The 115,343-nt window shown below is 55.6% G+C and carries 92 protein-coding genes, 5 tRNA genes and 1 riboswitch (1 of these 98 running past the window's edge); of the genes, 32 read left to right on the top strand and 65 right to left on the bottom strand.

The genetic code is table 11. From position 1 onward, the window contains the following. The 3 genes in view from rhtC to pldA are tightly spaced (at most 20 nt apart) and all read right to left on the bottom strand, a layout consistent with a single transcriptional unit that may run on beyond the window. A protein-coding gene (rhtC, locus tag QMZ30_RS19595; RefSeq protein ID WP_039329245.1) for a threonine export protein RhtC crosses the window boundary here: on the bottom strand, positions 1-445 show its 5' portion. The gene continues 179 nt to the left of window position 1, outside the view; only the first 445 of its 624 coding nucleotides appear in the window; its start codon is at positions 443-445; the stop codon falls past the left edge of the window. Positions 446-457: 12 nt separating this feature from the next. Then, the gene (gene recQ, locus QMZ30_RS19590; protein ID WP_283228657.1) at positions 458-2,281 is read right to left on the bottom strand and encodes an ATP-dependent DNA helicase RecQ; all 1,824 of its coding nucleotides are present in this window, start codon (positions 2,279-2,281) and stop codon (positions 458-460) included. 20 nt (positions 2,282-2,301) lie between these two features. Beyond that, positions 2,302-3,180: a phospholipase A gene (gene pldA / locus QMZ30_RS19585; RefSeq protein ID WP_283228656.1), complete on the bottom strand. Its 879-nt coding sequence runs from the start codon at positions 3,178-3,180 to the stop codon at positions 2,302-2,304. 166 nt (positions 3,181-3,346) lie between these two features. On the opposite strand from pldA, the gene QMZ30_RS19580 reads away from it, so the two are divergent. After that, on the top strand, positions 3,347-3,817 hold the full coding sequence (locus tag QMZ30_RS19580; protein WP_283228655.1) for a thioesterase family protein: 471 nt from the start codon (positions 3,347-3,349) through the stop codon (positions 3,815-3,817). Positions 3,818-3,838: 21 nt separating this feature from the next. Continuing rightward, positions 3,839-4,738: an EamA family transporter RarD gene (rarD, locus tag QMZ30_RS19575; RefSeq protein ID WP_283228654.1), complete on the top strand. Its 900-nt coding sequence runs from the start codon at positions 3,839-3,841 to the stop codon at positions 4,736-4,738. Here rarD and QMZ30_RS19570 read toward each other — a convergent pair. The 9 genes from QMZ30_RS19570 to QMZ30_RS19530 form a co-directional block, all read right to left on the bottom strand. After that, positions 4,709-5,761 (bottom strand): AbrB family transcriptional regulator, encoded by a 1,053-nt coding sequence (locus QMZ30_RS19570; protein ID WP_283228653.1) that lies wholly within the window; start codon positions 5,759-5,761, stop codon positions 4,709-4,711. The genes rarD and QMZ30_RS19570 overlap by 30 nt on opposite strands. Positions 5,762-5,855: 94 nt before the next feature. After that, positions 5,856-6,809 carry a magnesium/cobalt transporter CorA gene (gene corA / locus QMZ30_RS19565; RefSeq protein WP_039329235.1) on the bottom strand — a complete coding sequence of 318 codons (954 nt, stop codon included), beginning with the start codon at positions 6,807-6,809 and terminating at the stop codon, positions 5,856-5,858. A 320-nt stretch (positions 6,810-7,129) separates the two neighbouring features. Then, on the bottom strand, positions 7,130-9,292 hold the full coding sequence (uvrD, locus tag QMZ30_RS19560) for a DNA helicase II (protein WP_039329233.1): 2,163 nt from the start codon (positions 9,290-9,292) through the stop codon (positions 7,130-7,132). 168 nt (positions 9,293-9,460) lie between these two features. Next, positions 9,461-10,177, bottom strand: a complete 717-nt coding sequence (yigB, locus tag QMZ30_RS19555; protein ID WP_283228652.1) for a 5-amino-6-(5-phospho-D-ribitylamino)uracil phosphatase YigB — start codon at positions 10,175-10,177, stop codon at positions 9,461-9,463. After that, positions 10,174-11,085 carry a tyrosine recombinase XerC gene (gene xerC, locus QMZ30_RS19550; protein WP_283228651.1) on the bottom strand — a complete coding sequence of 304 codons (912 nt, stop codon included), beginning with the start codon at positions 11,083-11,085 and terminating at the stop codon, positions 10,174-10,176. The genes yigB and xerC overlap by 4 nt, the downstream gene beginning before the upstream one ends. After that, positions 11,082-11,786: a DUF484 domain-containing protein gene (locus QMZ30_RS19545; protein WP_039329228.1), complete on the bottom strand. Its 705-nt coding sequence runs from the start codon at positions 11,784-11,786 to the stop codon at positions 11,082-11,084. The genes xerC and QMZ30_RS19545 overlap by 4 nt, the downstream gene beginning before the upstream one ends. After that, positions 11,783-12,607: a diaminopimelate epimerase gene (gene dapF, locus QMZ30_RS19540; protein ID WP_283228650.1), complete on the bottom strand. Its 825-nt coding sequence runs from the start codon at positions 12,605-12,607 to the stop codon at positions 11,783-11,785. Before dapF ends, QMZ30_RS19545 begins: the two co-directional genes overlap by 4 nt. Positions 12,608-12,636: 29 nt before the next feature. Next, positions 12,637-12,840: an LPS translocon maturation chaperone LptM gene (gene lptM / locus QMZ30_RS19535; protein ID WP_039329226.1), complete on the bottom strand. Its 204-nt coding sequence runs from the start codon at positions 12,838-12,840 to the stop codon at positions 12,637-12,639. 135 nt (positions 12,841-12,975) lie between these two features. Beyond that, positions 12,976-15,537 (bottom strand): class I adenylate cyclase, encoded by a 2,562-nt coding sequence (locus QMZ30_RS19530; protein WP_039329223.1) that lies wholly within the window; start codon positions 15,535-15,537, stop codon positions 12,976-12,978. Positions 15,538-15,849: 312 nt separating this feature from the next. Here QMZ30_RS19530 and hemC point away from each other — a divergent pair, with 312 nt between their 5' ends. Genes hemC through hemY form a run of 4 tightly spaced genes read left to right on the top strand, consistent with a single transcriptional unit; the run spans position 15,850 to position 19,881 of the window. After that, positions 15,850-16,791, top strand: a complete 942-nt coding sequence (gene hemC, locus QMZ30_RS19525) for a hydroxymethylbilane synthase (RefSeq protein WP_283228649.1) — start codon at positions 15,850-15,852, stop codon at positions 16,789-16,791. Then, positions 16,788-17,528 carry a uroporphyrinogen-III synthase gene (gene hemD, locus QMZ30_RS19520; protein WP_283228648.1) on the top strand — a complete coding sequence of 247 codons (741 nt, stop codon included), beginning with the start codon at positions 16,788-16,790 and terminating at the stop codon, positions 17,526-17,528. Before hemC ends, hemD begins: the two co-directional genes overlap by 4 nt. Positions 17,529-17,551: 23 nt before the next feature. Next, positions 17,552-18,682 carry a uroporphyrinogen-III C-methyltransferase gene (hemX, locus tag QMZ30_RS19515; RefSeq protein WP_039329219.1) on the top strand — a complete coding sequence of 377 codons (1,131 nt, stop codon included), beginning with the start codon at positions 17,552-17,554 and terminating at the stop codon, positions 18,680-18,682. Between the two features lie 2 nt (positions 18,683-18,684). After that, positions 18,685-19,881, top strand: a complete 1,197-nt coding sequence (gene hemY / locus QMZ30_RS19510) for a protoheme IX biogenesis protein HemY (RefSeq protein WP_283228647.1) — start codon at positions 18,685-18,687, stop codon at positions 19,879-19,881. A 580-nt stretch (positions 19,882-20,461) separates the two neighbouring features. Here the strand turns inward: hemY and QMZ30_RS19505 are convergent. The 18 genes from QMZ30_RS19505 to trxA form a co-directional block, all read right to left on the bottom strand. Next, a tRNA-Pro gene (locus tag QMZ30_RS19505) sits at positions 20,462-20,538 on the bottom strand. A 36-nt stretch (positions 20,539-20,574) separates the two neighbouring features. Further along, positions 20,575-20,661, bottom strand: a tRNA-Leu gene (locus QMZ30_RS19500). A gap of 15 nt (positions 20,662-20,676) precedes the next feature. Next, positions 20,677-20,752: transfer RNA gene (locus tag QMZ30_RS19495), tRNA-His, on the bottom strand. A gap of 88 nt (positions 20,753-20,840) precedes the next feature. After that, positions 20,841-20,917 (bottom strand) — tRNA-Arg (locus QMZ30_RS19490). Between the two features lie 158 nt (positions 20,918-21,075). After that, positions 21,076-21,810, bottom strand: coding sequence for a lipopolysaccharide N-acetylmannosaminouronosyltransferase (gene wecG / locus QMZ30_RS19485; RefSeq protein WP_283228646.1), 735 nt, complete (start codon positions 21,808-21,810; stop codon positions 21,076-21,078). A gap of 18 nt (positions 21,811-21,828) precedes the next feature. Further along, the gene (wzyE, locus tag QMZ30_RS19480; protein ID WP_283228645.1) at positions 21,829-23,172 is read right to left on the bottom strand and encodes an ECA oligosaccharide polymerase; all 1,344 of its coding nucleotides are present in this window, start codon (positions 23,170-23,172) and stop codon (positions 21,829-21,831) included. Continuing rightward, positions 23,169-24,239 (bottom strand): TDP-N-acetylfucosamine:lipid II N-acetylfucosaminyltransferase, encoded by a 1,071-nt coding sequence (gene wecF, locus QMZ30_RS19475; protein ID WP_283228644.1) that lies wholly within the window; start codon positions 24,237-24,239, stop codon positions 23,169-23,171. The genes wzyE and wecF overlap by 4 nt, the downstream gene beginning before the upstream one ends. Beyond that, the gene (wzxE, locus tag QMZ30_RS19470; RefSeq protein WP_283228643.1) at positions 24,236-25,489 is read right to left on the bottom strand and encodes a lipid III flippase WzxE; all 1,254 of its coding nucleotides are present in this window, start codon (positions 25,487-25,489) and stop codon (positions 24,236-24,238) included. The genes wecF and wzxE overlap by 4 nt, the downstream gene beginning before the upstream one ends. Beyond that, complete coding sequence (gene rffA / locus QMZ30_RS19465) at positions 25,489-26,619, bottom strand: dTDP-4-amino-4,6-dideoxygalactose transaminase (RefSeq protein WP_283228642.1); 1,131 nt, start codon at positions 26,617-26,619, stop codon at positions 25,489-25,491. Before rffA ends, wzxE begins: the two co-directional genes overlap by 1 nt. Next, positions 26,616-27,314, bottom strand: a complete 699-nt coding sequence (gene rffC / locus QMZ30_RS19460; protein WP_283228641.1) for a dTDP-4-amino-4,6-dideoxy-D-galactose acyltransferase — start codon at positions 27,312-27,314, stop codon at positions 26,616-26,618. Before rffC ends, rffA begins: the two co-directional genes overlap by 4 nt. Then, entirely contained in the window at positions 27,292-28,173 is an 882-nt protein-coding gene (gene rfbA, locus QMZ30_RS19455; protein WP_283228640.1) for a glucose-1-phosphate thymidylyltransferase RfbA, read from the bottom strand. Before rfbA ends, rffC begins: the two co-directional genes overlap by 23 nt. Before the next feature lie 23 nt (positions 28,174-28,196). Continuing rightward, the gene (gene rffG / locus QMZ30_RS19450; RefSeq protein ID WP_283228639.1) at positions 28,197-29,273 is read right to left on the bottom strand and encodes a dTDP-glucose 4,6-dehydratase; all 1,077 of its coding nucleotides are present in this window, start codon (positions 29,271-29,273) and stop codon (positions 28,197-28,199) included. After that, positions 29,270-30,529, bottom strand: a complete 1,260-nt coding sequence (wecC, locus tag QMZ30_RS19445; RefSeq protein ID WP_283228672.1) for a UDP-N-acetyl-D-mannosamine dehydrogenase — start codon at positions 30,527-30,529, stop codon at positions 29,270-29,272. Before wecC ends, rffG begins: the two co-directional genes overlap by 4 nt. A gap of 2 nt (positions 30,530-30,531) precedes the next feature. After that, complete coding sequence (wecB, locus tag QMZ30_RS19440; RefSeq protein WP_283228638.1) at positions 30,532-31,656, bottom strand: non-hydrolyzing UDP-N-acetylglucosamine 2-epimerase; 1,125 nt, start codon at positions 31,654-31,656, stop codon at positions 30,532-30,534. A 10-nt stretch (positions 31,657-31,666) separates the two neighbouring features. Further along, a complete protein-coding gene (wzzE, locus tag QMZ30_RS19435) occupies positions 31,667-32,716 on the bottom strand; it encodes an ECA polysaccharide chain length modulation protein (RefSeq protein ID WP_283228637.1) in 1,050 nt (349 codons plus the stop codon). Positions 32,717-32,751: 35 nt separating this feature from the next. Continuing rightward, the gene (gene wecA, locus QMZ30_RS19430; protein ID WP_039329289.1) at positions 32,752-33,828 is read right to left on the bottom strand and encodes a UDP-N-acetylglucosamine--undecaprenyl-phosphate N-acetylglucosaminephosphotransferase; all 1,077 of its coding nucleotides are present in this window, start codon (positions 33,826-33,828) and stop codon (positions 32,752-32,754) included. A gap of 278 nt (positions 33,829-34,106) precedes the next feature. Then, positions 34,107-35,366 carry a transcription termination factor Rho gene (gene rho / locus QMZ30_RS19425; RefSeq protein WP_039329193.1) on the bottom strand — a complete coding sequence of 420 codons (1,260 nt, stop codon included), beginning with the start codon at positions 35,364-35,366 and terminating at the stop codon, positions 34,107-34,109. Between the two features lie 344 nt (positions 35,367-35,710). Continuing rightward, on the bottom strand, positions 35,711-36,043 hold the full coding sequence (gene trxA / locus QMZ30_RS19420) for a thioredoxin TrxA (RefSeq protein WP_039329191.1): 333 nt from the start codon (positions 36,041-36,043) through the stop codon (positions 35,711-35,713). Between the two features lie 116 nt (positions 36,044-36,159). On the opposite strand from trxA, the gene rhlB reads away from it, so the two are divergent. Together rhlB and gppA are read left to right on the top strand one after the other, a co-directional pair. Then, a complete protein-coding gene (gene rhlB / locus QMZ30_RS19415) occupies positions 36,160-37,455 on the top strand; it encodes an ATP-dependent RNA helicase RhlB (RefSeq protein ID WP_039329190.1) in 1,296 nt (431 codons plus the stop codon). A 7-nt stretch (positions 37,456-37,462) separates the two neighbouring features. Further along, positions 37,463-38,947, top strand: coding sequence for a guanosine-5'-triphosphate,3'-diphosphate diphosphatase (gene gppA, locus QMZ30_RS19410; RefSeq protein ID WP_283228636.1), 1,485 nt, complete (start codon positions 37,463-37,465; stop codon positions 38,945-38,947). A gap of 158 nt (positions 38,948-39,105) precedes the next feature. Here the strand turns inward: gppA and rep are convergent, their stop codons facing one another. After that, the gene (gene rep / locus QMZ30_RS19405) at positions 39,106-41,127 is read right to left on the bottom strand and encodes a DNA helicase Rep (RefSeq protein ID WP_058970338.1); all 2,022 of its coding nucleotides are present in this window, start codon (positions 41,125-41,127) and stop codon (positions 39,106-39,108) included. A gap of 181 nt (positions 41,128-41,308) precedes the next feature. Between rep and ppiC the strand changes: the two genes are divergently transcribed. Next, positions 41,309-41,590, top strand: a complete 282-nt coding sequence (ppiC, locus tag QMZ30_RS19400) for a peptidylprolyl isomerase PpiC (protein ID WP_034827827.1) — start codon at positions 41,309-41,311, stop codon at positions 41,588-41,590. On the opposite strand, the gene QMZ30_RS19395 is transcribed toward ppiC, so the two are convergent. Together QMZ30_RS19395 and pdeH are read right to left on the bottom strand one after the other, a co-directional pair. Beyond that, on the bottom strand, positions 41,591-43,651 hold the full coding sequence (locus QMZ30_RS19395; protein WP_283228635.1) for an AsmA family protein: 2,061 nt from the start codon (positions 43,649-43,651) through the stop codon (positions 41,591-41,593). A 62-nt stretch (positions 43,652-43,713) separates the two neighbouring features. Continuing rightward, positions 43,714-44,487, bottom strand: coding sequence for a cyclic-guanylate-specific phosphodiesterase (gene pdeH, locus QMZ30_RS19390; RefSeq protein WP_058970334.1), 774 nt, complete (start codon positions 44,485-44,487; stop codon positions 43,714-43,716). Positions 44,488-44,771: 284 nt separating this feature from the next. Between pdeH and kdgK the strand changes: the two genes are divergently transcribed. The 3 genes from kdgK (at position 44,772) to QMZ30_RS19375 (ending at position 47,314) form a co-directional block, all read left to right on the top strand. Further along, positions 44,772-45,710: a 2-dehydro-3-deoxygluconokinase gene (gene kdgK / locus QMZ30_RS19385; RefSeq protein ID WP_283228634.1), complete on the top strand. Its 939-nt coding sequence runs from the start codon at positions 44,772-44,774 to the stop codon at positions 45,708-45,710. Between the two features lie 472 nt (positions 45,711-46,182). Further along, positions 46,183-47,055 (top strand): alpha/beta hydrolase, encoded by an 873-nt coding sequence (locus tag QMZ30_RS19380; protein WP_283228633.1) that lies wholly within the window; start codon positions 46,183-46,185, stop codon positions 47,053-47,055. Between the two features lie 10 nt (positions 47,056-47,065). Continuing rightward, positions 47,066-47,314: a hypothetical protein gene (locus QMZ30_RS19375; protein WP_283228631.1), complete on the top strand. Its 249-nt coding sequence runs from the start codon at positions 47,066-47,068 to the stop codon at positions 47,312-47,314. A 95-nt stretch (positions 47,315-47,409) separates the two neighbouring features. Here the strand turns inward: QMZ30_RS19375 and QMZ30_RS19370 are convergent, their stop codons facing one another. The 6 genes from QMZ30_RS19370 to bcsE all read right to left on the bottom strand — a co-directional run bounded on the left by QMZ30_RS19370 (position 47,410) and on the right by bcsE (position 56,306). Further along, positions 47,410-48,924, bottom strand: coding sequence for a M16 family metallopeptidase (locus QMZ30_RS19370; RefSeq protein ID WP_283228630.1), 1,515 nt, complete (start codon positions 48,922-48,924; stop codon positions 47,410-47,412). A 245-nt stretch (positions 48,925-49,169) separates the two neighbouring features. Beyond that, complete coding sequence (locus QMZ30_RS19365) at positions 49,170-50,450, bottom strand: dicarboxylate/amino acid:cation symporter (protein ID WP_039329177.1); 1,281 nt, start codon at positions 50,448-50,450, stop codon at positions 49,170-49,172. A 230-nt stretch (positions 50,451-50,680) separates the two neighbouring features. After that, positions 50,681-52,693, bottom strand: coding sequence for a biofilm formation regulator HmsP (gene hmsP / locus QMZ30_RS19360; RefSeq protein WP_283228671.1), 2,013 nt, complete (start codon positions 52,691-52,693; stop codon positions 50,681-50,683). A gap of 237 nt (positions 52,694-52,930) precedes the next feature. Further along, positions 52,931-54,571 carry a cellulose biosynthesis protein BcsG gene (bcsG, locus tag QMZ30_RS19355; protein WP_283228629.1) on the bottom strand — a complete coding sequence of 547 codons (1,641 nt, stop codon included), beginning with the start codon at positions 54,569-54,571 and terminating at the stop codon, positions 52,931-52,933. Then, on the bottom strand, positions 54,571-54,759 hold the full coding sequence (gene bcsF / locus QMZ30_RS19350; RefSeq protein ID WP_039329173.1) for a cellulose biosynthesis protein BcsF: 189 nt from the start codon (positions 54,757-54,759) through the stop codon (positions 54,571-54,573). The genes bcsG and bcsF overlap by 1 nt, the downstream gene beginning before the upstream one ends. Further along, positions 54,759-56,306, bottom strand: coding sequence for a cellulose biosynthesis protein BcsE (gene bcsE, locus QMZ30_RS19345; RefSeq protein WP_283228628.1), 1,548 nt, complete (start codon positions 56,304-56,306; stop codon positions 54,759-54,761). The genes bcsF and bcsE overlap by 1 nt, the downstream gene beginning before the upstream one ends. 194 nt (positions 56,307-56,500) lie before the next feature. Here bcsE and bcsR point away from each other — a divergent pair, with 194 nt between their 5' ends. The 5 genes from bcsR to bcsC are packed head-to-tail and all read left to right on the top strand — an operon-like array spanning position 56,501 to position 65,805. After that, positions 56,501-56,695: a cellulose biosynthesis protein BcsR gene (bcsR, locus tag QMZ30_RS19340; protein ID WP_283228627.1), complete on the top strand. Its 195-nt coding sequence runs from the start codon at positions 56,501-56,503 to the stop codon at positions 56,693-56,695. Next, entirely contained in the window at positions 56,695-57,426 is a 732-nt protein-coding gene (gene bcsQ, locus QMZ30_RS19335; RefSeq protein ID WP_283228626.1) for a cellulose biosynthesis protein BcsQ, read from the top strand. The genes bcsR and bcsQ (QMZ30_RS19335) overlap by 1 nt, the downstream gene beginning before the upstream one ends. Next, the gene (gene bcsA, locus QMZ30_RS19330; protein ID WP_283228625.1) at positions 57,423-60,038 is read left to right on the top strand and encodes a UDP-forming cellulose synthase catalytic subunit; all 2,616 of its coding nucleotides are present in this window, start codon (positions 57,423-57,425) and stop codon (positions 60,036-60,038) included. Before bcsQ (QMZ30_RS19335) ends, bcsA (QMZ30_RS19330) begins: the two co-directional genes overlap by 4 nt. 15 nt (positions 60,039-60,053) lie before the next feature. Continuing rightward, positions 60,054-62,351, top strand: coding sequence for a cellulose biosynthesis cyclic di-GMP-binding regulatory protein BcsB (bcsB, locus tag QMZ30_RS19325; protein ID WP_283228624.1), 2,298 nt, complete (start codon positions 60,054-60,056; stop codon positions 62,349-62,351). Continuing rightward, complete coding sequence (bcsC, locus tag QMZ30_RS19320) at positions 62,344-65,805, top strand: cellulose synthase complex outer membrane protein BcsC (RefSeq protein ID WP_283228623.1); 3,462 nt, start codon at positions 62,344-62,346, stop codon at positions 65,803-65,805. Before bcsB (QMZ30_RS19325) ends, bcsC begins: the two co-directional genes overlap by 8 nt. Positions 65,806-65,912: 107 nt before the next feature. Here bcsC and QMZ30_RS19315 read toward each other — a convergent pair whose 3' ends face one another. From QMZ30_RS19315 to QMZ30_RS19240, 16 genes are all read right to left on the bottom strand, one after another. Next, a complete protein-coding gene (locus QMZ30_RS19315; protein ID WP_283228622.1) occupies positions 65,913-66,917 on the bottom strand; it encodes a family 8 glycosyl hydrolase in 1,005 nt (334 codons plus the stop codon). A gap of 9 nt (positions 66,918-66,926) precedes the next feature. Further along, positions 66,927-67,373 carry a cellulose biosynthesis protein BcsD gene (gene bcsD / locus QMZ30_RS19310; RefSeq protein WP_039329158.1) on the bottom strand — a complete coding sequence of 149 codons (447 nt, stop codon included), beginning with the start codon at positions 67,371-67,373 and terminating at the stop codon, positions 66,927-66,929. Further along, complete coding sequence (locus QMZ30_RS19305) at positions 67,373-71,179, bottom strand: cellulose biosynthesis protein BcsC (RefSeq protein WP_283228621.1); 3,807 nt, start codon at positions 71,177-71,179, stop codon at positions 67,373-67,375. The genes bcsD and QMZ30_RS19305 overlap by 1 nt, the downstream gene beginning before the upstream one ends. An 11-nt stretch (positions 71,180-71,190) precedes the next feature. Next, positions 71,191-73,719, bottom strand: a complete 2,529-nt coding sequence (gene bcsB, locus QMZ30_RS19300; protein ID WP_283228620.1) for a cellulose biosynthesis cyclic di-GMP-binding regulatory protein BcsB — start codon at positions 73,717-73,719, stop codon at positions 71,191-71,193. Further along, positions 73,716-75,818 carry a UDP-forming cellulose synthase catalytic subunit gene (gene bcsA, locus QMZ30_RS19295; RefSeq protein ID WP_283228619.1) on the bottom strand — a complete coding sequence of 701 codons (2,103 nt, stop codon included), beginning with the start codon at positions 75,816-75,818 and terminating at the stop codon, positions 73,716-73,718. Before bcsA (QMZ30_RS19295) ends, bcsB (QMZ30_RS19300) begins: the two co-directional genes overlap by 4 nt. A 57-nt stretch (positions 75,819-75,875) precedes the next feature. Beyond that, positions 75,876-76,676 (bottom strand): cellulose biosynthesis protein BcsQ, encoded by an 801-nt coding sequence (gene bcsQ, locus QMZ30_RS19290; RefSeq protein WP_039329151.1) that lies wholly within the window; start codon positions 76,674-76,676, stop codon positions 75,876-75,878. Next, entirely contained in the window at positions 76,667-77,404 is a 738-nt protein-coding gene (gene bcsO / locus QMZ30_RS19285) for a cellulose biosynthesis protein BcsO (protein ID WP_283228618.1), read from the bottom strand. The genes bcsQ (QMZ30_RS19290) and bcsO overlap by 10 nt, the downstream gene beginning before the upstream one ends. A 474-nt stretch (positions 77,405-77,878) precedes the next feature. Further along, the gene (gene dppF / locus QMZ30_RS19280; RefSeq protein ID WP_058972843.1) at positions 77,879-78,889 is read right to left on the bottom strand and encodes a dipeptide ABC transporter ATP-binding subunit DppF; all 1,011 of its coding nucleotides are present in this window, start codon (positions 78,887-78,889) and stop codon (positions 77,879-77,881) included. Then, on the bottom strand, positions 78,879-79,865 hold the full coding sequence (gene dppD, locus QMZ30_RS19275) for a dipeptide ABC transporter ATP-binding protein (protein WP_058972842.1): 987 nt from the start codon (positions 79,863-79,865) through the stop codon (positions 78,879-78,881). The genes dppF and dppD overlap by 11 nt, the downstream gene beginning before the upstream one ends. 12 nt (positions 79,866-79,877) lie before the next feature. Next, complete coding sequence (gene dppC, locus QMZ30_RS19270) at positions 79,878-80,780, bottom strand: dipeptide ABC transporter permease DppC (RefSeq protein ID WP_283228617.1); 903 nt, start codon at positions 80,778-80,780, stop codon at positions 79,878-79,880. 9 nt (positions 80,781-80,789) lie between these two features. After that, positions 80,790-81,809, bottom strand: a complete 1,020-nt coding sequence (gene dppB / locus QMZ30_RS19265) for a dipeptide ABC transporter permease DppB (RefSeq protein ID WP_039334996.1) — start codon at positions 81,807-81,809, stop codon at positions 80,790-80,792. 322 nt (positions 81,810-82,131) lie between these two features. Then, positions 82,132-83,742: a dipeptide ABC transporter periplasmic-binding protein DppA gene (gene dppA / locus QMZ30_RS19260; RefSeq protein ID WP_039335000.1), complete on the bottom strand. Its 1,611-nt coding sequence runs from the start codon at positions 83,740-83,742 to the stop codon at positions 82,132-82,134. 932 nt (positions 83,743-84,674) lie between these two features. Further along, positions 84,675-84,751, bottom strand: a tRNA-Pro gene (locus tag QMZ30_RS19255). Positions 84,752-84,876: 125 nt separating this feature from the next. Then, entirely contained in the window at positions 84,877-86,568 is a 1,692-nt protein-coding gene (gene eptB / locus QMZ30_RS19250) for a kdo(2)-lipid A phosphoethanolamine 7''-transferase (RefSeq protein ID WP_283228616.1), read from the bottom strand. 246 nt (positions 86,569-86,814) lie between these two features. Beyond that, positions 86,815-87,243, bottom strand: a complete 429-nt coding sequence (locus tag QMZ30_RS19245; RefSeq protein ID WP_039335004.1) for an organic hydroperoxide resistance protein — start codon at positions 87,241-87,243, stop codon at positions 86,815-86,817. A gap of 97 nt (positions 87,244-87,340) precedes the next feature. Continuing rightward, positions 87,341-87,805, bottom strand: a complete 465-nt coding sequence (locus tag QMZ30_RS19240; RefSeq protein WP_039335005.1) for a MarR family winged helix-turn-helix transcriptional regulator — start codon at positions 87,803-87,805, stop codon at positions 87,341-87,343. 61 nt (positions 87,806-87,866) lie between these two features. Here QMZ30_RS19240 and QMZ30_RS19235 point away from each other — a divergent pair, with 61 nt between their 5' ends. After that, positions 87,867-88,460, top strand: a complete 594-nt coding sequence (locus QMZ30_RS19235; protein WP_283228615.1) for an HD domain-containing protein — start codon at positions 87,867-87,869, stop codon at positions 88,458-88,460. A 44-nt stretch (positions 88,461-88,504) separates the two neighbouring features. Here the strand turns inward: QMZ30_RS19235 and QMZ30_RS19230 are convergent, their stop codons facing one another. From QMZ30_RS19230 to QMZ30_RS19200, 7 genes are all read right to left on the bottom strand, one after another. Continuing rightward, entirely contained in the window at positions 88,505-88,801 is a 297-nt protein-coding gene (locus QMZ30_RS19230; protein WP_058972838.1) for an HTH-type transcriptional regulator, read from the bottom strand. 184 nt (positions 88,802-88,985) lie between these two features. After that, the gene (uca, locus tag QMZ30_RS19225; RefSeq protein WP_283228614.1) at positions 88,986-92,585 is read right to left on the bottom strand and encodes an urea carboxylase; all 3,600 of its coding nucleotides are present in this window, start codon (positions 92,583-92,585) and stop codon (positions 88,986-88,988) included. Between the two features lie 80 nt (positions 92,586-92,665). Next, positions 92,666-93,301: an urea amidolyase associated protein UAAP2 gene (locus QMZ30_RS19220; RefSeq protein WP_058972837.1), complete on the bottom strand. Its 636-nt coding sequence runs from the start codon at positions 93,299-93,301 to the stop codon at positions 92,666-92,668. Then, positions 93,301-94,008 carry an urea amidolyase associated protein UAAP1 gene (locus QMZ30_RS19215; protein ID WP_283228613.1) on the bottom strand — a complete coding sequence of 236 codons (708 nt, stop codon included), beginning with the start codon at positions 94,006-94,008 and terminating at the stop codon, positions 93,301-93,303. Before QMZ30_RS19215 ends, QMZ30_RS19220 begins: the two co-directional genes overlap by 1 nt. An 11-nt stretch (positions 94,009-94,019) precedes the next feature. Then, a complete protein-coding gene (locus tag QMZ30_RS19210) occupies positions 94,020-94,781 on the bottom strand; it encodes an ABC transporter ATP-binding protein (RefSeq protein ID WP_283228612.1) in 762 nt (253 codons plus the stop codon). A 14-nt stretch (positions 94,782-94,795) separates the two neighbouring features. Then, positions 94,796-95,608 carry an ABC transporter permease gene (locus tag QMZ30_RS19205; protein WP_283228611.1) on the bottom strand — a complete coding sequence of 271 codons (813 nt, stop codon included), beginning with the start codon at positions 95,606-95,608 and terminating at the stop codon, positions 94,796-94,798. A gap of 14 nt (positions 95,609-95,622) precedes the next feature. Next, on the bottom strand, positions 95,623-96,681 hold the full coding sequence (locus tag QMZ30_RS19200; RefSeq protein WP_283228610.1) for a putative urea ABC transporter substrate-binding protein: 1,059 nt from the start codon (positions 96,679-96,681) through the stop codon (positions 95,623-95,625). Positions 96,682-96,744: 63 nt separating this feature from the next. Then, a riboswitch (guanidine-I (ykkC/yxkD leader) is annotated at positions 96,745-96,839 on the bottom strand. Positions 96,840-96,888: 49 nt separating this feature from the next. Here QMZ30_RS19200 and QMZ30_RS19195 point away from each other — a divergent pair. From QMZ30_RS19195 to QMZ30_RS19135, 13 genes are all read left to right on the top strand, one after another. Beyond that, the gene (locus QMZ30_RS19195; RefSeq protein ID WP_283228609.1) at positions 96,889-97,026 is read left to right on the top strand and encodes a hypothetical protein; all 138 of its coding nucleotides are present in this window, start codon (positions 96,889-96,891) and stop codon (positions 97,024-97,026) included. Between the two features lie 219 nt (positions 97,027-97,245). Then, on the top strand, positions 97,246-97,968 hold the full coding sequence (locus QMZ30_RS19190; protein WP_283228608.1) for a FadR/GntR family transcriptional regulator: 723 nt from the start codon (positions 97,246-97,248) through the stop codon (positions 97,966-97,968). Continuing rightward, positions 97,965-98,960, top strand: coding sequence for an ABC transporter ATP-binding protein (locus tag QMZ30_RS19185; RefSeq protein ID WP_283228607.1), 996 nt, complete (start codon positions 97,965-97,967; stop codon positions 98,958-98,960). Before QMZ30_RS19190 ends, QMZ30_RS19185 begins: the two co-directional genes overlap by 4 nt. Beyond that, complete coding sequence (locus QMZ30_RS19180; protein WP_283228606.1) at positions 98,957-100,018, top strand: ABC transporter ATP-binding protein; 1,062 nt, start codon at positions 98,957-98,959, stop codon at positions 100,016-100,018. Before QMZ30_RS19185 ends, QMZ30_RS19180 begins: the two co-directional genes overlap by 4 nt. An 18-nt stretch (positions 100,019-100,036) precedes the next feature. Continuing rightward, complete coding sequence (locus QMZ30_RS19175) at positions 100,037-101,554, top strand: ABC transporter substrate-binding protein (RefSeq protein ID WP_283228605.1); 1,518 nt, start codon at positions 100,037-100,039, stop codon at positions 101,552-101,554. Between the two features lie 17 nt (positions 101,555-101,571). Continuing rightward, complete coding sequence (locus QMZ30_RS19170) at positions 101,572-102,513, top strand: ABC transporter permease (protein ID WP_283228604.1); 942 nt, start codon at positions 101,572-101,574, stop codon at positions 102,511-102,513. Positions 102,514-102,515: 2 nt separating this feature from the next. Beyond that, positions 102,516-103,397, top strand: coding sequence for an ABC transporter permease (locus tag QMZ30_RS19165; RefSeq protein WP_283228603.1), 882 nt, complete (start codon positions 102,516-102,518; stop codon positions 103,395-103,397). 9 nt (positions 103,398-103,406) lie between these two features. After that, complete coding sequence (locus QMZ30_RS19160; protein WP_283228602.1) at positions 103,407-105,005, top strand: gamma-glutamyltransferase family protein; 1,599 nt, start codon at positions 103,407-103,409, stop codon at positions 105,003-105,005. Positions 105,006-105,164: 159 nt separating this feature from the next. After that, complete coding sequence (locus QMZ30_RS19155) at positions 105,165-105,878, top strand: DUF3053 domain-containing protein (RefSeq protein WP_039335026.1); 714 nt, start codon at positions 105,165-105,167, stop codon at positions 105,876-105,878. A gap of 480 nt (positions 105,879-106,358) precedes the next feature. Further along, the gene (locus QMZ30_RS19150; protein ID WP_283228601.1) at positions 106,359-108,284 is read left to right on the top strand and encodes a PTS mannitol transporter subunit IICBA; all 1,926 of its coding nucleotides are present in this window, start codon (positions 106,359-106,361) and stop codon (positions 108,282-108,284) included. Between the two features lie 92 nt (positions 108,285-108,376). Then, a complete protein-coding gene (gene mtlD / locus QMZ30_RS19145; RefSeq protein ID WP_039335031.1) occupies positions 108,377-109,525 on the top strand; it encodes a mannitol-1-phosphate 5-dehydrogenase in 1,149 nt (382 codons plus the stop codon). 65 nt (positions 109,526-109,590) lie between these two features. Then, positions 109,591-110,136, top strand: coding sequence for a mannitol operon repressor MtlR (gene mtlR / locus QMZ30_RS19140; protein WP_197063363.1), 546 nt, complete (start codon positions 109,591-109,593; stop codon positions 110,134-110,136). A 77-nt stretch (positions 110,137-110,213) separates the two neighbouring features. After that, the gene (locus tag QMZ30_RS19135; protein ID WP_283228600.1) at positions 110,214-110,576 is read left to right on the top strand and encodes a YibL family ribosome-associated protein; all 363 of its coding nucleotides are present in this window, start codon (positions 110,214-110,216) and stop codon (positions 110,574-110,576) included. A gap of 7 nt (positions 110,577-110,583) precedes the next feature. Here the strand turns inward: QMZ30_RS19135 and QMZ30_RS19130 are convergent, their stop codons facing one another. The 3 genes from QMZ30_RS19130 to QMZ30_RS19120 form a co-directional block, all read right to left on the bottom strand. Further along, positions 110,584-111,549, bottom strand: coding sequence for a VirK/YbjX family protein (locus QMZ30_RS19130; RefSeq protein ID WP_283228599.1), 966 nt, complete (start codon positions 111,547-111,549; stop codon positions 110,584-110,586). 182 nt (positions 111,550-111,731) lie between these two features. After that, positions 111,732-112,349, bottom strand: a complete 618-nt coding sequence (sodA, locus tag QMZ30_RS19125) for a superoxide dismutase [Mn] (protein ID WP_283228598.1) — start codon at positions 112,347-112,349, stop codon at positions 111,732-111,734. 183 nt (positions 112,350-112,532) lie between these two features. Next, positions 112,533-113,873, bottom strand: a complete 1,341-nt coding sequence (locus QMZ30_RS19120) for an aspartate aminotransferase family protein (protein ID WP_283228597.1) — start codon at positions 113,871-113,873, stop codon at positions 112,533-112,535. 173 nt (positions 113,874-114,046) lie between these two features. On the opposite strand from QMZ30_RS19120, the gene QMZ30_RS19115 reads away from it, so the two are divergent. Continuing rightward, entirely contained in the window at positions 114,047-114,823 is a 777-nt protein-coding gene (locus tag QMZ30_RS19115) for a DeoR/GlpR family DNA-binding transcription regulator (protein WP_283228596.1), read from the top strand. Positions 114,824-115,343: the final 520 nt, after the last annotated feature.

Genomic DNA, 115,343 nt, shown 5'->3' with positions numbered 1-115,343 from the left:
CCATCGCACCCACGTCATTACCCACAAACAGCGAGAACACGCTACCGAAATAGATAATGGCTTTTGGGTTAGACAGATTGGTCAGGAACCCTTTCAGGAAGCTCATGCCGCTCTTAGGCAGTTCAACCACCGGTACATCCACCTGCGGTGACTTGTGGCGTTGACGCGCCGAACGCAGCAGCTGCCAGCCCATCCACAGCAGATATAAACCACCACCCACCATGATGATTTCATGTAGCCAGGCCATTTTTTCGAGGATCAGATGCAGGCCCATCAGCGCCACGCCCGCCCAGATAACAATCCCCAGCGTAATGCCGAAAACGCCCATCATCGCCTCTTTACGCGAACGGCTTGCGGCTGTTTGCGAGACGAAGAAGAAATCCGGTCCCGGACTCATCAGCGCAACAAGATGTACCAGCGCGACGGTGGCAAATAACATCAACATGGTTTCTTTCCTTTACTCTTCATCGACATGTTCTTTGATCATCACCAGGAAGGGTTTACCAAACCGTTCGAGTTTGCGATGACCGACACCGTTCACGCTCAGCATTTCTGACGCGGTAATCGGCATTTGTTCCGCCATTTCAATCAACGTGGCATCGTTAAACACCACGTAGGGCGGAATGTTCTCTTCATCAGCAATCGCCTTACGCAATTTGCGCAGTTTGCCAAACAGGGTGCGATCGTAATTTCCACTGTGAACTTTGGGCGAACTGCTGCGGCTTTTAACCGCCACGATACGCGGTACCGCCAGCATCAAAGGCACTTCCGCACGCAGCACAGGACGTGCAGCTTCGGTCAGTTGCAGCGCTGAATGCATGGCAATATTTTGCGTCACCATACCCAAGTGGATGAGCTGACGCAGCACGCTAACCCAATGTTCCTGACTCTGTTCACGACCAATGCCGTACACCGGCAGTTTGTCGTGCCCATTATCGCGGACACGGTGATTGGTCGAGCCACGCAGCACGTCAACAATATAGCCCATACCAAAGCGCTGACCGGTACGATAGATGCTGGAGAGCGCCTTTTGCGCTTCTACCAGACCATCATAACGGCGCGGCGGATCAAGGCAGATATCGCAGTTACCACACTGCTGCTGACGCCCTTCGCCAAAGTAGTTGAGCAGCACTAAACGACGGCAGGTCTGCGCTTCGGCAAATGCTCCCATGGCATTCAGCTTATGGCGTTCAATATCCTGCAGTGGACCGGGGGTTTTCTCTTCAAGACACTTACGCAACCAGGCCATGTCCGCTGGATCGTACAGCATCATCGCTTCTGCGGGCAGACCGTCGCGTCCGGCGCGCCCGGTCTCCTGATAATAGGATTCGATATTGCGCGGGATGTCGAAATGCACCACAAAGCGCACGTTGGGTTTGTTGATGCCCATACCAAATGCCACGGTGGCGACCACGATTTGCAGATCGTCACGCTGGAAGGCTTCCTGCACGTGCGCACGTTGCGCGCTGTCGATACCGGCGTGATATGCGCCCACACTCAGCCCACGGCTTTGCAAACGCGCGGCGGTGTCTTCCACTTTCGCGCGGCTGTTACAGTAAATAATGCCACTTTTGCCCCGTTGCTCCTGCACGTAGCGCAGCAGCTGATCGGTGGGTTTGAATTTTTCCACCAGCGTGTAGCGGATGTTGGGGCGGTCAAAGCTGCTGATTTGAATCAGCGGATCGTCCATCTGCAACAGATGGGCGATGTCATTACGCGTGGTTTCATCGGCCGTCGCGGTAAGCGCCATCACCGGCAGTTCCGGGAAGCGCTGACGTAACTGACCAATCGAGCCATATTCCGGACGGAAATCGTGGCCCCATTGTGAGATACAGTGCGCCTCATCCACCGCCAGCATCACCGGATTCCACTGGTGCAGGCTGTCGAGGAAGTTGTCCATCATCAGACGTTCAGGGGCGATGTATAGCAGCTTCAGCTTGCCGGTACGGCAATCCGCAAACACCTGCTGCTGTTGCTCGCGCGTCTGGGTGGAATTCAGGCACGCCGCCGCCACCCCGTTGGCCAGCAACTGATCAACCTGATCTTTCATCAGTGAAATCAGCGGCGAGACCACCAGCGTCAGCCCTTCACGCACCAGCGCCGGGATTTGATAGCACAGCGATTTGCCGCCGCCGGTTGGCATCACCACCAGACAATCGCGCCCTGCTAGAGCGGTTTCAATGATGGTTTGCTGACCGGGACGAAATTGCTGGTAGCCGAAGGTGTCTTGTAAAACCTGCTGCGCCAGCATTTCCTGATTAAGCACTGCCGATGTTGCCACGGTAATCCTGTTTTGACTTGTTAGAACAGATCGTTAAGTGTTACGCCCACGCCAAAGCGGGTTTGACGGTGGTTATAGTCGATAAGCGATTCACCATACCCGCTGAACAGCTGGGTGTAAAAGCGCACGTGTTCGGTGATGGGGTAGCTCCAGGCGAAAGTGGCGCCGCCGTAACCGCTGTTCCAGTTGTAGTTACCTTCCACGCTGAAAATACTTTCGCCCACTTCATAACCGAGCTTGGCGCGATAGTAGCCCATGTATTTGGTAATGTCGGGGTTATCATCGTTATTTTCGTTTTCTGGAATGCGATACCAGGGTTTGATTTCCGCAAGGAAGTTACCGTTCTGCGCCATCAGTCGCGCATAAACGCGGTTCCAGCTGCGTGAAGTCGGATCGCTACGTCCGTTCGACTCGTGATTCAGACCGGTTTCAATGTCGCGCAGTGTCCAGCCCGCAAAGGTGTAATCCGTTGCCCAGCCGAGGAAAATCTGCGGCTCGTAGTTAGTTTCACGGAACGGCGACGATGCGCCACGGTTGGAAAGCTGCCACCAGGAACGCTGGGTATAAGAGGCGGCCAACACCGAATTGTCGCCCAGGATGCCACGCCACAGCGGAAACGCCAGGCTCAGCTGGAATTTCACTTCGTCATTCTTTGCTTTATCTGCCCAGTTATAAGAGGAGATGGCCTCTTTATTCATGTCACTGGTGTAGGTGTAAAGCAGGTAGTTGTTCTCATAAGGATACAGCACGAACGGGTTATCGTGTTTTTCCAGCAGGTTGGCGATAATACTGCCCTTTACTGCCGGGGCGTCATGCACCTCTTTTACAGTGGCTTCATCAGCTTGAGCCAGCACAGGAAGCGTCAATGCCGTGGCCAGCAAGGCGTAATGCTTACGCATAAAATTCTCCAGAGAACTGCGTGTCGTAATCGTCAGGGCGACGGTTCAAAAAGCAGGCCATTCTACACGCAAAGCCAGTGGTTGATCAGTGCCGATTTCTGAAACTGGAAAGCAGCGCGAACGCGGCATAATATACACAACTCTTTAACATCTTAAGGCAGGAACTATGTCATCCCCGTTGCTGACACAGCAGGAAGCTCGCCGTCTGATTGGCGAAATCTTTGTTTATCACATGCCCTTTAATCAAGCGCTGGGTCTGGAGCTGGATCGACTGGAGGCGGATTACGCCGAGTTGGGCTTTGCCAACAAAACCATGTTGGTGGGCAATGCTGCCCAACAGATTTTGCACGGCGGCGTCATTGCCTCGGTGCTGGATGTGGCCGCCGGGTTGGTGTGTGTCAGCCATGCGCTGTCGCGTCAGGAGAGTATTAGCGAGGAAGAACTGCGTCAGCGCCTGTCACGCATGGGCACCATTGATATGCGCGTCGATTACTTGCGTCCAGGACGCGGCGAACGCTTTATCGCCACCAGTAGCCTACTGCGCGGTGGCAACAAGGTCGCAGTGGCGCGCGTTGAACTGCACAACCAACAGGGCGATTACATCGCCACCGCCACCGCTACCTATATGATTGGTTAACACGCTTTTTTGGATGACTTGATGGAATCGCAACAGACTCGCCAGGGCATTGGTTATGCGCTTGGCGCTTACTTTATATGGGGCATTGCGCCGGCTTACTTCAAGTTGGTGAAGGAAGTGCCGCCCACGGAGATCATGACGCATCGAGTGATTTGGTCAGCGCTGTTTATGCTGATTCTGATTACGCTGAGTCGCAGCTGGAAACAGGTACGCACGGTGCTCGCCCAACCGAAAAAAGTGCTGCTACTGGCACTGACCGCCGTTACCATCGGCGGCAACTGGCTGCTGTTTATCTGGGCGGTGAACAATCAGCATATGCTGGAAGCCAGCCTCGGCTATTTTATCAACCCACTGATCAACGTGGTATTTGGTATGCTGTTCCTGCGCGAGCGCTTCCGGCGTTTGCAGTGGCTGGCCGTGATACTGGCCACGACTGGGGTATTGGTGCAGCTGTGGCAATTTGGTTCGTTGCCGATTATCGGCCTCGGCCTGGCGTTGAGTTTTGCGCTCTATGGTTTGATAAGAAAGAAGATTCAGGTGGATGCGCAAAGCGGCATGCTGATCGAGACCGCCTGGTTATTTCCGGTGGCCGCCATCTATCTGTTTGGCTTTGCCGACAGCGCTACCAGCCACCTGAGCGCCAATCCGTTGAGCCTCAACCTGAAGCTGGTTGCCGCGGGCATCATCACCACCATTCCGTTGATGCTGTTTGCTGCGGCTTGTGCGCGCCTGCGTCTGTCAACCGTGGGGTTCTTCCAGTACCTTGGCCCCACATTGATGTTCCTGCTGGCCGTGCTGTTCTATGGCGAAAGCCTGACACCGGACAAAATGGTCACCTTTGGCTTCATCTGGCTGGCGCTCGCCATCTTTATTGTTGATGCTGTTGCGTTCTCAGCTCGCACCCGCGTGCGCGTAGCGTGAAATAAAGCGTGCTATCGCCGGGCCGGTGAGCAAGATAGTGAACAGGCGTAGCGTCTGCAACGCCATCACAAAAGCGATATCGACCCGGCTGCCAGCAGCAATAATTGCCACGGTATCCAGCCCGCCGGGGCTGGTTGCCAGGTAAGCGGTCATCAGATCCACGTGCAGTACGCGCGTCAGCATCCAGGCTAATCCGCCGCACAGCAGCATCAAACCAAAAATCGATACCAGCATTTGTGGCAGCGTGCGCAGTGCCAGCAGGAAAATCGGACGGGTAAAACGTAATCCTACGCTCCAGCCAATCAGCGCATAAGCCAGCGCCAGCAACCATTCTGGCACCTGCAACGTCGCAACATCCGTACCGTGCAGAGTCGCGCCAATCAGGGCTGGCAACAGCAGTGCCCCGGAAGGAATACGCAATTTTTGCCCCAGCCAGGCACCGGCGAACATCACCACGATGGTCAGCAGGAAACTGCTTTGTAGTGGCGGAAACCACACCAGCTCTACCGCGCCTCCGCTAGTCCCCAATCCAATGCGCGCCACCACGGCCGCCGCAGTCGCCACAAACAGCACGCGCAGATACTGCATAAAGGCCACCAGCCGGACGTCAGCACCAAAATCACCGGCCATCGCCACCATCGCGGAAGCCCCGCCGGGTGAGGATCCCCACGCACCCGTCGGTCCGGGCAAGTTGCTAAAGCGCACCAGCAAAAATCCTGACAAGCCACTGGCCGCCAAGGTCAGCACCAACACGGCCAGCACCACCGGCCAATCCTGTAACAGCGGCGAGAGAATCGCAGGGGAAAGCGTTTGCCCAATCATGCAGCCCAGCACGGCTTGTGCCAGTACGAAAAAACGCTTGTCGATGCGCACGGTGGCGCCTGACAGGCCCATAATGGTGCCGACGATCATCGGTCCTAACAGCAGTGCAGCGGGAAGGTGAAACAGCTGGAGGATAATCCCCAGTACTAACGAAGCAATCAGCAGAATGGTCCACTGCTGTCGCAAAGAGAGACGCGCCATAGGGTGGAAATCAGAAAGTGAGAAGTGACAACAGCCTACGCAGAATTGTGATGCGGCGCCAGTTTAAAGGGCCGCAAATGCGGCCCCGAAATCGTTACAACCAGTTTTTACGTTTGAAGTAGAGATAAGGTGCCAGCCCGGCAAGGATCATCAAGGTGATCGCCCCCGGATAACCAAAGCTCCACTTCAGCTCAGGCATAAACTCGAAGTTCATACCATAGCTTGAAGCCACCAGCGTTGGCGGCAGGAACACCACTGATACCACCGAGAAGATCTTGATAATGCGGTTCTGCTCGATGTTGATAAAGCCCATCGCCGCCTGCATCAGGAAGTTAACTTTCTGGAACAAGGATTCGTTGTGCGGCAGCAGGGATTCGATATCGCGCAGGATTTCACGCGCCTGCTCCAGTTGATTACCCGGCAAACGCGCCTTGCGCACCAGGAAGTTCAGTGCGCGCTGCGTATCCATCAGACACAGACGCACTTTCCAGCCGATATCTTCCAGCTCCGCCAGACGCGACAGCGCCTGATCGTACTCTTCACCCTGCTGGCCTTCCATAATGACTCGGCTCAGTTTTTCCAGCGCGCTGTAGATGTTCTCGATCTCATCCGCCAGCTGTTCGATTTTGGTCTCAAACAGATCCAGCAGCAGCTCGTAAGCATTGCCATCCGTCAGCGTTTGGTTACGCGCGCGCATGCGATAGAGACGGAAAGCAGGCAGCTCACGTTCACGCAGCGTATAGAGACGATCTTCACGAATGGTAAACGCCACGGTGGAGTTACCGGCGTGGTCTTCCGCATCTTCAAAGAAGAAGAAGGAGTGAATGTGCAAGCCATCTTCGTCTTCGAAGAATCGCGCTGAGGCTTCGATGTCCTCCAGCTCAGGACGGGTTGCCAGGCTTTGGCCCAGCTCAGACTGCACACGATCACGTTCGCTGTCGTCAGGCTCGATCAAATCGACCCAAACCGACGTATTCAGTTTGTCGTTATTTTCTTCCAGCTCGATGCGCGTCAGGCGATCGCGTTCGAGTTTAAAAGCGCTCAGCATAGCAATACTCCCCATTGCAGACGGAATGGGACAAGGCGGCACTCCGTGATGCCAGAGGCAAAACGGGCACGGCAAAGCCTGAACGCGGAAACTTTCGCTTCAAGGGTAAATCAGTGCTGACTCGTGCGACGAGAGTGTAAAGGGAGGTCGCTGATAACCGCTAAGGCTACCCGCAATGAGAGGTGACCTTAGGAGTTGTTCCTGTTAAACAGGCGGTTGAGCCAGCATCGACTGGGCGCGTCCAAGGCATTGTCCTCTCATGATAATAGTGCGCGCATGTTACGCTGAGACGAAAAAGTCGTCAAGGTAGCGCAACCGCGCTACACCGTTTCCAGACGGGCGTAAGCCGCCACCAGCCACTTGATTCCCTGGCCCTGAAACGCCACTTGCAAGCGGCTGTGCTCGCCACTGCCTTCAAGGTTGATGATGGTGCCTTCACCAAATTTGGCATGGCGCACGCGCTGGCCGAGCGCAAAGCCACTGTCATTTTGCGCGATGGGCGTGCCCATACGTTGATGGCTCACCGGGCGGCTGACGCTGGCGCGCAGACGCACTTCTTCCACACACTCTTCCGGTAACTCACCAATGAAGCGCGAAGGACGGTGATACACTTCCTTACCATAAAGGCGGCGGGTTTCAGCGTAGGTCAGCGTGAGTTTTTCCATCGCACGCGTGACGCCGACATACGCCAGGCGACGCTCCTCTTCCAAACGGCCGCCCTCATCCAGCGACATCTGGCTCGGGAACATGCCCTCTTCCATGCCGACGATAAAGACCTGGCTGAACTCAAGCCCTTTGGCGGAGTGCAGAGTCATCAATTGCACCGCATCCTGCCACTTATCGGCTTGCCCCTCACCCGCTTCCAACGCAGCATGTGAAAGAAACGCCTGCAATGGCATCAGGTCTTCATCTTCGTCCTGATAACTGAACTGGCGCGTTGCCGTCACCAGTTCTTCCAGGTTTTCTATGCGCGCCTGCCCTTTTTCGCCCTTCTCCTGCTCATACATGATCCACAGGCCCGAGTCTTTGATCACCCGATCGGTTTGCACGTGCAGCGGCATTTCGGCGGTTTCCGTGGCCAGTGAATCCACCAGCTCGCAGAAGCGTTGCAGCGCAGAAGCGGCACGTCCCGCCAAGGCTTTGTTTTGCAGCAGTTCCCGCGTGGCTTGCCACAAGGTTAATTGCTGATCGCGCGCCGTCTGACGCACCACGTCCAACGTGCGATCGCCCACGCCACGTACCGGCGTGTTCACCACGCGTTCAAACGCCGCATCATCATTACGGTTGGCCATCAGACGCAGATAGGCCAACGCATCTTTGATCTCCTGGCGTTCGAAGAAGCGCATACCGCCATAAATGCGATACGGCATGCTGCCCTGAATCAGCGCCTCTTCCAGCACACGAGACTGGGCGTTGCTGCGATAAAGAATGGCGCAATCCTGCAGCGCATTGCCGTTCTCATGCCAGGTTTTGATGCGATTAACCACAAAGCGCGCTTCGTCTAATTCGTTAAAAGCGCAGTAGATCGAAATCTTTTCGCCATCGCTGCCATCGGTCCACAGCTCTTTGCCGAGGCGCCCATTGTTATTGGCGATCAGCGTGTTAGCGGCTTTAAGGATATTGTTGGTCGAGCGGTAGTTCTGCTCCAGACGAATGGTTTCCGCGCCGGGGAAATCCTGCAAGAAGCGCTGGATGTTCTCGACCTGCGCACCACGCCAGCCGTAGATCGACTGATCGTCATCGCCCACGATAATCACGCGGCCGGTATCACCCGCCAGCATACGGATCCAGGCGTACTGAATGTTGTTGGTGTCCTGGAATTCATCCACCAGCACATTGCTGAAGCGCTCGCGATAATGATTCAGGATATGCGGCTTGTTGAGCCACAGCTCATGGGCGCGCAGCAGCAGTTCGGCGAAATCCACTAAGCCCGCGCGATCGCAGGCTTCCTGATACGCCTGATAAATGCGCAGCCAGGTTTGCTCCACAGGGTTGCCGTAGCTCTCAATATGCTTTGGACGCAAACCTTCATCTTTTTTGCCGTTGATGTACCACATGCCCTGACGCGCAGGCCACTGTTTCTCATCAAGGTTCATGGCTTTGATCAGACGCTTCAGCAGACGCAGTTGGTCATCGCTGTCGAGAATCTGGAAGTCCTGCGGCAAACCGGCATCAAGGTGATGTGCGCGCAGTAAACGGTGCGCCAGGCCGTGGAATGTTCCGATCCACATGCCGCCCTGGCTGGTGCCGATCAGTTGATCGATACGATGACGCATTTCCGCCGCGGCTTTGTTGGTAAAGGTCACCGCCATAATCGAGTAAGGCGAGCAATTTTCTACCGACAGCAGCCAGGCAATACGATGCACCAGCACGCGGGTTTTACCACTGCCTGCTCCGGCCAGCACCAGCAGGTTGCTGCGCGGTGCGGCGACCGCCTCGCGCTGTTTGTCATTCAAGCCGTTAAGCAGATCAGAAACGTCCATAAGCACCGTTTGAAAAATAAGAGAGGTTCCAGAATGCCGTTCTCCGGCACTCCATCAACGCACCATTTGTAGCGGCGCGATTTATCGCGCAATACATTGCGCCGCTACGATTTGTGCGTCAGGAAATGGCTGCAATCATCCAGTGGTTAGCTGGATGAACATACAGCATTATAGCAGCGAGGTTAGCGATGCCAACTGATGAATTTCAACATGCGGTACCAGGCGCGCATCGTCAATCTTCATCAGGTTACCGTCACGCAGGTTTATCCAGCAGGCTTGCATGCCCGCGCGCAGTGAACCCACCACATCGGTGGTCAGATCGTCGCCGACGTGCAAAATGTGTTCAGGTGCGATACCTAAACGATCGGAGGCCAACTGATACATATCCTGCCAGGGCTTTGCGCGGCCATGAGGACCGGCGCGCAGGGCAAACTGGAAATAGTGGTCAATGCCCAGTTTCTCTGGGCAGGCGTTGCCATTGGTGATCGCCACTAACGGCACGCGCTCACCCAGCCACGTCAGCGTTTGATGCGTCTCTTCGGGCATCTCCACTTCGCTGCGCCACTGATGGAACACACTCATCACTTCACTGGCTCCCGCGCTGGCTTCAGCCGCAGACAAACCCACATTGATCATCGCCAGCTCAACCGAGCGGCGACGCCACTCAGACACGTCGTGATAAATCTCCGGCTCACGCGCCAGCAATTCGTCACGCAGCGCCTGATAGTCTGCAGGGGTGAATTCACGCAGTGCAGGATGGAAGGACTGCAACGCGGCATGAGATTCTGCGGTGGTTTTGCGGATCACAGGATGGTTGTCATACAGCGTATCGTCGAGATCAAAGGTGATCGCTTTGATCGGGCCCAGCGGGCGGTAAAACTTCATTCAGGCTTTCCTCGTTTAGCACGTGGATGTGCTGCGTCATAGACCGTTGCCAGATGCTGGAAATCGAGATGGGTATAGATTTGCGTGGTCGACAGATTGGCGTGACCCAGCAACTCCTGCACCGCGCGCAGATCGCCGCTGGACTCCAGCAAATGGGTGGCAAACGAGTGACGCAGTTTATGGGGATGAATATGGCTGGCCACGCCCTGCTTAATGCCCCATTCAGCAAAGCGTTTTTGCACATTTCGCGCCGAAATACGGCTGCCCCGGCTAGAGACAAACACCGCATCATCCTGTGGCGCAAAGCTGGCACGCAGCGGAAGCCAGTGTTTCAGCCAGGTCACGGCGGTGCCACCAATTGGCACGCGCCGCTCTTTGCTACCTTTACCCAACACCCACACTTCACCGGCATCTAAATCAACATGGCGACAATCCATGCCCACCAGCTCAGACAGACGTAATCCGCCGCCGTACATGGTTTCGAGCATCGCGCGATCGCGCACCGCCAGCGGATCGTTCATGTCGATCTCCAGCAGTTGGTTGACTTCATCAACGTCCATATTTTTGGGCAGATGGCGCGCATTGCGCGGTGTGGATATGCCTTTTGCCGGATTGGCACTTAACATGCCCTGGCTAACCTGCCAGTCGAGAAAGCTGCGCAAGGCTGACATACGTAGCGCCAGACTGCTGGCCCCCAAACCACCACGACGACTGCGCGCGGCAAGCTGGCGGACTTGGGCGGGTTCCAGCTGCGTCCAGGCAACAATCTTCATCTCATCAGCCATGGCGACCATCGCCTGCAGCTGACGGGTGTAATTTTTTTGCGTAAGCGGGCTAAGCTGGCGTTCGACTTTCAGATAACGCAGAAAGCCCTCAACGGTGGGCCACAGCGGGCTGACGTCGCTCATGCACGTTCAATCCAGCGTGACAGCAGATCCGGCAGCATTTGCGCCAGGTGCTGTAACAATAAGGTGCCCATGCCCGCCTGATAGTGCTGGTTATCGCGGCTACTAAACATCAGCACGCCCAGTTCTCCGCGTTCACCCATCAATGACATAGCGACAGAACCAATCGCTTTGGCCTGCGGTAAAAGCAGCAGCAATTCCGGGCCGTTCAGGCTTCCCAGGTAATGGTGTTCATTGCCAAAGCGTTGGATACGCAACGGCTCAAATGCCTGACGCGATAAACCCAGCTGCGTGAAATCAGAAGGCGCACCGATATGCCATTTGTCGTTGAAGACGCGCACATTGGCACCTGCCAGGCCAAGATCGCGCGCCCAGCGATGCAGGCGCGTGAGCATCTCTTGCAGGCTGTCTGCCGAAGCAAGATGTCCCTGCAACGACAGCAGGCGATCAAACAGCTGATGATTGGCTGTCGCCTGCTCCATCAACAGAGTGATCTCTTCTTCCAACTGTTGGATATGGTTGCGCTGACGCGCCATATGCCACTCCACCAGGGAAACGCTGCCGCGCACCGGGTGCGGCACCATCATCTGTTCGACCTGGCGCGCGTTGCGAATAAAGAAGTCGGGATTCTGGCGCAGGAATGCACTCACCGACTGATCGTCCAGCAAAACCGCGCTGTCGGTTTGCTCTTCGATATTTTTCATAGATGAATAAACCCATCGTAGACGTGTGTGGCTGGACCGGTCATCAGCAGCGGCTGACCCGCCCCTTTCCAGGCAATATGCAGCGTTCCGCCAGGCAGATCGACGCGCACTTTCGCGGCTAAAATACCCTGCTGAATACCACAAGCCACTGCCGCACAGGCGCCGCTGCCGCAGGCCTGGGTTTCGCCTGCGCCGCGTTCATACACGCGCAGACGAATATGTTCAGGATTGACCACTTCCATAAAGCCGACGTTGACACGCTCCGGGAAGCGTTCATGGCTTTCCAGCACCGGGCCGAGCGTTTCCACCGGTGCGGTTTTCACGCTCTCAACCTGAATCACGCAGTGTGGATTCCCCATCGATACCGCACCAAACATCACGGTTTGCTCGGCAACACGTTGCAGGTAAAGGTTTTCAGCTTTGTTGGCACGCAACGGCACCTGCTGTGGGTCGAAATTGGGCTCGCCCATATTGACGCACACCAGCTCATCGTTCGTCACGCTCAGCACCATGCGACCGGTTTGCGTGCTGACGCGAATGTCACTTTTGTTGGTCAATCCTTTCAAGCGCACAAAGCGGGCGAAGCAGCGCGCGCCATTACCGCACTGCGCCACTTCGCTGCCATCGGCGTTGAAAATTCGGTAGTGAAAATCGAGATCCGGATCGTATGGCGGTTCGACGATCAGCAACTGATCAAAACCGATCCCCAGATGCCTGTCCGCCAGACGGCGAATCAGCTCCGGCGAAAAAAAGACGTTTTGCGTCACGGCATCGACAACCATGAAATCGTTGCCGAGACCGTGCATTTTCGAGAACTGCATTTTCTGCTCCGCCGGATGACTCATAGAGATTAGTTCGCCTGTACACCAGGTTTGCTGGTCACTAAACCATTCACATCAGCATTCTGAGCGGCTTTTTGCTGCTGCTCGGTCACTTGCTGATTGCTTTTGGTCGGCTGATCTTTAGGCGGGAAATACAGCGGTCCTTTCAGTCCACAACCTACCAGGCTGACCAGTGCCAGCCCCATGCCTAGCTGACTTATCATTCGTCTCATTCTTTCTGCTCTTTCTGTCCTTAAGCCATTGCTGCTTATCATCGCAGTTGACGTTGTAAAAGCAACAGGAAATACCCGCAAATCCGGGAGCGAGTCAGAGGAAAAGCCAATCCCACCGCGCGAACACAGGCGGGATCAGTGCATTTGGTAGCGTGGCTGGAAGTCGCCGTTATCGTTATCGGGCTGCGTGGCGCAGAGCTGTGTCAGCGTCTGGCTGCGGAACGGAATCACCTGGAAGCGATCGCCGGTGTTCACAATCTGATAGAACTGCGGCAGGTTGAAGTTGATAAAGCTGGAACCGTAGGTGAAACGGTCATGCGATGACGAGTAGAACCGGCTGACATCGCGCACCAGCTCTTCTTTGCTGCCTTCGCAGTGATGATAAACCTCAACGCGGTTGCTCTCGTCGAGGATATAGATGTTGAAGCCGCGATCGTCATTGGTATCTTCAAAGAAGAACTGAATAATGCCTTCGCTGGCATAACCATTCACTACCGGCGGCAGCGGCGTCTGGTTGGATTCGACTTTGATCGATAGCCCGTGCAGTTTGTTGTTGGAAATCGCACCGTAGAACTCCACTGCGTTTTCCAGTTTCTGCACCGAGACGCTCATACGCTCAAAGAACAGGCCCCAGGTTTGCCCTGCCATACGCAGCGCTTTAAAGCGGCCTGGCTCCTGGCGCGTGCTCGACAAACGCAGCTCAATACATTCGGAAACCAGTTGCTGCACGCGAGTGCGGATCAAACCACGCAGGTGCTGGCTGTAGCAGAACACTTCGACCGTATCGGGCGGTGCGGCATCCTGATGCATCTTGCCGAGAATGGTTTTCAGGCCTTCAATCATCGCCTGTTCGCCACTGAAGTGCAGCGTACGCACCTCATTCCACGAGTTGCGGTACAGCAGATCGATGCTGCCAATCAGGCATTGCTGCTGCTGACCAAAGCTGAACACATCCAGCTTACGGAAATCGAAATGCACCACCTGATTGCGGAAGGCCGAGGTAGGATCGTGCTCAAGATTGACGATAATCGCCAAGTGACGAATTTCACACGGACTGTACAACGCCTTGGGCGTTGGTGCAGGCACACGTAGCGGGAAGTGGCTCGACACGTCGTTCACCAGTTCCTGCAAACGCGGCAGATCGCAGAGTTCATTACCTTTCATATGCAGACGGGTTTTGCTGGTCAGCAACCCGTTGAACCACGCCCACGCCACTAACTTGTTCAGATAGCGGTTATATTCCAGCGGTTGATGGCTGATAATGGAACTCATGTCCGGCGACTGGTTGTACAGATACCAACCCGCACGATTGGCACGACCTTCCGGCACATGAATAAAGGTCAGATTATCTTCCGAGAGGTCGGGCGAAATCTGTGGGTTCACCAGCGTCACTTTACCCGGCAGCGCTTCAAACGCGGCATACAGTTTACGCGTCAGCACGCCGATATCCTGCGGGCTGGCACTGACGCTTAAATTGTTACGACGGGCAAAACGGATCAGGTTGCGATAACTCTGCATCATCGCATCCAGCAGTTCATTGTGCGCTTCACGCACGCGCTCGATTTTCCACTGCGCGCGGTTATCTAATACCGCGAGCTTCTCATCATCCCAGCCCCACTCTTTGACCAGCTGCGACAGAATTTCGCGACGCCAGCCTGAGCGTTGATGGTGGTGATCTTCGCTAGACAGCTTCTCACACACTTTTAAGTAGAAACATCGACGCACCAGATCGAGGCGCGCCATGTCATCGACGCTGGTCAGATAACGCGTCACACGTTCCAGCATCATGCAGTAAGGATCGAGACCAAAGCAGACAATTTCGCCATCGTGCAAGCGCTGTTTGATGTCCATCGCCAACAGCTGCGTGTTGGGGTATTCCCAGCTGTAGGCTTCCAGCAGCAGGGTTTTCAGCACCGCTTTGTAGGGCGAATCGATACTTTTATATAACTGCCACAGGCTGGCACCAAAATACTCTTCTGCCGATAGCGTGCCGAGGCCGCCAAGATCGAGCCACTCATTTGGCGTCAACACACCTTGTGAGTAGAGGGACATGACGTATTCGTCGTAATGGTGCTCCTCTTCGCCGGGCACCATGTTCCACAGGATGCGTTTACCCGCCATACGCACAGCGGTACGGTAAAACTCATCCAGCAGTAAAATATGTTGGGTTGAACCGCAGTCTTCACCGCCGAGGCTGCCGCTCTCGTTATGGCGGAAACGGTTTTCATCGATCAGGAAGAAACTCACTTCCACACCCATCGACACACACCATTTCTGCAACAGCGTACACTTACGTTGCAGATTGAGACGCTCTTCATTATCCAGCCAGGACTGGTGGCACACCCAGATGTCGAGATCAGACACACTGTTCTGACCCACGGATGAGGTGCTGCCCATCGAGTAAATACCGGTGATGGGACGCTCGCCTTTCACGGCAGTGCTGAGATCCAGAGACTGGTCACCTGCAAGATGTTGCAGGAGCTGCTGTTGATTTTCATCAGGCGTGAAAAAGCTGACGCCATGTGGAACGCTACCCTCAAGGTAGCCCGGCATCAGTGGATGATGATAGTGCAGTAATGTTGGCAGCAGACTGTAGACTTGCTGGAAAGCAGGCCCCATGGCAGCCAGCGCACGATCAACGCGCAGCTGGTTAATTGCATCCAGTCTCTGTTTCAGTGTCTCAATGTAGAGGTACAAGACGTTTCGCCTGATTGTCCCAGTGTTAAGCACCCTGTTTCCACAACCTGCCGCTTAATAATAAAGATGTCGGGCAAATTATTGCTGGAAACGTGATCAATCTAACACCTGGAGGATTGACCGTAAAGAAAGTTGCGCTACCTAACAGTTTAGCACGTTCCGTTGGCAGCCCTGCTTTTTCGGACTTCGACCTCAGAATAAGTCGCAATTGCTGACACATTCTGACATCGAGGCCTTTTCAATCCGTTGAAACTGACAGCATTCCCCTATCAATGATAGGATAATCGATGAACGATCAAAATGGTTAACAGCATGTTAAACAAAATTTTCAGAATTGCTACCAGACAAAGTCCTCTCGCTTTATGGCAGGCACAATATGTCCAACAGCGTCTGATGGCGGCACATCCAGGCCTGCAAGTTGAGCTGGTTCCGATGGTGACCAAAGGCGACATCATCCTCGACACGCCACTGGCGAAGGTGGGGGGTAAAGGCCTGTTTGTTAAAGAACTCGAACTGGCGATGCTGGAAAATCGCGCCGACCTCGCAGTGCACTCCATGAAAGATGTGCCGGTGGATTTCCCTGAAGGTTTGGGGCTGGTGACCATCTGCGAGCGCGAAGATCCGCGTGATGCCTTTGTCTCTAACCGTTACAACTCTATTGATGAACTGCCACAGGGTGCGGTAGTGGGCACATCCAGCCTGCGTCGTCAGTGTCAGCTCAGTGCGCGTCGACCCGATCTGATTATTCGCTCATTGCGTGGCAACGTCGGGACGCGCCTGGGCAAGCTTGATGCCGGAGAGTATGACGCGATCATCCTCGCGGCGGCAGGCCTCAAGCGTTTAGGGCTTGAAGATCGTATTCGCCAAGCCATGCCAGCCGAGATCTCTTTACCTGCCGTTGGCCAAGGCGCGGTGGGTATTGAGTGTCGCCTGGATGACCACACCCTGATTACCCTGTTGGAAGCGCTTAATCACAGTGATACCGCGGTTTGCGTACGTGCTGAACGCGCCATGAATACGCGCCTCGAAGGCGGATGCCAGGTACCGATTGGTAGCTTTGCAGTGCTGGAAGACGATCAACTGTGGTTGCGTGGGTTAGTCGGTTCACCAGATGGTCTGCAGATGGTGACGGGTGAACGTCGCGGTCCACGCGATCAGGCCTTACAAATGGGCATCTCACTGGCGGAAGAGCTGCTGGATGGCGGTGCACGTGACATTCTGCGTGACGTCTATCAAGGACAACCGCCGGTATGACCATCCTCGTGACCCGCCCGGAACCCGCCGCCAGTGAATTGGCTTCGCGTTTGCGAACCCTCGGCAAGCTGGCGTGGACGTTACCGCTGATTGAGTTCACGCCGGGTCGCGACCTTGAACATCTGCCGCAGAAATTGGCGGCACTGCAGCCGGGCGATTTGGTCTTTCTGCTCTCACAGCAGGTGGTGCTTTTTGCTCATCCTGCCCTTGAGCGCCAAGGCATCACCTGGCCCAAAGCACTCGACTATTATGCCATTGGCCGCAGCACTTCTTTGGCACTGCACACCGTCAGTCATCTGAAAGTAGACTATCCTCATGCGCGGGAAACCAGTGAAGAGCTGGTGCGCCTGAACCGTCTTCAGCAGGTGAAAGGTAAACGCGCACTGATTCTGCGCGGCAGTCCTGGCCGCGAATTGCTGGCAGAAACCCTGATCGCACGCGGAGTCGAAGTCGAGTATTGCGAGTGCTATCAGCGCTGTGAAAAGCAATACGAGGGTGCCATAGAGGGCCGCCGCTGGCGCGATCGCGGCATTACCACGCTGGTGGTGACCAGCGGTGAGATGTTACAACAACTGTTTGCACTGTTTCCGCCAATCGATCGTCGGGAATGGTTATTGCACTGTCGGCTTGTGGTCGTCAGTGAACGTTTGGCTACGCAAGCCGCCGAATTAGGCTGGCAGGACATTGATGTAGCCGATGGTGCCGATAACGATGCGCTGCTGCGTGCGTTACGCTGAACTTAACAATGGGATGAGCCATAATGACGGAACAAAAAGCCTCCTCCGCCATGGTTGAAGAAACCACCCCAGCGGACACTTCCCCTACGCCAGCCGGTAAAAAGCCTCGCGATAAAAAAAGCGATGGCAAAGTGCTGAGTGCAGTGGCGATTGTGATTGCGCTGGCGATTGGCGCAGGACTTTACCTCAATGGGAAACACCAGGCCGATTTACAGGCTCAGACTAACCAAAACCTGAGCGAGCAGCTGAGCGCGTTGCAGCAGCAACTGGGCAGCGACAAACAGCAGTTAACCCAACAGCTGGATGCAGCTAATACCGCCTTAAATGAAGCGCGTACCCAGCAAGATAACAGCGCAAAAGAGCTGGAAACGCTGCGGGATAAAGTGGCGACCATCTCCGGCAACGACACGCGCACCTGGCTGTTGGCGCAAGCGGATTACCTCGTCAAGTTGGCGGGCCGTAAGCTGTGGAGCGATCAGGATGTCACCACAGCGGCAGCGCTGTTGAAAAGTGCCGACACCAGCCTCGCGGATATGAACGATCCTAGCGTCATGAACGTCCGCCGCGCGCTGACCCAGGACATCAGTTCATTGTCTACGGTGAGCCAGGTCGATTATGACGGCATCATCCTCAAGCTCAATCAGCTGTCAAATGGCGTGGATAACCTGCGTCTGGCCGACAATGACAGCGATGACGCACCGATGGATGCTGACGGCGGCGAGCTGTCCAGCTCTCTGCACGAATGGCGTCAGAATCTGGTGAAGAGCTGGCACAACTTTATGGATGATTTCATCACCATCCGTCGCCGTGACAACACCGCACAACCGCTGCTGGCGCCGAATCAAGACGTCTATCTGCGTGAAAACATTCGCTCGCGTCTGTTGATTGCGGCACAAGCCGTACCACGCCATCAGGATGAGATCTACAAACAGTCGATTGACGCGGTATCAACGTGGGTGCGCGCCTGGTATGACACCAACGATGCTGCCACCAAAGCGTTTCTCGCCCAGTTAGATGAACTCAGCCAGCAGAGCATCGCCATGGATGTGCCTGATACGCTGGAAAGCCAGGCGCTGCTGGAAAAACTGATGCAGACCCGCGTCAGAAATCTGCTGGCGCAGCCGTCGGTTCCGGCTGATCAACAGGGAGGCTAAGCATGCTGAAAGTATTGGTGCTTTTCCTGCTGCTGATTGCAGGTGTGGTGTTGGGGCCGATGATCGCCGGCCACCAAGGCTATGTGCTGATTCAGACCGATAACTGGAATGTTGAAACCAGTGTGACGGGCCTGGTGATCATCTTGATCCTCAGCCTGCTAGTGATTCTGTTCATTGAATGGGTTCTTCGCCGTCTGTTCCGTACCGGCGCACGTACGCGTGGTTGGTTTACCGGTCGCAAACGCCGCAGTGCGCAGCGTCACACGCAAAGTGCGCTGATGAAACTGGCGGAAGGTGACTACAAACAGGCAGAAAAACTGCTGTCGAAGAATGCTGACCATGCCGATCAGCCCGTCGCTAACTACCTGCTGGCCGCCGAAGCGGCTCAACAGCGCGGTGACGAAGTGCGAGCCAATCAGCATCTGGAGCGCGCGTCTGAGCTGTCTGAAAACGACACGATACCGGTTGAGATCACCCGCGTTCGTCTGCAACTGGCGCGTAACGAAGATCATGCCGCACGCCACGGTATTGACCGTTTGCTGGAAGTGGCTCCACGCCATCCTGAAGTTTTGCGCCTGGCTGAACAGGCTTATATTCGCACCGGCGCATGGGGCTCATTGCTTGATATTCTGCCATCGATGCAAAAATCGCAGGTGAATGACGAAGTCCAGCGTGAAGCCTTACAGCAACAAGCCTGGCTGGGTCTGATGAATCAAGCGATGGCCGATCAAGGCAGCGAAGGCCTGAAAAAATGGTGGCAAAACCAGAGCCGTAAAACGCGTCAGGAAACGGCGCTGCAGGTGGCAATGGCTGAGCATCTGATTGAGTGCGACGATCCCGATACGGCACAAAACATCGTGTTGGAAGGGCTGAAACGCCAGTATGACGATCGTCTGGTGCTGCTGATGCCGCGCATCAAAAGTGGCGATCCGCAGTCGCTGGAGAAAGCGCTGCGTCAGCAAATCAAACAGCATGGCGCCACACCGCTGCTGCACAGCACGCTGGGCCAGATGTTGATGCGTCACGGTGAGTGGCAGCAAGCAGCAGAAGCCTTCCAACAGGCCTTAGCACAGCGCCCGGATGCTTTTGATTACGCCTGGTTAGCTGATGTCTATGACCGTCTGCATCGCCCGGAAGACGCCGCTAAAATGCGCCGTGAAGGGTTGTTACTCACGCTGAAGACCAATCCTGCACCCTGATTTAACGATTGTTACTTTTGTGCACGCCGGGCTTGTCCCGGCTTTTTTTTGCCTGTTGCTGAGAGAATCGCAAAAAAAACACCTGCCATAAGCAGGTGTAAAGTCAGGTCGTTCAGACAACTGATGGTATCCGACTCAACGTAATGTCCTTCTTACTGCAGTAAAGCGTGCGCAAATACTGCCAGGCTGGACAACGGATACCGTAAGGGGCTCTGCATCATTCCCAGGTTTATGTAGCATCAGCAAACATAAGAGGTGGAATGAGCATCTACAGGATAATTATTGCATAACGCGTGCCAGAATTGCAGATACCAAGGTAAGTTATTTTAAATCAGCAAGATAGGATGAATTGAATGGAGCAGGGTGCCTGCAGTGTCGTGATTTCGCAACAATCACGTCCGCGGCTGTCGCTGATGAACGACATACTGTTTAAGGTAACGTAAGGCCGTTTAATATCAATAAGATAGGCGTCTCAGAATAGCGACAAATCGATTTTCAAATGAATACCTTCTGACTTAACATATAAGACGGGAAATACAGACGAAAAAAAACCTGCTTTTTCAAGCAGGTTTCTTAAATATGGTCGGCGAGAGAGGATTCGAACCTCCGACCCACTGGTCCCAAACCAGTTGCGCTACCAAGCTGCGCTACTCGCCGATTTTTTACTTCTTCACGCTACCGCGTAATTTTGCCTGGTGCGAAGGGAGGGACTTGAACCCTCACGTCCGTAAGAACACTAACACCTGAAGCTAGCGCGTCTACCAATTCCGCCACCATCGCATGTCCAGCAAAATCTGGGGTGGCTAATGGGACTCGAACCCACGACAACTGGAATCACAATCCAGGGCTCTACCAACTGAGCTATAGCCACCATAATTCTGGTGCGTAAGCATCTCTGCTTACTAATCACTGCATAACGCGGTCAAACAAACCACCGAAGCTCTTGCGCACAAACTAAATGGCGCGCCCGACAGGATTCGAACCTGAGACCTCTGCCTCCGGAGGGCAGCGCTCTATCCAGCTGAGCTACGGGCGCGTAGCGCCGTTGCGGATGGGCATACTACGGATTTGGCCTCATACTGTCCAGAGCTTTTTTATAAAAAAAACGCGTTTGCTTACGCTTTGTGCATTCCGTCGATAAATAGCGCGGTTTTGCTGCAGAACAGGATGGAATTGCTGAAAAAATCAGCAATATCAGAGATCGCCGCGCCAGTGGTAGCGTAAATATTTCAGCAGCTTTAACTGCCTGCGCCAGCGCGAAGGCTGACGAATCAGACGATAGAGCCACTCCAGCCCCAGATTCTGCCAAATACGAGGCGCACGCGCGACGTGACCGGTAAAGACGTCGTAGGTGCCACCCACGCCCATATAAAGAGCATGTGGCCAGCGCTCACGGCAATCACGCATCAGCAGCTCCTGGCGCGGTGATCCCTGCGCGACCGTGACTATCTTCGCCCCACTGGCAGCGATACGTGCAAACAGTGCCTCACGCTCGGCGGGGGCAAAATAGCCATCCTGGCGGCCAACGATATTCACATTCCACTGGCGACGCAGCTTGTCGCAGGTTTCATCCAGTACCGCCTGTCGGCCACCAATCAGAAACACCGGAATGCCCGTCCGCCCTGCACGCTCCATTAACGCTTCCCACAGATCTGCACCGGCGATGCGATTCACCTGTAAGTCCGGGTATTTTTTACGTAATGAGCGCACAATGCTAATGCCGTCAGGGTATTTAAATTCTGCCTCAGCAATCAGGGCGCGTAACTGCGCGTCCTCTTCCAGAGTCAGCATCTTCTCCGCATTCATCGCCACCAGCGTGCCGCTGCGCGGCTGTCCCTCAGGCAGCAGGAAATGCAGGAAGCTTGCCATATCATTAAACGCGTGAAGATCGACGCCGCGCAGGTTATAGCGCGGCTTATCGGTTTTCATGAATCATCTTCCCAAAGGTTAAGAAAGGCTGTGAAACACCGGCTCGCTGCGCGTACGAATCAGTCCCGCACGCGCTAACAGCCAGTACAGCATTTTCGCCACTGCCATACAGGCAGCAAAAATCACACAAAAGAACACCACGCGAGAGCCAAATGCATCCAACCCTTCACGAGCCAGCACAATCATGTTAAAGACTGCGCCGAAGCAGAAGCTCTGCAGGATTGCGCCACTGTAACGGTTTGACGTATCGCGACCTTGCAGATAGAGGTTATCGAACCCCTTCATCAGCCAGCCCACGGCAATCGCACCCAGCGGAATAAACCACACGCCGCCCATCACCAGCAACGAACCGATCAGCGTGGGTGAAATCGCCAGGCCCGAGTGGTTATTCAGCACTTCCCAGGTAAAGTAGTTGGCACTGTTCAGCACAATCGATGGACGACCAGGCCACAACCAACTGGGGATAAAGACATAGAAGTCACGCCAGATCGGCGCCAGCCCCTGGAAATCAATCTTGTCGTAGTTCTGCAACAACAGCGCCAGATTCTCCCAGGGTGAGAAGGTATCGCGCGTTAGATACAGGAAGGTATAGAAAGCTTCATCCCCCACCACATCCAGGTTGTAGCGGCGCAGCGCCAGCCAGAACATGCCCGCAATCGCCATCACGCCCGCCCCCACCAGCATCCACAGCGTAATCCAACCGCGCGTAATGCCAATAAACAGGAACAGGGCAAAAGCGATAATGATATTCGCGCGAGTGCCCCCCACCAGCGCGTAAGTCAGCAACCCAAACGCCACCGACACCAGCAAAAACCACAGCCACTGACGCTGTGTCGGATTGAGGAAATAGCGGATCAGCATGGCCGGGATGAAGAAGTAGAAGAAGCGCTTCAACGCCACGCCCGACACTTCACTGGAGAAAATCTGGTTGTAGGCTGAAAGCCTGAACAGCAGCAGGCCATTGTGCATAAAGAACACCGTCACAGTGCCTATCGCCACCAGAGCCAATAGCAAACAGGTGAGATGAGTTTCAACCCGATTCATCTGTAGCCAGGGTTTACGCGGCGGCGCAGTGACAGGGCGTAATCGCACTTTGTAGCTGACGTAATAGATGGCGTAAAAACTGGTGGCGGCCAGTAGCGCCTGCAGCAAGAATTCCGGCGGCACCACTTCCACATTGAAGCGGAAAACCAACACGCATGTGAGCGTAAAACCGAAGTAAAACGTCAGCAAAAACAGGATGGTAAAAAACAGGTGGAAGTTAAAGCGCACCCGTTTAAATTCCCGCCAGGTTAAGGTCAAGATAAAACCCAACGAAAACAGGTAAACCACCAGCAGACCACTAAACTGCATCAGGCTCATGTTCTCTCCCTTTCACTCAGGGTCAGCGCGTGGCGCCAGCCTGCCAGATAGCCAGGGGCGAAAAAAGCAATCGAGGATTTATCGCATTGCGCCAACTGGCGCTGCGCTTCCGCAACGCGGGCTGCATCCAGCACATCCTCACTGAACAACACCGACAAGCCCTGCTCACTGAGATCGCGCCAGAACGGGTTCTTGCGGTTCAGCACAAACGGAATATTGGCCTGGATCAGCAAACAGAGCGTGCCAATCCCCTGCTGGCGCTCGAACATAAAATAGCCGAGCTGACAGCCACTGAGCAATTGCAGATAGGTGTCAAAATCTATCTTATCGCGTAATAAGCTCACCTGACCTTGCGGGAACAGGCGCTGTGCGGCGGTAGCAATCTCTGCGATATAGGCGTGGTTGTTATCCGGGTAACCGAGCGGCACCAGCACCTTCACCTTATCGCCAAACTGAGCGTGAATCGCCTGCAACCCCTCAATATGGCGATTACTGCGATCGCCAGAGTTGCCTAAAAGCAGCGTAAAATCATCTCCATACGCCCCAGCGGGGACTGCAGCTTCTGGCATACGCGTCGGAAAATAGAGCAGTGATGTTGGCACACGGGGGTGACGTTGCTGGAAGGCATGTAAATCGCCGCGCGTGGCGAACACATGTGCCAGACGGCGCTGGGCCAGACGGCGCAGCAGATAAAACAGCTGATACTTGATGCCGCGCCCTTCCTCGTACAGATCCGCGCCCCAGATATGCCAGAACGCCTGCTGACGCCGCAGTTTGCCGCTCAGCAACGCCAGCCAGATTTGCGGATTAAACTGCCCGTGAAAGAAGAAGCGCGTTGCGCGGTCAGCCGCGCGCTGAATCACTGCCTGCGCCAGCGCGCGCTTGCTGGTGAAGGTTTCAATGTGCAGCGCAGTGTAGACCTGCAAGGCCTCTGGCGTTGTAGTCACCACCATAAACTGACGCGGCGCATCTGTTGGCAGCTCGCGGCTCATCACCTCATTAAAGAAGCGCAGCACGGTATGGTTGTGATGCGGGATATCCGATCCCAGCACGTGAAATAAAGTCATTTTTTCCGGCAATAAATCATAAAAGCGCCACAGCAAAGGGCGAAATAGAGCACGTAGGTCGCCATATAGGCTTGTGCAGCTCCGGCTGTGCCATGTAATGGGATCAGCCAATGAGAAAACGCGGTCAGCAGCGCAAACTGGCTGATTTCCGTCAATATATAGAAACGCAGCGACGCTTTGGCGATCACCAGGTATCCGAAAACATAGGCGCCGACTTTAAAGACGTCGCCACATAACTGCCAGACAAAAAGGTCGCGCATTGCGGCAAATTGCGGCGAAAACAGCAGCCAGATAGCGACATCGCGCAGCAACCAGACACAAAAACTGGCAGCCGCCACTGCAGGTAAAACAAAGCGCAGTGCGCGCCCCATCTCACGTGCAATCTGTGGTTTGCTCTCCAGCCGTGCCAGCGTAGGCAGTAACCAGACGCTGAAAGTGGCGGTGATGAACTGCAAATAGGCGTCAGAAATACTGGTGACGCCCTGCCACAACCCCACTTGCGCCCATCCCTGCTGTTGCGCCAGCAAATTACGCATCATCACCCATGCCACCGGCAGGGTGACCGAGGTGATCAGCGCCATTAGGGTAAACTTCGCCAGATTCCGCGCCAGTTCAGGCTGCCACGTCGGTTTGAGCCAGTGCAGTGGCAGCACCTGTTGATGACGCCGCAGCATCAGCAGTGCCGGGAACACCAACAGTGCCGGGACCAAAGCTAAACCCACCAGCGCACCGGGATAACCGCCCAGCCACCAGCACAGCACATAGCCCAGCACACCCACCAGGCTGCCCGCAATCAGCGCCAGCGCATTGCCGCGCGCATCGCGAAAACCTTTCAGCAACGCCAGTGTCAGATTGGCCCAGGCAATGCCAAACTGCAGAAATGCCACAATACGCACCACGTTCGCGTACTGCTCATGGCCAAACAGCGCATGGCTTATCGGCCCTGCTGCCAGTAAAAACACCAGCGCCACTAAAGTGGAGAAGCCCAGCACCATGGTTGATGCCGTGCCCGTCACGGCCCGCAGTTGCGCGGGCTGCTGCTGAAACTGCGCGACACAGGTGGTCACGCCATTAAAAATGCCTGCCCCGGCTAATACGCCCAGCACGGTGACCAACTGACGGAAGTTACCCGCCTGCCCTATTCCCTCCGGCCCAAAGCTCACCGCCAGCAGTTTCACCACCAGCAAACCGGCGACAATTTTGACCAGCGTAGAGGAGGCGGTCCAGACCGAGGCTTTTGCTAACGACATCAGGCAAAGAAGCTCAGCAGCGAACTGATCACCGTACGCTGATTGTTGTCCGATAAGTTATAGAACAGCGGCAGGCGCAGCAGGCGCTCGCTCTCTGAAGTGGTGAAGACATCATCGCCATGGAAGCGGCCAAACCGCTCGCCCGCAGGCGAAGAGTGCAGCGGAATATAGTGGAATACCGTGAGGATCTCGGCCTCTTTCATCCAATTAATCAGAGCCTGACGATCGTCGCTATCGCGCAGTTTGATATAGAACATGTGGGCGTTATGACGGCAGTGCTTCGGCACCACCGGCAACTCGATACGTCCTGCCGCTGCCAGCGGTTGCAGCGCATCATAATAGCGCTGCCACAGTCGCAAGCGCTGCTGGTTGATGCGCTCAGCCGCTTCGAGCTGTGCCCACAAGTAGGCGGCTTGCAGGTCCGCCATCAGATAGCTCGAACCGATATCGCGCCAGGTGTATTTATCCACCTGCCCACGGAAGAACTGGCTACGGTTGGTGCCCTTTTCACGGATAATCTCGGCACGTTCGACCAACTTCGCATCGTTGATCAGCGTCGCGCCCCCTTCACCCCCGGCAGTGTAGTTTTTGGTTTCATGGAAGCTAAAGCAGCCAATATGCCCAATAGTGCCCAGCGCACGCCCTTTGTACTGGGACATCACGCCTTGTGCCGCATCTTCAATCACAAACAGCTGATGCTTCGCCGCCAGCGCCATGATGCTGTCCATCTCGCAAGCTACGCCCGCGTAATGCACCGGGACAATTGCGCGGGTCTTGGCAGTAATCGCCGCTTCGATCAGGGTTTCGTCGATATTCAGAGTGTCAGGACGCACATCCACAAACACAATGGTCGCACCGCGCAGCACGAAGGCGTTAGCGGTCGAAACAAAGGTATAGCTCGGCATGATCACTTCATCACCGGGCTGGATATCGATCAGTATCGCGGCCATTTCCAGTGAGGCAGTGCATGACGGCGTCAGCAGGACTTTCTTACTGCCAAAATGTTGCTCCATCCACTGCTGACAGCGTCGGGTAAAGCCACCATCACCGCACAGTTTGCCGCTGGCCATCGCCGACTGCATATATTCAACTTCGCTGCCTACAACCGGAGGCGCATTAAATGGGATCATGAGGCATTCCTGTAAAACCAGTAAGCAGTGCTTTCAAGCCTTGCACCGCTGCGTAAATAGAGGCGCATCGCCGTAAGATTACTGAGTTGCGTGGCCACACGCAGGCGTTCAAGTTGGCGCACACGGCCCCAGTCTGCGGCAGCCAGCAACAAACGTTGTCCGATTCCCTGGCCCTGGGCATGCGGCAATACGGCCAGCAGGCCAATGCGTGCATCGCCTTCTACTTCTCGCATCGAGACAAATCCCTGCAATGCGCCACTCTCATCGCTGGCCACCAGGCATTGATGATCAAAGGTGCCGCGCACAGCATTCTCAATCCACTGCGCGTAGAAGCGACCACTGTCCTCAGGTTTGAACCAAGGGGCACGAAAACGACTCAGCTGAAATGCCTGCGAAGCCGCCTCACGTAGTGCCGGGATTTGTGCTTCACGCGCAATACGCACACCCATTTGCCGTTCGGTGCGTTTAATATTGAGCGCGAGATCCGCTTCCCCCTCAACCAGCTGAAAACCCTGCTGGCTCAGAGCATCAATTACCTCAATGCGCTCGGCAGGCACTTTGGCCTGCCACAGCGTAGCAGGCTGCTGCAGCGCTTCCTCAAGGGAGAGTTCGCCATCCAGCATCACGCGGGCACTGTTTACGCCAAAAAAATCGCTCTCCCACGTAAGGGGATTAATACTGACGCGGACGGGCATGGAGAACATCCAGCAGATATTGGCCGTAGCCGGTTTTAGTCAGCGCCTGGGCAGCCGCCAGCAGTTGATCGTCACTGAGCCAGCCATTGCGCCACGCAATCTCTTCCAGACAGGCAATCTTAAAGCCCTGCCGTTTTTCAACCGTCTGCACAAACATACTCGCTTCAATCAAGCTGTCGTGCGTACCGGTATCCAGCCAGGCAAAACCGCGCCCGAGTAACTCAACCGATAATTCACCCTGCTCAAGGTACATTTGGTTGATGGCGGTAATTTCCAGTTCTCCCCGTTCAGAGGGCTGCACCTGTTTGGCAAACTCCACCACGCGGTTGTCGTAGAAATAAAGTCCTGTCACTGCCCAGCGAGATTTGGGTTGCTTTGGCTTTTCCTCAATTGAAAGCGCGTTAAAGTCATCATCAAACTCAACGACACCAAAACGTTCAGGATCCATGACCTGATAGGCAAAGACTGTGGCCCCCGTGCTGCGCGCGGCTACTTTTTTCAGTTTAGGGCTGAAGCCTTGACCAAAATAGAGGTTATCGCCCAGCACCAGACAGCAGCTGTCATCACCAATGAAATCTTCACCGATAATAAATGCCTGCGCTAATCCATCCGGGCTGGGTTGTTCGGCAAACTGCAGTTGCAGCCCGAATTCGCTGCCATCCCCCAGCAGACGCTCAAAATGCGCTCGGTCTTCCGGGGTCGTGATGATCAGGATCTCGCGAATACCCGCCAACATCAGCACCGACAGCGGATAGTAAATCATCGGTTTGTCGTATACCGGCAGCAATTGCTTCGAGATAGCACGGGTGATGGGATGTAAACGCGTGCCCGATCCCCCTGCCAGAATGATACCTTTCATCGATGCTTCTCCTGAATGACGCTTTAGCGCGGAGTGGCTAAACCCATCCGCTCACCACGATAGCTGCCGTTGAGAATCGCCTGCCACCATGACGGATTGGCCAGATACCACTGCACGGTTTTACGAATGCCACTTTCAAAGGTTTCCTGTGGCGTCCATCCCAACTCACGCGCAATTTTGCTGGCATCAATGGCGTAACGTTGATCGTGACCTGGCCTGTCAGTGACAAAAGTAATCAGATCGCGATAGCGCGTCAGGTGTGCCGCTCGCTGCTGCGGTGCCAGCTCGTCTAGCAAATCGCACAGCGTTTCCACCACCTCAATATTACGGCGTTCGTTGTGCCCGCCAATATTGTAGGTTTCCCCGACTTTGCCGTTGCTCACCACGCTATAGAGCGCGCGCGCGTGGTCTTCAACGTACAACCAGTCACGAATCTGGCTGCCATTGCCATACACCGGCAGCGGTTTGCCCGCCAGCGCATTGATGATGGTGAGCGGAATCAGCTTTTCTGGAAAATGGTAAGGACCATAATTGTTGGAACAGTTGGTGACGATAATCGGCAAGCCATAAGTGCGTAGCCAGGCCCGAACTAAATGATCGCTACTGGCCTTAGTGGCGGAATAAGGACTACTCGGTGCGTACTGTGTCGTTTCAGTAAAGAAATCATCACTACCGTGCAAATCGCCAAACACTTCGTCGGTGGAAATATGGTGGAAAATGAAGCCTTTCTTGCGCTCATCGTCCATTACATTCCAGTAATGGCGTGCCGCTTCCAGCAACTGATAGGTGCCGACAATATTGGTTTCGACGAAGGCAATTGGCCCATCAATCGAACGGTCGACGTGACTTTCAGCCGCCAGATGCATAATGCAATCAGGCTGATGCTGTGCCATGACGCGGTCCAGTTCAGCACGATCGCAGATATCAACCTGTTCAAAAGCAAAACGCGCACTCTGCTGCACAGGTGCCAGAGAGGCTAAATTCCCGGCATAGCTGAGTTTATCCACCACCACGACACGATGGTCAGTCTGCTCAATCAGGAAACGCACCAGCGCAGAACCGATAAATCCGGCGCCTCCGGTGACCAGGAACTGTTTCATCGCCAGACACCCTTAGTATCGACGACCCACGGCTGCGCGATGCGGCTCGCGTCAATCGCGCGGAATTGGGCGTGATCGACCAACATCACCAGAATATCCGCCTGTTGCAGCGCATTTTCAGTTGAAACCAGCGTGGCCTCTTGCGCCAGGCGCGCGGGGATCTCTTCGATATGCGGCTCCACCACCAGCGTCGGGCCGCTGTGCCATTCCGCAATCAGATACGCCACCGTCATGGCTGGGCTTTCGCGCAAATCGTCAATGTTGGGTTTGAATGCCAGACCAAAGCAGGCAATCGTCACTTCGCTCGCGCGCTTGCCGCTGGCGGTCAGACATTCGGCAAGCTGCTGTTTGACTTGATCCAGCACCCAGGTCGGCTTCGCATCATTCACTTCACGCGCCGTGCGGATTAAGCGCGCCAAATCAGGGTTCTGCGCCACGATAAACCAAGGATCGACCGCGATGCAGTGGCCGCCAACGCCGGGGCCGGGTTGCAAAATATTGACGCGAGGATGGCGGTTCGCCAGCGCAATCAGCTCCCACACATTGATCGCTTGTTCAGCACAAATCAGCGACAGCTCGTTGGCGAAAGCGATGTTCACATCGCGGAAGCTGTTTTCAGTGAGTTTGCACATCTCGGCGGTGCGGGCATTGGTTTCAACACATTCACCGTGCAAGAAGATTCGATACAGCTCACTGGCACGTGCCGAACAGGCAGGCGTCATGCCGCCGATTACCCGATCGTTTTCCAGCAGTTCAACCATCACTTTGCCGGGCAATACGCGCTCGGGGCAGTAAGCGATAAACACGTTGCAGTCATCACCGTGCTGCGGAAAACGCAGATCGGGGCGTGACTCAGCCAGCCATGCTGCCATTTGTTCCGTGGTTCCCACCGGAGAGGTGGATTCCAGAATAACGAGATCACCCGCTTTAAGCACCGGTGCAATCGACAGCGCCGCCGCCTGCACATAACTGAGATCGGGCTGATGATCGCCGATAAAAGGCGTGGGCACGGCGATCAGGTAGGCATCGGCGGCTTCAGCCTGAGTTGTCGCACGCAGATGACCGGCCAGCACGGCGTCCCGCACCACATCACCCAGCTCGGGTTCAACAATGTGGATGTCACCGCGGTTAATGGTGTCGACCGCGCGAACATTGATGTCCACGCCGATCACGCGCTTTCCCTTTGAGGCAAAAACAGCTGCCGTTGGCAGCCCAATGTAGCCCAGTCCGATAACGGAAATGGTATTAAGACTCATCATTATGCTCTGTATTGTTTGAGTGCCTGCAAGATGCGCGCGCAGGCCTGACCATCGCCGTACGGATTATGTGCACGACTCATGACCTGCCAGGCGTCATCATCCTGTAGCAACACGCTGACTTCTGCGACGATACGATTCACGTCAGTGCCAACCAGCTTCACCGTACCGGCATCCACCGCTTCCGGACGCTCAGTGGTGTCACGCATCACCAGCACCGGTTTGCCCAGCGAAGGGGCCTCTTCCTGGATGCCGCCGGAATCAGTCAGAATCAGCCAGGAACGGTTCATCAGCCAGACAAACGGCAAATACTCTTGCGGCTCAATCAGGATGATATTGTCGATACCGCTGAGAATGCGGTTAACCGGCTCACTGACGTTAGGATTGAGATGGACAGGATAGACAATCTGCGCCTGCGGATGCTGACGCGCAATCTGCGCCAGTGCGCTGCAAATGCGTTCAAAGCCGCCACCGAAACTTTCACGGCGATGGCCGGTGACCAGAATCAGTTTCTTCTCGGCGTCCAGGAACGGATAGCGTGCCGCTAAGCGCGCATTGAGATCGACATCATCCAACACGCGATCGCGCACCCACAGCAACGCATCAATCACCGTATTACCGGTGACAAAAATACGCGCATCGGGGAGATTTTCGCGCAGCAGGTTCTGTCGTGAATTTTCCGTTGGCGTAAAGTGGTAACTGGCTAAATGCCCGGTCAAGGTGCGGTTGGCTTCTTCCGGCCAAGGCGACATCAGGTTGCCGGTGCGTAAACCCGCTTCCACATGCCCGACCGGAATCTGATGGTAAAACGCGGCCAGGCTGGCAGCGAAAGTGGTGGTGGTATCCCCGTGCACCAACACTAAATCGGGCTGAAAATCGGCCAACACCGTTTTCATACCTTGCAAAATACGGCTGGTAATCTCTGTCAGCCCCTGCTCCGGGCGCATGATATTGAGATCGTAATCAGGTTGCAGCTTGAACAGCCGCAGCACCTGATCGAGCATTTCACGATGCTGCGCCGTCACGCATAAGCGGGCGTCAAACGCAGGATCTTCCGCCAGTGCCTGCACCAGCGGAGCCATTTTGATCGCCTCAGGACGTGTGCCAAATACGGTCAGAACTTTCACGTGGCTTCTCTTAATGGCTGGTTGGTAACGTTGAACGAGGACGGCGCACCAGCGCGACACCTGAACCCACCAGCGCACCGATCACGCCCCACATGATCATCATAAACACCCGGCGCGGACTGTCGCGCGAAACCGGTTCTTCCGGGGTGCGCAGGTAGCGATAAGTCTGGAACGGTTTGTCCAAACGCGCGCCCGCTTGCAGCGTACCCAGCATCGCCCTGTTTTGATCATAGCTTAAATCGTAAGCGGGACCGCTCGCCTGTAGCGTATCCAACTGCGCCTGCAGCATTTGCTGACCCAACAGGAACCGGTCGCTATCGGGCAGCGCTTCACCGGTGGCAGGTGCGCGATTCTCTTTGATGCCCTGCTGGCTGGCCACTTTCAATGCTTGTTCAATACGTTGACGCTGGCGGTCAAACACCGACTGCGCCACTTCCTGCTGGCGATTCACCTGCGCCAGCAGTTGTGCACTGCGCGCCTGCCATGCACCTTTCAGCTCGGCATTGAGATGACGCGCCGCACGCTCGCTGGCATAGGCGATGTATTGACGCAGTAAATTGTTGGCGTCGCTGGCAGTTTCGGCAATCAGTTTGATGTTATCCAGCGTGTTGTGCGCCGCATCCGCAGGCGTGAACTGGATATTGGTGATCATGTCGTCGAGCAGAGCTGCGTCGTTGTGGGCGTTGCCACTTTTGCGGCTTTTGTAGTACTCGGTTTGCTGCCAGAAGTCACGACGCGTATCCCAGGAGGCCAGTTGCATGGTGAACTCCTGATACACCTCATCCATCACCGTAGGGGCCGGCGTATTGAGATTGAGCGTATTGGTGCGCACATCAAGATTATTGAGAAACTGCTGCTGCACGAAGAAATCGCCCAGCATATTCACCGTTGGGCGATCGGTCACCGCCGTGGTGCTCCACGCTTGTCTCATCAACATCGATGCCAGCCACGCCAGCATGGCAAACAGCAGCGCACAGCCGATAATCCAGCGCTTGCCGCGCCATAGCGTGCAGCCCAGGCCGCGCACATCCAGTTCGTTCTCCACAACCACAGAGGTCATAACAAAAGTCCTTATCCGGGTACTGATCGGGTAATTTATTTTTTATCTTCGCTGCTACTTTGCCAGCGACGTTTTATGCGACGGATTTTGCGTGCCACACGCCAGGCGTGTTTCAGGCAATAGCCGTAAAGGAAGAATGCCATCAGGAACAACACCAGCATCACCCACTCGGGGATGAAGGCAAGGTATTCACCCAATACGCCAATGCCTGCCAAAATCGCGGCGGCCACGGTGATCAACACAAACGCCTGACGTGAAGTAAAACCTGCGCGCATGATCAAATGGTGAATGTGCTGGCGGTCAGCAGAAAACGGGCTCATGCCTTTACGTAAGCGGCGATACATAATGGCCACCATGTCCATTAACGGAATGGCAATCAGCCACAATGCTGTGACAGGGGTAATCGGATGACTCAGGCCCTGCGTGGTTTCCAGCAGAATCCAGATAATGGTAAAACCGATCATGGTGCTGCCAGCATCGCCCATAAACACTTTATAGCGGCGACCAATCAGACCAAGGTTCAATAAGATATAGGGAATAGTGGCCGCAATCATGGCGAAGCACCACATCGCGAGGCTGGTCTGACCGTCGAAATAGAGGATGATGCCCATCGCCGCAAAAGTGACGCTGGCAAGGCCCCCCAGCAGGCCGTCAATCCCATCAACCATATTGAAGGCGTTGATCGCTGCCCAGACGGCAAACAGTGTGAGCACATAGCCAAAAGGCCCGACAACCAACTCCACAGGACCGATGATAAAGCCGAGGCTCAACAGATACAGCTTGGCACCGACCATCATCACAATGGCGACGGCTGCCTGCACTAACGCGCGAATTTTAACGCTGATGTCGAAGCGATCGTCCAGTGCACCGACCAGCACCAGCACACCTGCGCACGCAAGATAGAGTGAGGCATGGGGCAAATAATAATCTGAAATAGCGAAAGCAAAGCAGATCCCCGCATAAACGGAAATCCCGCCCACTAAGGGAATGGCGCCATGGTGTCGTTTTCTTGAATTAGGCGTGTCCACCAGCCCAATTTTTTTAGCTGCTTTGCGAGCAAAAAATAGGAACACTAAGGTAAAAAGAAAAACTAAACCCAGCTCAGTACTCATAGTGAGTAAATTCACGTTAACGCTCTCAGCTAAAATCATCGACAACAATAAGCAAGATCCTTGCCATTGCCGTATATCCTTTGTCCGAATTCTGCCTGCGAAAAGTCTGATTGCTGAATAAAGCAGCACCTTTCTGGCACAATCATCATAATGCTTCCTGACTGGGCTAATCCTAATGCCCATAAATGAAAAACGCCACGTTAAGACGTGGCGTTAGCAATAAATCCTGGCAAAGTGTGCGACCGAATCGCTTCGCTTAGCGATTCACGTTCGCCAACTTATGAACGCTTCATCATATCGAAGAATTCATCATTGGTTTTGGTCATCGCCAGTTTATTGATGAGGAACTCCATCGCGTCGATTTCACCCATTGGATGGATAATTTTGCGCAGGATCCACATCTTCTGCAGTTCTTCCTGAGAAGTCAGCAGCTCTTCTTTACGGGTACCGGAGCGATTGTAATCGATAGCCGGGAACACACGTTTTTCCGCAATTTTACGCGACAGGTGCAGTTCCATGTTACCTGTACCTTTAAATTCTTCGTAAATCACTTCATCCATCTTCGAACCGGTATCAACCAGCGCGGTCGCGATGATGGTCAGGCTGCCGCCCTCTTCCACGTTACGTGCCGCACCGAAGAAACGCTTTGGACGGTGCAGGGCGTTAGCATCCACACCACCGGTCAAGACTTTACCGGAAGCGGGAACCACGGTGTTATAAGCACGGGCCAGACGAGTGATGGAGTCAAGCAGGATGATAACGTCTTTTTTATGCTCAACCAGGCGCTTAGCCTTCTCGATCACCATCTCAGCAACCTGAACGTGGCGTGATGCTGGTTCGTCAAAGGTAGAAGCAATCACTTCGCCTTTTACCAGACGCTGCATCTCGGTCACTTCTTCCGGACGCTCGTCAATCAGCAGCACCATCAACACGCAATCCGGGTAGTTGTAAGCAATGCTCTGCGCAATGTTCTGCAGCAGCATGGTTTTACCGGCTTTCGGTGGTGCCACGATCAGACCACGTTGGCCACGGCCAATTGGCGAAGCCAGGTCGAGTACACGTGCGGTCAAATCTTCGGTTGAGCCATTACCGCGCTCCATACGCAGACGATTGTTTGCGTGCAGTGGCGTGAGGTTTTCGAACAGAATCTTATTACGCGCGTTTTCCGGCTTGTCGTAGTTAACTTCGTTAACTTTCAACAGTGCAAAGTAACGTTCACCCTCTTTTGGTGGGCGAATTTTGCCAGAAATGGTGTCACCAGTGCGGAGGTTGAAGCGGCGGATTTGGCTGGGAGAAACGTAGATATCATCGGGACCGGCGAGGTAGGAGCTGTCTCCAGAACGGAGGAAACCAAATCCGTCCTGCAATATCTCCAGCACACCATCACCAAAGATGTCTTCGCCACTTTTGGCATGCTGCTTCAGGATAGAGAAAATAATATCCTGCTTGCGCATACGTGCCTGGTTTTCCAGACCCATATTTTCGCCGAGGGTAATCAGCTCAGAAACCGGCGTATTCTTTAATTCGGTAAGATTCATAGTGAGGGTTCTTAAACTCGGGGTAATTCTCGAAATGATTGTCGTGAGTGGTATGGCAAAAATTCCATGCCTGTTAATGGCTCTTTTTCAACTCTACTCGACGATTATCGTCAGGTGTGGCGATAGGAAACGAAGAGACGGTCGAAAGGTGATGCCGAATGTGCTAGTCATCAGATTGCCAAACCACGATAACGTTCAATGCGAGCAGGGTCTGACAAGGGAAAACTTTAGATGCAAACTACAAGGTAAGTGCGTAATGCAGTAAGGTCAACTTAACACGCCTGAAAGAGGACGTCCAGCAGTGGCGAAAAAATTCACCACTGCGGAACAACACCGCGCTGGACTTAGGCCAGGTTAGCGTTCAGGAACTCTTTCAGCTGACCTTTAGACAGGGCGCCGACTTTGGTCGCAGCCACTTCGCCGTTCTTGAACAGCAGCAGTGTCGGGATACCACGAATGCCGTACTTAGGCGCAGTGCCCGGGTTGTCATCAATGTTCAACTTGGCGATGGTAAGCTTACCTTCGTACTCTTCTGCGACTTCGTCGAGAATGGGGGCGATCATTTTGCAAGGACCACACCATTCAGCCCAGAAATCTACCAGAGTGACACCTTCTGCTTTCAACACGTCGGTGTCGAAACTGTCATCGGTCAAGTGAACGATTTTATCGCTGCTCATGTTTAACTCCAAAGATTGTGCCTGGCGAATTGGCGTAAAATATACCAACGTAGGATGACTTTATTTCATCGGATACGCTTTCGTAAAGCGCTAGTAAGCTGATATTCTACCACACTATGAGCAAAACACACTTAACTGAACAGAAGTTTTCCGACTTCGCCCTGCACCCACAGGTAGTGGAAGCCCTTGATAAAAAAGGCTTTCATAACTGCACGCCTATCCAGGCGCTCGCATTGCCTTTTGCGCTTTCAGGGCGTGATGTTGCGGGTCAGGCGCAAACCGGTACGGGCAAAACGATGGCGTTCCTGACGTCAACGTTTCATCATCTTCTTTCTCATCCAGCCGCCGAAGGCCGCCAGATCAACCAGCCGCGCGCGCTGATCCTGGCCCCTACGCGTGAACTTGCGGTGCAGATTCACGCCGATGCTGAGCAACTGTCGCAGGTGACAGGTCTGAAGTTGGGCCTTGCCTACGGTGGCGACGGCTACGACAAACAGCTGAAAGTGTTAGCGGAAGGCGTCGATATTCTGGTGGGCACCACCGGACGCCTTATCGATTATGCTAAACAGAATCATGTCAATCTCGGTGCGATTCAGGTCATGGTCCTGGATGAAGCCGACCGCATGTTCGACCTCGGCTTTATTAAAGATATTCGCTGGCTGTTCCGCCGCATGCCGCCGGCCACCCAGCGTCTGAGCATGCTGTTCTCCGCGACCCTTTCTTACCGCGTACGTGAACTGGCGTTTGAACACATGAACAACGCCGAGTACGTTGAAGTTGAGCCTGAGCAGAAAACAGGCCACCGCATCAAAGAAGAACTTTTCTATCCTTCTAATGAAGAAAAGATGCGTCTGCTGCAAACCTTGCTGGAAGAAGAATGGCCAGATCGCGCCATTATTTTCGCCAACACCAAACACCGCTGTGAAGATATCTGGGGCCACCTGGCCGCTGATGGTCACCGCGTGGGCTTGCTGACAGGGGATGTGGCTCAGAAGAAACGTCTGCGCATTCTGGATGATTTCACCAAAGGTGATGTCGATATCCTGGTCGCAACGGATGTTGCCGCACGCGGTCTGCACATTCCTGCCGTCACCCACGTGTTCAACTACGATCTGCCTGACGACCGCGAAGACTACGTTCACCGTATTGGCCGTACCGGTCGTGCCGGTGCCAGCGGACACTCAATCAGCCTGGCTTGTGAAGAGTACGCCCTGAACCTGCCTGCGATTGAAGAGTATATCGGCCACGGCATTCCGGTGAGCAAGTACAACAGCGAAGCACTGATGAGTGAACTGCCTCCGCCTAAACGCCTGCAGCGCAGCCGTTCAGGTAATGGCCCACGCCGTGGCGGAAACAACAGTAACCGTCGGAGCGGTGCACCGCGTAATAACAACCGTAAACGTTCGAGTTAAGCACACCATGCTGAGCGCATCGTCACTTTATGCTGCGATTGATTTAGGTTCTAACAGCTTTCATATGTTGGTGGTGCGCGAGGTATCCGGCAGTATTCAGACCGTTGCGCGGATTAAACGCAAAGTGCGCCTGGCTGCCGGGCTGGACAAAGCCAATCAGCTCTCCATCGAAGCGATGCAGCGCGGATGGCAATGTCTAAAGCTTTTCTCCGAACAATTGCAAGACATCCCGCCTGAGCAAATCCGCGTGGTGGCAACCGCGACGCTGCGTATTGCCGAAAATGCACAAGATTTCCTGACCACTGCTGAAGAGATTCTGGGCTGCCCGGTGAATGTCATCAGCGGCGAGGAAGAAGCGCGTCTGATTTATCAAGGCGTTGCCCATACCACCGGCGGTTCCGATCAGCGATTGGTGGTGGATATCGGCGGAGGCAGTACCGAACTGGTCACCGGTGAAGGTTCGCACGCGACCACGCTGTTTAGCTTGTCGATGGGCTGCGTCACCTGGCTGGAACGTTACTTTGGCGATCGCCATCTGGCGAAAGAGAATTTCGAGCAGGCCGAACGGGCGGCGCGCGAGATTATTCGCCCAGTCTCTGCCGCCCTGCGGGAAAATGGCTGGCAGATCTGCGTGGGCGCCTCCGGCACCGTGCAGGCACTGCAGGAAATCATGGTGGCGCAGGGGATGGATGAACGCATCACCCTGAGTAAGCTGCAGCAGTTAAAACAGCGCGCCATTCAGTGCGGGAAGCTGGAAGAACTGGAAATTGAAGGATTGACGCTGGAGCGTGCTCTGGTGTTCCCAAGTGGCCTTTCCATTCTCATCGCCATCTTCCACGAACTCAATATCGACAGCATGACGTTGGCCGGTGGTGCGCTTCGCGAAGGTTTGGTGTACGGCATGCTGCATCTACCGATCGATCGCGATATCCGCAGTCGAACATTGCAGAACGTCCAGCGCCGCTTCTCCATTGATGTGGAACAAGCCGGCCGCGTGCGTCAGTTGGCAGAGAGCTTTTTCCGCCAGGTGAGCAGCAGTTGGAAGCTGGATAACCGATGTCGTGACCTGCTATTAAGTGCCTGTTCTATCCACGAAATTGGCCTGAGCGTCGATTTTCGTCAGGCGCCACAGCACGCCGCTTATCTGATTCGTCATCTCGACCTTCCTGGCTTTACTCCCGCCCAGAAAAAAATGTTGGCCTGTATGCTGCAAAACCAGAGCGGCAGTATCGATCTGGGCTTGTTGACGCAACAGAACGCCGTACCACCGCGCATGGCTGAACGTTTGAGTCGCTTGTTACGTCTGGCGATTATCTTCTCCAGTCGCCGTCGCGATGACACGCTGCCCGCGGTACGTTTACAGGCCGATGATGATGCACTGCATTTGACGCTGCCCGCTGGCTGGCTGGATGCTCATCCGCTGCGAGCTGAGTTGTTAGAACAGGAGAGTCACTATCAGTCCTACGTACACTGGCTACTTACTATCTCTTGATCGAACCGGCTGCGCTTGCTGATGCTGCGTTGAAAAGCTCCCGTCAAATGCTCATTTACGGCCTGTAAACTCCGCTTTGCCGGGAACTTTTCGCCTTGCCTCCGCCACGCTCGCAACGGCTCTCGCTTGAGGCCAGGCCTGAACGTACGGCTGGGGATTTAACCCTTTTTCGCCTTATCCAGCATCGCGCGTAATCCAGCGACTCGCGACTGGCCGGTCTTCATGCGCTCTTCCGCGCTCACCACTTTTTTCTCGTGCTCCCACACCACATCATCCTGCGGTAGCTCCAGCAGGAAACGACTCGGCTCCGGGCGCACCAGCTCACCATACTGACGGCGCTCGCGGCACAGGGTAAACGTCAGCTCTTTCTGCGCACGGGTAATGCCTACGTACGCCAAACGACGCTCTTCTTCGATGTTGTTCTCGTCGATGCTGCTTTGATGCGGCAATAGCCCCTCTTCCATACCGACCAGATACACATACGGGAACTCCAGTCCTTTCGAGGCGTGCAGCGTCATCAGCTGCACCTGATCGCTCTCTTCGTCACTTTCACCGCGTTCCATCATGTCACGCAGCGTAAAACGGGTGACCACCTGCGCCAGCGTCATCGGCTCATTCAGCTCGTCACCTTCCAGCATTTCCGTCATCCACTGGAACAGCGTGTTGACGTTCTTCATGCGCATTTCAGCCGCTTTAGGGCTTGGTGAGGTTTCAAACAACCAGCTTTCGTAGTCGACACCGCGAATCAGGTCACGCACGGCATTCACCGGTTCACGCTCGGTCAGTTGGATAATGTCATTCAGCCAGTGTGTAAACCGCTGCAAGTGCTCAAGACCGCGTCCACTCAGCGTCTGCTCCAGTCCCATATCGAAACTGGCATTGAACAAACTCTTACTGCGCAGATTGGCCCACTCACCCAGCTTTTGCAGCGTGGCGGGGCCAATTTCACGGCGCGGCGTGTTGACGATACGCAAGAAGGCGCTGTCATCTTCCTGATTCGTCAGTACTCGCAGATAAGCGAGCAAATCTTTAATTTCCGGGCGCGAGAAGAACGAGGTGCCGCCAGAGATACGATAGGGAATACGGTTCTGCATCAGCTGCTTTTCAAACACGCGCGACTGATGGTTGCCACGATAGAGGATCGCGTAATCTTTGTAGGCGGTCTTATTGATGAAGTGGTGGGCAATCAGCTCCCCCGCGACACGCTCCGCCTCATGATCCTCATTGTTGGCACTCAGCACTTTCAATTCGCTGCCTTGCCCCAGTTCGGAAAACAATCGCTTCTCAAACACGTGCGGGTTGTTGGCAATCAGGATATTGGCAGACTTCAGAATGCGTTGCGTCGAGCGGTAGTTTTGCTCCAGCTTCACCACTTCCAGCGCAGGGAAATCCTCTTTTAATAACACCAGATTTTGTGGACGCGCACCGCGCCATGAGTAGATCGATTGGTCATCATCACCCACCACGGTAAAGCGCGCACGGCTGCCGACCAGCAGCTTGACCAGCTCATATTGACTGGTGTTGGTGTCCTGATATTCATCCACCAGCAAGTAGCGAATGCGCTGCTGCCAGCGTTCGCGCACTTCCTGGTTGCGTTGCAGCAGCAGCGTAGGCAGCGCAATTAAATCATCGAAATCCAGCACGTTGCAGGATTTCAGGTGCTGATCGTACAGCTGGTAGCAATGGGCGAAAATCTGGTCACGCTGCGATTTCGCCAGCCCTGCTGCACCCTGCGGATCCACCAGGTCATTCTTCCAGTTGGAGATAGTGGAGATTAGCTGCTGTAACAGGGTTTTGTCCTCTTCCAGCCACTGCTGGGTGAGGTCTTTCAACAGTGCCAGCTGATCCTGGTCGTCGAACAGTGAGAAACTGGCTTTCATCCCCAGCGCTTTATATTCGCGTTTGATGATCTCCAGACCCAATGTATGGAATGTCGAAATCATCAGGCCGCGCGCCTCTTTACGCCCCAGCGTTTGTGCCACACGCTCTTTCATCTCACGCGAGGCTTTATTGGTAAAGGTCACCGCCGCGATGTGCCGAGCCTGATAGCCGCATTCGCGGATCAGGTGGGCGATTTTATTGGTGATAACACGGGTTTTACCTGAGCCCGCACCGGCCAGCACCAGGCAAGGACCGGTGACGAATTCGACAGCACGTTGTTGGCCGGGGTTTAAACGCATAACGGAATTTCACTCAGTTGTATCAGAAGAATGGGGAACAAAAAGCCTGCCGCTATCCCGTAGGATGTGCATTCATGCGCACCTCACTACCAGGTCGCCAAAAATGGCGACCCTACAGCAGAGAGCAGCCGCATTAGGCTATAATGCGCCGGACATTATACATACATACAGAGACTCCATCATGGCGAAAACCGCGGCGGCTTTACACATCCTCGTCAAGGATGAAGCGCAGGCCAAATCCTTGCTGGCACAGCTGGAGAAAGGCGCAAACTTTCAGCAGCTGGCTAAAAAACACTCCACTTGCCCTTCGGGCCGCAACGGTGGCGATTTAGGGGAATTTCGTAAAGGGCAGATGGTCCCCGCCTTTGATAAAGCGGTCTTCTCCTGCCCGCTGCTGCAACCTTACGGACCGGTGAAAACCGCTTTCGGCTACCACATCATCAAAGTGCTGTGGCGTAACTGATCACTTTTTACTTTTCATCTGCTGCAACACGTTACTGCACTGATTCGCATCCGTATCGCTGGGCGAAATCAGTGCCAGCAGCGCCGCAGCCGGTGCCACCACGGCACCCAGCGCAACGGCTGCCGCACCGCGCGCAATCAACGGCCCCGCTTTCACACCCGCATCAGGATTTTTAAAGGTGCCGCGCACATAGAGCGGCGAACGCAAGGTGATAATACGAATGCCTTTGCTCTCCGGGTTAATCGACAAATCCATCCGCTCATTGGCGAAGTTGACGTTGCCGGTGACGTTGATCACCGCATTTTCGGTATCCAGCACAAACACCTTCGGTGTGGCCAGGCCCTGACGGATATTCAGATCGGTGGCCGCGCAGTTGATGCGCACTTCATCATCACCGAACAGCTTACCGACCACATAATTGCCGACGTTTAATCCGGCAATCTCCATCAGGCTGCGGCTGATCAAGCCATCGTTCATCAACAACTTCAGCTCGCCGTTACTGGTACCCAGCAAATCCGCCACCGAATTCCCGGTACCGCTCAGGGTCGCATCACCATTCAACTGCCCCAGGCTACGCTGCATCGCGGTAACATCCGGGAACAGCTGACGCAATTGCAATTTACGCGCGTGTAAATCAGCTCGACCGCGCATCGGACTTTTATCCCCTTCCAGATGCAAGGTGGAATTGATACTGCCGCCCGCCATGCCAAAGCGCAGCGGATCTAACAGTAGATCGCCGTTCTTCAATTGAAGATGGGTGTAGAGATCGCTGAGCGGCAGCTTGCTGCTGTGTTCGATGCGTTTGCCGCTGAACTTCACATCGGCATCCATCACATCCCAGCTTTTGGTATCGAACTTGTCATGTGGCAGCACACGGTCCGCCGGTTGCGTTGAGGCGTCGCCGCGCTGTGCTTTGGCCTGCTGGGTTTTCTCACTGCCTTTGCCTGAGTTAACCCCGATCAGCGGCCCTAAATCCGCCATACGCAGCTGATTCGAGCTCAGCTCACCGGTCAGGGTCGGGCGCGGTTTTGCCTGACGATAGGTCAACGAGCCATGAATATCACTATCACCAATATGGCCGTTAAACTTCTCATACTGGAACAGCGGCCCTTTTTCCTCATTAAAGCGCGCAATCAGGTGACCATCAGTTTCATACGGCGGCGTATCCGGCAGCAGCACGCCGGTCAAACCATACAAATTCGCCAGGGTGTCGCCAGAAAAACGCAGGCGCACATCTAAGCCACCGAGGTTGAGCGGATCCTGCAGGGTGCCATCAACACGCACCCGCGTCGTGCCGTTACGCACATCGACCTGCAGCGGGAAAGGGGTCGTTTTGCTGCGCAGCGATAGCATGCCGCCAATTTTGCCCTCCCCCTCCAGCTTCTGGTTGTTATAGGTACCGTTTGCCTGCCAGCCGAAAACAAAATCACCCGCGCCTTTTTGCTGATCGTTACCGCCAGCGACTTGAGCATAAGGCAGCGGCTTACCCAACGGGTTGATAGTGACTGTGACATCGGCCTTATTGATGGCATCGCGATAGCGCACTTCCCCCTTGTCAAACAGGATGTTATCGAGACGGAATGACCAGGCTGAAGGCGGTGCGTTGGCATCGCTATTAGCACTACTGGCTAAGTTGAAGGTCCAGTTATTCTTTTTATCGGCGGTTTGTACCAAGCGTGCGTCCGGCAACTGCAACTTGATCCACGGCAGATAAACCTCATGATGCAGCAATGCCAGCGGCGCAAGCGTGGCTTCAACGCGCTGCAAGTGCACCATGGTGACATCGGGAATATTGGGAGGGTTACCGAGCATAATGTCATCGGCATGCACCTGCGGCCATGGCACCCAACTGCGCCAGCCAGGCTCTTCGCGATTGCGCACCCAGGCAACGCCCAGGTCGCCGCGAATGGCGAAAGGTCGATTCAGTTCAGCCGAGACTTTTTGGTTGATAGTCGGTTTGAGGCGGTTCCAGTCGAAGGTGGCGATAATCACCACGACCACCACAATCAGTAATAATAAAATCCCGAAAACCCAACTCAGGATCTTTCCTGTGCGTGACATTATGCTTCCTCCTTGCCCTTCCACGTCTCAACTAACTGTAGTCGAGACGTCACGGAACGGGATCAGGGAAGCTCAAGTGCCATATTTTCCAGTTCGCTGAACGGAACCGGGCGCGAGAAGAAATAGCCCTGCGCGGCCATAGCGGGCGAATTCTGCACCTGCTGCCATTCCTCTTCGGTTTCAACGCCTTCCACGATCACACCGTTGCAATAACGGTTGATGAGCGCCAGTAACATCGAAAACAGTGAGCGACCTTCATCGGTTGAACGCAGCAGCATAAACAGCTCGCGAGACAGCTTAATATAGTCATAGCGCAGTTCGGTGAGCGCAGAGAAGTTCGCCATGCCAGATCCAAAGTCATCCAGCCACAACGGCCCAAGCTCGGGCATCTTCGCCACCATCTCCTCCTGCGGCAGCGCATGGTGTTCGGTCAGTTCGAAGCGCATCCACGGCAGTTCAGAGATTAATTCACGAATCCCAGCATGTTGCTGTATTGCCATCAACGTCGGGCCATCGATATTAACGGACGCCACCAACTGACGCTGGGTGAAAAAGTGTGACCACTGTAATAACAGCTCAAGCTGCTCCTCGACGACGTCGAGACGCTGCGCGATATTCAGCGCATCAAAATAGGTTTCGGGCGACAACCTTTTCTCTGGTGCGGAGGGATGAGTCACCGCAGTCAGTAATTCAATGGCCAGTAAACGGCCGGAGACCTGGTAGATCGGCTGGAAAGTATAGAATCGTTGGCACTGCTGCCAGAAGAGACGCGTTTCCTGTTGTTGCTCCAGTTCAATTGAAATAGGCAGCCGATGACTTAAATTATTCATCACCATGGTTTTTTCCTGGTTGGTGGTGGGTGCCTGCAAATAACATCCCAGCGGCAAGTATCGGCTATCAACGGGATAACTTTATGTGTCTCAGCAACCACACGAGCAGTTGAGTGTATCAGCGCGTGTCAGGCTTAATCGGCAAAACAAACGGCGCTTTGGCCGCTAAATCACCGTTGACGGGGCCATTCACCACCTTAAGCTAAATTAAAACATCGTTTTAAAAACCATTGACAGCTGCCATACCAGGCGCGAGACTCGTCAGCAGAATTCACTACAGGTTAAAGATCATGACGCAGAAGACCATCGCCATCATTGGCGAATGTATGATTGAGCTGTCTGAAAAGGGTGAGAACATCAAACGCGGTTTTGGCGGTGATACGCTGAATACCGCGGTCTATCTGGCGCGTCAGTCAGATAGCCAGCAGTTACGGGTAGATTATGTCACCGCACTCGGCACCGACAGTTTCAGCGATCAGATGATCGCCGCCTGGCAGCAAGAGCAGGTGCAAACCCAGCTGATTCAGCGCCTCGATAACAAAATGCCGGGCCTGTACTTCATTGAAACCGACGAACATGGCGAACGTACCTTCTGGTACTGGCGCAACGATGCGGCCGCACGTTTTTGGCTGGATAGTCCGGAATCTGAGGCGATCTGCCAGCAACTCGCCCATTACGATTACCTCTATCTCAGCGGAATTAGTCTGGCGATCCTGCCTGCGGCCAGCCGCGAGAAGCTGATGACGTTGCTCAGCGCCTGCCGTCAAAACGGCGGCAAAGTGATTTTCGATAACAACTACCGTCCGCGCCTGTGGGCTGACCAAGCCAGCGCACAGCAGGCGTACGCTGAGATGCTGCGACACACCGACATGGCCTTCCTGACGCTTGACGATGAACATCTGCTATGGGGCGAACAGCCGCTGGAAGCGGTGATTACGCGAACGCGTGAGGCTGGCGTGCAGGAGATCGCCATTAAACGCGGTGCCGATTCTTGCTTAGTAGCGATAGGCGACGATGCCCTGTGCGAAGTGCCGGCGATTAAGTTGGCAAAAGAAAAAGTGATCGATACCACTGCCGCAGGCGATTCGTTTAGCGCCGGTTACCTGGCGGTGCGTTTAGCCGGTGGAAGCGCGGAAGATGCCGCAGCGCGTGGTCATCTCACCGCCAGTACGGTGATTCAGCATCGTGGCGCAATTATCCCGCTGGAGGCCATGCCGCATCATCCATAAAACCGCTACTGTTGGTAGGGGCGTGCCTTGGCGCGCCCGATGGCGGCAACGTGCGGCCTAAAGGCCGCACCCTACAAAATCCTTCGCGGCGCAATCTATTGCGCGATACATCGCGCCGCGACCAAATTGATCCGCGCCCCTGAAAAAATCATTAACCCGACTTACCGAAGCCACAGGGAAATTTGCATTATCAACGCATTTTTCACTGCTAATTTTCATCATCATCGCCACTCATCCCCATCCGACAGATAACCCTCACAACCACTTCAGCCTCACTAATAAGATCAATTTAAATTCAATCAATTACGGCAAGAAAACGGGCCGCCAGGCATAGTCCGAAACTGATGAAATCGGCGGTTTTCGGCTGGACGCCAGCGGGAAAACAGACCATGTTTTAATCAATAACAGCAGGACGCTGTTACTCCGGCCGCGAACAGAATAACGACAACATGACTCGCTCAGGACTGATTGTATGCACACAGAAATTATTAATATCTGGCCGCACGGTGATGCGCCAGGCGCGAGCGATTCGCGCGCTCAACCGCAAATCGTCGATCTTGCGAAAGAATATGAACCCTATGACCGCGCCGCCACCGGTGTGCGTTGCCCGGAGATGGCAATCTGGCATCCGGAAACCTCCAACGGGATTACGCTGCTGGTTGCGCCTGGCGGGGGCTATCAGCGGGTACTGATTGACCGTGAAGGCAGCGCGCTCGCCACCTTCTTCACCTCAATGGGTTACACATTGGCGGTGATGACCTATCGCCTGCCCTATGATGGTCATCATGAAGGACCAGATGCACCGCTGGCCGATGCGCAGCGTGCGGTGCGCGTGCTGCGAGATCGTGCGCAGCGCGGCATGAATGGCAAATATATTGTGATGATGGGCTTCTCTGCCGGGGGACATGTGGCCGCCAGCCTGGGCACGCGCTTTGCCGAGAAGGTCTACCCGGTTCAGGATCAGGCCGACAGCTTCTCACCGCGCCCGGATGCGATGGTGCTGCTTTATCCGGTAATCAGCATGCGTGACGGGCTGGCGCACGAAAGCTCGCGCACCCGCTTGCTCGGCGCGTGGCCTGATCAGAAGCTGATTGAAGCCTATTCACTGGAAACGCGTGTGCATGCGCAAACGCCACCCACGCTGCTGATTCACGCCACTGATGATGAGTCGGTTTCCGTGAATAACAGCATGGTGTTCTTTAGCGCGCTGCGGGAGCACAAAGTGCCGGTGGAGATTCACTTCTATCAGAAAGGCGGCCACGGATTTGGCATCCGGGGCGTGGCGGATCTACCGCTAGCCAGCTGGCCGATGCTAGTGACAGAATGGTTAAGAGCAAAGACATAGGGTGCCCTTTGTGACAACACGCACTGAAGCTGATGAGCAGGCTGGGGCCGCTTCGGGGCAGGCATCCGCAGCGCTGAACGGAGTGAGTCTGCCAGGAGAGCCCGCAGGACGCGGGCGAAAGGTGGCGCTGGAACATGGATGTTCCATCGGCACCGGTCCGTTAAGGCAGACGAATGAAGTGAAGGCACCGCGAGAGCGGCGCGAGGACCGCCAGCCCAGAAGCGGCCCCAGACAGCGTTATCGTCAGTCGCTTAACTGACAAGCATTACGCCATAAATAGCGACCCTACGACGATCACGCGGTTTCGTAGGGTGCGCATTTAGGTACAACCGGGCATCACACCTTACTGGTGGGTCATGACGACGGTTGCGCCGGGTCAGTGGCGCTCGCGCTGCCATTACTTTCCGGTTTGGCATCATCTGGCGCAGCCGGTGCGGCAGACGCATTGGGCACCTTCATCACCTTGTCCCAACTGTCCTGCAGCATCTTCACGTTGGTTTCCGGTTCGCCCTGCGGCTGAATCAGCACCATCGTCAGTTCCTGCGTCAGCTGCTGGCGCAGTTCCTGGTTAAGCTGATCACGTGTCAATTCGCTGAGAAACGCCTGGCGCAGTTTCTGGTACTGCTCCGGTGCGATATCCACCACCGCATTCTGCTGTGATCGCAAACGCTGCCCCATCAGAATATCGGTATCGGTACGTGCGTAAGTGGCGAACAGCTTGTTCAGCTCTAACAGCTTTTGCGCCATCAGCGCATCAAACTCTTCCTGCGGTAAGCCTTTATCACGCACCACCGCCAACTCTTTCGCCACCTGATTCATGTTCTGCGCCAGCGAGGCATTAGGGCTGTCCATATTAATGGAACACTGTGCACGCTGGTACAGCACACGGCAGTCAAAACCGACCTGGACGTTCTGCGCTTTGCTGTCCGCCAGCGAGCGCTGCACATGCCAGAACAGGGCTTCACGCGCCAGATCGCTCTGCCAGTAATGTTGCAGATTTTGCGAGTCGCGAATCGGTTGCCACGGCGTATCCCACACCAAAGACAGACGATCCTGGTTCATACCGCCGTTCACCAGGTTAACCGCCTGATGCGGCAGCGGTGACAGCGTCGGCAGTGCAGCCGGGGCCACGCGCTTGCCCTTCAGCGGTGAGAACGCTTTATTGATTTGCTCGGCCATGCTGCGACTATCCACGTTGCCCACCACGTACAGCGTCATGCCATCCGGGGTGTACCACTGCTGATAGAAGCTATTCAGTTGAGCGATATCTACCGGTGCACGCGGCTGTTCGCCAGGATCGTGCGCCAGCATCGCTGAGCCTTTCAAACGATAACGCCACCACACGTCTTGGGTGTTAGGTGGCCAGGTGGCAATCGGGTCGGTCGCGGTTAACGCGGTCGAGATCACCTGCTCATTAATGGTCATTTTGCCTGCGGTCGCCGCCAGCCAGCTCAGCGCTTCTTTCAGCAGCTCAGGGCGGTTATTTGGCAAACTCAGGTTGTATTGGGTGTAATCGTATGACGATATCGCCGGTGGCAGCGGTCGCTGCGGGTCCATCGCCTGCTGCCACAGTGCGCGTTGCTGGTTGGTGTCCAACGCGGCGTTGTGTACCATCGCCATACGTGGAATCAAGTGGCTGAAGCCCGTTTGCTGCGCGCTCTCCACCAGCGAGCCGGTGTTAACGATCAGGCGCAACTCAATGCGATCGCTCGGACGCTGTGGCGTTGTCAGAAGCTGCCAGCTAAAACCATTGTCCAGTTTACCTTCCTGCCAGGCGGGATCGGGCTGGAGTGTTTCAGCGTGTGCGCCAAAGCCGGATGCCGCAAGGATCAATCCGCCAACCAAAAGCCGAATTCTGGTGCCCTGCATGTGAACCCCTACTCAAACAGATCAACGCTCGTTATCGCGACATAAACGGTCACAACAGGGGTGACCGACGCGGCATTTCGCCGCCACGTTTATTGAAGAACAGACTCTTTGACCACAGGATGGTCAGGATGTCGCGCAACGAGGTAAAAAATCGGGAAAAAAATCAATGGGGTTTATTATGCAAATGCCCGCTGTCAGGGCAAGCGACAGCGGGCATTTCTCGGGAAATTAACGCAATTAGCCGATTAGATGCTGGTTTGTGATGCGTTATTCACCTTTTTCGCTGAAGAAAGCGTCGCTTTCATCTGCTCTTCATCCAACTGACCGACCCACTTCGCCACGACAACGGTCGCCACGCCGTTACCCACCAGGTTAGTCAGTGCACGCGCTTCGGACATAAAGCGGTCGATACCGAGAATCAGCGCCAGACCCGCCACCGGCAGATGTCCCACTGCAGACAAGGTCGCTGCCAACACGATAAAGCCACTGCCGGTCACACCCGCAGCCCCTTTAGAGGAGAGCAGCAGCACCACCAATAACGTGATCTGATGGAAGATATCCATATGCGCGTTGGTGGCCTGAGCGATAAACACTGCCGCCATCGTGAGGTAGATCGAGGTACCATCCAGGTTGAATGAGTAGCCGGTCGGGATAACTAACCCCACCACCGACTTCTTACAACCCAGCTTCTCCATCTTATCCAGCATGCGAGGCAGCGCGGATTCCGAAGAAGAAGTACCCAGCACAATCAGCAGCTCTTCTTTGATGTAAGCGACGAACTTGAAGATATTGAAGCCCGCCCAACGCGCAATCAGCCCCAGCACCACCACCACAAACAGCACACAGGTAATGTAGAAGCAGATAATCAGCTGCCCCAACTGCACCAGTGAACCGACGCCGTATTTACCGATGGTAAAGGCCATGGCACCGAAAGCACCGATTGGCGCGAGGCGCATAATCATGTTGATCACGCCGAAGATCACTTTCGAGAAGCTCTCAATGACGTTGAACATCACGGTACCGGCGTTACCCAGGCGATGCAGGGCAAAACCAAACAGAATAGCGAACAGCAGCACCTGCAGGATGTTCCCGCTGGCAAAGGCGCCAATCACGCTATTCGGGATGATATCCAACAAGAAGGCGATAACACCCTGCTCTTGCGCCTGCTGGGCGTAAACCGCCACGGCTTTGGCGTCGAGCGTTGCCGGGTCAACGTTCATGCCCGCACCCGGCTGCACCACGTTAACCACGACCAGACCGATAATCAGCGCGATGGTGCTGACCACTTCAAAATAGAGCAGCGCAACGGCGCCCGTACGTCCAACGGCTTTCATGCTCTCCATGCCGGCAATACCGGTCACCACCGTACAGAAAATCACGGGGGCGATGATCATCTTGATCAGCTTAACGAAACCATCACCAAGCGGCTTCATTTGCGCGCCTAACTCAGGATAGTAGTGGCCCAACAGGACGCCGATGCCGATGGCAACCAGCACCTGAAAGTAGAGGCTTTTGAACAGTTTCATAACAGGTGTCCAGGTATAGACGGAATTCACCGCCGTTATTATGGAGAACGCATGCGGCAAGCCGCCTGGAAGCGAAAAACCTTACCGATTGCGGGAAAATAACACCCCGTTAACAGGATTAATATACCCTTACATTCCTTACAAAAGTTACAAAACTCTAACTATGAACTGAAACGCTTCAGCACACGGTAAATCAGCGTTTTATCAAGGAAAATCAATTAATCAGGTGATTATTCAGGATGTGACGATGGCGTAAGCCAGCGTTGATTAAAGATGTGTAAAGGCAAGGCTTCTGCGTATAAGTAGCCTTGCCCTATGGTAATTCCGCGCGCCAGTAGCCAGTCACGCTGCTCTTCCGTTTCAACACCTTCGGCAATCACGTCAAGGTGAATGATGTCGGCAATCGCTGACACAATACGCACCATGGTGTCGTCATCGGGCAGTGCGGCAACGAAGCTGCGATCCATCTTCAGCTTGTTCACTGGTAGTGCTTTAAATTGATGCAGATAGTTGAGATTCGAGTAACCCATACCGAAGTCGTCGAGCGCTACTGCCACGCCGGTTTGCTGCAACGCACGCAGCAGGGATATCGCCTGCTCAGCATCACCAATTTGCGCGGTTTCCGTAATCTCCAGCACAAAATTACCCGGAGAAATGCGATGGCGCTCCAGCAGCCCCTGCAAATGGCTCACCATGCTGGCATCCCGCAACTGCACGGCGGAAATATTGACGCTCAGTGGGATATTAATGCCTTGCTTCTGCCAGGCGGCGAGAATGCGGCAGGCTTCTTCAAATACCCAGCGGCCTATCGCCGAAATCACGCCAATCTCTTCGGCGCTGGCGATAAACTCTTCTGATAATCCGTAACTGCCATCCGGCATACGCATGCGCAGCAGCGCTTCGGCACCGGCCAGCTCACCGGTTTCCATATTGATTTGCGGCTGCAGATAGAGTGCAAACTCATCGTCCTGTAAGCCCTGCAAGATATCGTGCTCCTGCGTCAGACGTTTTTGCGCCCGTTCAGTCAGTGCCGGGTCAAAGAACAGAATCTGGTTTTTACCCTGATGACGCGCCGACATCATGGCGGAGGTGGCGCGATCAAGCTGCTCGCCCGCGCTGACGACGCTATCGTCATACAGCGCCAGACCAATACTGGCATTGGGACGCAACTGCAATTGATGCAGATTGACAGGCTGATTGATGCGGATCATCAGGTTGCGTGCCAGCCGCATCGCCCGGAACGGATTGTGGGCGCGCTTCATCAATAGCGCAAAATCGCTCGGTCCGGTTTGCGCCAGCAAAGTGTGATCGTCCACGGTGCTGCGAATTTTTTCCACCAGCGTCAGCATCAGGGTATCGCGCTGCTCATCGCTAAGGACGCCGTTGGCTTCCTGTAAGGTTTCAATGCGAATCACCATCAAGCCCCATGGCTGACGACGATGGCGATGGCTGGCATGCTGATCGAGCAGAGCCAGGAACAGTGCGCGATTGGGCAAGTCGGTGACGGCAAAATGGGTGGTCATGCGGCTCATTTCATCATGAATCGACTCCAGCACCTGCTGATTGCGGTTGTAGCTGCGGATCAGCATGCCGATTTCATCGTCACGATGATTGTGCGGCAAATCCAGTTTGTGGGTGAGAATGGCCTGCGGTGGTAGCTCCTGCAAGTCACGCGACAGGTTACGCAAAGGATGCACGATAAGGCGATTAATACACCAGCTGATGGCCACTGAGAGTATCAGTGCCAACAGCAAATAGGTGGTGATCATGGTCGAAAGCGTACTCAGCAGGAATTGATACACCCGAGAGGAGTCGGCCTGTAACACCAGATAAGCGATCGGCTTCGGCAAACCGGTTCGCTCAACAGAATAGAGCGGCAGGGTAATTTGCACCGGCAGCTCAAACAGACGCGCAACAAAGCGTGGGACTGGTTTTTCCGGTACGAAATCAGCATGCAGCGCCTGGAATGCGTTGGGCAATACCACATCCGCGCGAGACAAAATGCCGGCGGGTTTGAGGGTATTAAGGATGCGTTCCGCCTGCGGAATATCGCCTTTGAGTACCGCTTCAGACAGCGGCTGACGCACCGTGTGCGCGATATTCTCCATCTGCTGGGCGTAGTCAATCCTGCGCTGCTGCACAAAGTGGAATAACTGGATGACGATAAAAATGCTGATGGTCACCACTGCCACGGCGGACACCGTTGCCATCTGCTTTATCGTTAACGAGCGACTAACGCGCAACAAAACCTCTCCCGGCGTCTCACGCCGTGTCTTTAGATGAAATGCGCAGCGAGTATATCGCAGGTCAGTGATTTTTTGCGCCGGGATAAAGTCGAAAAGTGGTCGTGAGAGGCAGATAAGTGGGTGATTAGGAATTGTGCACCTGTCAACAACGTGCGGATATTGCAACGGTGCGCATCCATGCGCACCCCACGCGTTGTAAGGTCGGCATTGATGCCGACCGTTTTCATGCAAAAATTACTGCGGATACGCGACCCAATCTCCACCGTTGAGACGTATCCAGGGTTTACCCTGATACATCATCACCACGGCGTTATCGTTTTCTGACACCACTGGCGACTGCGGTAAATTATCTGCCAGCACCGACATATTCACGTTGGGCGCGTTAAACACCTGTCCATCGACGACGCGGGAAATAATCTCGGAAATCGCCAGCAAACTGGTCGGCGTATCAATGGTCAGCGGTTGGCCCTGATGTGGTGCCTTCATGCCAACAAACTTAATACCCACCGGCACATGGGTGATACTTGGGCTGGGGATATCGCGCAGGCCAGACATCTGCATCTTATCACCCTGCAGCGCAGCACCGTGTTCAGGCACCACCAGCACCATGACTCTACGACCGGATTTCTGCAAATTGGTCAGGAAAGTATCCAGCTGATCAAACAGCACTTTCGCGCGCGGCTGCCAGTCGGCGGTGCGGGTGCTGCCCAGTTCACGCGTGCCATCATGCAGCGGGATCAGGTTATAGAAAGTGGCACTGCGCGCATCGCTACTCTTGGTACGGTCATCAAGCCAGCGCTGCATCAGTTGCCCATCATTGAACACGGTCGAACCGTCAAAAGAGGTCAACTCCGGCGCAATACCTGCCTGCGACATCAGCGGTGCTTGCAAATTGCCTTCTTCGCGCAACTCTTTGAGATAGTTACCAAACACGCCGGTGTGATCCATCATCAGCTCTTGCTTAAAGCCGAGCTTCGCCAGGTTATCAAACAGATAGCAACGCTGATCGGTGGCTTTATACAAATTGCTGTGCGAGGTCTGGCCGCAGCTGGCACGCAGTAAACGAATCCCTGCCGGGCCGCTGTAACCGGTGGCGGAATTGTAATTGTTCAGCACGATATCAAAGTGCTTCCACAGTGGATGGTCACGCAATTGCGCTACATCCATGTCTGACCACGACAGGGAGCAGATATTGATCACCAGAATATCGAACGGTTGAGAATCCGCAGGCAAGGCATCCGGGAAGTGGGTGGCGCGTTGGCGTTCACTGTCGTAGAAGCGATTGAGCCACGAGGTCAAATTTGCACTGGTCGGCGGCGCCGATTGATCCAGGCCATCTGGCGCCTTGGTCGTAGAAGGCTTGTCACTCAGCGCCACTTCCGGCGTGGCGGCTTTGGTCGGCAGCAAATTCATCGCCGGACCGGCAATCGTCAGCACGTTCAACCAGATCAACATCAGCGATACCAAAACAGTTACGCGAATCCACTGGGCCACGAAAAGGTACAACACCAGCAGCACAAAGCCGGTGCCAATCATCTCCCAGTTAATGAAACGTTCAGCCAGATCGAGCAGATACGCCGCGGAGAAACCGGCCAACTGACCACCTTGGCTCATGATCGATTCAGGTCCTGGCAGCCAGGTATCATGCCAGAACAGCGCAAAGCCAATCGGCAGCGAAATCCAGTTTCTGATGCGATGCAAACGGCGAGACGGCAGCGGGAATAGCAGCCAGGCCAGAAACACCAGATTGCTCAGCGCATGAAAATTAAGATAGCCGTACCACAACAATCCAAATTTGATCAGGAAATAAAAGTTCCAGCCGCCAAGACCGCGCCACCACGAAGCGTGTAGCGTCGAAGGTTTAGTATCACTCATTACGCTTTGGTATCCGTTTTAGCGGGTTTGCGTTGCCACTGCCCTTCCGATTTCAGCGCGCGCGGCGGCAGCAAACGCATCAGCAAGCTGGTGCTGCTGCGCGGTAACCAGCGCACAAACAACGATTTCAGGAACAGCAAAATTAATAACAGCAGGATCGCCACCTGCACCCAATCCATCAGTGTCATCAGTGGCGATCTCCATCGAGGTTGAGAATAATCGGTTGGGGTGTTTGCGCACTGCGCATTTCAGCAACCGCCGTCGGATAGATCGGCGGTATCTCCACCGAAGCCATCTGCACTTCACGTTGTGCCACCGGGGTCAGCTGGCGAATCTTATGCACTTCCGACAGAATCTGATTGTCCTCAAACCACACCACGCGGTTACTGAACAACTCATCATGCGGCAGTGAGAAAATCGACTTCAGCGCAATATCCAGATCGTTAAAACGACAGGAGGATAAGAACAAATAAATGCGGTCATTAATCAACGTCACCAAATCACCGAAGCGGCGCGGTTTACACAACGTCAGAACCTGCTCCGGCTTCAACTGAGGGACGGGACGCAGCGCCACCATCAAACCTTTGTCATTTTCCGGCAGCAGCGTGTTGCCCATTAACTGCTGCACGGCGGTGCAGAAGTTCTCCAGCGGCAGATAGCCTTTCTGCTGGAGCGGTTGCAGCGCCTGCATCAATGCCGAGAGATTGGCCGGCACGTGACGGGTAAATTGCTGCCCCTGAATCCCCTCCAGCGTGGTGAGGAAACGAGATAAAGTGGCTGCCGTTGGCACAATGGCATTCACGCCGCAGGCCAGCAGCAGGCGTTCATCACTGTATCTAAGACTGGTACTGATTTCGCGTACTACAATCTTCAAGGTATTACCGCGTGAACGACGCAAACTGTGGACCATCTTCGCTAAGGTATTGATATCCTGATTGTGTGCCAGACTAAAAATGACAGTTGCCGCATTCGCCTGCTGAGCACGAGAGAACACCCCTTCATTGTCGCTAAACAGTTGCCACTGGCTGGACAGCGGCGGCGCACCTTCTAACACACCTTCCTGAGCAAGGAATTGATTTTCATCATTCAGGCTGAGCGGAATATGTTGTTCCGTTTCGTTGGCGGCACAAAATTGATTATCAGTGCAACTGAGTCGAATAGCGCGGTCCGCCAAAAGTTTGTCTGCGGAGTACCACCAGTTAATTCGGTATTGCCAGCTATCTTGTTGAAATTCTAAATGAGCGACACCATCAAGCTGGCGAAAATAACGCTGAAGATGATTACGCAAGTGAATAATTGCCGTACCCGAGGTGATCAATAGCAAGGTGATTTGTTTTTTGATTAACAATCGACACATGCGTTTAACCCATTGCGTCAGTTCATCCTCGGATAATTTACTCCATAGCGCGGCGTTGCTGTAAAACAGCACGAGGCCACTACGGCTATTCAATACGCGGGCAAAATCATTCTCAAGGTGCTGCAGGCTGGCTTTATTGGCCGGCAAAGAAAATAACGGGATACGCGCTGGGCCAGAGACAGGATCGGGAGTGAGCAGCGCTTGTGGCTTCTCATCTGCGCTGACCAGGGTTGCCGCCTGCTGATGGCTAACCACTTGACGCAGCAGTAATCTGGCATCTTCCTGACGCTGACTGGTGATCCAGTAAAACCCTGGTCTTTGTAGGGTAATTAATTCTTGCTGAACCTGTTGTAGGCCAAGCGCATAGAGATTTTTCATATTTGTTTCACGATCAGAACAATCCAGGCTAGTTTAATATAGACGACGACGATTGGAACTGCTGAAATAAATAAAAACCTGCGCAATCTCAAATCACATTGAAATTTGCATGGTGTCTGCTTTTCTTCCGGTCTAGACTTTACAAAAAATATAACCACCATTCCTCCTTTGCTGTTTTGAGTGGCAAGAAAGTAATGAAAACTGAGAATGCCTTTTCGCTGATCGCCTCCACCAGTGAGGATCAGGATGACATTAATGCGTTGAGCGAAGCCTTTTCTTTAAAGGCCTTTCGTTACATTGATATTGCCCGCGAAGAGCGACTCAATACTCTGCTCACGCGTTGGCCGCTGTTGCGTGAATTAACTGCCTTACAGGAACCTGAACGCTAATGCCGGTTATTGCCTTACAAGGATTGCGTGGTGGTTGCGGTGCAACCTCGCTCAGTGCGGCACTCGGCTGGGCGCTCAACGCCTTGCAGGAATCGGTGCTGGTGATTGATTTTTCTACGTCAAATCAACTGGCTGCCCACTTTAACCTGCCCCTTACACATTCGCAGGGCTGGGTGCCAGCCCTGCTGGAACAGCGGCCGTGGCAGCAGTGTGCGCAGCGTTATCAAACCGGGCTCGATTTTCTGCCGTTCGGCGCGCTAAGTCATCAGCAAACGTTAACCCTGCAAACGGCGGATGAGCATTTTGCTGCACCACTGCTTAACGCGCTCCCGGCCCTGAAAGCACATTATCGTTGGGTGATCCTCGACCTTCCGGCGGATCTGCTACCCTGGCAGCGATCTTTTGCCCATGCAGCCGATCGTCTGCTGCAAGTGCTATCGCTGGATGCCAACTGTCAGCTGCGTTTACATCATCCACGCTTCCTGCCGCACACCCTGTTTTTGATCAATCAGTTCAACGCCAACAGCCAGCTACAACAAGATCTGCATCAGCTGTGGCTGCGCACGCTGAAAAATCTCATTCCACAGGTGATTCATCGTGATGAAGCGCTGGCCGAGGCGCTAATGATGAAACAACCGGTGGGCGAATATCGCCCTCATGCGCTGGCGAGTGAGGAGATCAACACCCTGGCGAACTGGCTGCTGCTGAATGTTGCCGGTGGTCACGCGTGAATCCGTTACGCTGGCTTTTGGTTCCGCAGGCATGGCAGGCGTTGCAGCGTCGTGCGCGCACGGCACGTCAGCACGGTGCTGGGCGTTTAACCGTAGCACTGCACCTGCTGTGGTGTGTGCTGGCCTGGTCGCTGCTGCGTCTGGAAACACCGGGCTGGCAACGTATTCTGCAACAGCGTCAGCGCTACTATCCGCAAATCTCACCGCTGCGCCCGCGTCCGTTAGATGCGCTGCGCTACGCGTTGCAGAGCCTGTGGCTGCTGCTGCTGTTGCCACTCGACAATAGCGCCCGCAGTGAACGTAAACGCTTTAACGCCTTTGGCTCACTGTTCCGCTGGCGTCAGCAGTGTTATCAATGGCTGGGCAATCTGCCCGCAAGGGTCGCGAAAACCGGCCTGCATCTGCGTACTGAGCAGCAGCTGCAAAGGCTGCCCGTGCGCGTGCGCCAGTTGCTGTTTATCACCGCCGCGATTGTCGCCAGCCTGCTGGCGTTACTCTGTATTTCGCAGCCGTTTGGCATCACCACCCAGTTTGTGTTCGTGCTGCTGCTGTGGGGCCTGGCGATGATGGTGCGTCGTGTGCCGGGACGTCTCTCGACCATCATGCTGATTGTGTTATCGCTGACCATTTCCTGTCGCTATTTGTGGTGGCGCTATACCGAAACACTAAACTGGGACGATCCGCTGAGTCTGGTGTTTGGCTTGCTGCTGATTGGGGCCGAAACCTATTCGTGGTCAGTACTGATCCTGGGCTATTTCCAGACGTTGTGGCCACTCAATCGCCAGCCTGTGTCAATGCCGCCAGAAATTACCACCTGGCCAAGTGTCGATATCCTGGTGCCAACTTATAACGAGCCGCTGAGCGTGGTGAAACCGACCATCTACGCAGCCATGGGCATCGACTGGCCGCAGGACAAACTCAACATCTACATTCTTGATGACGGCACACGTGAAGAGTTCCGCGAGTTTGCCGCCAGTGTAGGCGTCAACTATGTGGTGCGTCCCACCCATGAACATGCCAAAGCAGGTAACATCAACCACGCGCTGAAAGTGGCCTGTCGCAGCGACTACGTGGCGATATTTGACTGCGACCACGTGCCGACGCGCTCCTTCCTGCAGATGACCATGGGCTGGTTCCTGAAAGATCACCGTCTGGCAATGCTGCAAACTCCGCATCACTTCTTCTCTCCTGACCCGTTTGAGCGCAACCTCGGCCGCTTCCGCCAGACGCCCAACGAAGGTTCACTGTTTTACGGCCTGGTGCAGGATGGTAACGACACCTGGGATGCCGCGTTCTTCTGCGGTTCCTGTGCCGTGTTGCGCCGCACCGCGATAGATGAGATTGGCGGCATTGCGGTAGAAACCGTGACCGAAGATGCGCATACCTCGTTGCGTCTGCATCGTCAGGGTTACACCTCGGCGTATATTCGTATTCCACAAGCCGCCGGGCTTGCGACCGAAAGTTTGTCTGCCCACATTGGTCAGCGTATCCGTTGGGCACGTGGCATGGTGCAGATTTTCCGTCTTGATAACCCGCTGTTTGGTAAAGGGTTAAAGCTGGTACAGCGCTTATGCTACGCCAACGCCATGCTGCACTTCCTCGCCGGGATTCCACGCCTGATCTTCCTGCTGGCCCCGCTGGCCTTCCTGCTGTGCCACGCCTACATCATCTACGCCCCCGCGCTGGCGATTGCGATTTACGTGCTGCCACATATGTTGCACACCAGCCTGACGAACTCGCGCATTCAGGGACGCTGGCGTCACTCGTTCTGGAGTGAAGTGTATGAAACCGTGCTGGCGTGGTACATCGCGCGTCCAACCACCGTGGCACTGTTTAACCCGCATAAAGGCAAGTTCAACGTCACCGCCAAAGGTGGACTGGTGGAAGAGCGCCATCTTGATTGGGTGATCACCAAGCCCTACATGATGCTGGTGCTGTTGAACATCGCAGGTATCGGCATGGCCTTCTGGCGCATGGCCTACGGCCCTGCCAACGAGATGCTCACCATCTGGGTCAGCCTGGTGTGGGTGGTGTACAACATGATTATCCTCGGGGGTGCCGTGGCCGTTTCGGTGGAAGCCCGCCAGATTCGTGAAGCACACCGCGTGGAGATTGCCATGCCTGCGGCTATTGCCCGTCAGGATGGCCATATGGTGCCCTGCACGCTACGTGACTACTCCGATGGCGGGGTGGGCGTTGAGCTGCGAGAAGCGGATGCCCTGAAGGAAGATGAGCCGGTCTGGCTGTTACTGCGCCGTGGTCAGCAGGAGTTCAGCTTCCCCTGCCAGGTACAGCGCGTATTTGGCCGCCGAGCCGGTATTCGCCTGCATCAGCTCTCGACTCGCCAGCATATTGAATTTATTCAGTGTACTTTCGCCCGCGCCGACACCTGGGCGCTATGGCAGGACGGCTTCCCGGAAGACAAACCGGTGCAAAGTCTCGCGGACATTATGGTGTTGGGCTTCAAAGGCTATCTGCGCCTGGCGGAGTATGGCCCTGCCCCGCTGCGCCGACTTTTCCGAGTAATGACAGCGTTAGTCAGCTGGCTGGCTTCACTGTTACCGCAGGGCATTAGCCACACCCCGGCGGCAATCAAAACCGATTTCACTTAAGTTGATGATAAGACCATGACGAGAAAACTGAGCTGGTTCACCGCCCTGTTGCTGGGCACTGCCACGCTGGCGCAGGCTGCGCCACAGCCTACAGCGCCCGAGGCACCTCGCGCTGCCGCGCAGACGCCACTCCCGGTGGTGGCTCAACCCCTGGATGTGAATGCGCCGCTGCGCGACAGCCAGCTGCTGTTCAATCAGGTCGCGCCGCCACCTGGCAGCATGACGCTGCGCGGTACCGAACCCACCAGCCAGATCGAGTTTGGGGTGCGCAGTGACGAAGTGGTGACGCGTGCATTATTGACGCTCAGTTATCGCCCCTCTCCAGCGCTGATCCCTACGCTGTCGCAACTTAAGGTCTATCTCAACGATGAACTGGTGGGGCTGATCACCGTCACGGCTGACCAACTGGGCAAAGAGAATCAAACCCAACTGCCGATCGATCCGCGCTTTATTGGCGACTTCAACCGTGTGCGTCTTGAGCTGGTTGGGCATTACGCTAACGTGTGTGAAAACCCCGCCAACAGCACCATCTGGATGGATATCGGCAAAGAGAGCAAACTCGATCTGACGCTGCAAAAACTGCCGCTGAAGAACGACCTGTCGCACTTCCCGGAACCCTTCTTTGACGCGCGTGATAACCGGCCTTTACAGTTGCCGATGGTGTTCAGCAGCCAGCCAAATCTGGTGCAGCAGCGCGCCGCCGGTATTCTGGCTTCATGGTTTGGCAGCAAAGCCCAGTGGCGTGGACAGTCGTTCCCGGTGCTGTATAACCAGTTGCCAAAAGATCAGCATGCGGTGATTTTCGCCACTAATGATCACCGCCCTGACTTCCTGAAAGACCTGCCACCGGTCGACAAGCCAACAGTGGAGATGGTGAGCCAGCCCGACAATCCGTACGAAAAAATGCTGCTGGTGCTGGGCCGTGATGATAATGACCTGCTGACCGCCGTTGAAGGTATCGCACAAGGTGAACTGCTGCTGCGTGGCGATACGTCCACCATCGACAGCGTGAAACTGCTGGCTCCGCGCCAGGCCTACGATGCGCCAAACTGGGTACGCACCGATCGTCGCACCACCTTTGCCGAGCTGACGCAATATCAGAACCAGTTGCAGGCCGACGGTTTGCAGCCGAACCCCATCAGCCTGACGCTGAATCTGCCGCCCGATCTGTTCCTGGTGCGTGCGCGCGGCATCGACATGGATCTGATTTACCGCTATACCTCGCCGATTCAGCAAGATGGCTCACGCCTGGCGGTGCATCTCAACAATCAGTTCATGCAAGATTACCCGCTGACGCCAAAAGACACCGCCGGACAGCAGCTGATGCATATTCCGCTGATGCAAGGTTTGCAAGACAGCAACCGCCAGTTGACCATTCCTGCTCTGCGCTTGGGTGTGGTGAACCAGCTGCGCTTCAGCTTTGATTATGCCAACACCTTTATTGGCGGCACCGCTGATGGCCGCTGCGAAACCGTGACTGCCGTTGGCCATCACGTGGTGATCGACGATAACTCCAGCATCGATTTCTCTGGCTATCGCCACTACATCGAGATGCCGTCGCTCGGCGCCTATGCTAACGCCGGTTTCCCGTACAGCCGCTACGCCGATCTCGCGCAGACCATGGTGCTAGTGCAGCCGAAGCCGGACAACGGCGAAGTCAGTACCATGCTGAATGCCTTGGGTGCCATCGGAGCGCAAACCGGTTACCCGGCACTGCGCGTGCAAATGAGCGATAACTGGCAGCAAGCCAAAGACAAAGATGCTGACCTGCTGATGATCGGCGGTATACCGCAGGATCTGCAGGATGATAAGAAGATCAACTTACTGGTCGATGCGGCACGTAGCTGGATCAACATGCCTACGCGCCCGATCACCGCGCAGAATGTGCCGGTCTCCGACAGTGACCGCAAAGTGGAAAGCCAGACCGGTATCAGTTCACGCGGCCCGATGGGTGCGATTGTCGGATTCCAGTCGCCGTTTAACGATCAACGTAGCGTTGTCGCCTTGCTGGCTGACAGCCCACGCGGCTGGGATTTACTGAATAACGCGCTGCTCGACAGCGGAAAACGTGCCGCCGTGTTTGGCTCTGCCACCATAGTGCGGGAATCAGGCGTCACCAGCGTGCGCGTGGGCGACACCTACTTCGTCGGCCATCTGCCATGGTGGGAACGCTTGTGGAATATGCTGGCAACCCATCCGGTGTGGCTGGCGATTTGTGCCGTGGTGGTGGTGATTCTGTTTGCACTGATGGCATGGCGTCTGATGCGCATGGTCAGCCGTCGCCGTCTGGCCGAGCTGGATGATGATGAATAAACTGCCACTTGGGCTGCTGATTGCCTGCATCCTCGCGGGCCCCGGCGTGGCAGCCGATGGTCCGCAGGTTTCACCGGTCGCCTGGCTGCTGATGCAGATCCGCACCGGTGAATCCACCAACAAATACGATCTGGTGCAGCAGTCACTCTATCGTCTGGAAAAAATCGATCCGGATAATCCCCAGGTGCTGGCGGCGCAAATCCGCATGGCACTGCGTCAGGGCGATCAGGCCAAAGCGCAGACTCTGTTGGATGAATTGAAGAAAGTGGCGCCGAATGACATCGCCACACGGGAATCCGAAACCGGCCTGCGCTTGATGAGCGCGGAAGGTCGCCAGCAGTTGCAACAGGCACGCTTGCTGGCCACCGCCGGACGCGTAGAAGAAGCTAAAGCGGCCTGGGATGCGCTGTTCCATGGCGTCTTCCCGGACGTCAACACCGAACTGGAATACTGGCGTCTGGTGGCGCGTTTACCGGGCCAACAGATCATCGCTTACCGCCAGTTGCAGGGGCTGGAGCAGCGCTATCCCGGCAATATCGGCGTAGAACTGCAGCTGGCACGCATGGCGTTTGATAACAATCAGCCGAATGAAGCGCTGAAGCAACTGCGCAGCCTGGCCAATCGTGATGGCGGGCGTGATGCGGCTTCAGAGCTGTGGCTCCAGCAGATCCAGAATCAACCGGTCAGCGACCGCACCGTGGCCAGCCTGCAACAATATTTGCAGGTATTCACCTCGGGTGATGCCCAACAGCGCGGCCAGGAAGAGCTGGCACGGCAGCAGAAATTGCTGGCCGATCCAGCCTATCGTCAGCGTATGCGTGGCCTGGCGCTGGTGGATGCGGGCGGCGGGGCCGGTGCCATTGCCTCACTGAGCGCAGCGCTGAAAGCCAACCCCAATGATGCCGAGTTAATGGGTGCCATGGGCCAGGCGCAGGCGCGTGCCAACAACCGTGCGGCAGCCATCAGCTGGCTGCAAAAAGCCATTCAGGCCGGGCAAGCCAGTACCCAAATTGGCAAATGGCAGTCGCTGCTGCAAACCAACCGCTATTGGCTGGCCATCAATAATGGCGATGACGCGCTGAAAAAAGGCGATCTCTCTGGCGCAGAACGTCAGTATCGCAGTGCGCAGGCCATCGATAATCGCGACAGCTGGGCGTTGATTGGCCTGGGCGATGTCGCGCAGGCACGCAAAAATGAGGCGCAGGCGGAACAATTCTGGCAACAGGCGCTGCGTCTGGATCGCAGCAATACCACGGCGGTGAGTCGGTTGGCTGGGCTTTATCAAAGACAATCTCCCGCACGCGCCATGGCGTTTATCAATTCCCTGCCTGCCGCACAGCAGCGCTCCCTCGCCGATACCCTGCGCTCGCTGCGCAGTGACAGCCTGCGTGCGGAAGCCGATGCGCTGGCACAACAAGGCCAGTGGCACCAGGCGGTGGTGAAATATCGTCAGGCGGCGCAGGACAACCCTAATGACATCTGGCTCTCTTACCGCTTAGCCGGGGCGCTGCGTAACAGCGGCGCAGAGGCACAAGGCGCACAAGTGATGGACGCCATGGTGCGCCAGCATGCACAAGAACCCGCCGCACTCTATGCGTGGGCGCTGTGGCTCTCCTCTGGCGATCAGGATGATGCGGCATTAGCGGCACTACATCGCCTGCCTGAAGCACGCTGGGACAGCAATATGCATGAGCTGGCCGATCGCTTAACCCAAGATAAAGTCTTTGCCCAGGCCAGCGAACTCCGGGCCAACGGCAAGGAACAAGCTGCGCTGGCACTGTTAAACCAGCAGCCCGCCTCGCAGCGTCGTGACATCACGCTGGCCGACTGGGCGCTGGAACGGGGTGATGCCCAATCCGCGCTGAACGGCTATCAACGCGTGCTGCAACAGGATGCACAGAACAATGATGCGGTATTAGGCCGCATTGAAGCGTTAATCGCCCTTAAGCGCACGCAGGAAGCGCGGCAGGCACTGCACGCCCTGCCGCCGAGTGTGGCACAGCAAAATATCAACAGCGGAAGGCGCGTGGCGCTGGCCTGGCAAAACAGCGGCGACAGCGTGCGTGCGCAACAATTGCTGAGCGATTTAAAAACGCGTGTGGCCAAAGAGCCGCCGTCACAGAGTAAAGCGCTGGTGTACCGCGATGCCGCGCGGCTGGAAACCCCTGAGCTGGCGCAGCAGGATTATCGCCAGGCGATGGCCGCCAGCGGCATCAGCCATGACGCGCCGCTGAGCAACGATGATTACACCCGCCTGACGCGCAATGACGAACAAGATGACTGGCTGAAACGCAGCATTCGCAGCGATGCGGCCGACCTGTATCGTCAGCAGGACACCACCTTCACGCTGGAGCAGGATTACTCGCGCGATAAGGGCAACGGCGGCACGTCCGATTTTACCGCGCACACCACCATGATGCAGGCGGAGACGCCTTTCGCTGACGGACGCAGCTTTGTGCGCGTCGATCACGTATTGGTGTCAGCGGGGACTTTTTCCACCACCAACGGCAGCCACAGTGAACGGTTCGGCAGCTGTAATGACGATAATTCAGGTGGCTGTAGCCGCGACTTCACGCAGCGCGATGAAGGGACTTCGATTGGCGTCGGCTGGCACAATGACCGCTGGTCAGGGGATATCGGTACCACGCCGCTCGGCTTTGAAGTGACTAACTGGGTGGGCGGCTTAAGCTGGAAAACCGATGTGAAAGATATTGGCGTGACCTTCACTGCTTCACGCCGACCGATTTCCAGTTCGCTGCTGGCATACGCGGGCGCCCGCGATCCGTCCGTCAATGGCGGGAAAACCTGGGGCGGCGTGGTGGCAACCGGTGGCTCCATTGGGCTGAGTTACGATCAGGGCGAGGCCAATGGCGTGTGGGCCGATATCAGTGCCCATCAAATTACCGGTGAGAACGTTGCCGATAACAGCCGTGAACGTTTGATGGCGGGTTACTACTACAAGCTGATCAACGAGAATAACCGTCGCGCGACCATTGGCCTCAACAGCATGTTGTGGCATTACCAGAAAGACCTCAGCGATTACACCTTCGGCCAGGGCGGCTATTACAGCCCGCAGCAATATTTCTCACTGTCGGTGCCGGTCACCTATCGTCAACGCACCGAAAACTGGTCCTATGATCTCGGTGGCTCGGTGTCCTGGTCGCAATCGCAAACCGACGGTCAGCAGCGCTATCCGGTCAATCCTGGCTTTACGCTGGCATCCAATCCCACTTCTGACAGCAGCTCAGGCAATGGCTTCGGTTATACCCTGCAAGCGGTGGTGGAGCGCCGTCTGACGCCGCACTGGTCCGTGGGCCTGGCGATGGATATCCAGCAAGCCAAGGATTACACCCCAAGCCATGGGTTGATTTACATGCGCTATTCCATGGCAGGCTGGAACGGGGATATGGACATGCCGCCACAGCCATTAGAGCCGTACGCGGATTTTAAATAAGGGTCTGCACGGGGAATGAAACCGGTCGGCATGAATGCCGACCCTACGCGGATGACGTACCGGTCGCCATTTATGGCGACCGGTACGTCATCCGCACGCAGTAATTGTTAACGCTTCTCTTGATAAGCCAGCCACGTCAGCAGCTGCAAACTGGCCGAGAAGTAGTTCTGATCCGGCGCTAAACGGTCGCTAAGATAACCGGTTTGGTTCAGAGTCAAATCTCGGATAGCCAGCAGCCCACCATCCATATTGTATGGCGCAGGTGTATTAGCGAGCACATCAAACCAGGCTGGCGTGGTCATGCGACCATAGCCCTGCCAGACACGCTGGAACGGCACCAGACGTAAGCTTTGCGGATCGTACCACCAGATATTCAGCGGGATACGAATCGCGTCATAGCTGAAGCGGTTGGAGTAACCCACCGCAGGCGCGACTGAACCATCAGCGTTCAACGCCACCCAATCCAGCGGCAGGCCGGTTTTGCCGAAATGCATATCGCCCAGCAAATCCATCCCGTCATCGATCAAGCTGTTCCACACGCGCAGATGGCTACGATCGGCAAACTCTTTCCATGCGGCAAACAGGAAATAAGAGGGATTCAGCACCACATAGCTGTTTTTATTGAATCCTTGTGCGCCAGGTAACATCACCGTGCGCCCGCCAAAGGTAATCACGTTCTGTTTGACGATAGCCCGTTGAATACGGTCAGAGGTGGACTGATAATCACCGCCCCACTTCTGCCCCGCACGCTGCAGCGCCCATGCAATCAGCAAATCGCCATCGGACGCGTTGTTTTTATCCGCAATTGGATTGGCCGCACCCGGGGTATAACGCCAGTAGAACAGATCATTCTGTGGATTACGCAAATGGCTACGCGTCCACTGCCACAGCTTATCAAAGGTGGCACGATCGTCGTTTGCCACCGCCAGTAACATGCCGTAGCCCTGGCCTTCGGTGTGGCTGACATTGTTGTTAGCCGTATCGCTGATACGGCCATCGCTGCTCATAAAACGGCTTTTAAAGGTACTCCAGCCGTCTGCGGCCGCCTGGGCGCTAAAAAACATCACCATGAAACACAGCATCCATTGACGCCAGAACCGCATCACTTTCATCACAGCATCCTATTGATATCGATAATGCAGCGTACCGCCGTCGTTCTTCTCGAACGTGACCGGCACCGCCGCACTGCCACCTTGCGCCTGTAACCACTGGGCATAAACGCCCGCCAGCACGGCGCTTAATGCCAGTTGCCAGCGCTCAGCATCCACATTGCTGTCGCCCTGCGGCAGCGCGTGGTGCTGAATAAGAATCGCATTTTCCTGCGGTTGCAGTTGGCTGAAACCCCAGTTGAAACGGGCCAACTGCAGATTAATTTCGCGCTCCAGATCCTGCACGGTACGCGCTTCTGCTAAAGGATAGCGTTTTGCCAGCGATGCGCCCACGTCGATGAGAAAACCTTCCGCTTCCTCGCCCGCGTTATTCAGCATGCTTTCAATCATCACGCTGACCAGGTCGAACCAACCTGGCTGATGTGGATGGCTGACGCGCGCGGTTACTTGCTCACTCATTAGTTGTCTCCGAACATGTAACGGAAGTACAGATTCGCTGTGCTCTCGTTGTAATCGCCAAAGGTGTCATAGCCTAACTGGCCGCCAATGGTGACATCTTTGTTGATCTTGTAATCGGCACCGGCATGCAGGTTGTAACCGATACCGTTTTTGCTGTCGCCGCTGTAATAGGCACTCTTCACGTAGCCCTGATCGGCCAGGCTCTGCATTTGCGCCTGGTAAGTCGGATCATTCGGGAAGTAGGCGCTCTTATCCTGGCTGTACGACTGATAACCCACCGAACCGCCGACGTTCACTTTCAGGTCGTCAAACTTGCGGGTGAATTCGATAGGGAATGACACCGACGCATAGTTTTGCGGGCTGAAGTAACCGCCCTGGCCGTAGCTGAAGTAGCTGAGGTTTTTCGAGAAGTCCATCCACGACAAACTCATCCCGGCTTTCAGTTCACGGTCATCGGAGTGGAACGGACGCACATAGGCACCGGCGGTCGCCTGCACGCTATTGTTGCTTGCCACGTTTTCACCGATGTAACTGTACGCACCGCCGCCTACATAGAAACCGGCATCGCCGTTATCGTAGCTCAGTAACGCGTTACCGCCGTTTTTGGTGACGCGGCCCCAGCGCTTACCGCTGGTTTTGTCTTCGACGCCAACGTAAGAGAGTAGGCTGTCAGTCATCGCGCGACGTTCACCGGTGAGGATCAACGTCAGGAAGTCAGTCAACTTCGGCGACCACTGCACACCACCGACCAGCGTACTCAAATCCTGCCCGAGCGGGGTGCTGCCGAGGTCAATCTTGTAGCTGTCGCCTTTCAATGCCAGGTTCAGCTCAACGCCGGTGGCCTTCTGCGAATCGGTGGACGAGGAAGGCACATCGTCAATTTTGGCATCGCCCGAGGCCACCACATTCCCCTGCACCAGGGCGTTGGTGCCGAAGCGACGCCATGCGTCACCGGCCGCACTGCCTGCCGTCAGAGAAACCGGGGTCATAGTGAAGTCAAAGCGTGACTCGCCAAACGGCACGGTGGAGAAAGTCAGCGGCGCTTTGGCTTCGGTCAGTTTACTCAGACCCGATTCGCCATCACGACCGCGCACCTGCATTTGCCCCTGCACCCAAGTACCGGTTTTTTCTTGCAAATCGTCCATCATGTTGTCGATTTGACGCAGCGTCTGGCTCTGCTGCACCGCTGGCGTATTACTTGCCAGCGTCACGCCTGCGGCACTGCTGGTGGAGGCATCCGGTGCTGACTGCCAGGGCATGACTGCGCCATAGGCAGAAGGAGAACCTGAAACCGGTGAGGTGCTGCGGTTGATGAACGGGTTGTCGGCCAAGGCCAGACCACCGACGCTCGGTACACTGCCCGTCTGTGCACCTTGCAGGCCAATCAACTGACCGCGTGCGGTGCGCAAGTAACTCATTGCCTGGCTGTGCTCGCCGTTGGCTTCCGCCACGCGTGCCAGCAGCAGCAGACGGTCTGGCGTCTGCTCGTTGCGCAGGCCACGCGTTAAGGTATTCGCCTTATTTACATCATTATTGGCCAGCGCCACATTGATGGCTCCGGTACGCGCGTCTTGCGTTGGCGTATCCTGGGTCATCAGATAGTCATACACCACGCCGGCTTCTTTGTTCATCTTGCCGGACTGGTAGAGACGCGCCATCGCGAACATCAGATCGCGGTTTTGTGGATCGTGCTGCAGTGCGCCCACCAGCTTGTCGTAAGCGGCGGCGTACTGTTTCTGTTCACGCAGGCGATCCACTTCATTGATCACGTAACCGTTACGAATACTCGCCAGCTGAGTCGGTGTACTGCGCGACTGCAACTCTGGGCTGCTGAGGAAGCTCTGCGCTTCGGTATTCAGGCCCGCCTGGTTCAGCACCGCCACCTGGGCGGCATAGTCACCAGCGTTACCCTGAATGCCACGCTGCATATTGCTGCGCACCACCGACACGGCGGTGGTGAGATCGCCCGCTTTCGCCAGCTTCTGCGCCAGATTGCCCGCATCTACCGGGTTGGCTGGCGGGGTAGAGGCCAGCGCACGTAAGGTGTTCGCGGCGGCGGCATTTGAACCCTGCGCCAGATACTGATCGGCGGTCGCCATTTGCAGGTTGAAATTCACACGCTGGGCCAGTTCGCGCATGTCGCTGCTCTTGCTGCCGTTCGGAATGCGCGACAGCAGTAAACTGGCTTGCTGCCAAGCACCGCTTTCGCTGGCGTTCAAGGCACCGGCATACAGCTCATTGGTGCTGGCCCCGCTGCGCATAGCAGGCTGCATAATGTTGGCGGCCATCATGTTATCGCCCTGGGCGCGATAAATACGCGCCAGGTCAAGACGCAACCAGCCGTCGTTCGGATAGCGCTGGATACCGCTGTTGAGTGTGGCAATCGCGGCACTGTTGTTACCGGCAGCCAGTTCACGTTTTGCCTGTGCACGGATCGGATCGGTGCTGTTGCCGCGCGGTGCCACGCTCTGACGCACGCTATCCGGCAGTGATGCCAGCAAGGTATTCGCCTCTGCGCTGCGGTTTTGCTGACGCAGGACGTAGAAGAGACCTTCTTTGGCATTACGGTTATTGGCATCCGTTTGCAGGATAGCGCGATAGGTCTGCTCTGCCTGATCGAGCTGATTACTGCGACGCTGGACGTCCGCACGGAACAGCTTCGCAGCAACACCTTTCTCACCATCGGCCTGCGCCAGCGGCTCACTCAGCGCCAGCGCCTGGGCGCTGTCACCGTTCTTCAACGCCTGCTGGGCAGTCGCCAGCTGGGCATAAAAGCGCGCATCCGCCGCCTGTTTCTGGCGTGTATCACTCTGGTCGCCGCCCAGCTGCGCGGCGCGTGTCAGGTAGTCCGCCGCTTCGGCGTAACGCCCAGCACGCTGAGCCACATAGCCCATACCGGCCAGCGCATCGGCATCCTGCGGGTTGGCCTGCAGCACCTTTTCAAAGTTGTTCTGTGCATTACTGACATCACCGCTGTTCAGCGCGGTAAAGCCAGCGCCTTTCTCAGCACCACCGACGTTTTTACGGTAGTAATCCATCACCGCATTATCCTGCGGGTGGCGCTGCTGCCAGGTTTGATACAGCGAAGCATCGGACGCCTGTGGCCCCAACCACAGCAGCGCCTGACGCAATGAGCGGTCAGCATCTTTATTGCCATCGGCCAGGGACGCGAGCAAATCGATCCCCTGACGACGGGTGGATTCCTGGTAGGTCATCGCCTTACCCAGCGCCAGTTTCGCGCCGGTATCCTGCGGATGGTCGGCAGAGAACTGACGCAGCGCTTCTACCGCCTGGGGCAGCAGCGCGCGGTCTCCCGCCATCGTCAGGTAATACTCTGCCGCCACGCTCGGGGGTGGCTCATTACCGTTAAAGGTATTACGCCAGGTTTGCAGTGATGCCGCAATGTTGCCGCTGCGCGCCTGCTGACGCGCCAGTGACAGCTGTGCCTGTGGAATGGTTTGCAACTGACGCGCGTTATCCAGCTCGGTGAGATGCGGATCGTTGGGTGATGCCGCGCTCAGGCGTGCACGCCATTGCGCCGCTTCCGCCGTGCTACCGCTCTGCTGCGAATAGAGCGCCAGCAGATAAAGAGCCTGAGTGTTGTTTGGCTCCACCATCAGCACTTTCTGCAGCGAAGATTTGGCTAAATCGTCATGCGCTTTCTGATGCCAGTAAGCCGCCTGATCGAACAGCGCTTGTAACGCAGGATTGGTACTCTCTGCCGCCAACAGCGGTTGAGAGAGCGTCAAAGCCCCACCCAGAATCAGGGCATGACGAATACCGGCACTTAACAGATTTTTTTTCATTGTTTTTATCCTTACTTCTTGCCGGACTTGCTATCAGCTTTCGGGTTGAGACGTCGCCACGCATGACGTTTCAGCATCGCCCAGGCGCCACCGCCTACCAGCGCTGAGAGCAGCAGTGCCGCCAGCGCCATCAGCACGGAGTGCTGGTTGGCATACCACACCACCATCATGTACCACGGCATTTCGCCACTTGGGAATTGCGGTCCGACACGGAAGCTGCGAATGCCGTTCTCATCGGTGATGATGGCGGTATCGCCACGAATACCGGCGTTGATGCGTGAAGAGTTCAGGTCCTCATGCAGGCGCAGCAGCTGTTGGTCGCTGGTCGCCACGGTCATCACCACCAGACGATCCGCATTCCATGGCGAGCGATAGCTGACAAAGCCACGCCACGCTTCGTTTGAGGAGAAGTAACGATCGGCATCCAGCTGCTGGCGATACCAGTCACCGGTCAGCCAGCCGCGCAGTTTGTCCCACGTGGTCGGGTCTTTCACGCCCAGCGTATTGCCACTGGTTTCATACGGCGTATTCGCCAGCATCTGCTGGTTAAACTCGCTGTTCTGCGTGGTGCTCACCGCCAGCAGATCGCTCTGCTGCAGACGCGTCAGATTGGTGCCGCCATTCGGCAGGCCAAACAGCACCTGGTTCTGCACCAGCGGCACGCCTGTGGCGTTACCCGCACGTGAGGACATATCCAGCAATGTGGAGATCTCGGCATCGGTAGGCTTTTCCGGCAGCAGCAAGGTGGTCTGCGAGAAGTCCGCCAGACGTGAGAACGGGAACGACGCGCCTACGAAGTACGACAGGTTCGGTAACATGGTGAAGTGACGCGTGTGGCTAAGATCGATCCACGAATCATCTTCAATGCGGCTCTTGATGTTGTTGTTGAGCAACACACCGCAAGGCGCATCCGCTTTCGGCTTGATGTTGAAGTACAGCGCCAGCTGGTTGTCACCGTAAATCAGATACGGCTCCAGCTTCAGGGTGTAATGCTCCTGACGCGCGTCGCCGCCCAGACGATGCCAGGCGCTCTCCAGCAGACCGACTTTATTCACCGTCAGGTTGCGGAGAAACGTGCCGTTAATCATCACGTTAAGGAACGATTTGTTCTCATCAATCCAGCTTTCTGATGGGAAACGGTAGTGCAGTTCCACCGGAATGGTGTCGCCATCCCACATGAACAGATCCGGTGCCGCGCGGAAGTTGACGCTCAACGCATCGTGCCAAATACCGGTGGTGGTCAGGCTTTGATCTTTACGCAGCAGCTCGCTCAGGCGCACTGGACGGCTGGTGTTGATCCAGCGTGGCGCGTCATACGGCTTACGCACACCAATCTGCTGCGGCTGAACATTCAGACTGCTGGCGTCGGTGGTCAGCGGCTGCGTAGTCAGGCGATTTGCCGCCTGACGTAACTGCGCGTCGTCCGCCCCTACCACTAACAGCAGTTTGTAGACCGGGTTGTTCGGGTTATCGATCACTTGCAGCAGTGGGCCATTGGTGGCCGGCAAGGTCACCGAACCGATTTTGTCACCCGGGTGACCGACCAAAATGCCGTTGTGCTCTGGCAAATCGCCACGCACCACCGGGAAACGGATACCGCGATAATCAGACTGAATGCCCATCCAGGAAGCCACTAACGCTGCGGCGCTCACGCTGTCAGGTGCCACATTGGCGGCAAAACCAAAGGTCACGCTGGCGGGCGTCATGCGCTGCGCATCAATGAACGGACGCGGGAAGTTGCGCAGGCTGGTGCCAATATTTAACTGCTGCCCTTCGAGGCTCAGCGTGGTTTTCGGCAGAATTGAGACCTGATACTGCTGCGCACTCTCTTTTTCGCACAGCAGCTTATCCGCATCGTTGATTTTGAAGCTGAGGTTGTTGCTCGACACCACCATCGCCGCAGGAATGTCCAGCTGGTAGTCACTGACATCGCTGTCGCTGGAGCCCAGCGGCAAGGTGCCCAACGGCTGGCCGTTGAGCATCAGCTGCAGTGAGGTATTACGCGCCGCCAGCGCTGCAGAAACACGCAGCGACAGATTAAGGTGTGCGTTGGTGATCACCTCATCACTTGGCAGGGTGAACACGATACCGGATTGCAGCTGACCACCGGTCAAGGTAATGCCCTGCGGCTGGCCCATCTGAGCCACCGTAATCGTGCTGCTTACCGGCTGGTTCAACATCGCGGTAGCTGGCGCGGCGGCTACCGGCGCAACAGGGGCAACGCTCGGCAGCACCATTTCCGGTGCAGGAGCCATATTGTTGTTCGTTGGCGCACTATCAACCGGTGCAGGCGCCGCGCCCGTTGTATCGGCGGGGGCAGCGTTCTCAGTGGCGGGCGCGTTGTCTACCGGTGCATAAGGCGTGGCACCCGCGGCTTGTTGTAACTGCGTATCCGCTTCACTCTGAATCCCTTGCGGTGGCGGCACGTCAGACAGCGCCGAGCTGTCTTGGGTGACCGCAGGCGTTTCCGCCCAGGCAGGGGCGAGCATCAGCGCCGTTGCCAGCGAGCTCGCCAGCAACGTTTGAGTCAAGTTCTTCATGCTGCGCTGTCCTCTTTTACGGCGGCCTGGTTGTCACGCTTATGCTTCTGACGGCGATCTTTCCAGGTCAGCCAGAACAGCTCGAACACGGTACGAATAATAGTGCCCAGTGAAACCAGCGGGTTGTCCTGTTTGTACTCGGGCTGAATCCACGCATCGGCACGCGCCAGTACCACGCGCACCAGTTCACGGCGGCGCGAGAGCGGCATATCGCCAAAGCGCAGACGAATGGTTTCGTCATCGCCGGAGATTTTGCTCACCGGGATAGTGATAGCGCCCGATTTTAGCAGCAGGTCAATCTCTTCGATTTCATCGGTCTCGTGGCGATTGTCTGGCGCATCCAACTGCGCACCGCCCATCGACAAGTCGCTGGTTTGGGTACGTGAAGAGATGCCGCTCGCATAGTGAATCACCGCCGGAATCTGCACTTCGATACGAATGGTTTTACGTACCTGCTTGGTTTCACGCGCCACGGCAATCGCCGCCATCAGGATGATCAGGCTGAACACCGCCCAGCCAACGTTGAGCGCAATAACATAAGGGTCAACACCGAAGTAGTCATGCGCCGTGGCGCGCACTACGCCCGCCACAATGCCGATGGTCAGCAGCACGGCGACAATCACATGTGGACGCACGATGTGGAAGTCGAAGAAGCCCTGATCCAGCAAACCGCCTTTATCCGTTACGTTAAATTTCCCGCGCTTAGGGGCCAGCATGGTCAACAGCGTCGGAATCACAAGGTGGAAACACATCACGGTTTCGTAGATTTCACCCCAGAAGGTGTAACGGAACTTGCCGTTCATGCGGGAGTTGACGTACAGCGACATCACCAGGTGCGGCAGCACGTAGGCAAAAATCAGCGAGGCTGACGAGTGAATGATATTCAGGTTGAACAACAGATACGCCAGCGGTGCCGTCAGGAAGGCCACGCGCGGCAGACCAAACTGGAAGTGCAGCATGGCGTTGAGGTAGCACAGGCGTTGCTGCCATTTCAGACCGCGGCCAAACAGCGGGTTATCAACACGGAAAATCTGCGTCATGCCACGCGCCCAGCGGTTACGCTGTATGACATGCAACCCCAGACGTTCGGTAGCCAGACCGGCAGCCAGTGGAATCGCCAGGAAGGCAGATCCCCAGCCCAGACGCTGCATTTTCAATGCGGTGTGTGCATCTTCGGTCACCGTTTCAACAGCAAAACCACCGATCTCTTCTAACGCACTGCGACGGATAACCGCACAGGAACCGCAGAAGAAGGTCGCATTCCAGTTATCGTTGCCCTGTTGCACCGGACCGTAGAACAGTGCACCTTCGTTTGGAATGCTGCGCGCGGCGCGCAGGTTACGCTCGAACGGGTCCGGAGAGTAGAAATAGTGCGGGGTTTGTAACAGCGCCAGCTTAGGATCTTTCAGGAACGGGCCGACCGTCGCCTGCAAGAAAGTACGGGTGGCAACGTGGTCACAGTCAAAGATGCAGATCAGCTCACCTTTGGTGATTTTCATTGCATGATTGAGGTTACCGGCTTTCGCATGGCTGTTGTCGTCGCGGGTGATGTACCCCACGCCCACATCCGCCGCAAATACCGCAAACTCACTGCGCTTGCCATCATCCAGCAAATAGACTTTCAACTTGTCGCGCGGATAATCGATGCACTGCGCCGCCAGCACGGTATCACGCACGACATCCAGGCTTTCGTTGTAAGTCGGCACGTACACATCCACCGTTGGCCACAGGCTGGTATCATCCGGCAGCGGTTCAATGGTGCGTTTCAGTGGCCAGGTGGTCTGCAGGAAGCCCAGAATCAGGATCAGCCAGACATACAATTCGGCCAGATATAAACCGATGCCGAGAATGGCTTCGATCTCTGAATTAAATTGCAGCGTCTCTGTGGTGCGCCACCAGATATATCGGGTCGACATCAGCGCAGAAAGAATAACCATCACAACGGTTATTTTGCGGCTTTTGCTGAAGCCCAGTAGAAACATCATCCCGATGCTGATTAAGCCAAAAATATATTGTTTCTGGCTGTCCATAGGCGTGATGACGATTACCGCAGCGACCGGTGCAAGCACCAGCAGCAGGTAAAACCCGAGTTTACTCATGATTCACCCTAAAGAAGCTGTGTTGTTATTATTGCGCCAGGCAACAGCCTGGCTTATTTAATAATGACTGCGAATGGGCGCCTGAACTTCACCGTTACCCACGGTAATATTCAGGATATTTGCCACACGTTTGGCCACCAGTTCGATATCAAACGCGGCCGCAGAGGCAGGGCTGAAATCAAACACCGACTGTTGTGAAGCATTGGCTTCCGCGACGCTTTCATCGCGGTGCACCACACCCAATAAGTTCTCACCCAGACGCTGCTGCATAAAGCCGGTGACTTCACGGCTAATATTGCGGCGGTTGTCGCTCTGGTTAAGCACAAAATAATGACCACGTTTATTATTCAGTGGCTGACCTATCATGCGGTCATTTTCTATTTGCGGAAGAAGTGAGACGGAAGCGGTATCTGCGAGCATCACCACTAAATGCATATCGGCAAGTGCGGTCATGGCTTTAAGCGCCGGACCTGGACCTGGAGGAAAATCAGCAATAATCACCAGTCCCGGATAATTCAGCACGGTATCCAGGCCGCGTTTCAGGAAATGCGGATCTTTAACCAGGTTTTCTTCGAAACGCTCACGCTGATCTTCAGTAACGTCACCATACGGCATGACAAAAATATTACCGCCGGTGGTGAGAATGGACTGGCTCCAGTCGGCCTGCTCTTCAGAGCGGGCAACAAAACCACGGCCGTCGTGCAGCGGTACACCAAAATGCAGACGCAAAGCGTTCTGGACATCGAAATCGATTGCCAACACCTTGCTGCCGGCGCGCGCCAGACTCCATGCAAGATTGGCCGCCATGGTGGTTTTCCCTACTCCCCCTTTAGGCGAGCACACACAAACTAACGGCATAGCGCGATTTTCTCCAGTAACGGTTTTAATAGTGTTTCTTTAGAAATATTAGCAGGTTCCGCGGGGCGTGAACGGAACAGCGCACCAAAGCGAGACGGTGCAGCAGCAGCCGGCTGTACCGGTGCGGCAAAAGTCGGTGATGGTACAGGTGTCGCAACCGGACCAGCGCTAACCACAGTGTGTGGGGCGGGCGCTGGTGTGGCCGCAATCGGTGCGGGTGCTGCCACGATGGGCGCAGGTGCTGCGACAGGTTCAGCAACCGGTTTCGGCGGCGGCGGCGGAAACAGCGAAGTGGTCGCCTGGCGCTCAACCACGGTCGCTTTAGGCGCTTGCGCGATCGCTGAAGGTGCGGGTTTCGCCGCTGGGGCTGGCGGGAAGAGTGAAGAAACACCGCTCGACGGTGCAGCGGGCACGGATTCTACCGGCGCAGTCGCGGCCAGGCTGTCGAGAATCGATCCACGTGTGGTGCTGCCAGCGGCAGCTATTGGTGCCTGCAGAGGTGCAGGCTGTGCAGGTGCGTCAAACTCATCGCCACGGATCGGTTGGGGTTGCGGCAGGTCAATGCGCTGACCGCTGCCTAATTCCGGCTCATTATCCGTCGCCAGCTGGCGAATAATGGCCCATTGGCTGTGATCCGCGTCCTGCGATTGCCCAGACATATCCTTAAAAGCGATATCAAGCGTGTGCGTTTTTTCTTTGAAACGCTGCAGATCGTCGTAATTCTTCATGATCAGAGCCTGTAAAAACGGGAGGGAATTTTCCTGGAATATAACACACACATTAAAAGACGGTGAGAGAAATCTGATTATTAAAACAACATATTCAATAAAAGAGTTTTATCTTAATGATTGAAATTCTACATATGCAAATAGCATGCTGTTATTTATGGCCGGAGATTAATTAATATCGATTAACTGAAATAATAACGGGGTTAACATTAACCTAACCTACTGAAAAACCTTCAAAGTGGTTCAAGTTACGGATTTTACACCTGTGTGATAACACTCACACAATCCTGACATTATTCAGAATTTGCCTTAACGATTTATATCGTAACCAGGACCAATTTATTACTGATTCACTGGCGTAATACATTTCAGACCTCTTTTTTTTCTCCGCACTCAGCCGTTAATTTTACTGAAGTATAAACCAGCAAAAAAGAAAGGCTCCCGAGGGAGCCTTTAGCTATTTTTGGCGGTAATTTACGGAACGCCCACCGGCTGATTCTCATCCTGATCAACCGCAAAGCAGGCGATTTGCTGTTCGCCATACTGTTTTAGCTTGGGCTGCAATTGTACACAGCTGCCAAAACGACGGCGGCAGCGCGCGTTAAATGCACAGCCCGGCGGTGGATTGAGCGGGCTGGGCAACTCACCGGTAAGTTTGATGCGCTCACGACGCTCATCTGGATTGAGTCGCGGCGTGGCAGACAGCAATGCCTGGGTATAAGGATGGCGAGGATTGTTAAAGATCGCCTCTTTGCTGCCTTTTTCAACGCAGCGGCCTAAATACATCACCATCACTTCGTCGGCAATGTGTTCAACCACGGACAGGTCGTGAGAAATGAACACATACGACAAACCCAAATCCTGCTGCAAATCCATCATCAGATTGAGCACCTGCGCACGCACCGAGACATCCAGCGCCGAGACAGGTTCATCGGCAATCAGTACGTCTGGGTCGAGCATCAAACCACGCGCAATGGCGATACGCTGACGCTGCCCACCGGAGAACATATGCGGGTAACGGTCATAGTGTTCGGTTTTCAGACCGACCTTCGCCATCATCTCCAGGGTTTTTTCCCGGCGTTCCGCTTTGCTCAGCGAGGTGTTGATCACCAGCGGCTCTTCCAGAATCTGGCTGATTTTTTTGCGCGGATTCAGCGAGCCATACGGGTTCTGGAAGATGATCTGAATTTTCTGGCGACGCAGCTTCTGCGCCTGCGGATCGTGCTTCAGCAAATCCTGACCGTGCCAATAGAGCTGCCCTTCGGTTGGCGTTTCAATCATGGTTAACAGGCGACCCAGCGTGGATTTACCACAGCCGGACTCCCCCACCACCGCCAGCGTTTTACCACGCTCAAGGTTAAACGAGACGCCATCCAGCGCTTTGACCAGGCGCTCCTGGCCAAACAGCCCTTTCTTCACCGGGTAGTGTTTTTTCAGGTCAATCGCCTGCAGCAGGTAATCCTGCTCAGTGTTATTAAGACTCATAAGTCGGTCTCCCGGCATCATCCAGTGGGAAATGGCATTTAGACTGGCGGCCAGGAATGTCGCGCAGTTCAGGTTCTTCACGACGGCAGCGGTCGGTCACGTACGGACAGCGTGGGTTGAGCAGACAGCCGGTTGGGCGGTCATATTTGCCCGGCACCACACCTGGCAACGAAGCCAGACGCGCTTTATCCGCGGCAAACTCCGGCAGCGCACGCAGCAGCGCCTGGGTGTACGGATGACGCGGCGCTTTGAAGATATCCACCGCTTTACCGCTTTCCACCACCTGACCTGCATACATCACGATGATGTGCTGCGCGGCTTCCGCCACCAGCGCCAGATCGTGGGTAATCAGGATCAACGCCATGTTTTCTTGCTTCTGCAAATCCAGCAGCAGTTCGATGATCTGTGCCTGAATGGTGACGTCCAGCGCGGTGGTCGGCTCATCTGCAATCAACAGCTTCGGTTTGCAGGCAATCGCCATGGCGATCATGACACGCTGGCTCATACCGCCCGAGAGCTGGTGCGGATAGACATCCAGTCGCGAAGCCGGGTCGGGAATGCCCACCTGCTCCAGCAGGTCGATGGCACGCTGACGACGGGTGCTTTTGCTGCCACCCTGATGCACTTTCAGCGCTTCCATAATCTGGAAACCGACGCTGTAGCACGGGTTAAGGCTGGTCATCGGGTCCTGGAAGATCATCGCCACTTCAGCGCCCACCAGCTGGCGGCGCTCTTTTTCGGAGATGCGTTGCAGGTCACGCTGGTTAAACTCCAGCTTTTCGGCCATCACACGGCCGGGGTAATCAATCAGCCCCATGATCGCCAGTGAACTGACAGATTTACCCGAGCCAGATTCACCGACAATCCCTACCACCTGGCCTTGTTCAACCTGGTAGCTGATGCGGTCTACGGCGCGGAACGGTGTTTTTTCGTCGCCGAAATGCACCGATAATTTTTCTACATTTAATAATGCCATCTCGGTGCCTCTTTACTGCTTGAGTTTCGGGTCGAGTGCGTCACGCAGACCATCGCCCATGAGGTTGAATGCCAGTACAGTGAGCAGGATGACGACACCAGGGAACGTCACCACCCACCAGGCACTTTGCGCATACTGCAACACGTCGGAGAGCATGGTGCCCCACTCTGGTGTTGGCGGCTGCGCCCCCATTCCGAGAAAGCCCAACGCCGCCATATCGAGGATGGCATTGGAGAAACCTAATGACGCCTGCACGATCAGCGGTGCCAGGCAGTTAGGCAGAATATTGACGAACATCTGGCGCAGAGTACCGGCCCCCGCCACGCTAGAGGCGGTGACGTAGTCGCGGTTGACTTCCACCAGCACCGCAGCACGGGTCAGACGGATATAGTGCGGCAAGGCGACGAAAGTGATCGCCAGCGAGGCGTTGACAATCGACGGGCCGAAAATCGCCACCAGCACCAATGCCAACAGCAAGCTTGGCAGCGCCAGCATGATGTCGACCAGACGCATGATCACGGCATCCACCACTCCGCCGAGGTAACCGGCCATCAGGCCAAATATCACCCCGAGCACCAGTGACAGCACGACAACCAGGCACCCCACCAGCAGAGACAAGCGCGCACCGAACATCAGACGCGAAAGGACATCGCGGCCAACGTCATCGGTACCCAGAATAAATTTCCAGCTACCGCCATCCTGCCACACCGGCGGGTGCAGCAGCGCATCGCGGAACTGTTCGGCAGGCGCGTGCGGCGCCAGCACATTGGCGAACAGCGCGATCAGCAGCATCAGAATGATGTAAACCAGGCCAATCACCGCGCCTTTGTTACGTTTGAAGTAGTGCCAGAATTCCTGAATGGGGGTCATCGGCTTGGGTGCAGCGGTCACGCTTGCGGGATCAACAGTAGACATGATTCCCCCTTATTTCTTATGTCGAATGCGCGGATTGACCACGCCGTACAGCAGATCAACCAGCAGGTTGACCACAATAATCAGAATCGCCACCAGCAGCACGCCGCCTTGCACCACCGGATAGTCACGGCGTTGCAGCGCTTCAATCAGCCAGCGACCCAGTCCCGGCCACGAGAAGATGGTTTCTGTCAGAATCGCACCGGCCAATAAGGTGCCGACCTGCAAACCGATAACAGTGACCACCGGCAGCATGGCGTTACGCAGTGCGTGTACCACAATGACGCGCATGCGCGTTAAGCCTTTAGCACGCGCGGTGCGGATGTAGTCTTCACCCAGCACTTCCAGCATCGAAGATCGCGTCATACGCACAATCACCGCCAGCGGAATGGTGCCGAGTACGATGGCCGGCAGAATCATGTGCATCACCGCATCTTTGAAGTCACCCGGCTCGCCCCAGATCAGAGTATCAATAAGCATGAATCCGGTCAGAGGATGGCTGTCATCAAGGAAGATGGTGTCACTGACACGCCCAGAGACCGGCGTGAGGTTCCATTGAACCGACACCAGCATGATCAGCATGATGCCCCACCAGAAAATCGGCATTGAGTAGCCGGTCAGGGAGATGCCGACCGCAGTGTGATCGAACACGGAACCGCGCTTCACCGCCGCCAGAACCCCCACCGGAATCCCTACGGCCACGGCAAAGATCATGGCGCAGATACCGAGTTCCAGCGTGGCTTTAAAACGAGGAACGAATTCATCCCAGACTGGAATGCGGCTTTTCAGCGAGATACCGAGATCGCCATGCAGCACACCATTAATGTAGGTGATGTACTGTTTCCACATCGGCTGGTCGAGACCAAACTGGGCCATCAGTTGGGCATGACGTTCGGGGGAGATGCCGCGCTCGCCCGCCATGATCAGCACCGGGTCACCGGGGATCAAATGGACAAACGCAAAGGTCAGTAAGGTAATACCGATAAACGTTGGGATGACAAGGCCCAGACGTCGGAGTATGAATTGCAGCATAAGCCGGGTTCTCAGTCTTTTCCCGTGGCGTTGCCGCCAGGGTCTACATTGCTCACAACACGCAGCCGGCATAGCCGGACGCGACGCAAGAAGCGCTTCAAATACCCGTCATACTTCACGCTGCAACTGCGTTGGCTTCATTCGCTCACCCCAGTCACTTACTTGAGTAAGCTCCTGAGGATTCACCAATTCGCCGCCTTGCTGCAGAGTGAATTATTTAGGGTATGCATTAATTTAGCCGGAAAAAAAGTGCGGAGTTCGGGCGACGAAGGGGCCGCCCGAGGGCCAGCAGCGCTGGCCCTACCCGCGATAATCCGAAAGGTTATTCCTGGATATCGACGTTTTCGAAGTGATGTTTGCCTAATGGATCAACCACATAACCGGTCACTTTCTTACTCACTGGCTCATAAACGGTTGAGTGAGCAATGATCAGCGCTGGCGCCTGGTCATGCATGACAACCTGAGCCTGCTTGTACAGTTCAATACGTTTGTTGTGATCGGCTTCAGCACGTGCTGGCTGAATCAGGTCTTCAAACGGCTTGTAGCACCAGCGAGAGTAGTTAGAACCGTCTTTCGCCGCTGCACAGCTGAACAGGGTGGCGAAGAAGTTATCTGGGTCCCCATTATCACCGGTCCAGCCCATCATGACGGTCTGGTGTTCACCGGCTTTAGCGCGCTTCAGGTACTCGCCCCACTCGAAGGTGACGATTTTGGCTTTGACGCCAATTTTCGCCCAGTCAGCCTGAACCATTTCTGCCATACGGCGCGCGTTCGGGTTGTAAGGACGCTGTACCGGCATCGCCCACAGGTCGATGGAGAAGCCATCTGGCATGCCTGCTTCTTTCAGCAGCTCTTTGGCTTTAGCAGGATCGTAAGCGTAGTCTTTAACAGCATCGTTGTAGCCCCACATGGTCGGTGGGATCAGGTTTTTCGCGGCCTGGCCAGCGCCCTGATAAACCGCATCGATGATGGCTTGTTTGTTAACCGCCATGGTCAGTGCCTGACGCACTTTGACGTTATCCAGCGGTTTTTTCTCGGTGTTGAATGACAGGTAACCGACGTTCAGACCAGGCTGTTCCATCAGGTTGATTTTGTCATCTTTTTTCATGCTGGCGATGTCAGCCGGGTTTGGATACGGCATGACCTGGCACTCACCTTTCTGCAGTTTGGCGTAACGCACAGACGCATCCGGGGTGATGGAGAAGACCAGACGATCAATCTTCGGCTTGGTGCCCCAGAAGTCTGGGTTCGCTTTGTAGAGAATGCGCGAGTCTTTCTGGTATTGCTGCAGCACGAACGGACCGGTGCCCACTGGGTTGAGGTCCAGTTTTTCTGGCGTGCCGGCTTTGAGCATGTTGTCCGCATACTCTTTAGACAGGATTGAGGCGAAGTCCATGCCAAGGTCAGCAATGAACGGCGCTTCAGGACGGGTCAGGGTGAAGCGTACGGTGTAGTCGTCAACTTTGTCGATTTTGGCGATCAGCTTAGGCATGTCCATGCCTTCGAAGTATTCGTAGCTGCCGCCAGAAACACCGTGATATTTGTTGTTTTTGTCGAGCTGGCGCTCGAAGGAGAACACGACGTCATCGGCGTTGAATTCACGGGTTGGCTTGAAGTCTTTGGTGGTTTGCCACTTCACGCCTTTACGCAGGTGGAAGGTATAAGTTTTACCGTCCGCGCTGACGTCCCATTTTTCTGCCAGGCCCGGCTGCAGCTCAGTGGTACCGGTTTTGAACTCAACCAGGCGGTTGTAGATCGGTACGGAGCTGGCATCGTAAGTGGTACCCGATGTGAAGAGCTGTGGGTTGAAGCCTTCCGGCGAACCTTCTGAACAGTAAACGAGGGTTTTCGCCTGGACACCCGCGGCAACAGTCATAGCAATCAGGCTAAGACCGACCTTCAGCATCCTGGATTTAGCCAGGGAGTTGATCATGTTTTGCTCCATTGTGATGTGATGTTGTGTGCGTCGCCCGACCTCTGAATTTTTTTATGCGGTTCGGGCAGCATGCGAGTGGTTTATTTTCTCTGACAGAAAAACGCCGTCAGGATCGCCCTACTCTGCATGTTATTGACGCATCAATTTGTCAACAGTTGCAAAGAAGGTCAATACAAGGTGGGGTTATTTACACAGAGTGTGAGTAAGTGCAAGCAACGATAAAAAACAGCCTTCTCGCGCTGAGCCAAAATTAAAAAAGGTGATAAAGCGCGCAATGCCGCGTGATTATCTGGCGATGTAGTCAAATGACAGTGATTATCACCGCTAAAAAACACACAAAACTTGTTGGTAAATGTCGATTATCTGAACGATTCCCCGTGCGTTATGACGTTCAGGCAGCGAAATATGCTGGGTTAATGGCATAAGAAATCAGCAAAAAGCAAAAAGCGGTCATAAGAAGAATGTGTCGCGAATTAAGGGAGCAGGGTCGATTGGATAAGGGCTTGAGAACGTAAAGTTGGGATAATGGTGGTTTTTTGAGTTTTGTGAAGTGGAAGGGGTAATAAGTAGCCTTTATTGCTTTTAGTTTCGTTTTCAGCTCAGAGAAGGAGGCTCGATCGCAAAGACGGCGTAAATACATCCCTGTAGCCTCTACCGCCGCATCCATGCGGCGGACGCTTTGCTCCTCGAGCCCCCTTCCCATCGCACCAAGCTATTGTATCGCTGCCCAACACAACGCTGCGGAGTTGAGCAAAGGAGGGAATGCGGGGTCCGGAGTAAAGCGTCACACGCCAGGGATGGCGTGTGCCGAGCGATCAGGGACGAGACAGCGTCTTTACGGAGTGGCCCCGTATTTCATCCTGACAGGCACGTTTTTAGCAAACAACAGGCGAAAAAAAACCCGCTTTTACAAGCAGGTTTCTTAAATATGGTCGGCGAGAGAGGATTCGAACCTCCGACCCACTGGTCCCAAACCAGTTGCGCTACCAAGCTGCGCTACTCGCCGATGGGGGCGAATATTACTGCTCCCACTTTAGAGCGTCAATCCCTTTTCCATTTTTTCCGGCCGATCGCCTGAAAAGCAAGCAGTGGGGCAAAAAACCCCACCGCTCAATGGGTTCACAGCCAACCTTACAGCGTTTTAGCTGGCGTCGCGGCAGGCGCCTGACACCAGTTATTCGCTGGGTTAATTCCGCCATCCGGCGAACTGTAGCCCAGACAGCCTAAAATCGTATCAAACAACTCCACATGACGATGGGTCTTACCCACGCGCTGCTGTGCCTGTAAACGATCGAAGTTACTGCGATTGGTCGGGTCAGCCAAATACTTATCCGAAGCCCACACCATCATCGGCACGCGGAACTGCTCTGGCGGTGCCATCTCACGCGGTGTGCCGTGCAAATGCATATTCTCGCTGATCGACTCACCGTGATCGGAGGCATAAAACACGATGGCTTTCTTATCACGCAACTGATCGAGCACGCTATCCAACATGGTATCGACATACAGAATCGAATTGTCATAAGCGTTAATCAACTGCGCTTTACTGCAGGTCTCATCCACGCCCATACACTCGGGCTGATAACGGGCAAAACTACGCGGATAACGCTGTGAATAAAGATAATGTGAACCCTTGGTATGCAACACCACCAAATGCTTACCTTTCGGGAAACGTTCCAGTGAAGCCTGCAACTCCGGCACCAACAACATGTCATCGACGGCTTTACCCTGATTACGCTTCTCTGAACCAATTTGCTCGCGGAACGAGAAATTATTCACATCGGCGTTATCGTAAAACCACACTTCGCTCTGCATCGCGAACAGCTCGGATGTGAAGCCCAACTCCTTCATCACCGCAAACACATTCTGCTCTTTCAGCGTGCGCCCTGGGTTATCCATGGTGCCGCCTTCGCGCACAAACATACAACGCAATGACAGCTTGGTTGCGGTATCGCAAGACTCACCACGGAACGCCACCAAATTCTTCTCTTTCGACAGCTTCGGCGTGGTATCGCGGTCATAACCCAACAGGCCCATATGATCCCAGCGCGTGGTCTCGCCAATCACAAACACCACATAGGTATCATCAAGCCCGGCTGGCGCAACGTAAGTAAACTTTTTCGCCGGGTCCAGCAACTCCGCGCCATCCATCTCCTCATCGACCTTGGTCCAGGCAAACAGACCTAACGCCGCAATCCAGTTAGAAGGCAGATACGAGTGCGCCACCACACCGCCGTAGCTCGGCAAATCAATATTGGTGATCTCTTCATTCACTTTTTGCAGCTTGTCGAAATAACGAATCGGCAGCCACACCAGTGCCACGCTCAGCAGCAACACCAGAGTCGGTTTCAAACGCTGACCTGGTGTTTTCAACTGCTCAAACAGCGTCTGGCTCAGATTATTACGCCAGATCAACAGCAGTGGCAGGGCGCTCACCAGCACCATCCACACCACAAAATGCAGGCCAATCACTTCTTTAGAAAGATCGACATCGGTGGTCATCACCGACGCGACAATCCCGTAGCCGATCACCACGTTAAAGAAGGTCATGTAATAGGCAGCCGCGACCGAAATGACTACGCATAATGTGGCGAGAATGCGATAGGCCCACTTTCCACCGAGCGACAACAACCGCATCAGGAAGAAAGTCAGTAACACCGCGGCCAGCACTTCTGCCCCAGCAGACAGCCAATCAGTAAGGGTGGATTTCGTTAAGAAGCCGTCAAAACGGCGATAAAAAATCGGCAAATTCAACAAGATGCCGAGATACAACGCAAGCAGCAGCGATAGCTTTTGCTGCGTTAAACTCTTAATATAATTCATCTATTTTTCAATTCCTGACCCGGTGTCAATAAACCAACCTTAAATGTGACTATTTAAAGTCAATAGAGTTCGTCCGTGAGAGAGAAAAGCGCAAGCAACGAGCAGGAACGGGACGAATCTGAACCGGAACGGCATTGAGGGCGCATGCAGCGCAGCAGTAGAACATTTAACCAATGGTTAGACCAGCGAATTGTATTTCGATCCCATTAAAGGTGAAAAAAGCCCCTTGCGGGGCCTTAAACAACATCAGTTAATAATGTTCAACGTCACATCAATATTGCCGCGTGTCGCATTGGAATACGGACAAACAATGTGCGCCGCATCCACCAGCTTCTGCGCTTCTGCTGCATCCATCGCTGGCAGGTGAATGTTCAGTTTGGCTTCGATACCAAAGCCGGTTGGGATTGGGCCAATACCCACTTCACCCTCAATCCACGCGTCTTTTGGCATGGCGATCTTGTCACGGCCAGCGACAAACTTCATCGCACCGAGGAAACAGGCTGAGTAACCCGCCGCAAACAGCTGCTCTGGGTTGGTCACTTCGCCGCCTGCACCGCCCATCTCTTTTGGCACGCCCAGCTTCACATCCAGCACGTTATCAGAAGATGTCGCACGTCCATCACGACCACCGGTGGCTTTGGCTTTTGCGGTATAAACAACTTTATCTAAAGACATGATAACCTCACTATTCGCTATATAATCGCGCACTATATATCAATGCGCAGTTTTTACCTTGATATCCGGAATGCCGCCGCAGCGGCATCCACCCTTTTTATCTGGCGCGATTCAGATTGTCGCGCAAATCATCCAACTGGTTTTTCAGCGCCGTCATGGCTTCGTTGTCACAGGCTGTGGCGCACTGCACCGCTTCGGGAATGGTTTGCGCTTTCTCACGCAGCGCACGCCCTTCATCGGTTAATGTCACCACCACCTGACGCTCATCCTGGCGCGAACGCTGGCGGCGCAATAATCCGGCGGCCTCCAGACGTTTCAGCAACGGCGTCAGCGTGGCGGAATCGAGGAACAGCTGCTCGCCAATCTCCGATACCGTCACGTCATCCTGATTCCACAACACCAGCATCACCAGATATTGCGGATAAGTTATCTCCAGCCCGGCCAACAGTTGACGGTAGACTTTATGCATCGCGAGATTCGCCGAATACAGGGCAAAACAGAGGTGTTGATCAACCTGGAGTGGCATCTGCTTCACTTTTTTGTCATCTTGTTTACTGTTCATGCGATTCAATATAGATAGCGCGCTAGACAATTGCAAGCAACTTTATTCCGGAGCGTGAAAGATGCGTGATTCACTGGAAGAGCAAGCGCGCCGTTATGCCACGCAAGCACATGCTGCTGCGGGACAGCGTCGCAAATACACCGATGAACCCTATATTGTGCACCCAGCCGCAGTAGCCGAACTGGTGCGCAGCGTCACCGATGATGAACAGATGATTGCCGCCGCCTGGCTGCATGACACGGTAGAAGACACCCCCAGCACCTTACAGGACATCGAAAGTCACTTTGGCCCGCGCGTGGCAAAGCTGGTCGATATGCTGACAGACAGCGCCCAACCCAGCGCGAAAAATCGTGCCGCTCGTAAACTGGCGCACTTTCGTCATACCGCGGAAGCCTCACCCGACGCGCAAACCATCAAGCTGGCGGACATCATCGATAACACCCGCGCCATCGTACAGTTTGATCCCCACTTTGCCCGCATCTATCTGGTGGAAAAACAGATTCAAATTCAGCTATTAAATGAAGGCGATAAACAACTGTGGAAGCAGGCCGAGCAGATTATTCAGCACGGAATCGGACAGCTGGCGCAACCGCCACACAGCGTGCCGGAGAGTTGGTTTGTGAAACAGGCGGCGAAATACGGTGGATTAAGCTGAAAAAAACCCGCCGTGCAGGCGGGTCAGAGAACCGATAATCGATCTTAATCTAGCAGTTGTCGCCCCAGATACGGGTTTGCTTGCAACAACTTCATCAATTTACGTGCCGTAGCGGATGGGCGCGTACGTTGCGCCTCCCAGCTTTTTACTGACGAAACGCTCACCCCCATCACGCGGGCGAATTCATCCACCTGCATGCCGGTCATTTCGCGTAAACGCTGTGGCTCGGGAACTGATACTTCATTGAGGGAGATTTCTGATACGGCGTGCTGCGCGTCACGTGTCAAAACAATCTGCTCAAGGCTACTAAGCAACTCGACCATTGGATCTTTTATTTCCATAGAGAACTCCTTAAAACTCACTATGAAGCACGTGAAAGTAGAGAGGTAAGCGCCAGCTGGCGCTGAAACCGACGTGTTGCACACTGCGAAAGATGTCAAAACGATGCAACAAATAGCCGGGACTCTTAGTATGGGTCAGATCCCCGGCTTTGCTGCCTGATTGCTGATTATTTTTTATTCTTACTTATGTCACAGCGGGATCGATCACCATAAGTAACTGACCCGCCTGCACTTGCTGCCCGGCTTGGCGATACAGCGTATGGATTTTTCCACTCACCGGCGCCAGGATCGGGATTTCCATCTTCATCGATTCGAGAATGCCTACCGTGGCCCCCGCTTTAATGTCACTGCCTTCGTCAACCAACCATTGCCACACGCTACCCGCCACCTGGCTCTCTACCGGGCGACAACCCGCAGGCACCGCGATCTCTTCTGAACTCTGTTCCTGCAACTGACTGTCAAAGGTAAACTGACCTTCCGCACGCCAGCGCGCCAGTTCGCTGTCGAATGCCTGCTGACGCTGCTGCTGGAAGTGATCAATCTCAGCGGCCTGTTCCGTCAGCATCGCCTGATAATCTGCGAGGCGGAATTCACCCTCCTCCACGCGCAGCGGGTAATCCCCCCACGGGAAGCGTTCGCGGATCGTCAGTAACTCCTCGGCGCTGACCGGATAAAATCGGATTTGATCAAAGAAGCGCAGCAACCACGGCTGGGTAAAGGCTGCGGTCTGTCGATCGCGGTTCCACATCTGCATAGTGCGGCCAACAAACTGGTAGCCCCCCGGCCCTTCCATGCCGTACACGCACAGGTATGCACCGCCAATGCCCACCGAGTTTTCCGCTGTCCAGGTGCGAGCAGGATTGTACTTGGTGGTGACCAAACGATGGCGCGGATCAAGCGGCGTCGCCACCGGCGCACCGAGATAGACATCGCCCAGCCCCATCACTAAATATGCGGCACTGAACACAATCTCTTTCACCGCATCAACACTCTCAAGGCCATTGATGCGACGGATAAATTCGATATTACTGGGGCACCACGGCGCATTGGGGCGCACCGACTGGTCATAACGGGTGATGGCTTCACGGCAAGCGGCATCGTCCCAGCTGAGTGGCAACCACACCGTGCGTGACGGTACGGCCGCATCAGACAAGTCGCCCAGTTGCTGATCAGCGTGCAATATTTGCGCCAACAGCTCACTTCTTGCGCAGACCTGCGCATCGTAATGCACCTGCAGTGAACGGATGCCGGGGGTTAACTCTTGCTGACCCGCCAGCGGATGCGCTTCCAGCCACTGCATCAGCGCGTGCACGCGAAAACGCAGCGCGATATCCAGCATCAGATCGCCATATTCCACCAGCAGGAAACGGTCGCCCGCTGCTCGTACACTGAGCGATGGACGCCCATTCGATGCCGCATGATGGTGCAACACCGGATCAATCAGGGGCAGTGCAGCATTCACGGTAAGCGGTGCTGATTGCAGTTTGATGATCTCTTCACGTTGCGCCTGCGCCAGACGATCGGCGGTAGTCAGATCGATCGGCAGAAAGCGCACACGATCCCCGGCTTTCAGCTGACCCAACTTCCACAGATCGGCTTCAACAACCGTGGCCGGGCAGACAAAGCCACCCAGCGAAGGGCCATCGGGGCCGAGGATCACCGGCATGTCACCGGTGAAATCCACGGTGCCGAACGCATAGGCGTTGTCGTGGATGTTGGAGGGATGCATACCCGCTTCGCCACCATCGCTACGCGCCCAGGTGGGTTTGGGGCCGATCAGACGAATACCGGTGCGGCTGGAGTTATAGTGCACCTGCCACTCCGCAGCAAAAAATTCCACCATATCCTCATCGGTGAAAAAGGTCGGCGCACCGTGCGGACCGTACACCACCCGCAGCTGCCACTCGCCGTTGAGCGTGGGTACTAAGGACGCCGGGAGTGTCGCTTCCGGCAACACCTGCGGCGAGGCCAGATGCAGCACGTCACCGGCACGCAGCGCGCGTCCCGCATGCCCGCCAAATTTACCCAGCGTGAACGTACTGCGGCTGCCCAAGTAATGCGGCGTATCCAGCCCGCCCGCCAGCAACAGGTAACTGCGGCTGCCTGCACTAACCTCACCGAGCGTCAGGGTTTGCCCCGCTTGTGCACGGATAATCTGGTGCATCGCCAGCGGCTGATGATCCAAATCGGCGGCGATCGGCGCGCCGGTGAGGACAAAGCTGCACGCCTGATTAAAGCGCAGGGTTGGGCCATGCAGCGTGATCTCCAGCCCGGCGGCCTGCGCATCATTCCCCAACAGGCGGTTGCCCAGTTGAAATGATCTGCTGTCGAACGGACCGGAAGGCGGCACGCCAACGTGCCAGTAGCCCACACGCCCCGGCGCATCTTGCACCGTGGTTAAGGTGCCTCCGCTGATAATGTCCAGCGTTGGGGGCTGCCACTGGACGCCGCCCAACGTGGCGGTAATGACGCGCCCCTGCTGCACCTCCGGCAGTGCGCAGAGATGGCGCAGCCACAGCAAATTGGTTTCGATACCGTAAAGCGCGGTCGCATTCAGCGCCTGCGCCAGGCTACTGAGCGCTTCATCGCGATCGGCGGCGTGCACAATCACTTTTGCCAGCATCGGGTCGTAGAAGGGCGACACCTCCATCCCGCTCTCCACACTGCTGTCGATACGCAGCGTGGCCTGATCGATTTCGGTCGGGAACTGCACATGGCTGAGTAAACCGGCACTCGGCTGGAACTGTTTAGCAGGATCTTCTGCGTAAAGCCGCACCTGAATGGCATGGCCGTGCGCCTCGGGTTGAAGAGAGGCAAGTGGCGGCAAGGTGTGTTGCGCCAGCTCCACCATCCAGCGCACTAAGTCGACGCCGTAGACCATTTCCGTTACGCCATGCTCAACCTGCAAACGGGTATTCACTTCAAGGAACCAGAACTGCTGGCTGGCATCGTCGTAGACATACTCCACAGTGCCCGCGCTACGATAGTTCACCGCACACCCCAGCCGCACCGCTGTTGCCTGTAACTCGGCGCGCACCGCATCGCTCAATCCCGGTGCTGGCGTCTCCTCCATCACCTTCTGATTACGGCGCTGCGCCGAGCAGTCACGCTCGCCCAGGGCAATCACGTTGCCCGCACCATCACCAAAGATCTGCACTTCAATGTGGCGAGCGCGCGCGATAAATTTCTCTAAAAACACGCCATCATCGGCGAAATTATTGCCAGCAAGGCGTTTTACACGGGTAAAAGCCGCTTCCAGCTGTGATGCATCATCACAGCGCTGCATGCCAATACCGCCACCGCCCGCGGTACTTTTCAGCATCACCGGGAAGCCAATCTCATTGGCCATCACTTGCGCCTCTGCCAGCGAGGTGAGCAGGCCACTGCCCGGCAGCAACGGCACCTGGTTTTCCTGCGCTAATGCACGCGCGCGATGCTTGAGGCCAAATGCCGCCATCTGCTCGGCGCTCGGGCCGAGAAACTGCACGCCAGCCGCGACACAGCGGGTGACAAACTCCGGGTTTTCACTGAGAAATCCGTAACCTGGATGCACTGCCTGCGCGCCGCTCTGCGCAGCAATCTCCAGTAATTTTTCTTGGTTAAGGTAAGTGTCTCGTACCTGCCCGTCGCCCAACGACCAGGCTTCGTCCGCCAGACGTACATGACGGGCATGGCGATCGGCTTCGGCATACACCGCAATCGCACGGATATTCATCGCTTGCAGGGTACGAATAATACGCACGGCAATCGCGCCACGGTTGGCAATCAATACGCGATCAATCATGAGTGAACTCTCTTATTACGGCAGGTCGTCCTGCGCGGACCGTGACGGCAAAAAACGGGTCGTCCCGTTGCGTCAAAGGATCACCACACGCTGACTAAAATGGGCGTTGGGTTGTAACCGTTGCAGGGGTTGTTGAGCTGCGGGCAGTTGGAGATAAGCACCAGGATATTCATCTCCGCCACCATCTCGACATATTTGCCCGGTGCCGAGATGCCATCGGCAAAGGTCAAGCCACCATCGTGCGTCACCGGCACATTCATAAAGAAGTTGATGTTGTGGGTGATGTCGCGGCGCGTCAGGCCAAATGCGGGATTCTCTGCCACCGCCAGCATCCAGCTATCGCGGCAGGAGTGCATATGCCGTTTTTCCAGATCGTAACGCACGGTGTTGCTTTCGCAGGAACAGGCCCCTCCCAACGTATCGTGGCGTCCGCAGGTATCGGCGGTGATGGTCAGCATCGGGCGATCGGCATTGGAACGCAGCACGCTACCGGCGCTGAGGAACACATTCTTCTGCCCGCGCAGCGTGTCGCTCATGCTGTAGCGCTCGGCGGTATCATCGGCATTAAAAAACAGGGTATCGGCCGCCTGGTTGCCTTCCAGATCGGTAATCCGCAACGTCTGGCCCGCTTCAATGCGCTGTAGCCAGTAATCCCCGGCATTTACCTGCTGCTGAAATTGCGCATCGGCGAGGTTGAGTACACTTTCATTGATCATCACACTTCTCCTTGCAGCTGATACAGCGCGTTATTGCGCAGGCCGCGCTGGTTTTCACCGCGTTGCAGGCAAATCTCTGGCAGCGGCGCGCGTTGGGCATCGAGTTCGATCTGCACCGGCTGGCGCGGATAGTCGCTGGCCGCGCTCAATGGATGGGGGCAGGTGTGCAGGATCACTAAGGTGTCCATGGCAAAGCGCAGACGCACGGAGGCACCCGGCGCGCCCTGTTTCTCCAGTTTCAGCGTGCCGTTATCATCGGCGCGCACCTGGGCAAACAGGTTGAGGCAGGCCGCCGTATCTCGCTGACCTAAACCGTACTTCGCCAGTTCTGTGAGGAAGCTGTCGTATCCGTTTTGATGGCGCAGATTGCGCGCTTCCTGATAATCACTGACGCCAAAGCGCGCGGCGGTTTGCTGCGCATTCAGCGTGCCACACACCGTTTCGTGCCAGCCAAAACTGTCTTGTTCGATACCGCAGAAAATGCGCCCCATATCTGAGTAGAGGCAGTGCCCCGCCGTCAGGCGGAAGGTGTGCTGGCACTTCAGCGTGTCGGGCGCGTTGTAGCGTTCCAGCAGATTTTCCGGGTTATAAAACAGCAGGCCGACATTGGCACCGCCTTCGATATCGGTCAGCGTCAGCGCGGTACCGCTGCGCATCACCAGTGACCAGTGCGAACCCGCCGGTAACAGCGTTTGATAAGCATTCATGCTTCTCTCCTTTAAGCCACCTGCGGCTCAGACGGCAAGCCAGCCGTAGGCTGATCGCGGTCGAGTGGCAGGTCATAAGTGATAGTGGCGCCCCAGGCTTCCGGCGCATGCGGGTCATGACGCAGTTTGTCGAACACCAGCAGGCGCGAAGCCAGGCTGAAGCCCTCTTTCAGGTCATGGGTGATCATAAAAATGGTCAGGTTGTGCTCCTGCCACAGGCGGGTAATCAGCTGGTGCATCTCGCTGCGAATGCCAGGATCGAGTGCGCCAAACGGCTCGTCGAGCAACAGGATGCGCGGCTGTTTCATCAGTGCCTGCGCCAGCGCCAGGCGCTGCTGCATGCCGCCAGAGAGCTGGTGTGGGTATTTGTTCTGCGCATGTTCCAGCCCCACCTGCGCCAGCATCGCCTGCGCCCGTTGCCGAATCTCCAGGCGTTTCTTCCCCCACACGCGCCCCAGCCAGCGTGCGGTGCTGAACTCTTCCGCCAGCATCACGTTGCCCAGCACCGTCAGATGGGGAAAGACCGAGTAACGCTGAAACACCACGCCGCGCTGGGCATCCGGTTCGTCCGGAATCGGTTCGCCATCCAGCAGCAGTTGCCCTTTGGTCGGTGATTCGGTGCCGAGCAACATGTTGAGAAAGGTGGTTTTGCCGCAGCCGGATGCACCGACAATCGCCACAAACTCGCCCTCCTCCACGTCGATATTGAGTCGTTCCAACACCACTTGATCGCCGTAGTGCTTTTGCAGATTTTTCAGTTGCAGTAATGGCATCGCTCGCCCCTTGGTTATTTCGCGTGATACCACGGCCAGCAACGACGGCTAATCAGCCGCAGTAGCAGGTCGAGCATAAAGGCCAGCAGGGCAATCCACGCCACGTACGGCAGGATCACATCCATCGCCAGATAGCGACGCATCAGGAAGATGCGATAGCCCAGCCCTTCGGTGGCCGCAATGGCTTCAGCAGCGATCAGGAACAGCCAGGCAGAGGCCAGCGACAGGCGCACCGCATCAAACAGGCGCGGCATCAGCTGCGGCAGGATCACGCGCCACAACACCTGGGCACTGTGGCCGCCCAGCGTCTGCGCTTTCACCAGCTGTTCACGCGGAATTTTCTGCACCTGTAGCTGCAAATCACGCGCAATCAGCGGAGTGATGCCAATCACAATCAGCACTACCTTTGACACTTCGCCTAAGCCGAAACAGATAAACAAAATCGGCAGAATTGCCAGCGGTGGCACCAGCGCCACCACCGTCACCAGTGGTGCCAGTACCGCACGCACCACCGGCAATGCCCCGGTGAACAGGCCCAGCGCCAGCGCCAGCAGTGCGCTGATCACGACGCCACTGAGCAGGCGCCCCAGGCTGGCGACAGTATCGGTCCACAGCAGGTATTCACCGGTGCGCGGGCTGGGTTCAAACGCCATGCGGCTAATCGCCTCGCCCATGGCATTAAATCCCGGCAACAGTTTGTCTGCGGCGTTCAGGCTGAGACGCGCATCCGACGCGAACAGATAGACCAGCAGCAGCGCCAGCAGCGGCAGGATGCCAAGCAGCAGGCGGCCGAGCGGCAGCGGTTGGTAGTTGATCAATTTACGCATCGGCTTCGCCTCGCTTACAGCTGCCCAGCGGCCGCCAGTTTGGTGTATTCATCGGTGAAGCGCAGTTTCAGGTTATTGGCATCACCCCAGTTACCGGCTGGCGTTTCGACCCCCACCACATCAGCACTCGGTGCACCTTCACCCAGCAAACCGTGTTTGAAAGAGAACTCGGCGACCATCTGCATGGTGGCTTTGAGCTGCGGGCTATCGACGAAATCGAGGGTGGTTTTGGCATCGCTGAACAGGTGTGTTGCCGCCAGTTGCTGGTCAAAACCGGCCAGATCGGTGCCTGATGCCTGCGCCATCTGGGTGCGCGCTGCTTTCGCGCTGTCGCTCTGGCCCGACATGGTTTTCAGCGTTTCATACCAGGCACCGGTCAGGGCTTTGCCGAGCTGCGGATACTTTTTCAGGGTTGCGGTGTTCACCACCAGCAAATCGAGGATTTCGCCCGGGATCTGAGCAGAGGAGAAGACTAAGTGACTGTCCGGCTGCTTTTCCGCTTCGGCCAGCAGCGGGTTCCAGGTCACGATGGAGTGCACATCCTGAGTGCCAAACGCGGCCACCAGATCGGCATCAGCGGTATTAACCACTTTGACATCCTTCTCGCTCATGCCGGATTTCTCCAGCGCACGCGCCAGCAGATAGTGGGACACCGAGAGTTCCACCAGATTGATCGGCTTGCCTTTAAGCGAGGCGATATTGCCTTTACCTTTCAGCAGGATGCCATCATTGCCGTTGGAGTAGTCGCCGACGATCAGCGCGGTACTGTCCACGCCACCGGTGGCCGGAATGGTCAGCGCATCCATGTTGGTCATGGTGCAGCCGTCAAAGCCACCGGCGGTGTACTGGTTCACCGATTCGATATAGTCGTTAACCTGAACAAACTGGATATCAATGCCGTATTTATCGGCCCATTTTTTGACGATGCCGCTTTGTTGGGCAAAGTCCCATGGCATCCATCCGGCGTAAATGGACCAGCAAATCTTGAAGGAGGGTTTGTCGGCGGCCAGCGTGTTGACGCTAAACAGCACGGCAGTGCAAAGCAACAGCAGGCGAAGGCAGGCTTTGATCATGAGGATTCCTCTGACGTTAACGGGCTGAAATAAAGCAGGAGGCGGCGAGCAACGATCTCGCTTTCCTCCCGGGCTTTTATCCCGCCGTGTAACCGTCAGAGGACGGTCGGTCACTCTCGGACCAGCATCTTTCGATCGGAACCCTAGTGACCCATTGCAAATTGTCTGGCGACGTCGGTTGCCCGCTATCGCTCCTGCATCTGATTAATGACATTCAAAAAAAGTGCCAATATTTATCTCGTTGAAAAACAACAAAATTATCAAATGCACCGGCGGATGATGACCGTTCACTGCACAGCGATGCAGCAGCAGCGCACCAACATGTCGCAAGCAGCGCTTGCCTGAATTTGATGTGGCTCGCAAATTCTCACTGGCACTAAAAAAACTTTTACTGACTGTTCAAAGGGTTATTCATTTCATCGCACCGCCACAGCCGAACCAATCCAACATTGGTTCACTTCTTGCCTAAGCTGAGAAAGCCCATTGCTCAGCGTTTCATCAATAAAACTGCTGGATAAGCCGGAATACCGATCTTTTTCTGATGTTTAAACAGGCGAACCAATCATGAATCATTCGTCAGAGAGCGCCCGAAACTCCAGTTCTGCCCTGGAGCAATTGCGTCAACTGATCCAGCAACACGAGCAACAACCGGATCGTGCCCTGCCGACGGAACGTGAATTGGCGGAACGCTTTAACGTCGGTCGTCGCGAAATCCGCCGCGCGTTGGATGTGCTGGAAGAAGAAGGGCGCATCTGGCGTAAACAGGGTAAAGGCACCTTTGTGGGCCCGGCAGCACCAGTACAACCTCTGGCGCTGCACGATCTGCCACAGCAGTCCAATCTGCTGGAGGTGATGGAAGCGCGTTTACAGCTGGAGCCGGGGCTGGCAAGGCTTGCCGCCCTGCGCGCCAGCAAAGAGCAAATTGCCCTGATGCAGCGTCTGCTGGAGCGCATGCACGGTATCACTGCGCCAGAAGATGGCGATCAGCACGAGCTGTGGGACAGCGCCTTTCATCGCGCCATCGCGGAAGCGGCCGGTAACCGCCTGATGCTGGGCCTGTTTGATGCGGTAGATGCGGTGCGCCGCGACCCCGGCTGGCAGCACCTGCGCGTGCAGGCACGCACCCCTGCGCGCCTCGATAACTACGACAACCACCATCAGCGCCTGGTCAATCACATTGCGCAGCGCCAGCCGCATGAAGCCGCCGCCGCGATGCGTGAGCATTTGCTGGCGCTACAACAGGCGCTGCTGGAAGCGCTTTACTCTCACCAAGAGGAGTCGCCATGAGCGGTCACCCGGTTTTAGCGGTACGCAATCTGCGCGTGAAATTTCGCGGTTCTCCCGTCACGGTGCTGGATGATATTTCCCTGACGCTGCATGCCGGTGAAACCCTGGCACTGGTCGGTGAATCGGGCTGCGGCAAAAGCATCACCTCATTAACGCTGATGGGGTTACAGCCCAACAGCGCCGAGATAGAGCAAGGCGAAATGACGTTTGATGGGCGCGACCTGCGCGATCTCAGCGCCAGCGACTATGCCGATTTGCGAGGCAATCAGCTGGCGATGATTTTCCAGGAGCCGATGACCTCGCTCAATCCCGCCTTTACCCTCGGCGACCAGCTCAGTGAAGCGGTGATGCGCCACCGTAACGTCAACCGCCGCACCGCGTGGGAAGCCGCGCTTAGCATCCTGCAAAAAGTGCAGATCCCCGCACCGGAGATGCGCCTCAAAGCCTATCCGCATCAGCTCTCTGGCGGCATGCGTCAACGCGTGATGATCGCCATGGCGCTGATTAACCAGCCGAAACTGCTGATTGCCGATGAGCCGACCACCGCGCTGGACGTCACCATTCAGGCGCAAATTCTGGCGCTGCTGAATACCCTGAAGCAGGAAACCGGCACCGCCGTGCTAATGATCACCCATGACCTGGGCGTGGTCGCCGAAGTCGCCCAGCATGTCGCGGTGATGTACGCCGGGCAGGTGGTGGAAAGCGGCAGCGTAGAGGAAATTTTCAACGACCCACAGCACCCTTACACCATTGGCCTGATGGGATCGATTCCCAGCCTGAGCGGCCGTAACGGCGCGCTGGCGACCATTCCCGGCCAGGTGCCGCTGCCGGAAAACATGCCAGCAGGTTGCCGCTTCGCCAACCGCTGCCCGTTTGCCGAAACGCGCTGCCAGCACAATCGCCCGGCGCTGCGGGCGCTGGCCCCCGATCATCAGGTGGCGTGTTTCCGCGCTCCGCTGGAACAGTACGTTGCGCTGGGAGAGATCGCATGAACCCGATTTTAGAGTGCCGTGATTTAAGCAAAACCTTCGCTGGGCCCACCCGCCTGTTTCAACGCAACCGCGGTGTCACGGCAGTGGACCGCGTGTCGTTACAGGTGATGCCGGGCGAAACGCTGGCGATTGTCGGTGAATCCGGCTCCGGTAAATCGACGCTGGGCCGCTTGCTGTTGCGCCTGCTGGCGGCCAGTGCGGGCGAAGTGTTGTATCAGGGCGAAAGCATTACCGATGCCAGCGGTGCGCGCCTGAACCAACTGCGCCGCGAGCTACAAATCATCTTTCAGGACCCTTTCGCCTCACTGAATCCACGCATGACGGTGCAGCAGATTGTCGGCGAACCGCTGTGGCTACATGAAAGGCTGAGCCGCGAAGATCGTCACGCGCGCGTGGCCGAGTTGCTGCGCACCGTGGGTTTGCCCGCCGCCTGGGCTGAGCGCTATCCGCACGAGTTCTCCGGCGGTCAGCGTCAGCGTATCGGCATTGCCCGCGCACTCGCCTCTCAGCCCAAACTGCTGCTGGGCGATGAGCCGGTTTCTGCGCTGGATGTTTCTGTGCAAGCACAGGTCGTAAACCTGCTGGAGAGCCTGAAACAGCAGTTTGGCCTGACGATGATCATCGTCGCCCACGGTCTGGCGGTGATCCGCCATATGAGCGATCGCGTGGCGGTGATGTACCTCGGGCAGATCGTGGAAGTCGCCAGCGTGGAAGAGATTTTTGATGCCCCGCTGCACCCTTACACTCAGGCGCTGATCGCCTCTGCCCCGCAGATGCAGCCGGGGGCCAGCCGTCAGATTCCGATGCTGCAGGGCGATCTGCCCAATCCGGCCAATCCACCGTCCGGCTGCCGCTTTCACACCCGCTGCCCTTGGGCCACCTCGGATTGCCGTCAGTTTGAACCGATCAATCAGGTGTTGAGCGGTGGACGCCAGATTGCCTGTCATCGCTGGCAGGAGATTAACCGCGATCGCAGCGTCATCACCATCGCACCGCCCTCCGCTGCCTTTTTACGACGCCGCGCGCTGTTTGAGCAGGCCGTCAAACAACAAGCTTAACCCTCTGGAGATTCGCCTGTGAACAAAGCTCGTCATACGTTATTCACCGCCTTAAGCGGCTTGTTATTGCTCGGTGCCAGTGCCCACAGCCAGGCTGAAAGTGTTATCCGCATTGGTCTGGGGGCCGATCCGGACATGCTCGATCCCCATCTGGCACGCACCTATTACGGTCGCTTTGTCTTTGCCGCGATGTGTGACCGCCTGGTAGATGTGGATGAAAATCTGAAGGTGGTGCCAGGACTGGCAACCGACTGGTCATGGAGCGATGAGGGCAAAACCCTGACCATGAACCTGCGCAGCGGCGTGACCTTCCAGGATGGCGAAAAATTCGATGCCAACGCGGTGAAGTTCAATATTGAGCGCGCGTTAACGCTGCCGGGCTCGCTGCGTAAAAGCGAAATCTCCTCGATTGACAGCGTCGAGGTGAGCGGCCCAATGCAGGTGAAGTTTCACCTGAAAAAACCCGATGCGGCGCTACTCAGCCAACTGACCGACCGCGCCGGTGCCATGCTGGCCCCGGAAGCCGCGAAAAAACCCGACTTCGCCACGCATCCGGTCTGCTCGGGTCCGTATCAGTTTGTCAGCCGCGTGCAGCAGGACCGCATTGTGCTGCAGCGTTATAACAACTACTGGAATAAAGACGCTTACCACTTCGATAAAGTGATCTTCCTGCCGATTCCGGATGCCTCAGTGCGTCTCGCTAACCTGCGCGCAGGCGATCTCGACCTCACTGAAGGCGTGGCCGCCAGCGATGTGAAAACCGTTGAAGCGGACAGCAAGCTGGCTTTAGCCAAAGTCACGGGCCTCGGTTATCAAGGCATTACCTTCAATATCAATAACGGCAAAGTCGACGCCAATAGCCCATTGAAAGATGCGCGTGTGCGTGAAGCCTTCTCGCTGGCGATCGATCGCGATGCCCTGAATCAGGTGGCATTTGAAGGGCTGTATACGCCAGCTAATCAGGCGTTTTCTCCGGTAAGCCCTTATCACGTCAACACGCCTATCGCCGCACGCGACGTGGAGAAAGCCAAGGCGCTGTTAAAAGCCGCAGGCGTGACTACGCCACTGAATCTGACACTGATGGTGACCAACAACCCCACGGCACAGCAGGTCGGTCAGGTGATTCAGGCGATGGTGGGTGAGGCGGGCTTTAACCTCAATTTACAGATGAGTGAGTTCGCTACCTTGCTGGATCGCCAGCAGCGCGGCGATTACCAGCTCAGTTTATCAGGCTGGTCAGGTCGTCCCGATCCGGATGGCAGCATCTACTCCTTTATCAACAGCAAAGGCACGCTGAATGATGGGCGCTACAGCAGTGCGCAAGTCGATGAGTGGCTGAACGCTGCCCGCCTCACCAATGACCAGGCACAACGCCAGGCGCTTTACGGCAAGGTGGTGAATCAACTGCAAACCGATATGCCCATCGCCTATCTCTACTTTGAGCCACGTATTTTTGGCATGACGAAAAAGTTGCAGGGCTTTAAAGCCTGGCCGGATGGTTTAGTCCGTCTGGCCGGTGTGAGCCTGGCGCAGTAAACCGCTGAGGAGCGATGATGCTGGAACTGATTGTTAAACGCCTGCTGCTGGCCATTCCGACGCTGCTGCTGGTGAGCATTATGGTGTTCGCCCTGCAAAAACTGCTGCCGGGCGATCCGGTGCTGGCGATGGCCGGAGAGGAGCGCGATCCGGCGGTGATTGCGCAGTTACGTGCCGAGTATCACCTTGATGATCCGATTTCTACCCAGTATTTCGCGTGGGTGGGGAGTGCGCTGCAAGGCGATCTTGGCATGTCACTGCGCACCAAAGAGCCGGTCACTGCGCTGATCGCCAGCAAACTGCCGGTGACGCTGGAGCTGTCGCTGTTGGCGATGATCATTGCGCTTTCGATTGGCATCAGCATGGGCATCATCGCGGCGGTGCGTAAAGACAGTTGGGTCGATCACACCACCAACTTCGTCGCGCTATCCGGCATTTCGGTGCCGCATTTTTGGCTGGGTATCCTGCTGATTCTGCTGTTTTCCGTGCATCTGCAATGGTTGCCCGCCTCCGGGTTTGTGCCGGTCAGCGAAGATGTGGTGCAGAACCTGAAAACCTTGTTGCTGCCTGCGCTGGTGTTAGGCACCGGCCTGGCGGCGACGCTGATGCGGCATACCCGTGCCTCAATGATCGGCGTGCTGAAAGCGGATTACATCCGTACCGCACGCGCCAAAGGGTTGCTGGCACCAAAAGTGGTGCTGAAGCATGCCTTCCGCAACGCCTTAATGCCGATCGTCACACTCACCACGCTGCTGTTTGGTGAGCTGCTGGGCGGCGCGGTGCTGACTGAGCAGGTTTTCACCCTGCCCGGTTTCGGCAAGATGATTGTTGATGCGGTCTTCAACCGTGATTACGCCGTGGTGCAAGGCGTGGTGCTGGTGGTGGCGATCGGCTTTTTGCTGCTCAATCTGCTGGCGGATGTGCTCTATCTGTTAATCAACCCGAAAATGCGAGGCTAGCCATGAGCGAGGTTTTAACAGCGGGCGCAGTGCCCGCGGTCACACGCCCTAAGCGCCGGGTACTTAATAAATTTCTGCGCAACAAAAGCGCCATGATAGGTGCCGTTATCGTTGTGCTGTTTGTCGCCGTGGCGCTGCTGGCGCCCTGGCTGGCACCCGCCGATCCCATCAAGGCTAACTTCCTGGCGGTTCGCAAAGCCCCTTCGGCACTCTTCTGGTTTGGTACTGACGAACTGGGCCGCGATATTCTGTCACGCCTGATTTGGGGGGCTCGCACCTCACTGCTGGCGGGCTGCATCTCGGTGATGATCGCCATTTTGATTGGCGTGCCGCTGGGCTTGATTGCTGGCTACTGGCAAGGATGGTGCGACGGCATTATTTCGCGCTTTATCGAAGCTCTGCTGGCCTGCCCGTTTTTGATTCTGGCCATCGCCTTGGGTGCCTTCCTGGGACCGAGCCTCTCTAATGCGATGATCGCGATTGGCCTGTCGGCGATGCCGATTTTTGCCCGCCTGACGCGAGGCCAGGTGATCGCCATCCGCCATGAAGAGTATATCGACGGCGCTCGTGCCATTGGCTTGCCGGATCGCTGGATCATCCTGCGCTATGTGCTGCCCAACGTGATGTCTCCGATTCTGGTGCAGGCCACCCTGGCGATCGCCTCCGCCATCATCACCGAAGCCAGCTTGTCATTCCTCGGCCTGGGCCAGCAGCCGCCTTCCCCTTCATGGGGAGCGATGCTGAATACCGCCAAAGGCTATCTGGAGCAGGCACCCTGGATGTCGATTTTCCCAGGTCTGGCTATTTTTCTCACCGTGCAGGGCTTCAATCTATTGGGTGACGGACTGCGCGATGCGCTTGATCCGCGCAATGACTCACACTAAGGAACCGTTATGAGTGATTTGGATTTCAACGTTAGCTACGCCTCACACCGCGCCCCAATGATGGGACGCAATGCAGTGGCCACCTCACAGCCGTTGGCGGCACAAGCCGGCATGCGCATGTTGCAGCAAGGCGGTAATGCAGTGGATGCCGCGATTGCCACCGCCATGGCGCTCACCGTGCTGGAACCCACTGGCAACGGCATTGGCAGCGATGCGTTTGCGATTATCTGGGATGGCAAACAGCTGCACGGCTTGAATGCCTCCGGTCGCTCCCCCGCCACCTGGAGTGCGGATCGCTTTGCCGGGCACAGCACCATGCCGGAAATCGGCTGGGAAGCAGTGACCGTTCCCGGCGCGGTTTCCGCCTGGGTCGCGCTGGCCGAGCGCTTCGCCACCCTGCCGCTGACCACACTGGCGCAACCGGCCATCGAATATGCCCGTGATGGTTTCCCGGTTTCGCCGTTGATTGCCCATCTGTGGCAGCGCGGTTACAACAAACTAAAAGCCCAGCCGGGCTTTACCGCATGCTTCGCGCCGGAGGGCCAACCCCCGCGCGCGGGTGAACTGTTCCGTAACCCGGCACAGGCTGCGACGTTGCAGAAAATCGCCGAAACGCGTGGTGAAGCGTTTTATCGCGGCGAACTGGCGGAGAAAATCGTGGCCTTTGCCGAGCAACATGGCGCAGCGCTGAGTATGGCCGACCTCAATAACCACCGCGCTGACTGGGTCGATTTGCTGTCACGCCCCTTTGCCGGTGGATCGGTGCAGGAACTGCCGCCGAATGGTCAGGGCATCGCCACGCTGATTGCATTGGGTATTCTGGAGCAGTGGGATATTGGCCGTTATCAGCCTGATTCAGTGCCGTGGCTGCATCTGTCGATTGAGGCAATGAAGCTGGCACTGGTGGATTTAGATCGCTACGTGACGGATTACGATCATCTGGAATTCCCGGCAGAGCTGTTACTGAGTGACCGTTATTTGCAGCAGCGTGCGCAGCTGATCAATCCTGACCAGGCCGGTGATTTTACCTTCGGTTCACCGCAGCAAAGCGGCACCGTCTACCTCTCAACCGCTGATGCCAGCGGCATGATGGTGTCGTTTATCCAGTCCAACTATATGGGCTTTGGCTCTGGCGTTGTGGTACCGGATACCGGCATCAGCCTGCAAAACCGTGGCTGCGGTTTCTCACTCGATCCACAGCATCCCAACGTGGTGGCCGGCGGGAAACGTCCTTTCCACACCATTATCCCGGCATTTGCGCTGGATGCCGCAGGCCAACCCTTGATGTCATTCGGCGTGATGGGCGGACCGATGCAGGCGCAGGGGCATTTGCAGCTGGCGTTGCGCATCATGCAGCATAAACAGAACCCGCAGGCGGCGATTGATGCCCCACGCTGGCGTGTCGAGCAAGGCCGCGCGGTGGTGGTGGAACCAGGGATTGATCGTAACGTACTGGCGAAGCTGCGTGAGATGGGGCACCAGATTACGGTGGAAGATCCGCTGCAAAGCTACAATTTCGGCGGTGCGCAGGCGATTGTGCGCGATCCGCAAGGCTTCTACATCGCCGCCACCGAAAGCCGCAAAGATGGGCAGGCACTGGTGTTTTAATCTCGGTGCGCATTAATGCGCACCCTACGAAAAATCACATCCAACTTTGTGAGGTCGCCATTTATGGCGACCGCCAGCCGTTGTACACGCCAGGCCATTGCACTATTCTTTAGGACCATTCCCACTGAATCGTATATATAGCCATAACAGGAGTTCAACATGGCGTCAGGATTATCCCGCATCTGGATGCGTACCGGCATGCTTATGGTCAGCGCACTGGTAGTGCTGCAACTTACCGCCTGTGGCGATAAAGAGGGCGATCAACGTAAAGCCTTCACCGATTTCCTGCAGAACACCGCCATGCGTAGCGGCGAACATCTGCCCAGCCTGAGCGAAAACCAGAAGCAAACCTTCGGCAACTACGCCAGCGACTACGCCATCCTGTATGGCTTCTCTCAGCAGGCCAACCAAGCGGTTGAACAAGGCATGCGTCCCGTGGTGGATGAGCTGGCGGCAATCCGTGTACCGCAAGATTATCTGACCCGCCGTGATTCACTGCGCCAGGCGAGCGGCAACCTGAGTGTGCTGTCGCAACAGATTCAAAGCGCCAAAATGCAGGCCGACAGCAGTAAAGCCACGCTAAAGCAGCCCGACGATCTGAAAAAAGTGTATGACAACGTGTATGCCAAAGTGGTGACGCAGCCTGCCAGCACCCTGATTCCCCTGTTACCTCAGCTGCAGGCATTGAGCCAGGCGGCGGTGCAAACCGGTGACTATCTGCAGTCACAGGGCACTCGTGTGAGCTTTAACGACGGTGGCGTGCAGTTCCCAACCCAGGATCAAGCCACGCAGTACAACACGCTAATGAGCAACCTCTCCAGCAATGCACAAGCACTGACCCAAGCGCAAAATGCGGTGCAGGGTGGTTTGTAACCGCGCGATGTAACCTGTTGCCGGGCGACCAGAAGGTCGCCCCTACAGCCGTTATCCCTCCTTCCATCTTTTCAGATTTTTCGTCACTTCCTTACAGCTGTCTTTTCTGCCTGGCCAGAGTGTGATCTGGCGCATTTTCGACCAAAAAATGTTTGTGATCCAAATCACATTTACGAGACAAACCCCACCCTTGCAAAGGTGACTTAAGTCACATTTATCACCTTGTTTTGCTTAATATTTCGCCAGCGTACTTTTCTTACACCCCAATAGTGTGATCTGTGTCACCTTATAGCACCCCAATCACCCCAATATTGCGTGATCTGCATCACACTTATCCCGGACGCTACGCAGCGTAATAAACTAGTGCTAGAGTCCGCGTGCATACAGTGATGCCACGGCCCGCGCCGGAATGGCTCAATAAAAGTCTTAACAAAAACAACCGCGCTCTTATTGCAGCGCGTCTCAATAAGGGGTGGGTTTATGTCCTCATCAGCGAAGGTCAAGGTCCAGAGCTTTGGTCGTTTTCTGAGTAACATGGTGATGCCAAACATCGGTGCGTTTATCGCCTGGGGTATCATCACAGCACTGTTCATCCCAACCGGATGGATTCCAAACGCAACGCTGGCGAAACTCGTCGGCCCAATGATTACTTACTTGCTGCCGCTGTTGATCGGTTTCACCGGTGGACGTCTGGTGGGCGGCGATCGCGGCGGCGTGGTCGGTGCAATCACCACCATGGGCGTGATTGTCGGTGCAGATATGCCGATGTTCCTCGGCGCGATGATTGCCGGTCCACTGGGCGGCTGGGCGATCAAAACCTTTGACCGTATGGTTGATGGTAAGATCAAAAGCGGCTTCGAGATGCTGGTTAACAACTTCTCAGCCGGTATCATCGGTATGCTGCTGGCGCTGCTGGCGTTCATCGGCATCGGTCCGTTGGTAGAAGGTTTGTCGCACATCCTCGCGGCGGGCGTAAACCTGATGGTACAGAACAACCTGCTGCCATTGACTTCGATCTTTGTTGAGCCAGCGAAAATCCTGTTCCTTAACAACGCCATCAACCACGGTATCTTCTCTCCTCTGGGCATCCAGCAGGCGAGTGAAGCCGGTAAGTCTATCTTCTTCCTGATTGAAGCTAACCCAGGCCCGGGTATGGGCGTGCTGGTTGCTTACATGATTTTTGGTCGCGGTAGCGCCAAACAGTCTGCAGGCGGTGCGGCGATCATCCACTTCCTCGGTGGTATCCACGAAATTTACTTCCCGTATGTGCTGATGGCACCGCGTCTGCTGCTGGCAGTTATCCTCGGTGGTATGACCGGTGTGTTCACCCTGACCGTGCTGAACGGCGGCCTGGTGTCTCCTGCTTCTCCGGGTTCAATCCTGGCTGTGCTGGCGATGACACCAAAAGGTGCTTACTTCGCTAACATCGCTGCCATCATCGCCGCGTTTGCCGTCTCCTTCGTGGTCTCTTCTATCCTGCTGAAAACCAGCAAAGTGAAAGAAGATGACGATATCGAAGCCGCGACCCAGCGCATGCGTGATATGAAAGCGCAGTCAAAAGGCCAGGCCGTTGCCGGTTCGCCAGTGATTGCCGATGCCAACAGCGTTGATGTAACCCACGTGCGTAAAATCATCGTCGCTTGTGATGCCGGTATGGGTTCCAGCGCCATGGGTGCAGGTGTGCTGCGTAAGAAAGTGCAGGATGCCGGTCTGAGCAATATTTCGGTGACCAACAGCGCGATCAACTCGCTGCCAGGGGATGTTGACCTGGTGATCACCCACCGCGATCTGACCGAGCGTGCGATGCGCCAGGCACCGCAAGCGCAGCATATTTCGCTGAACAACTTCCTCGACAGCGCACTGTACAGCAACCTGACCGAGCGTCTGGTGGCGGCCAACCGCAGCGAAGCACATCGTGAGACGGTGCAGACCACGCTGGCAGACAGCTATGACGACGGCAGTGCCAACCTGTTCAAACTCGGCGCAAACAACGTGTTCCTCGGCCTGACCGCCAGCAACAAAGAGCAGGCGATTCGCTTTGCCGGTGAGCAGTTGGTAAAAGGCGGTTACGTCCAGCCTGAATACGTCGAAGCAATGCTGGAGCGTGAGAAGCTGACCCCGACTTACCTTGGTGAGTCTATCGCCGTACCGCACGGTACCGTGGAAGCTAAAGACCGCGTGCTGAAAACCGGTATCGTGTTCTGCCAGTATCCAGCCGGTGTGCTGTTTGGTGAAGAAGCGGATGACGTTGCGCGCCTGGTGATCGGTATCGCGGCACGCAACAACGAGCACATCCAGGTAATTACCAGCCTGACCAACGCGCTGGATGATGACAGCGTGATTGAGAAGCTGGCGAACACCACCAGTGTTGAAGAAGTGCTGGCGTTGTTGTCGCCTAAAGCGTAAACCACGTTTTAACTCCCTGGGGCGGGCAAGCCCGTCCCACATTTCCGGGGCGGATTTGCCCGCCCTTTCGTCATTTGATATGGGTCAAATTTATGAAAGCGTTACATTTTGGAGCAGGTAACATCGGCCGCGGTTTCATCGGTAAGTTACTGGCTGATGCCGGTATTGAACTGGTGTTCGCGGATGTCAATCAGGTGGTTCTTGATGCCCTTAACGCCCGTCATGAGTATCCGGTTCATGTGGTTGGCGAGCAGGCAAAAGTTGAAATGGTGACCGGCGTCAGCGCCGTTAATAGCACTAGCGACGACATCGTGACGCTGATTGCTGAGGTTGATATCGTTACCACGGCGGTTGGTCCGCAGATTCTGGAGCGCATCGCAGGTGGTGTCGCGAAGGGGCTGGCCAAACGCAGCGATAACGGTAATGTCCGTCCGCTGAACATCATCGCGTGTGAAAACATGGTGCGCGGCACCAGCCAGCTGAAACAGCACGTGTTGAAAGCATTGCCAGAGCAGTATCACGCATGGGTAGAAGCTAACGTTGGTTTCGTTGATTCCGCCGTGGACCGCATCGTGCCGCCATCTGAAGCCGGCAGCAACGATCCGCTGGAAGTCACCGTGGAAACCTTTAGCGAGTGGATCGTCGATAAAACCCAGTTCAAAGGCGCACTGCCGAACATTCCGGGCATGGAACTCACCGATAACCTGATGGCGTTTGTGGAACGCAAGCTGTTCACCCTGAACACTGGTCATGCCATTACCGCTTATCTTGGTCAGTTGGCCGGCCACGCCACCATTCGTGATGCGATTCTCGATGAGAAAGTGCGTGCCGTGGTTCAGGGTGCGATGCAGGAAAGCGGCGCGGTGCTGATCAAGCGTTACGGTTTTGACGCCGATAAGCACGCGGCCTATATCCAGAAAATCCTCACCCGCTTTGAAAACCCGTACCTGAAAGACGATGTTGAGCGTGTTGGCCGCCAGCCGCTGCGTAAGCTGAGCGCCGGTGACCGTCTGATCAAGCCAACGCTGGGCACGCTGGAGTACAGCTTGCCGCACGCCAGTCTGGTTCAGGGCATTGCCGCCGCCATGCATTATCGCAGCGAAGCCGATCCTCAGGCGCAAGAACTCGCTGCGCTGCTGGCAGAGAAAGGCCCACAGGCCACGCTGGCGGAGATCTCTGGACTGGACGCCAATAGCGAAGTGGTCACCTCTGTGGTGAGTGCTTACAACGCTATGGCATAATGCGCGCCCTTTAATAGCTCATTCGGGCACGGTGGCCAACCGTGCCCGTTGGCGGTATCTGAACGATGCAGGCAATAATGGAAGAGAAGCAAGCTTTTGAAAACCGGGTGCTAGAGCGCCTGAACGCCGGTCGATCGGTGAGAAGCTTCCTGATCGCCGCCGTTGAGTTACTCGCCGAAGCGGTGAACCTGCTGGTCTTGCAGGTGTTTCGCAAAGACGATTATGCCGTTAAGTATGCGGTGGAACCCTTGCTGCTGGGTGATGGCCCGCTGGGGGAACTCTCCGTGCGCCTGAAGCTAATCTACGGCCTGGGCGTGATCAATCGCCACGAATATGAAGATTGTGAACTGTTGCTGGCGCTACGTGAGGAGTTGAATCACGACACCAGCGATTACCGCTTTACCGACGATGAAATTCTGGGCCCCTTTGGTGAACTGCATTGCGTCGTGGCCTGGCCACCGCAGCCCGACTTCACTCGTGAAGACGATGCACTGCGCAGTATGCAGCAGCAACGCTATTTGCAGATGGTGCGTTCCACCATGGTGCTGTCGTTGACGGAGCTGATTTCCCGTATATCGCATAAGCAGGCGTTTAAGAAACCTGCGGTTTAGGCAAATCCCCGCTTTGCTGCAAATTCACCCCAATTTGATGTATCCTTTGCCTGTTTTCCTTAACGAGTTTCCCCCTGATGAAAGAACAAGAAAAAGCCGAGATCAAACGCCTCAGTGACCAGTTGGACGCGTTGAATCGCAAAGAACCGCAGCTGCTGGAAGCGGGCGATGCCGAAAAGCTCGGCGAGCTGTTGAAAGAGAAAGAGACGCTGGTGCAAGAGATTGAGCGTCTGCGCGGCGTGCGTGATGAAAAGCTGAGCAAAGAAGCGCAGCAATTGCAGAAACTGGGCTTCAGCCGTGAAATCACCAAGAAAGAACAGGCTAACATGGGCGCATTAAAGAAAAGCGTGCGCGGCCTGGTGGTGGTGCATCCGATGACCGCGCTGGGGCGTGAGATGGGGCTGAAAGTGATGACCGGCTACGCGAAGCAGCCGTTCTGATACGTGATTACGCGGCGTGTGACACGTCGCGTTCTATGCCGCCTGCGGCCAGCAGCACTTGTTCACTGAGCGTATCCAGCATGGCGTAACGGCGGCGATACTCTGCGCGTTTCTTGCTGACAATCTCTTCAAGATCCTTCCGCTCCATACGCAGTGGCAGCGTAAACATTTCATCCTGACGCATTTCCCCGCCCAGTGAGCGCCAAAACTCGCTGTAGCTGGCAAAGAATTTGTCGCCCTTGCTGTGACGATAGCGCAAACTGCGAAACACATGAGTGGTATCCCCCACCGCCGTGATAGCTTGTACGCCGCACTGCTGCGCTAAAATAAACACCGCTTCCATCAGTAAACGTTTCGGGAAAACACCCTGCGCGGCTTTTGTCGCATCACGGATCACATCATTTGATATGTGTTTACGCGGCCCCTGTAATCCACCAATCAATAATGTTCGCGTGTTTTTTTCCTGAATGATGGAAAATGAGAGTGAAGCAATATTCATGTCTTGATAATGCAGCGTCAGGGTTATTTCACCTTCACGATCAAAATGTCCCGGACAGCAGTGAATAACAAACGCCTCATCATTTTTTCCCGTAAAGGCAGCAATCACGTTTTTTGCCGGGCTTAACATCAGTTGGCGCAGGCTGGCATTATCCAGCTGGTTCATCAACTGGTAATGGTCCAGCAGCGCTTGTGCACGCTGTGCCACACTGAAACCGGCACACAGATAAGGGCGATGCGGTTTGGCAGGCAGTAAACCCTGCATACTCAACAGCTGTGGCAGAAACGGCAGCTTCGCCAGTTCGTTGAGATAATTAAAGGTGGTAATTGGGAATACCAGAGATCGTAACGCATATTTAAAGCGGAACATTTTGCTGTTCCATAATTTATCCGGTGTGACTTTGCCACTGATTAACGGAAAAAACAGCGCGGTCGACGAATCATTATCCGTCACAGAGGTTGTGATAGTAGACATAGTTATTTTAGCTTCGCGAGATCGACTGCGGCTACTGTATGCCCCAAATTATCAACGACAGGTTAATAACGACCGTCACGACACTATCAGCGGGGGAAATATCGGAGTGGTTGAAGAAGTGTTTAGATTTCGTAAAGAAGAAACCGGTGAAACAGGTTCACCGGTTGAGCACGATGGCGGGATTACTTAGCAGCAGCGAAAACTGCAGCCGCTTCGTCCCAGTTCACCACGTTCCAGAACGCTTTGATGTAGTCAGGACGTTTGTTCTGATACTTCAGGTAGTAAGCGTGTTCCCACACATCCAGACCGATGATTGGGGTACCTGATGCGCCAGAGATGGCTTCACCCATCAGTGGGCTGTCCTGGTTAGCAGTTGAAACCACAGCCAGTTTGTCGCCCTTTTTCACCAGCCACGCCCAGCCTGAACCGAAACGAGTGGTAGCGGCTTTCTCAAACTCAGCCTGGAAAGCTTCAACGCTGCCGAAATCTTTTTCGATAGCCGCTTTCAGTTCGCCCTGCAGCGAGGTGCCCAGTTTCAGGCCTTTCCAGAAGAAGCTGTGGTTAGCGTGGCCGCCCGCGTTATTACGCAGTGGGCCTTTTTTGTCTGCTGGCAGCTGATCCAGTTTAGCGATCAGTTCTTCAACCGGCAGGTTAGCGAATTCGGTCCCTTCCAGCGCTGCATTGGCGTTGTTAACGTAAGCCTGGTGGTGTTTAGAGTGATGGATTTCCATCGTCTGCTTGTCGAAGTGCGGTTCCAGTGCATCGTATGCGTAAGGCAGGGATGGCAGTGAATAACTCATGTTCTTCCTCTCCATTTAATGTTTTGCAGCATCACCTTCGCAGTGTGCCGCGTAAGCAGTCGGATCATTATAGTTAAAATCATGATCTGGAAAAGGGTTATCAATGCCTTAGAAATGATAAGGATTTGATGATTCTGGAAAAAGGTGCGCACAGACCGCTACACACCTTCTCATGGGGGGTTCTTAGCGGCCTAATTCGGTCAGAGATTTGTCCAATGCGCCGACCAGCCAGTCGATATCCGCTTCCTGGAACGCCAACGGTGGACGCAGCTTCAGCACGTTACCGTATGGCCCTGCCACCGAGGTCAGCACATGGTGATCGCGCAGCTTCTCAGTGAGGTCCAGCGCCAGTGCTTTATCCGGGGTTTTGCTCTCGCGGTCCTGTACCAACTCGAAGCCGATAAACAAGCCCGCGCCACGCACATCACCGATGCTGTCATGGCGATCCATCAACTTCTGCAATTCGGTCAACAGTTTGGCACCCACCACGCGGCTATGCTCCTGCAAACCTTCTTCTTTAATCACGGTGAGCACCGCCTGCGCGGCGGCCATTGCCACCGGGTTACCGCCAAAGGTATTGAAGTAAGGGATGTCGTCACTGAACGCCGCCAGCACATTACTCTTCGCCAGCAGTCCAGAAACCGGAATACCGTTGCCCATTGGTTTGCCAGTGGTCACCACATCCGGCACCACGCCGTGACGGGCGAAGCCCCAGAACGCATCACCGGTACGGCCAAAACCGGGCTGCACTTCATCGGCAATGAAAATACCACCGTTGGCATGTACCACATCCACCGCTTTCTGCAGGAAACCTGCTGGATTCGGCAGCACACCATCGGATGAGAAGATGGAGTCGGCGAGGAAGCCAGCAAATTTAATGCCGTGGGCTTTCATGTCGTCGATTTGCTTCTGAATTTCATTGGCGAACCATGCACCCAGATCCGGAGCATTTACGCGGTAAGCATCCGGCGGTGACACTAAGCGCGTGGTTGCCGCCAGCGGTTGGCCGCTGCCCAGCGCTGGAGAGACGCCCGAGGTGAGATCGCTGGTGCCATGGTAGGCTTCCTGCGACACGATAATCCCGGTACCGCCACTGAAGGCACGCGCGATACGAATTGCCAGATCGTTCGCTTCTGAACCGGTACACATATACATGGCGCGGTCGATGGCATCCGGTGTGGTGGCCAGCAGCTCATCGGTGTAATCCAGAATGCGTTCATGCAGATAGCGCGTGTGAGTGTTCAGCATTTTCATCTGCTGATTGACGGCTTCAATCACCGCTGGATGGCAGTGCCCAATGCTCGCCACGTTGTTGTAGACGTCGAGGTATTTGTTACCTGCGGCATCCCACAGATATTGGCCTTCACCGCGCACCAGATGCACCGGCTTACGATAGAACAGGCGATATGACTCGCCCAACACTTTGCTGCGCTTGTCTGTCAGCTTGCGGGTTGCCGCATCCAGACCGTCGGCGTGCTCAGCACGAAAACTGTTGGTGTCCATGATGGTGGAACGTGTAGCCATGATAACTCCCGTTGCGAAGGTGAAAGGGGTGCATGATGTATGACCGTTTGCAGACATCATGCCTGCTTTACTGAGAAATGCAACCAAATACACAAATACAACCAAATACACATGACGCCGTGATGACACTCAGGTAAGCTTAGGCTCAGATCATTAGGCTACAGGGAAATGTCATGCTGCAGGAAACCCGCTTACACCGCATTCGCGCCCTTCTGACTACGCAACATCAGGTCAGTACGGAACGCATTATTAAAGAATTGGGCATTTCGCGGGAAACGGCACGGCGCGACATTATCGAACTGGAAGCGCAAGGGTTAGCCCGCCGCGTACACGGGGGGTTGGTGGCGATGGACAGCCAGCCGGAGCCTCCGTTACAGGTGCGCCGCAATGCGCAGGCAAAAGAGAAGCGCGCCATCGCCGTGGCGGCTGCACAGCATTTACAGCCGGGCCAGACGCTGTTTCTCGATGCAGGCACCACCACCACCATGCTGGCAGAAGCGCTGCGCACCATGTCTGGCCTGACGATTATCACCAACAGTTTGCAAGCCGCCCTGGCGTTGAGCGCCGCTGAAGAGCATGAGACGTTGAATAATCAGGTGATTTTGCTAGGCGGTATGATGATGGCGGGCGCACAGCAAACACGTGGTGAGATGACGGTGGGTGAGATTTACCGCTATCGCGCCGATGTGGCGCTGCTTTCACCAGTGGGCATTGACGCCAAAAACGGCGCCAGCAGTTTCCATCCGCACGAAGCTGCCATTGCCCGCGCCATGGTGCAGCAGGCCAGTCGCACTATCCTATTAGCCGACCACAGCAAACTCGGCGTGATAAGCCGGACGGTGTACGCGCCCATCAATGAAGTGGATCTGCTGATCTGCGATGGCGGCCCGGCAAAAGCGGGCGCACTGGTAGCATTACAAAAAGCGCTGCCCGACGTGCAGGTGGTTTAACGCCATTGATGGCGTGATACATGCAGTTAAGCACTCAGGCTGCCTATTGATAAGTGGCCTGTCTTTTCAGTGCGGGCTCTGCCGCCACTACTGCCCCCTCTGGGCCGTCCTCGCGCCGCTGACGCGGTACCTTCGACTTCCACGTCGTGCCGGACGGACCGTTCACGGATGACCATCCATGGTCGGCCGCGAACTGCCCCACGCCTCCCCGCGTGGGGCTCCTGGCCCAACGTAAAAGTCTCAGCGCTGCGGATAACCCTGAGGGGGCAGTAGAGGCGTCATAGCCTCAGACTGTGTGCCCTTTTTGACAACCCGCACTGAAGCTAATGAGCAGGCTGGGGCCGCACCGGGGCAGGCATCCGCAGCGCTGAACGGAGAGAGTCTGCCAGGAGAGCCCGCAGGACGCGGGCGAAAGGTGGCGCTGGAACATGGATGTTCCATCGTGAACTGAACCCATAATGTTGGACTGTAAAACGACATAATGGGGATAAATCATGAAGCCAAAGTATTCCACTCAGTT

The sequence above is a fragment of the Pantoea sp. EA-12 genome, from assembly GCF_030053355.1.
Lineage (GTDB): Bacteria > Pseudomonadota > Gammaproteobacteria > Enterobacterales > Enterobacteriaceae > Pantoea > Pantoea vagans_C.
The sequence above is the reverse complement of the archived record's forward strand: the minus strand, read 5'-3'. Positions and strand labels throughout refer to the sequence as shown.

Excerpts from the sequence above, each read along its gene's own strand:
- eptB (WP_283228616.1), bottom strand. The coding sequence starts at position 86,568 with ATGAATTATATTAAGAGTTTAACGCAGCAAAAGCTATCGCTGCTGCTT.
- bcsG (WP_283228629.1), bottom strand. The coding sequence starts at position 54,571 with ATGAGTGATACTAAACCTTCGACGCTACACGCTTCGTGGTGGCGCGGT.
- hemX (WP_039329219.1), top strand. The coding sequence starts at position 17,552 with ATGACGGAACAAAAAGCCTCCTCCGCCATGGTTGAAGAAACCACCCCA.
- QMZ30_RS19205 (WP_283228611.1), bottom strand. The coding sequence starts at position 95,608 with ATGCGTAAATTGATCAACTACCAACCGCTGCCGCTCGGCCGCCTGCTG.
- bcsQ (WP_039329151.1), bottom strand. The coding sequence starts at position 76,676 with ATGCCGTTAGTTTGTGTGTGCTCGCCTAAAGGGGGAGTAGGGAAAACC.
- trxA (WP_039329191.1), bottom strand. The coding sequence starts at position 36,043 with ATGAGCAGCGATAAAATCGTTCACTTGACCGATGACAGTTTCGACACC.
- QMZ30_RS19130 (WP_283228599.1), bottom strand. The coding sequence starts at position 111,549 with ATGTCTACTATCACAACCTCTGTGACGGATAATGATTCGTCGACCGCG.
- bcsE (WP_283228628.1), bottom strand. The coding sequence starts at position 56,306 with ATGAAAAATCTCTATGCGCTTGGCCTACAACAGGTTCAGCAAGAATTA.
- rhlB (WP_039329190.1), top strand. The coding sequence starts at position 36,160 with ATGAGCAAAACACACTTAACTGAACAGAAGTTTTCCGACTTCGCCCTG.
- QMZ30_RS19210 (WP_283228612.1), bottom strand. The coding sequence starts at position 94,781 with ATGCCATTACTGCAACTGAAAAATCTGCAAAAGCACTACGGCGATCAA.
- dppF (WP_058972843.1), bottom strand. The coding sequence starts at position 78,889 with ATGAGTCTTAATAACACTGAGCAGGATTACCTGCTGCAGGCGATTGAC.
- QMZ30_RS19200 (WP_283228610.1), bottom strand. The coding sequence starts at position 96,681 with ATGATCAAAGCCTGCCTTCGCCTGCTGTTGCTTTGCACTGCCGTGCTG.
- QMZ30_RS19305 (WP_283228621.1), bottom strand. The coding sequence starts at position 71,179 with ATGAAAAAAAATCTGTTAAGTGCCGGTATTCGTCATGCCCTGATTCTG.
- hemY (WP_283228647.1), top strand. The coding sequence starts at position 18,685 with ATGCTGAAAGTATTGGTGCTTTTCCTGCTGCTGATTGCAGGTGTGGTG.
- dapF (WP_283228650.1), bottom strand. The coding sequence starts at position 12,607 with ATGCAGTTCTCGAAAATGCACGGTCTCGGCAACGATTTCATGGTTGTC.
- rep (WP_058970338.1), bottom strand. The coding sequence starts at position 41,127 with ATGCGTTTAAACCCCGGCCAACAACGTGCTGTCGAATTCGTCACCGGT.
- hemD (WP_283228648.1), top strand. The coding sequence starts at position 16,788 with ATGACCATCCTCGTGACCCGCCCGGAACCCGCCGCCAGTGAATTGGCT.
- bcsO (WP_283228618.1), bottom strand. The coding sequence starts at position 77,404 with ATGAAGAATTACGACGATCTGCAGCGTTTCAAAGAAAAAACGCACACG.
- QMZ30_RS19365 (WP_039329177.1), bottom strand. The coding sequence starts at position 50,450 with ATGAAACTGTTCAAAAGCCTCTACTTTCAGGTGCTGGTTGCCATCGGC.
- QMZ30_RS19180 (WP_283228606.1), top strand. The coding sequence starts at position 98,957 with ATGAACCCGATTTTAGAGTGCCGTGATTTAAGCAAAACCTTCGCTGGG.
- dppD (WP_058972842.1), bottom strand. The coding sequence starts at position 79,865 with ATGGCATTATTAAATGTAGAAAAATTATCGGTGCATTTCGGCGACGAA.
- bcsD (WP_039329158.1), bottom strand. The coding sequence starts at position 67,373 with ATGAGTGAGCAAGTAACCGCGCGCGTCAGCCATCCACATCAGCCAGGT.
- QMZ30_RS19395 (WP_283228635.1), bottom strand. The coding sequence starts at position 43,651 with ATGTCACGCACAGGAAAGATCCTGAGTTGGGTTTTCGGGATTTTATTA.
- wecG (WP_283228646.1), bottom strand. The coding sequence starts at position 21,810 with ATGAAAACCGATAAGCCGCGCTATAACCTGCGCGGCGTCGATCTTCAC.
- QMZ30_RS19580 (WP_283228655.1), top strand. The coding sequence starts at position 3,347 with ATGTCATCCCCGTTGCTGACACAGCAGGAAGCTCGCCGTCTGATTGGC.
- xerC (WP_283228651.1), bottom strand. The coding sequence starts at position 11,085 with ATGAGCGACGTCAGCCCGCTGTGGCCCACCGTTGAGGGCTTTCTGCGT.
- QMZ30_RS19370 (WP_283228630.1), bottom strand. The coding sequence starts at position 48,924 with ATGCAGGGCACCAGAATTCGGCTTTTGGTTGGCGGATTGATCCTTGCG.
- QMZ30_RS19165 (WP_283228603.1), top strand. The coding sequence starts at position 102,516 with ATGAGCGAGGTTTTAACAGCGGGCGCAGTGCCCGCGGTCACACGCCCT.
- QMZ30_RS19185 (WP_283228607.1), top strand. The coding sequence starts at position 97,965 with ATGAGCGGTCACCCGGTTTTAGCGGTACGCAATCTGCGCGTGAAATTT.
- ppiC (WP_034827827.1), top strand. The coding sequence starts at position 41,309 with ATGGCGAAAACCGCGGCGGCTTTACACATCCTCGTCAAGGATGAAGCG.
- rffC (WP_283228641.1), bottom strand. The coding sequence starts at position 27,314 with ATGCCCGTCCGCGTCAGTATTAATCCCCTTACGTGGGAGAGCGATTTT.
- lptM (WP_039329226.1), bottom strand. The coding sequence starts at position 12,840 with ATGAGACGAATGATAAGTCAGCTAGGCATGGGGCTGGCACTGGTCAGC.
- QMZ30_RS19545 (WP_039329228.1), bottom strand. The coding sequence starts at position 11,786 with ATGAAAAATATCGAAGAGCAAACCGACAGCGCGGTTTTGCTGGACGAT.
- QMZ30_RS19150 (WP_283228601.1), top strand. The coding sequence starts at position 106,359 with ATGTCCTCATCAGCGAAGGTCAAGGTCCAGAGCTTTGGTCGTTTTCTG.
- dppB (WP_039334996.1), bottom strand. The coding sequence starts at position 81,809 with ATGCTGCAATTCATACTCCGACGTCTGGGCCTTGTCATCCCAACGTTT.
- QMZ30_RS19380 (WP_283228633.1), top strand. The coding sequence starts at position 46,183 with ATGCACACAGAAATTATTAATATCTGGCCGCACGGTGATGCGCCAGGC.
- QMZ30_RS19160 (WP_283228602.1), top strand. The coding sequence starts at position 103,407 with ATGAGTGATTTGGATTTCAACGTTAGCTACGCCTCACACCGCGCCCCA.
- bcsB (WP_283228624.1), top strand. The coding sequence starts at position 60,054 with ATGACGAGAAAACTGAGCTGGTTCACCGCCCTGTTGCTGGGCACTGCC.
- QMZ30_RS19135 (WP_283228600.1), top strand. The coding sequence starts at position 110,214 with ATGAAAGAACAAGAAAAAGCCGAGATCAAACGCCTCAGTGACCAGTTG.
- hemC (WP_283228649.1), top strand. The coding sequence starts at position 15,850 with ATGTTAAACAAAATTTTCAGAATTGCTACCAGACAAAGTCCTCTCGCT.
- bcsF (WP_039329173.1), bottom strand. The coding sequence starts at position 54,759 with ATGACACTGATGGATTGGGTGCAGGTGGCGATCCTGCTGTTATTAATT.
- bcsR (WP_283228627.1), top strand. The coding sequence starts at position 56,501 with ATGAAAACTGAGAATGCCTTTTCGCTGATCGCCTCCACCAGTGAGGAT.
- rho (WP_039329193.1), bottom strand. The coding sequence starts at position 35,366 with ATGAATCTTACCGAATTAAAGAATACGCCGGTTTCTGAGCTGATTACC.
- rffG (WP_283228639.1), bottom strand. The coding sequence starts at position 29,273 with ATGAAACAGTTCCTGGTCACCGGAGGCGCCGGATTTATCGGTTCTGCG.
- bcsC (WP_283228623.1), top strand. The coding sequence starts at position 62,344 with ATGAATAAACTGCCACTTGGGCTGCTGATTGCCTGCATCCTCGCGGGC.
- wecA (WP_039329289.1), bottom strand. The coding sequence starts at position 33,828 with ATGAGTACTGAGCTGGGTTTAGTTTTTCTTTTTACCTTAGTGTTCCTA.
- QMZ30_RS19170 (WP_283228604.1), top strand. The coding sequence starts at position 101,572 with ATGCTGGAACTGATTGTTAAACGCCTGCTGCTGGCCATTCCGACGCTG.
- QMZ30_RS19115 (WP_283228596.1), top strand. The coding sequence starts at position 114,047 with ATGCTGCAGGAAACCCGCTTACACCGCATTCGCGCCCTTCTGACTACG.
- sodA (WP_283228598.1), bottom strand. The coding sequence starts at position 112,349 with ATGAGTTATTCACTGCCATCCCTGCCTTACGCATACGATGCACTGGAA.
- wecC (WP_283228672.1), bottom strand. The coding sequence starts at position 30,529 with ATGAGTCTTAATACCATTTCCGTTATCGGACTGGGCTACATTGGGCTG.
- kdgK (WP_283228634.1), top strand. The coding sequence starts at position 44,772 with ATGACGCAGAAGACCATCGCCATCATTGGCGAATGTATGATTGAGCTG.
- QMZ30_RS19570 (WP_283228653.1), bottom strand. The coding sequence starts at position 5,761 with ATGGCGCGTCTCTCTTTGCGACAGCAGTGGACCATTCTGCTGATTGCT.
- bcsA (WP_283228619.1), bottom strand. The coding sequence starts at position 75,818 with ATGAGTAAACTCGGGTTTTACCTGCTGCTGGTGCTTGCACCGGTCGCT.
- pdeH (WP_058970334.1), bottom strand. The coding sequence starts at position 44,487 with ATGGTGATGAATAATTTAAGTCATCGGCTGCCTATTTCAATTGAACTG.
- QMZ30_RS19190 (WP_283228608.1), top strand. The coding sequence starts at position 97,246 with ATGAATCATTCGTCAGAGAGCGCCCGAAACTCCAGTTCTGCCCTGGAG.
- mtlD (WP_039335031.1), top strand. The coding sequence starts at position 108,377 with ATGAAAGCGTTACATTTTGGAGCAGGTAACATCGGCCGCGGTTTCATC.
- pldA (WP_283228656.1), bottom strand. The coding sequence starts at position 3,180 with ATGCGTAAGCATTACGCCTTGCTGGCCACGGCATTGACGCTTCCTGTG.
- gppA (WP_283228636.1), top strand. The coding sequence starts at position 37,463 with ATGCTGAGCGCATCGTCACTTTATGCTGCGATTGATTTAGGTTCTAAC.
- QMZ30_RS19245 (WP_039335004.1), bottom strand. The coding sequence starts at position 87,243 with ATGTCTTTAGATAAAGTTGTTTATACCGCAAAAGCCAAAGCCACCGGT.
- QMZ30_RS19315 (WP_283228622.1), bottom strand. The coding sequence starts at position 66,917 with ATGAAAGTGATGCGGTTCTGGCGTCAATGGATGCTGTGTTTCATGGTG.
- corA (WP_039329235.1), bottom strand. The coding sequence starts at position 6,809 with ATGCTGAGCGCTTTTAAACTCGAACGCGATCGCCTGACGCGCATCGAG.
- yigB (WP_283228652.1), bottom strand. The coding sequence starts at position 10,177 with ATGAAGTTTTACCGCCCGCTGGGCCCGATCAAAGCGATCACCTTTGAT.
- bcsB (WP_283228620.1), bottom strand. The coding sequence starts at position 73,719 with ATGAAGAACTTGACTCAAACGTTGCTGGCGAGCTCGCTGGCAACGGCG.
- QMZ30_RS19240 (WP_039335005.1), bottom strand. The coding sequence starts at position 87,805 with ATGAACAGTAAACAAGATGACAAAAAAGTGAAGCAGATGCCACTCCAG.
- dppA (WP_039335000.1), bottom strand. The coding sequence starts at position 83,742 with ATGATCAACTCCCTGGCTAAATCCAGGATGCTGAAGGTCGGTCTTAGC.
- QMZ30_RS19235 (WP_283228615.1), top strand. The coding sequence starts at position 87,867 with ATGCGTGATTCACTGGAAGAGCAAGCGCGCCGTTATGCCACGCAAGCA.
- rarD (WP_283228654.1), top strand. The coding sequence starts at position 3,839 with ATGGAATCGCAACAGACTCGCCAGGGCATTGGTTATGCGCTTGGCGCT.
- uca (WP_283228614.1), bottom strand. The coding sequence starts at position 92,585 with ATGATTGATCGCGTATTGATTGCCAACCGTGGCGCGATTGCCGTGCGT.
- bcsQ (WP_283228626.1), top strand. The coding sequence starts at position 56,695 with ATGCCGGTTATTGCCTTACAAGGATTGCGTGGTGGTTGCGGTGCAACC.
- mtlR (WP_197063363.1), top strand. The coding sequence starts at position 109,591 with ATGCAGGCAATAATGGAAGAGAAGCAAGCTTTTGAAAACCGGGTGCTA.
- rfbA (WP_283228640.1), bottom strand. The coding sequence starts at position 28,173 with ATGAAAGGTATCATTCTGGCAGGGGGATCGGGCACGCGTTTACATCCC.
- wzzE (WP_283228637.1), bottom strand. The coding sequence starts at position 32,716 with ATGACCTCTGTGGTTGTGGAGAACGAACTGGATGTGCGCGGCCTGGGC.
- rffA (WP_283228642.1), bottom strand. The coding sequence starts at position 26,619 with ATGATCCCATTTAATGCGCCTCCGGTTGTAGGCAGCGAAGTTGAATAT.
- QMZ30_RS19155 (WP_039335026.1), top strand. The coding sequence starts at position 105,165 with ATGGCGTCAGGATTATCCCGCATCTGGATGCGTACCGGCATGCTTATG.
- wzyE (WP_283228645.1), bottom strand. The coding sequence starts at position 23,172 with ATGAGCCTGATGCAGTTTAGTGGTCTGCTGGTGGTTTACCTGTTTTCG.
- QMZ30_RS19195 (WP_283228609.1), top strand. The coding sequence starts at position 96,889 with ATGACATTCAAAAAAAGTGCCAATATTTATCTCGTTGAAAAACAACAA.
- wzxE (WP_283228643.1), bottom strand. The coding sequence starts at position 25,489 with ATGTCGTTAGCAAAAGCCTCGGTCTGGACCGCCTCCTCTACGCTGGTC.
- QMZ30_RS19230 (WP_058972838.1), bottom strand. The coding sequence starts at position 88,801 with ATGGAAATAAAAGATCCAATGGTCGAGTTGCTTAGTAGCCTTGAGCAG.
- QMZ30_RS19215 (WP_283228613.1), bottom strand. The coding sequence starts at position 94,008 with ATGAATGCTTATCAAACGCTGTTACCGGCGGGTTCGCACTGGTCACTG.
- wecF (WP_283228644.1), bottom strand. The coding sequence starts at position 24,239 with ATGACTTTATTTCACGTGCTGGGATCGGATATCCCGCATCACAACCAT.
- dppC (WP_283228617.1), bottom strand. The coding sequence starts at position 80,780 with ATGTCTACTGTTGATCCCGCAAGCGTGACCGCTGCACCCAAGCCGATG.
- QMZ30_RS19220 (WP_058972837.1), bottom strand. The coding sequence starts at position 93,301 with ATGATCAATGAAAGTGTACTCAACCTCGCCGATGCGCAATTTCAGCAG.
- QMZ30_RS19120 (WP_283228597.1), bottom strand. The coding sequence starts at position 113,873 with ATGGCTACACGTTCCACCATCATGGACACCAACAGTTTTCGTGCTGAG.
- uvrD (WP_039329233.1), bottom strand. The coding sequence starts at position 9,292 with ATGGACGTTTCTGATCTGCTTAACGGCTTGAATGACAAACAGCGCGAG.